The following is a 115,343-nucleotide window of genomic DNA, read 5'->3' on the forward strand; positions in this document are numbered from 1 at the left end:
GCCAGGCGCGAGGCGATCTCGCGCGCGCCGACGGGATAGGCGTCGCCGCCCTCGGCGATGGCCTTGGCCTTGGCGGCGGCCTCCAGCAGCAGCTTCTCCAGCGCCTCGATCTCTTCCAGGGCCAGGGCGTGAGCTTCGAGCTGCAGGCGTTTGACCCGATCAGCGGTGGTCTCGGGCGCCTTCATCAGATCGTAGATCTCGGCCTCGGCCGCGACGAGCCGCAGGTCGGGCTTGGCGTCGGAACCGTTGGACTGGGCCATGGAATCACATCTCCCCGAAAAGGTCAGGGGCCAAGGGTGATGCGAAGTCGCCTCCGCGTCGAGCTTGACCGTAACGGTTGTGGCGGCGCTGTGGCCGCCACGCATCGGTTTGGCCGTCTTTAAAGCTCCGGCGCGCGGGCCGGGACCATGGCGGGGGCCGCGACCGGGGCCAGGACGCCGCCGGCGACCGCGCGCAGCGGCGAACGGGGCGTGTGCAGAACGGCCGGCGAGACGCTGACGCCGTCCTGAACCGGGGTGACCAGGAAGCCCTTCTTGGCCAGGGCGTCGCCGGAGCGGACGCGCGAGGTCCACACGGAGATGGGGGCGGCCAGCAGCAGCGGCAGGACGATCGGGGCGAACCAGGTGGCCAGGTCGGGGCGCACGCACAGGGGAACCATGAAGCCCACGCCGGCGATCATCTGCCAGCGCATGGCGCGGAAGGCGTCGGACCAAGCCAGGCCGTCGGCCTCGCGCTGCTGGGTCGACCAGCCGGTGTCGTGGCCCGAGACGATCTGGAGAAAGGCCTTGGTGTTGGCGACCATCAGGATGGGGGCCAGGATGGCGGACAGGGCGATCTCGGCCGCCATGCCGCGGGCGATGGCGCGGCGCCCGCCGAAGGCGCGCAACTCGGCCGGGCGGCTGAGCACCAGGGCCGCGCCCATGAACTTGGGCCCGATCAGCAGGATGCCCGACAGGAAGGAGGCCAGCATGAAGGGCGTGAACTGCGGGTTCAGGATGTAGAAGAAGCTGGACCAGTCGACCGGATAGAACATCTGAATGAACAGGCCGGTCATCAGCGAGGCCAGCCACAGCGGCGAGGACAGATAGGCCATGCAGCCCATCAGCAGCTGAAGCCGGCTCATGGGCGACAGGCCCTTGGCCGTGATCAGGCCCAGGTGCTGCAGATTGCCCTGGAACCAGCGGTGGTCGCGGCGGATGAAGTCGGTGATCGAGGGCGGGGTCTCTTCCCACGAGCCGTCCAGCGAGGCGGTGACGTGCACGGCCCAGCCGGCGCGGCGCATCAGGGCGGCCTCGACCACGTCGTGGCTCATGATGTGGCCGCCGAAGGGTTTGCGGCCCTTCAGGTGAGGCAGGCCGCAGCAGGCGGCGAAGGCGCGCGTGCGGATGATGGCGTTGTGGCCCCAGTAGCTGGATTCCGAGCCGGTCCAATAGGCCAGACCGGCGGCGGCGACGCGGCCGTACAGGCGCACCGAATACTGGGACACGCGCGCGAAGATGGTGCGGGCCTTGATGATGACCGGGGCGGTCTGGATCAGGCCCACGCCCGGATTGCGCTCCATGGCGTCAACCATGCGCAGCAGGGTTTCGCCGGCCATGGTGCTGTCGGCGTCCAGCACGATCATGTTCTCATAGGCGCCGCCGAAACGACGGACCCATTCGGCCAGATTGCCGGCCTTGCGCTCGGCGTTGTCGGTGCGGCGGCGGTAGTAGGCCTTGGAGTTGGCGGTCAGGCGGAAGGCCTGGAAGACCGAACGCTCGGCGGCGGCGGCGTCCTCCTTGGTCGAATCGCTGAGCACGAAGATGTCGAAGGCCGAGGCGGCGCCCATGCGGGCCAGTGACTGGTCGATCATGGCCAGACGGGCGAAGGAGGCGCGCGCGTCCTCATTGTACAGCGGCATCAACAGGGCCGTGCGGGTGCGCGGCATCGGCGGGTGGGGCGAGAAGGCCAGGTCCTGCTGATCCTTGCCGCGCAGCATGACGAACAGACCCATCAGGCCGCTGACGAACCAGCAGGAGATGGCGGTGATCAGCACCATGAACAGGCTGAAGGCCAGGATCTCGGTCCCGTCCCAGCCGTTGCGGGCGTAAAGATAGAAGGGGGTGATGGCCGACAGGCCCGTCAGGACGATGGTGCCGGCCAGAAGCGCCAGGCGGCGCAGCGCCACCGTGCGCGGGGAGGTCGCGGGCGTCAGGTCGGCCACGGCGTCGGGCGCGGCCAGGGACTGGACCGGCATGGCCAGGCGCGCCTCGTCGGGCAGCCAGGACCAGGACGGCGCCTGAGCCCGCTCGACAGTCTCGATTTCAGCCTGTTCGACAGGCCGGATCGCCAGCTTGTTCATGCCGCTTCTGGACGCCCCCGTGTTGACCGATCGTCTTTCCGAAGGCAGGAAGGACGCGGAGTGCTGCACTGCAACACGTTCCGCCATACTCGATCACATTCGCGCGATTTTCAATCACGCAATGTTGATTGCAGCGAATTTTTCCGGGGATTTTTCAGATCGGGACGTCAAGCGCGGCGGAAGCCGGGCGACGGGGCGGCGAGACTGTGGCGTGATCCAGCAGTTTGCGGTCCAGAACCCAGGCCGCGACACCGACCCAGCTTACCAGGACGATGGCGTAGGCTCGTTCCCACCAGCCGACGTTGGCGTCATTGACCGTGCCTGGCAGGATCAGGTGTTTGGTCAGGACGGTCAGGATCGCCATGACCACGAATGTCGCGGCCAGGAAGACCTTCAGCCGGGGCATGTCGCGGCGGCGGTGCAGCCCCCACAGCAGCAGCAGCGGCGCCAGCTGGATGCCCAGGGCCAGGTTGATGATCATGTGGCGCGGATCGGGCCAGGGATACAGGGTCGATCCCGCCATCCCCGCTCCCGCCAGGACGAAGACGACCGCGATCACCCAGCCCGCAACGCGCGCGCCGGTCAGGGCGTAGATCCCCAGGCCGAAGCCGATCCCGGCCAAGCCCGCCATGACCCCGGCGACGAAGACCCCGCCGTTGAAGATGATCGGCGCCCTGGCCGAGGCGCCGCCCAGTTCGCTGAGATACTGGGTGGCGTTGTTGAAGCCGGGATAGGCGGCGATGGCGGCGGCGACCACGGTCAGGGCCAGGATCGGGGCGGCGACCCCCACCCCCAGCAGCCGCCGGCGACGGTGATAGGGCTGGGTCGGGCGGATCAGCGCCTTCAGGTCCAGCGGCCAGGGACGGTCGTCCAGCGGCTTCAGCCCCCACAGCGGGCGGATGGAGGGGATGCGACGCACGACCTCATAGACCGCCAGACTGCCCAGGAAGGTCGCGGCGACCAGGAACAGCGCCTCCAGCCCCGCCGGCAGGGCGGCGGGCCGGATGATCCAGACGGCGGCGACCAGGATGGTCTGGTGCGCCAGATAAAGAGGGAAGGTGGCTTGGGTCAGATAGTTCAGCACCGGCCCGCCCCGCGCCCGCAGATGGCGCGAGCCGAAGCCCAGAATGGCGACGATGGTCGCCCATTGATCCACGCCATAGACGAAGGCCCTGGGCACGCCCCAGAAGGCCCGCGCGCCCGGATGCCAGACCTGAACCATCATGATCGGCAGGGCGACGGCGGCCAGTCCCAGGGCCAGCCAGCGATAACGCTCCATGTCGCGCCAGACGCTTTCGCGGCCCACGATGCAGAAGCCGAACACGAAGGCCGCAAGCGACAGGGCGTGGTTGTACCAGTCCCAGTGCAGCATGTTCGTGATGCCGAAGTGGGGGAACAGAAACAGACGAATGGCCGACAGATAGAGGATCGGCAGGACCAGCAGCCAAGGCCCCCTCAGGACCCGCTGCAAGACATCGCCCAGCCGCTCGATCAGGCCCGGCCGGCGCCACAGCAGGATGGTCACGATGCTGTAGGCGGCGATATAGACGATGAACCACAGGTGATTGACCGGCACGCCGTCGGCCAGGCCCGCCGGGCTGAACTCGCGCGCCATCCAGGCGACATAGCCGGCGACGCCGCCCGGCCAGCCGCCCTTGTCCATCGCCTCGATCCAGGCCTGGATGGGCACCAGCACGACCGCGCCGAACAGCAGGGGCGGGACTAGCCGCTCGAACCGCGCGCGGGCCACCTGGCGCGGGGTGCGGCGCAGGGTCATGAAGCGCAGGGCGGCGCCGGACACCAGAAACAGCAGCGTCAGCCGCCAGGGATTGGTGACCAGGATCGCTTCGCGCATCCACTCGAAGGTGTGGGCGCTGTGCACGTGCCAGTCATAGACGCCGTAGACCAGGCCGACGTGATACAAGATCAGCAGGCCGAAGGCGCCGACCCGGATCCAGTCAAGATCGTAACGGCGCTGGGTCGGGGAAGCGGACGGGTTCACGGCCGCGTCTATGGGACCAGCCGCGCGGTCAGGCAAGACGACGGATGGTCTCGGGGATTGCGCCATTCCGCTCCTCCCGGCGAAAGCCGGGACCCAGTGCTTTCACGCGCCAGGCGCATGGGATCAGCGCCGATCTCTTAATCTCACGTCGAAACGCCCAAAGAACTGGGTCCCGGCTTTCGCCGGGATGAGCGGTGATTCATGCCGCTGTCGCCAGTCCCAGCGCCTTCAACGCAGCGGCGATGGAGGCGTCCTGTTCGGCGCGGTACAGGGCCATCTCGTCCTGGACCGGGCGGCCCAGGGCGGTTTCGAAATCGGCGCGGGCGGGATCGACGGCGTAGGCGGTCTGGCGGGCCTCGGCGCCCAGGTTGGACTGGAAGATGCCGGCCGCGCTGACCGGCAGGAAGTCCTCGTAGGTGATGGGTTCGGCGACGACGAAGCCCGCGGCGATCAGGGCGTCCAGGTCTGCGGTCTCGGCGTGCGACGCCAGCCCTTGCGGCGTGGCGCGATAGCGGAACCAAGCCAGGTCGCCCCGACGCAGCGCGTCCCAGTCGTCGGGCAGGGCGGAGAAGTCCCCGGTCGCCAGGGCCTGATCGTACAGGGCGCGCCCGGCGGGGGTCAGGGCGCAGCCGCGTTGCTCGATCTCGCCGAAGCGGGCGGTGTGGGTTCCGGCGACCATTTCTCGAGAGTCTGGGCCGTCCGCGCCGGGGAAGGCGATGGCCTCTTCCAGCGCCTTGAAACTGGTCTGGCGCAGCAGGACGGGGCAGGCGCGGGCGGGCGGCCCCTCTATGGTCTCCTTGGGCGTAATGCCGCGTTCGGGCATGGCCGCCTGGGCCGCGTCGATGTCCAGAGTGCGCGGCGTCAGATGGTTGATGTGCGGCCCCTTGAAACTGACCACATCGGCGATCAGCCGGTGGGCGGCGACCAGACGGTCGTACGTCTGGGCGCTGACGGTCGCCTCGGCGTGCCAGCGGAAGGTCTCCAGCAGTTCGGCGACGAAACGGTCGGCCTGATCGGCGTCCAAGCCGCCCCCGCGCTCGGCCGTCTCGATCAGTTCGCGCGCGCCAGGGGTGAAGATGTCGCGGCGGGCCAGGGTCTGGGCCGCCTCGGCCCGCAGGGCTTCGTCCTCGATCAGCTCCAGCCGCAGCAGGGAGCAGAAGACCCGGAACGGATTGCGCGCCAGGGCCGCCGGATCGACAGGCCGGAAGGCGGTGGAATGCACCGGCACCCCCGCCGGGGCCAGGTTGTAATAGCTGACCGGCTCCATCCCCATGACGGCGAAGGCGCGGGCGATGACAGCCAGTTCGGCCGCCGTGCCGACACGGATGGCGCCGTGACGCTCTTCGGACAAGCGCGCCAGTTCGCCCGACGCCGCCAGCCGGTCGGCGCCGGCCGCATCCGCCTTCAACGCCTGGGCGTTGATGTCCGAAACCAGGGTCAGCAGGTCGCCGTATTGCGGCACCTCGGCCCGGTACAGGGCGGACAGGGCGGCCGAGAACCGGCTGCGGATATCGTCGGGATGGACGAAGGCGGACATGAGCGCTCCCTGCTTTTTCGTCGGTCCTAGAGCATGATCGTTTCGGACGGAACTGCTCCGCGGTTCCGTCCGAGGCGTGGATCAGGCTCTCGGATTGAAACTGAAGCCTGATTCACGGCATCGAAAAAATCGCGAAGCGGTTTCCTCTCAACCGATCAGGCGCCGGGGCCGACTGGCCGCCGGGCGAAACCCGGCGGCCGTAGGAAGCGTCAGGCGTCCACGCCGACCCCGATGGGGCAGACCACGCCGGTCCCGCCGATGCCGCAGTATCCCGCCGGGTTCTTGGCCAGATAGCCCTGATGATAACCCTCGGCGTAGAAATAGTCGCCGGCCGGTTCGATCTCGGTGGTGATGGCTCCACGCCCCGCCTTGGTCAGGGCGGCCTGATAGGCGTCGCGCGAGCCTTGCGCCTCGGCCTGCTGCTCGGCGTTCAGCGTATAGATGGCCGAGCGATAGGTGGTGCCCACGTCGTTGCCCTGACGCATTCCTTGCGTCGGGTCGTGGTTCTCCCAGAAGGTCTTCAGCAGTTCGGCGTAGGAGATGACGGCCGGATCGAACACCACCTTGACCACCTCGGTGTGGCCGGTGCGGCCCGTGCAGGTCTCCTCATAGGTCGGGTTCGGCGTGATCCCGCCGGAATAGCCGGCCGACGTGACCCACACGCCCGGCAACTGCCAGAAGATGCGCTCCACGCCCCAGAAACAGCCCATGCCGAAGATGGCCGTCTGGAAACCGTCGGGATAGGGCCCCTTCAGCGGATGGCCGCTGACATAGTGGTTCAGATCAGTGGGCAAGGGCTCGGCGCGGCCGGGCAGGGCGGTCTCGGGCGTGGGCAGTTCGGCGCTTTTCTTGAACAGCATGGGCGGGTCCCTCATCGGAAAATGGCTTTGATCCCCATATGGGGATGCGAGAGGCGCTTGCCGAGGGGGCGATGGTGTTCTATCAGGCCCGCCTCCCGCCGGATCGACCTCCGGCGGCGCGCACGAGCAGGCGTGAAACGGACAGGTGGCGGAGTGGTCGATCGCGCACGCTTGGAAAGCGTGTGTAGGTGAAAGCCTACCGAGGGTTCGAATCCCTCTCTGTCCGCCACGCTCTCCAGCAACTCCTCTTGCTCTGCGTACCGACCTCTAAGCTCGCGAAAGCTGGCGTATTTTCCTACCCATCGTGAACCGCCACGGGCGGTTTTCCGGGCGTTCCACGCGTTTCGCGACGGCTTGGCGATGCGTGTCTCTGCGCGCTTTTGGCCGCACCCGGTTTCGTCGCGGAAGCCTGTTTCACCTGTTATGTAGATTTGTCGCGCGTTCGAGCCGCAGCCGACTTGCGCGCTAGGACAGTCATGTCACGGACAACAAGCGGTTTTTTCGCTCTTCATTGGGCCCAGCGCCGCTAAAAGAACAGGTCCAGAACAGGCCCTGTTACTTGATATGGATTAGGGCCTGTTTGCCCGCCGAACAGGCCCTGTTTGGCGCTTCATCAGGACGGTCGTTAGGCCGTCAATCCAAATGGAAGCCCAGCTGCTCCCGCTGGTCGGCCCAGGACATAGGGATTTCCCGATCCCGCAGGGACTGCAGCGTCAGTCCGACCGGCTGGCGGCCGTCCATGATCGCCGCCTGAATGTCGGGAGCCAGGAAGGCGAGGGGGACCAGCCGTCGCAAATAGCTGTCGTTGATGCCGACGACGTCACGCCAGGATGTTGCGTTGGGCGCCGCCGCGTTGACCCCGGCCTTTGCGAGTTCCGCGTGGGCGCGGCGGAGAGCCGCGATCAGAGTGGCCTGGCGGCTTCAGACCCATGCGAATGGCGGCATCGAACCGGGCCTCAGACGACGCCTTCGGGGCCAGGGCCGCGTGGGCGAGGGGCTGGAGCGCGGCGGCCGGATCGTCCGCGAGTGGCGCGGCCAGCGTCATGAGGTGGAGGTGGTCGATGGCGGCTATCTCTGGAACGGCCGCCGGTTCAAGAGCCTTTCGCCGATCGCCTTCGAGATCACGGGCGCGCGCTGGAACGGTCCCAAGTTCTTCGGCCTGAGGCCGGGCTGATGAAGCCTTCTCGCTGCGCCATTTACACACGCAAGAGCACCGAGGAGGGTCTGGAGCAGGACTTCAACTCCCTGGACGCCCAGCGCGAGGCCTGCTCGGCCTACGTGGCCTCGCAGAAGGGCGAGGGCTGGCTAGAGCTGCCGAACCGCTATGACGACGGCGGCTTCTCCGGCGGCAACATGGACCGTCGGCCCTTCAGCCGGGGCGCGGTCTTTCACCTGCTGCGCAATCGGCTCTACGTCGGCGAGATCGTTCACGGCGATCGAGTTTGGCCCGGCCTGCATCCGCCGATCCTGGATCGCCCCCTGTTTGAGGCCGTGCAGGCGGCGCTGGCGAAGCAGGTCGTTCCGAGACAGGCCCGTGCAAGACGATCGCCGGCCGTGCTGACCGGGTTGATCAGCGATGCGCATGGCGCTCCGATGAGCCCCGTCACCGCCAGCCGGGGCGACGGCCGCTGGCGCTACTATGTCACCGCCTCCACCCAGCAGGGTGCTAGACGCTCAGACCTGCCGCCGGGTGGGCTGCACCGGATCGCCGCCGCGCCGGTTGAAAAACTGGTCGCCGAAACCCTGCGCGATCTTATCGGTCAGCCGACCGCACCCTGGACGGAGTTGCGTCCGCTGGTCACCCGAGTGCAGGTCCATGCCGAGCGGGTCGCCATCTGCCTGACGATCGAAGCCGCCGCGCGCGCCGTCTCTCCACTGCCTCCCGTCGCGGCGGATGGTTCGATCACGCTCAACGTGCCTGTCGTGCTCAAGCAACGATCTGGCCGGGCTTGGTTGGAATCGGCCAGACCGAGCGCGCCACGTCGCCGACCGGATCGGATAAGCGGCATTTTCAGAAGCTGCACTGCGGGTAGTTGGTCGCCTCGCTCCAGCACGCCGGGGTAGGCTCGTAGGGCAGTGACGGGAGCAGAAAAATGTATATTGGTCTTCTAACGAAACTCATGCAGTGACTTTAGTTGTGGCTGATCGGAAGGCGATTATGACGATGCGGTTCGATGGACAGGTGGCGATCGTGACGGGGGCCGGCGGCGGTCTGGGGCGCGAGCACGCCCTGGCGCTGGCGGCGCGCGGGGCCAAGGTGGTGGTCAACGACCTGGGCGGGGCGCGCGACGGCTCGGGCGGATCGGCGACGGCGGCCGAGACCGTGGTGGCCGAGATCGAGGCGGCGGGCGGCGAGGCCATGACCAATGCGGCCTCCGTCACCGACGCCGCGGCGGTCCAAGCCATGGTCAATCAGATCATGGCCAAATGGGGTCGGATCGACATCCTGGTGAACAACGCCGGCGTCCTGCGCGACAAGTCCTTCGCCAAGATGGAGCTGGAGGATTTCCGCTTCGTCGTCGACGTTCACCTGATGGGGGCGGTCAACTGCACCAAGGCGGTGTGGGAGATCATGCGGGGTCAGAACTATGGCCGGATCGTGATGACCACCTCGTCCTCGGGCCTGTACGGCAACTTCGGGCAATCGAACTATGGCGCTGCCAAGATGGCGCTGGTCGGGCTGATGCAGACATTATCCATCGAGGGGGCCAAGAACGACATCCGCGTCAACTGCCTGGCGCCGACCGCCCACACCCGCATGACCGAGGACCTGGGCGCGGCCCTGCCGCTGGAGGCCCTCGCTCCGGCCCTGGTGACGCCTGGCCTTTTGTATCTGGTCAGCCGCGACGCCCCCAGCCGCGCCATCCTGGCCGCCGGCGCCGGCGGGTTCGAGCGCGCCTATGTCACGCTGACCCAAGGCGACTTCATCGCCGGCGACGACGCGCCCGAACAGATCGCCGCCCGCTTTGACGCCATCTCGGACCGCGCCGGCGAGATCGTGCCGGACATGGGCGCCGCCCAGGGCATGATCGAACTGACCAAGGCCCAGAAGGCGCACGGCGGCTGAAGGGGCAGGAACAAATGACAGTCCAGACCGTCGCCATGGACACTCGTCTGCCCGAGCGATCCCCCTGCCGTCCCGTCCGGTTCGGAGACGTCGGATTGAACCTGGAGCGGCGCGAGGACGGCGTGCTGCTGTTGTCAGCCGCCCGGTCGCTGACCGATTACGAACCCAATCTGATGGCGACGTTCTGGCGGTGGGGTGACCGTCAGCCGGACGCGCCGTGGGTGGCGCGTCGCGAGGCTTGGGCGGGACAGTGGGAAGTGATGACCTATGGCGAGGGGCGCAAGGCGGCCTCGTCCATTGCTCAGTGGCTGCGCCGTCATGCGCCGCAGGGGCGGCCCGTGCTGGTGCTGTCGGAAAACTCTCCAGTGCATGCCGCATGGATGTTCGGCGCGATGGCGGCCGGCGTCCCGATCTGTTCGGTCAGCACCAATTACGCGCGGTTGGGCCCCGATTTCGATCGGCTGAAGCATGTGGTGGACCTGCTGAACCCAGGCGTCATCTTCGCGGAAAGCGGCACCGATTATTCGGCAGCGGTCGAGGCGATCGCGACGCCCGACATGCGGTTGGTCGGGCCGGATGATCGGTCGCTGCATCCCGGTGCGACTCCCTCAAGCGAGGTCATGGGCGCGCCGGATGTCGAAGGTGTTCGACGCCTGATCGAGGCGTTGGATCCCACGGCGCCGGCGCGATATCTGCTCACGTCAGGCTCGACGGGAACGCCGAAGGCGGCGATCCATACCCAGGCGATGATGTCGGCGCACGCCGCGTCGGGCTTTCAGGCGATGGGCGACGCCTTTGCGTGGGACGGCCGGGTGCTGGACTGGCTGCCGTGGAGCCATATCGCGGGATCGTCTCTGCTGACCAATGTGTCGAGCCTGGGCGGGTCGTTGTTCATCGACGACGGGCGGCCGACACCAGCGGGTTTTTCGGAGACGTTGAAGAACCTGCTGGATTGTCCGCCCACATTCTACGGCACCATGCCGACGGGCTACGCCATGTTGGCGGACGCCCTGGAAAAGGACGAGGGCTTGCGCGCGGCCTTCTTCAGTGAGTTGCGCGCCCTGTTGTTTGGCGGCGCGGGTTTGCCCCAGGTGCTGCACGACCGCATCCAGGCGCTCGCGGTGGCCACGATCGGCCAGAGGATCGCCTTCGTCTCCGGCTATGGCTCGACCGAGACGGCGTCGGCCGTCAGCTACACCTGGTGGGACAGCGATCGGGTCGGAATGGGCCTGCCGACGCCCGGCGTGAAGCTGAAGCTGGTTCCGTGCGACGGCGCCTATGAGGTGCGGGTGAAGGGGCCCAGCGTGACCCCTGGCTATCTGAACGATCCCGCGCGTAGCGCGGCGGCCTTCGACGACGAAGGCTACTTCAAGATGGAGGATCTGGCGGACTTCCATGATCGTGAACGACCGGAACTGGGGCTGTTCTTCGCCGGCCGGCGTGCGGAACAGTTCAAGATGGGCAACGGCACCTTCGTTCAGGCCGGACAGATTCGCGATTCCCTTTTGGCGGCCTGTCCCGGCCTGCTGCGCGATCTGGTGGTGTGCGGCGATGGGCGGGACCGGCTGGGCGTGCTGGTCTGGTTGGCGCCGGAGGGTGTTCGCGCGCTGACAGGCGGCGATCTGTCCGCTGACGCCGCCGCACGTCATCCCGCCGTGATCGCGGCGCTGACTGACGGGTTGAGCGCATATAACCAGCGCGATCCGCAACAGAGCCGCCGTGTCGCAGCGCTGATCATCCTGAGCGAGCCGCCCAGCAGCGCCGATTTCGAGATTTCGGACAAGGGTTCGATCAACCGCGCCGCCGTGCTGAAACGACGGGCCGACGCGGTCGAGCGCCTCTATGCAGACAGGATCGACCCCGAGGTGATCGTCGCCGGCTAGGCGGTCGGCGGGGGCCAAAGTCCGTCGTTTGCGATCTGCGCCGCAGTTTCGAGCGGCACAACATCCGCATCCCCGCCGGTGAGCCGAGGGTCGGCGTCGCGGTGGCGCTTCAGCTCGAAGCGGGCGATCTGGTTGCGGTGAACCTCGTCCGGGCCGTCAGCCAGACGGAGCAGACGGGCATTGGCGAAGGCGGCCGCCAGGAAGTGGTCGTTGCCGGTGCCGCCTCCGCCGAACACCTGCATGGCCCAGTCCACGATCTGTTGCGCCATGGCGGGTGCAGCGACCTTGATCATGGCGATCTCGGCACGGGCGGTCTTGGCGCCGTGCCGGTCGATCATCCAGGCGGCCTTGAGGGTGAGAAGGCGGGCCTGTTCGATCATCACCCGGGACTGGGCGATGCGCTCCAGGGTGACGGTCTGTTCGGACAGCGGTCGACCGAACGGACTGCGCGTCTCGGCGCGGCGGCACAGTCGTTCCAGCACGCGTTCGGCAAGACCGATCAGCCGCATGCAGTGATGGATGCGGCCAGGCCCCAGCCGACCCTGGGCGATCTCGAACCCTCGACCTTCTCCCAACAGGATATTAGAGGCAGGAACTCGAACCTGGTCGAAGATTACTTCGGCGGCGCGGTCGGGCACGCCGTAGAAGCCGAGCACCGGCAGGGCGCGAACGACGCGGACGCCGGGCGTATCCTTTGGGACCAGGATCATGGATTGGCGGCGATAGGGATCGGGGTCGTCCGGTCGGCTCTTGCCCATGACGATCAGAATTCGGCAGCGGGGGTCGGTCGCGCCGGTCGTGTACCATTTGCGTCCGTTGACGACGTAGCCGTCTCCGTCGGCCAGAATGGTGCTGGAGATGTTGGATGCGTCGGACGAGGCCGTTTCCGCCTCGGTCATTGCAAAGGCGGATCGGATGTCCCCGGCCTGCAGCGGCTCCAGCCATTGCGCCTTCTGCGCCTCGGTTCCGTAGCGCAGCAGGGTTTCCATATTGCCGGTGTCCGGCGCCGACGAGTTGAAGACCTCGGGCGCGAAGAGGGACCGGCCCATGATTTCGCACAGCGGCGCATAGTCCAGGTTGGTCAGCCCGTCTTCGACTTCCGACGCCGGTCGCCAGAGGTTCCACAGGCCAGCCTGACGCGCCAGGGGCTTCAACGCCTCGACAACCGGATAGACCGCCCACGGCCCCAGCCGCTCGGCCTCGAGATAATAGCGCCGCTCGTTGGGATAGATATGCTCGGCCATGAAGGCCGTCAGACGCGCGGCGAGGTCGAGACCGCGTGGAGTTGGGCCGAGATCCATGGTTCGATCCTGTCGTGTCAGCGTGAGTTCGCGGCGCGCGCCTGGGCCCAGCCCAGCGCGGCGAGGGCTGGAAACTGCTCCGCGCGCGTCTTGGCCTGGGGCGAGACTGCATTGCCGCGCGCGACCCGCCCTCGGATGCCGTGAATGATGGCGGCGAAACGGAACAGGTTGAAGGCGATGAAATAGTCGAGGTCAGGGATGCCGTCGCGGCCGGTCGCGCGACAGTAGGCCTCGACCTGGGCCTGTTCGCTGGGAATATTCTCGGACGCCAGATCGATGTCGGCCAGGCCGCCAAGGGCGGAGGGCATCCGATAGACCATCAGGTGATAGGCGAAATCAGCCAGGGGGTGGCCGAGGGTGGACAGCTCCCAGTCGATCACGGCGGTCAGCTGCGGCGTGTCGGGTGCGAAGATCAGATTGTCGATCCTGAAGTCGCCATGGGCGATGGCGCTCTCATCGGCCGGCGCGGGTCGCGCCTTCAGCCAGTCCAATAGATGATCCATGTCGTCGTTTCGGCCGGCGTCGCCGTCCGCGAGATACTGTTGAGACCAGCGGGCGATCTGGCGGGGCACGAACCCTTCAGGTCGACCATAGCCGCCCAGTCCGATCGCTTCGGCGTCGAGGCCGTGCAGTTGAGCCAGTCCCTCGATCATGGCCTTGAACAGCATCGGGCGCTGCTGGGGCGTGGCGGCGCTGGCGCGCGCATCCCAGAAGATGCGGCCCTCGACCAGAGCCATCACATAGAAGGGCGAGCCGATGACATCGGCGTCCTCGCAGACCCCGAACACCTGTGGAACCGGAAAGCCCTGGCGGCGCAACGCGGTCAGCACCGTCGCCTCGCGCAGCACGTCGTGCGCCCCCTTCAGAAGAAGGCCCGGCGGCTTGCGGCGAAGCACGAACCGTCGTTCGCCAGCGCTTAGCCGGTAGGTAGGATTGGATTGGCCGCCGGTGAACTGCGTCAGTTTGATCGGCCCGTGAAAACCCACGATGAAGGCGGCGCACCAGTCGCTAAGGCGGCCGGTGTCGATCTCGAATCCTGCGCGAACGGGGCCCAGGCTGTCGGTCATGCGACCGGCCCCGTCAGGAAGTCGTCGTCGAAGACGACGTCCGTTCGTCCAATCCGCCGTTTCAGATTTCGCACATCCGACAGCCGCTGATCGAGCAGGACCGATTGGGCGTCCAGAAAACGAAGAATGCGGTGGTTCGCTTCAGCCGGGTCGTCGAGAACCGCGCGTATCTCCGAGATGGGCATGTCCAGGTCGCGCAGCCGAACAATGATCTGGGCGCGTCGTCGCTGCTCCGGCGAAAAGCTTCGCGTGCCGCCCCTGGATCGGTACGGCGACAGCAAGCCTTCGTCTTCGTAGTGGCGCAGGGCGCGAGCCGTCGCCCCGGTCAGGGCCGACAACTCGGCGATGGTGGCGCCGGACGCGAAGCGAACATCAGGCGCGCTGCGCCGACGACGCGGCAGGAAGGCGGGTTCGAAAGCTTGGGTCATGCTCTGTCTCAGATGGCCGTGGCGCCGCCATCCACGGCGAGGATCTGGCCCGTGATGTGCGCGCCGGCGTCGGAGGTCAGCAGCAGCGCCGCGCCCATCAGGTCGCCGGGGCCGCCTAGTCGGCCCACGGGCGTCTCGTCGATCATTTCTGCCTCGTGCCGCGACACCGTGCCGGCCGACATTCGGGAAGGAAAGAAGCCCGGCGCGATGGCGTTGACGCGGATGCCGCGTGGACCCCACTCGGCCGCCAGGGCGCGGGTCATGTTGATCACGCCGCCCTTGGCTGTGTTGTAGGCGATCGTGCCCATGCGGCTGTGGTGATGACCGCGCAGACCTTCGATGGAGGCGACATTGAGAACGACGCCACGGCCCTGCGGCAGGAAACAGGCGGATGCGGCGGCTTGCGTCAGCAGGAACAGGCCGGTCAGGCCAAGATCGATGACCTTGTTCCAGCCTTCGACCGGATAGGTTTCGGCCGGCGCGCCCCAGGCGGCGCCCGCGTTATTGACCAGGATGTCCAACCGGCCAAGGGCGCCCACCACCCGGTTGGGCAGGTCGGCGGCGGCCTTGGCGGAACTGAGGTCTGTCGGAAGGGCGACAGCGTCGACGCCGCGCTCGGCCAGCAGGGAGACGGCGCTGTCCAGTTCCTCGACATTGCGAGCGGCCAGGGCGATGCGTGCGCCATATTCTCCGAGAGCGGCGGCGATCTGCAGGCCCAGACCACGCGATCCCCCGGTGACCAGCGCCACGCGGCCGCCGAGGTCGAACATCGGCGCGGCGTACGGGATCATGACGGCCGAGATCCGACCAGGTTTTGACGGTCGCGCTCGAGGAAGGCGACGATGTCCGCCGGCGTCGTTCGCGTAACCCGCGTCGCGGGGTAGGCGTGGGCCGTGCGGGGTTTCCGGTCGAACCAGATCTCGTCCACCACCTCGGTCGGGCGGGTGGCGGCGAGCCAATCGATGGTGTCCGCGCCCTGGTCCGAGTTGCGCAGGATGGGCGCCAGTATGCTGCGGAACTTGGGCAGGGAATGTTTGACGCCGGCCGTGTCGGCCCAGCCGGGATGCACGGCATAGGTCTTGATGCCGAGGTCCCCAAAGGCCGCGCGCCAATGCTCGGTCAGAGCCAACTGGGCGCGCTTGTGGGAGGCGTAGGCCGCAAAGCCGTTGAACCGTTCCTCGGGGATGTTGAGCATCCCCTTGTTCAGGCCGACATTGTAGAGGCCGCCCGATACGACGTTGATGATGGCTCCGCCGGCCTTCAGCCGCCCAGCCGAACGAAGCTGTTCGGTGAGGACGTAATGGCCCAGAAGATTGGTCGCGTAGGAGACCTCAAGACCTTCGCTGGTCCGGGCGAAATCGCGCATCAGAAGTCCGACGTTGTTGACCACGACATCGAACGCGACCAGGCGCAGAGCGGCGCGGGTCGGCAGTCTGGATACGGCGTCGATGTAGGACAGGTCGCATTCGACCGGAATGATCCGGCCCGGCATGCCGGCGGCCGCCGCCTCCAGCGCCGCGAGGCCGGTGCGACTGCGGCCGACGGCATAGACGGTCGCACCCTTGGCGACGGCGCGTAACGCCGCAGCGCGGCCCAATCCTCCCGTGGCGCCGGTGATCAGCCAGGTCTGGCCGCCGTAGTTTGCGCGGACCGGCTGGAACGGCAGTCCCCGCGACCAGTAGCCGATGCGGGTAAAGGAAGGCGCGAAGCGACCATAGAAGCCGACGGACTTCGTCAGCGCCTTCCAGGCGGTGGGTTCGGCCATGGTGATGCTCGTTCCATCGCGCCGTTTCGACGCTTTCGTAAAGATACTAATCTGGTCGATTTCCTCTTGGCAAGTCGCTTGCGTTTCAGAACTTATCTTCATACGGTTCGGTAACGAAAGTGGAGAAGTCGATGTCCGGGCCGCCCATTCGCGTGATCCAGTGGGCGACCGGGTCGATGGGCAAGACCTGCCTGCGGGCGGTGCTGGATTCGCCGGACTTGGTGTTGGTCGGCCTGTTCGTTTACGGCGAGGACAAGGAGGGGCTGGACGCTGGGGACATCGCACGCCGTCCTTCGACCGGCGTCAGGGCCACACGCTCCATCGACGACGTTCTGGCGTTGGACGCCGACATTGTTCTGCACTGCCCGCGATTGCCGGCTCCCTACGACGCCGACGACGAGGACGTGGGGCGGTTGCTGGCGTCGGGCAAGAACGTCATCTCCATCAACAACTACTTCGAGCCCGAAGCGATGGAGACGGCCAGCGCGGTGCTGCTGAACGTCAGCGCGTTGAAGGGCGGGGCGACACTGGCGGGTTCGGGCGTCAACCCTGGTTGGGCGGCGGAGCGGATGGCGGCCAACGCGGCGAGCCTGTGCCTGTCCCACCGCCATATCCTGACACGCGAGATCATCGACTGCGCCGGCATCCCAAGCCCTGAATACGTCTTCGGGACGCTGGGCTTCGGCGCCGATCCTGCAAAGGTCGATCTGCGAGATGGGCCGCTGGCGCAGACGTTCGGGGCCATGTTCAGACAGAGCGTCGCGGGTCTCGCCTTCCGCATCGGTCTGGAACTGGACGGCTTCGAGACGGATCACGAGCTGCACCTCGCGCGCGCCCGGTTGCCGATCGCCGCCGGCACTGTCGATCAGGGCCAGGTCGCCGCCACCACATGGCGAGTGCACGGATTACGCGATGGCGTCCGCCGCATAACCCACGAAGTCAACTGGATCATGGACCGTACCGATCCGCTGTTCCACGGCAAGCCGCATTGGGAAATCATCATCGACGGGACGCCGGGTCTCAAGCTCGCGATGGATCTGGTCGATACCGCCGAGCCGGGTGTCCGCACGCGGCCCGAGCAGTTCGCTGTGGCGGCCATGGTGCTGCAGGCCATTCCGAAGGTTGTTGCAGCGCCGCCGGGACTGTTCCGATTGTGACTGCGCATCCGTCTTGCCAGCCAACATCGACCATGTAACTTTCATTTAAAGACTATAAAAACTAGGAGGACGCATTGGCCCATTCCCGAGATCCCGAAATCCAGGCGCTTCTCGACAAGAAGGCGATCGAGGAAACGCTGGTCCTGTTCCTGCGCGGCTGCGATCGGGCGGACGAGACCCTGGTGGAGCGCGCCTACTGGCCAGATGGCTGGGAGGATCACGGGGGTACCTTCAATGGGCCCGCGTCGGAGTGGGTGGCCATCGTCAAGGGCCGGCTGCCGAAAGCTGGTCTGATGAACCATCTGATGATGAACCTGATGATCGAGCTGAAGAGCCCGACCTCGGCCCTGGCCGAAGCCTACATCCTGACCGCGTCGCGCTTGAAGGTGAAAGGCGAGTGGTTCGACACCCGGACCCTGGCGCGGTGCGTGGACCAGTTGGAGAAGCGCGGCGACGAGTGGCGCATCCTGCGCCGCACCATGTGCTGGGAGTGGAACGAGGAGCACGAGATCAGCGAGACCTGGGCCCGGGGCGCGATCACGGAGGACGCCAGTCAGCTGCGGCGCGGCGCCAAGAAGCCCGACGATATCCTTTATCTGGAGGTCTGAGGCGTCGTCATGGATATCAAGGGCTGTGTGGCCATCGTCAGCGGGGCCAATCGGGGTATTGGCGAAGCCTTCGTCAGGGTTCTGATGCAGGAAGGCGCAGCGAGGGTTTACGCTGGCGCGCGCGATGCCGCCTCGGCGGCGCATCTGGAGCAAGAGTTTCCTGATCGGGTGCAGGCGATCCGTCTGGATGTGTCCGACCCGTCGACTATCGCGGCGGCGGCCGTCGCCTGCCCGGACGTGTCGGTCGTCGTCAACAACGCGGGCGCCTTCACCAACCGGCTTTTGATCGGTGCGGAGGACCTCAGCGGTGCGCGCGAGGAGATGGAGGTCAACTATTTCGGACCGGTCAACATGGCCCGCGCCTTCGCGCCGATCCTGAAAACCAATGGCGGTGGGGCGATCCTGAACGTCCTGTCGGTCGGCGGCATTCTGGCGGCCCCGAACATGGGCGGATACAGTCCGTCGAAGTTCGCCATGCGCGCGGCGGGCGCCTGTATCCGCGCCGAGCTGGCAGGGCAGGGCACGACCGTCACGTCGCTGATCGTCGGTTCGGTGGACACGCGCATGGCGGCCCATGTCGACGGCGCCAAGGCCACGCCGGAAGAGATTGCGCGCGCCGCAATGCGGGGCATCACACGTGGCACGGACGAGATCGACACCGACCGTTTCGCCATCGAAAGCCGCGCGGCGATGGCGCGCGATCCCAAGGGTCTAGAGCGTCAGATGGCCAAGATGGTCCACGCGACAAACGTCTCCACCGGCCGCTGAAAACAGAGGACAAAGCCGATGCCGCCCGTTTCGGAAATCGCGACCATATTGGCGATCAACTTCGCCTTCTGCGTTGTGTCGTTCGTCATCCTCTGGCGGATCGGTTGCGCCATCAAGGATGTCACCTTCGTCGACGCCTGGTGGGCGTTGGGACTGGCGTCGATGGCCGTGCTGACCTTCATTCAGGCGGATGCCGGCGCGGCGGATCGCAAGTTTCTGCTGCTGGCGTTGGCCGTCGCATGGGGGCTGCGGCTTGGGCTGCATATCCTGTGGCGTTGGCGGTCTCACGGCCCGGATCGTCGCTACGTCAAAATGCTGTCTCGCGCGGAAGAGAAGGGCTGGAGCTATCCCAAGGCTGCCTGGCGGCTGGTGTTCCGGCTTCAAGCGCCGATCCTTTGGGTCGTCAGCCTGCCGGTTCAACTGGGTCAGCTTTCTTCCAACCCGGCGAGTATCGGCGTCCTGGGGATGACCGGCGCCGGGCTGGCGGCGTTCGGCATTCTGTTCGAAAGCCTGGCCGATGTGCAGTTGACTCGGTTCAAGGCGAACCCGGCCAATACGGGCAAGGTCTTCGATCAAGGGCTATGGCGCTATACGCGGCATCCCAACTATTTCGGCGATCTGTGCGTCTGGTTCGGGTTGTGGCTCATCGCCGCTGAAACGGCGCTGGGCATCGCTGCGATCCTTGGGCCGCTGCTGCTGCTCGTCATGTTCGTCAAATACAGCGGCGGTCCATCGTACGAGAAGCGGCTGACCTACCAGCGGCCAGGCTATGCGGACTATATCGCGCGCACCAGTTCGCTGGTGCCGTGGCCGCCTCGGCGCGCCTGAGGCGACGACCATGCGGCGTCCCGCCCGTCCTCGCAGCCTGCTGACGCCCGGCGCGCCAATGTCGGCCCCGCGATCCATGGGCGCCCTGCTCGATCTTCAGGCCGAACGCGCGCCTGACCGCGCCGCCCTGACGTTCGAAGGCAAGACCCTGACGCGCGCCGAACTGGCGGCTCGGGTCAATCGCCGGGCAAGAGCCCTGGCCAAGCTCGGCGTGGTTGCTGGCGACTTCGTCAGTATCGCCTTGCCCAACGGTCCGGCGTTTCTTGAGCTGGCGTTCGCCGCCTGGGCGCTGGGCGCGACGCCCGCGCCGCTGGCGCATACTCTTCCCATGGTCGAGCGACAGGCCATCCTCGATCTTCTGTCGCCACGCCTCGTTGTCTCCGAGACTGCCGCGCCCTGCGGCGTCCATCGCGTCGTCGCTGCGGTCGAGACCTATGACGAGAGGGAAGACGCCACGCCGCTGCCTGAACATACGGCGCCGCATCTGAAAGCGATCGCCAGCGGCGGCAGTACGGGGCGTCCCAAGGTGATCGTGGACATGGCGCCGGCGCTGGCCGATCCCGACGTCCTGCTTCTGGGCATGATGGCGGACGACGTCATGCTGAACCCTGGGCCGCTGTATCATGCCGCTCCGTTCGGCATGACCTGCTACGCCTTGGCGTGGGGACTGCACGTGGTCCTGATGCGCCGCTTCGACGCCGAGGAGACGCTCAGGCTGATCGACACGGAGAAGGTCAGCTGGCTGTTTCAGGTGCCGACCATGATGCACCGGATATGGACCCTGCCCGATGCGGTGAAGGCGAAGTATGACGTGTCCTCCCTGGACGCCGTGGTGCACATCGCCGCCGCCTGCCCGCCCTGGCTGAAGCGATGCTGGATCGACTGGATGGGCGCCGAAGCCGTCTGGGAGATCTATACGGGAACGGAGGCCTTGGGCGGCACGATGATCGGGGGGCTCGACTGGCTGAAGAAACCGGGGTCGGTCGGTCGCGTCCTGCCGGGCTTCACCTTGAACATCCTCGATGATGCGGGCGATCCTTGTCCGACTGGAACGGTCGGGGAAATCTACTTCCTTCCGAACAGAGGTCAGGGATCGACCTATCGGTATCTGGGGGCCGACGTCCGCGCGCGCGGCGATTTCGAAACGCTGGGCGACCTGGGCCATGTCGATGAAGACGGCTATCTGTTCCTGGCCGACCGTCGGGTGGACATGATCGTGACCGGCGGGGCCAACGTCTATCCCGCCGAGGTCGAGGCGGCGATCGACGCCTTTCCCGGCGTCGAATGCAGCGTAGTGGTCGGCTTGCCCGACGCCGACCTGGGCCAGCGCGTCCATGCCATCATAGAGGCGAACACCTCGCTCGACTTGTCCGACCTGACAGCGTTTCTGGCCGAGCGGATCGCGCGCTACAAACAGCCGCGCACGTTCGAGATCACGCGCGAACGTTTGCGTGACGATGCGGGCAAGGTGAGGCGAGGCGCTCTACGCGACGCCCGGATCGGCTTGGTCGGCTGAACGATCAGACGCCCGATCAGTGGGCGGCCGGATCCTGCATCTGGAAATAATCCCGCCAGGCGACGATCTTCCCGTCACGAAACTCGATGAACCCCATATAGGGGTGAGAGATCGCAACCCCGGCCGCATTGACATAGTCCTCTCGACCCTCGGTCAGGATGACGTCCCCATTTTCCGCCCAGTTCATCAGGACCCACTCTGTTTCGCTGTGATCCCGCCAGTATTTGGTGATGAAGCGGTCGACCCATTCGACGCCGATGAGAGGGCGCGAGCCGACGTGGTAGTGGTACTCGATCGCCGGGTCGAAGAAGGCGAGGAAGGCGGCCTTGTCGCGCGCCTTCGACACCGCCATCAACGCCCTCAACTGCTCGATCGGGCGTGTCACGCCGATGCCTTGGCCGCATCCGGCTTGGCCGGGGCGTGGACCTGAGCCGTATCATAGTAGTCGCGCATGCGCGTGATCAGCCCGTCGCGGAGTTCGAAGACCTGGACGAAAGGATTGTCCATCCGCGCCCCTGTCGAACGATCCACCAGCACCTCCTTGCCTTCGACGAACAGAACGTCGCCCGCTTCGGCGGAATGCAGAATGGTCCATTCCTGCTGGTCGAAGCCCGCCTCGTAGTTCGACAGGAATTTGCGCATCTTGTCCTTGCCGACGGCCGGACGCTTTGTGGGATGCCAGTGGTATTCGATGTCGTCGGACAGGGTGGCGATGAAGCCCTCCACGTCCCGGCGCTTCCAAGCGGCCATCAGGGTTTCCACGACTTGCAAATTGCGACCCACGACATCTCTCCCTTTGTGATTTTGGAGAACGCTATGTGGTTAGGTCTTCTAATGCAAGGCGGTTAGCCGGCGCGTCGTCCCGATTTCAGCAGAACATTGTCCATCGTCAGTCGGCCTCGGCAGGCGCTGCATTCCACCGACACATCGAGGTCGGCGCCGCACTTGTGCCGGATCAGGATCGGCGGGCCTGACCGCAGCTTAAGATAGGTTTCGGCCCAGGTCAGAACCGCCAAGGCGTGCGGATAGAGATCGGCGCCCTTCTTCGTCAGGTGATATTCGTATCGGGGCGGCGTGATTTCATAAAGGCGCCGCTCCAAAATGCCGGCCATCTCCAGTGTCCTCAGCCGATCGGCCAGAATGTTGGAGGCGATGCCCAGCATTGACTGGATTTCGTCAAAGCGGTGCACGCCGAAATACTGGACGCTGACGACCAGACCCGTCCAGCGATCGCCCAGCAGATCGACCAGCTCCACGCCTTGGGAATCGTCGCCCGTACGTCGGCGATGCATGCGCTGGGTCGGCAGCTTCTCCACTCCCGCGCCCGGACCGGGTTCGAAGGTGCAGCTATGAAGCGTCAGAGGATCGCCGCAGGCGCCGCAGCGGATCTCGGGCAACATGGCCTTGCCGCAGTCGATGTGCGTGAACAGCGTGGGGGCGCGTCGTCCCGCAACGCCCCACCGCACGCCCCAACCCCACATCACCAACATGCTGTCGAACAGCCCGCGTCCTCGTGCCGTCAGGTGATAGGCCATGCGCGAGCCATTCTCGCGCTGCAGCTTCTTCTGCAGAATCTGGTGGGTTTCGAGCGCCTGAAGGCGGCTGGAGAGTGTGCTGCGCGCCCCGCCCAGGCGTTCGTGAAACTCCTCGAATCGCGTGGCGCCCAGAAACGCTTCCTGGATCACCAGCAGGCTCCATCGATCGCCCAAGGCGTTCAGGGCGCGGTTGAGGGAGCTCTTGGGGACCGAACGAGTCTTCGGGGCGACGGAGGTCATGCCTTTCCGTAGCGGCTGGCCAAGGCCTTTTTCAAGCCGACGTAAGCTTTTGTCTGCGGACCACTATGCCTGCTGCCTCTCTATCAAAGGTGGCGGACGTCACACCGTCGGCGCGCAGGCCCGTCTTCTGCACCTTGTTGGACGGCGTCTTGGGCAGGGCGGGTTCGACGCGAACATAGCGCGGCACCATGAAGTGGGTCATGCGGGGGATCAGGAATTCGATCAGCGCCTGCGGGTCGATCTCAGCGCCATCCACCGGCGCGACGGCCACCATGACCTCCTGCTCTCCGCCGGGAAGATCGACGCCATAGGCGGCGGCCTCTCGCACCAGCGGGTGCGCAGCGACCTCCAGTTCGATCTCCAGCGAGGACATGTTCTCGCCTCGTCTGCGGATCGCGTCCTTCTTCCGGTCGATGAAGAAGAAGCAGCCGTCTGCGTCGCGACGCATCAGGTCGCCGGTGTGGAACCAGCCGTTTCGCCACGCATCCGCCGTCGCCTGCGGATCGCCGAGATAGCCGCGCGTCAGAACCCAAGGATTATCGGACCGGATCACCAGTTCTCCGGCTTCTCCGTGCGGCAGTTCGTTGTCGAAGGCGTCGACGATGCGGCATTCGATCCCCTCGCGCGCGCGACCGCAGCTGCGCATGACCTGATCGTTCACCGCACAGATGAGCGGCCCGGAGGCCTCGGTCATGTTGAAGCCCGATAGATAGTCGAACCCAAAACGCCTGGCCAAGGCCACCGTGTCCTCATTGATGGGCGACAGGGTCACCATGCGCAGGGGATTGTGGGCGTCGTCCTCGCGCGGCGGCTCCTTCATCAGGAAGGTCGTCAGGGCGCCGATCAGGCCGCTGCACACCGTGGATTCGGTTTTTCGGATCAGGTCCCAGAAGCGGCGCGTGTCGAAGGATTCGAACAGGGCGATCGACCCGCCACACTGAAGCGCGGCGGTGATGGCGGCGATGCCCCCGACATGAAACATCGGCAGGTTCACCAGCATCCGGTCGGACTGGACCATATAGCCATAGGTCACCACAGCCGTGGTCCATTCCTGGACATAGGAGGTGATCACCGCCTTGGAGGGCCCGGTGGTCCCCGAGGTGAAGATGATGACGGGCGTATCCCACGGCTGGGAGTCAACCTGTTCGTACTGATCGGGATCACCGATCAGAGCCGTCTCGTCCTCCACGACGACTCCCGGGGGGGCATAATCCGAGGTCGCCGGCCCGGTCAGGATGATGCGATTTACGGCGCCCAGCGACAGGCCTTTCAGCCGGTCGATCAGTTCGGGGTGCAGGATCAGAATGTTCGCGCCGGTCTTGGCGATGGCGTGTTCGAGCAACAGACCCCTAAAGCTGCTGTTGATCGGCGCCAGAGCCGCGCCGGCGTGGTTGGAGCCGAACCAGGCGCCCAGCAGGGCCGGCCCGTTCGGCGCCCAGGCGGCGACGATGTCGCCCTTACCGACGCCACGCGCCTGCAAGGCGCTGGCTGTCTCGCGCGCCCGCCGACGCGTCTGTTCCCAGGTCCATGTCTCGCCGCTCTCGAAGAGGGCGAACAGCTTGTCGGGTGTCTCTGCCGCGAAACGCTCGATCAGCCGTGACGTCACGCATTGGTCGGCGGTCGGGGGCGCGGGGTCGAACGACGGGATCGTCTGATGGTCGGGCCTGCTGCTCATTTGGAACCGCTCCAGCTTTCGGCCTCGTCCAGGCTGCGGCGGAAGGCCGGCATGGTGAGGATCAACGTCGCGCAGGCGAGGACCAAAGCGATCCCGCTGACGATCGACAGGGACAGGCCGATCTTCTGCGGCCCGCCCAGCACGGCGTCGCTGAAGGCGGCGACGATGGTGGGGCCAAGTCCCAGCGAAACCAGATTGCCGATCAGGAAATAAATGGCGGTGACCTGGGCTCTGAACTGGTTGGGCGACACGGCTTGGAGGGACGTCGCCGGCAGGCTGTTCATCACGCCGGCGAAGAAGCTGAACACGGCCAGGCTCGCCAACGCCAAAGACGCGGTGGGCATCAGGGGCGTGGCGATGGCGAAGGGTATGCAGCAGGCCATGGCCAGGATCGCGGCGCGCAAGGGCGCGTCACGCCTGCCACGCGCCGACAGCCAGTCCGACAGCCATCCGCCGACCAGGACGCCGGGCGTCGCGCCGAACAGCAGGATGGCGCCATAGGCCACCCCGACCTGAGACGGTTCCCAACCATGCACGCGGATGAAGACGGCCGGGATCCAGGCCAGGTATGAAATCCCGGCGATGCCGAACACCGAGAAGCCCAGGATCATGGCGTAGAAGGTCGAGCGACGCGCCCACAGGAACGGCAGCACCGCGGTCTGAACGCCCGTCTTCACTACGCCGTGTCGCGGCGGTTCGCGCACGACCAGAAACAGCGCCGCGATCAGCAGGCCGGGCGCGCCGACCAGCACGAAGGTCTGCTGCCACGGCGCCATCTGGCCGATGAAGGGAAGGCTCAGGTCGCCGGTCCGGGAGATCAGGTCGATCACGCCGCCGCCGATCATCAGCGCCAACCCTGCGCCGATGTATGGGCCCATGGAATAGACGGCCAAGGCGCGCGCGCGTTTCGCCGGCGGGAAATAGTCGGAAATCATCGAATAGGCCGCAGGCGACAGGGCCGCCTCGCCGATGCCTACACCCACACGGGCCGCAAACAGCGCCCAGAAACTGGTGGCGAAACCGCAGGCGACGGTCATGACGCTCCAGATCGTGATGCCGATCAGGATGATCAGACGGCGACTGCCGCGATCCGCCAGCTTGGCCAGCGGGACCCCCATCACCGTATAGAACAGGGAGAAGGCCAGGCCGGCCAGAAGACTGAACTGCGTATCGCTGATGACCAGATCGCGACGGATCGGTTCAACCAGAAGACTTAGGATCTGCCGATCGATGAAACTGCTGGTATAGGCGATCATCAAGGCGGCGACGGTAAACCAGGCCCAGGCTGGCGAAGGCCAGCTGGCATGGGCCTCGGAGGGGGATCGCGCAGGGCGCAAGGCGTCAGCAGTCATGATCGCAAACCGTCCCAATGATCTTGTGTTGAAAGGAACAAATGTCACGCGATTGGCGACGGCCAGAACGCTTATCGTCGCAGTGATGCGTCTGTCGCTCTGGAGACGGCCTTGGCCTCTTGGACGACAAGCAGACGCGCGAAGGCGCGTAATAACAAGGCATTGAGCCATTCCTCCGCTAAATTGCGCATCGTCTCGTTCAGCGGACGGGGCGTCAAAACCAGCGTTAGAAGGTAAACACAGATTTTGGTCCGATTACAAAAGCTATTTGACAGTCTCGTTCTGCAAGTGAGAAGCTGGCCTTCGATACACCTCGGATAAACGAGGGATCTAGGGAGGTAGAGCGTGACCAGGCAAGGTATGACAAGTGTGTATGCGCTTCTGATCGGGGGCGTCCTCGGCGCCTCGCCGGCCATTGCGCAGGAAGCGCCCGCTCCGGCGACCGTCGACGACATCATCGTTACGGCGACGAAGCGCGAAGAGCGATTGATCGATGTTCCTGTCGCTGTGACCGCGATCGGATCCCAGCAGCTTGAGAACTCCGGCGTCAGCGACATTCGCGAGCTGACGGGATTGGCCCCTAGCGTGCAATTCCAAACCCCGGGCGGAGGTTCGGACTCGTCCGTTCGGATCCGTGGCGTCGGCACGACCTCGACCAACCCCGGACTGGAATCCTCGGTGGGCGTCGTGATCGACGGCGTCATCCGGGCGCGAACGGGCGTCGCGCTGTCCGAGCTGGGCGACCTGGAACGGATCGAGGTGCTTCGCGGACCACAGGGCACGCTGTTCGGGCGCAATACCTCGTCCGGCATCATCAACGTCGTGACCAAGTCCCCGAACCTTTCGGGAATCGAGGGACGCGTCGAAGGTACATATGGCAACTTCGATGATCGGCGGATTTCCGCTGCGATCAATCTGCCGCTCGTGGATGACGTCGCGGCGCTGCGCGTGGAAGGCAGCTGGGAGCTGCGCGACGGCTTCTATCCCAACACCAACAACGGCACGCGGTTCGACGATCTGGATCGCCAGTTCGTCCGGGCCAAACTGCTGTATCGTCCGTCGGAGACCATGCGTTGGCTGTTCAGCGCGGACTATACGACCCGCGACGAGAACTGCTGTGTCGCCGTGCTGGCCATCGCCGGTCCGACATACAACACAGTCAATAATCTGGCCGCCGCCAGGGGACAGATCGGCTATGCGACCTCCGATCCGAGGGCGCGTTCGGCGTCGGTCACCAATGGCCGCGTCAATGCGGAAGCCATTCAGGATTACGGCTTCTCGGCCCAGGGCGACTTCGACTTCGGTTGGGGGCAACTGACCTCGATCACGGCCTATCGCAGCTGGGAGGCATGGCGGTCGCAGGACTTCGATCACTCGGGCGCCGATCTGGGCTTCTTCGCGCCCAAGGGTCTGCACCAGGGCTTCGACGTCTTCACGCAGGAACTGCGCCTGCAGGGCACGCGCGGTCGCCTGGACTGGATGGTGGGCGCCTTCTATTCGGACGAGAAGGTGATGAACGATTCCGCCTTCCGCATGGGGGCGGACTATCCGCTGATCTACGGCGGCGCGGCGACCTTCCAGGCCAGCACCCTGGCGGCCTTCAAGCCCGGCGACGGCGCGCGTGGGATTGGGCATCAGGACGGGTCCGACAAATCGGTTTTCACCCACAACATCTTCCACCTGACCGACCAACTGAGCGTGACGGCGGGCCTGCGCTATACGCAGAACGAGAAGTCGATCGATTTCCGGGGCGAAAACTTCAACCCGGCCTGCGACAGTGCGCGTGCGACCGGGGATGCGCCGGGCGTGATCCGCTTCTGCGCGCCTTTCTGGGATACGCGGCTCAATCCGGCGGGCGACACGGACTCCAGAACAGAGGACGCGCTGACCGGGACCTTCAACATCGCCTATCAGTTCTCGCCGCAGCTCAATACCTATGCGTCCTATTCCAGGGGTTACAAGTCCGGCGGCTACAACTTCGACCGCGCCGGCTTCACCACGCCCGCGACGCCGAACGCCGCCGATCTGGCCTTCAAGGAAGAGACCGTCGACGCCTATGAGATCGGGGTGAAGGGGGAGTTCTTCGACCGGAGGGTGCGTGCGAACTTCGCCGCCTATCACCAGTCGTTCAAGGGCTTCCAACTGATCGAATATACCGGCGTCAACTTCGTCGTCCGCAGTCTGGAGGAAGCCACCACCAGCGGCGCCGAGCTGGAGGTGACCTGGCGGCCGACGGATAGTGTGACCCTTACGAACGGGCTCAGCTACACGGACGCCTCCTACACCGACGCCGCAGGCAATCTGACCTATGCCGGACGGCGGATGGAGCAGGCGCCGGAGTGGGTGAACGTGTCCTCCGTCACATGGGAGTTCCCGCTCGGCGAGCAGCTGAAGGGCACGGCCTATGCGGACGCGCGCTACAGCTCCGAGTTCTTCACCGGCGGGTTCGATCCCAATCGGGTGCAGGGCGCCTTCACCACGGCCAACGTGCGGCTGTCGGTTCAGGACACGTCTGAAACCTGGCGCGTCGATCTGTGGGCGCGCAATGTGTTCGACGAGTTCTACTATCGCCGCGTGCTGCCGGCGACGTTCCAGGCAGGGTCCTATTCGGCCTTCCTGGGCGATCCGCGCACCTACGGCATCACCCTGAAGCGCACCTTCTGAAGCGAAGACGTCTTCTGTACCCAACTGGCCCCGCCGATGATCGGCGGGGCCTTTTTCTTGTCTAGAAGCCGAGTTGTTTGGCAGCAAGATCGCGCAGGATTTCCTCCGAGCCGCCGCCGATCACGAAGATGCGGGCCTCGCGATAGATGCGTTCGACCCTGTTTTCGCCTGTGTAGGCGCGGCCGCCCAGAACCTGCAGGCTTTCGCGCGCGCAGTGCTCCAGCGTGTTGGTCGCCTGAACCTTCATCAGGGCCAGTTCCGCGATCGGCGCCTCGCCGTTTTCGAACCGCCAGACCAGCATGTCGAGATAGGCGTAGGCCACCTTCAGACGCTGAACCATGTCCACAATCTTGTGGCGCATGACCTGGTGGTCGATCAGCCGCTTTCCAAAGGTCTGGCGTTCGCGGGCGAAGGCGATGGCTTCGGCCACGCAGGTGCGCGTCATGGCCAGGGTGGCGGCGATGCCGCTGAAGCGTTCGATGTTGAACTGGCGCGCAAGGCCGGCGAAGCCCTTGTTCTCGACGCCGATCAGATTGGCGACCGGGACCTCGACATTGTCGAACTTCAGCCAGCCGTTGTTTCGGTTGTACCACTCCAGACCCGGCGTGGACCCACGCGTTACGCCCGCACGGTCCGCCTCGATCAACAGCATCGACAGACCTCCGATGCCAGGCCCGCCGGTGCGGACGGCTGTCAGGAGAAAGTCGGCCTTCATCGCGCCGGAAATCAGGGCCTTCGCGCCGTTGACGACGAAGACCTCGCCGCGTCGTTCGGCGGTGGTGGTGAAGCCGGACACGTCGGAGCCGCCGCCTGGTTCGGTGACGGCGAAGGCGATCTTGCGCTCACCCGCCAGCACGGGCCTGGCGACGCGGTCCAGCATCTCGGGCGCGCCGCCCGTGATGATAGGGGGCAGGGCGATCCAGGGGGTGGCCAGATCCGCGAAGACGACGCCCGACCCCAGCCGGAAGAACTCCTCGGCGAAGAGGATGCGGTCATACAGGCTGACGTCCTCGCCCGTTCCGCCCAGGTCTTCGCGGAACCCCATGCCGGAAATGCCTTCCTGCGCAGCGATTCGGTAAAGGGCGTCGGGAAAATCAGAGGCCGCATCCCATTCAGCCAAGTGCGGCGCCACGTGCCGGTCGATGAACCCTCTCAGCTTGCGCCGCCAAGCATCGTGTTCGGCGTTGAGAAACGGGGAGGGCGGTCGCAGACCGTCGAAGTCCAGCGCGTGCGGCGCATCTGTGGGGCGGCTATCGGTCATCGTTCCTCTCCATCGGGCCGTTCGGCGGCCTCGCTTTCGAATTGATACTAAAACCACTCGCCTTCATCGGCAATAATGGTATTCTAACGCAACCGACTATCTTTGTTGGTCGTCCAAAGGAGGCCGCCGTGGCGTTTTCTCAGACTGCAGTCGCTGATCAGTCCAGTTCCGATGACCTGTTGGAGCGACCTTTGAAGGTCACGCTTCAGCCCGGCGATCATCCCTATATGACGGGGGCCTGGACACCGCAGCATGAGGAATACACGGCCGAGAACATGGTCGTGATCGGCGCTATTCCCCTCGATATCGACGGGGTCTATGTCCGCAACACGGAAAACCCGATTCAGCAGCCGATCGGCCGATATCATCCCTTCGACGGCGACGGCATGATCCACGCCATCAGCCTGAAGGACGGCAAGGCCGCCTACCGCAACCGGTTTGTCCGCACGAAGGGCTTCCAGGCCGAACAGGAGGCCGGTCGCGCCCTGTGGGCCGGACTGGCCGAGCATCCGTCACAGTCCGAACGCCCCGGCTGGGGCGCGCACGGCGGGCTGAAGGATTCGTCCTCGACGGACGTCATCATTCACGCGGGAGCGATCCTGTCGACCTTCTATCAGTGTGGGGAGGCCTATCGTCTGGATCCCTACACGCTGGAGCCGTTGGGAACGGATGACTGGTGCCCGCCCGAGGGCATTTCGGCCCACCCCAAGGTGGATGAAAAGACCGGAGAGCTGCTGTTCTTCAACTATTCCAAGACCGCGCCGCACATGCACTACGGCGTGGTGGGGGCGGACAATCGGCTGAAGCATCTGACGCCGGTGCCTCTGCCCGGCGCGCGCCTGCCGCACGACATGGCCTTCACCACCAACTACGCCATCCTGAACGACTTCCCGCTGTTCTGGGAAGAGCATCTGCTGCCCAAGGGCTATCACGTCGCGCGTTTCCACCCCGACATGAAGTCTCGCTTCGGTGTGATCCCGCGGATGGGATCGGCCGAGGACGTGCGGTGGTTCGAGGCGAAGGCCACCTATGTTCTGCACTTCCTGAACGCCTGGGAAGACGGCGACACCATCGTCATGGACGGCTATTTCCAGGACAATCCGGTGCCCGAGACCAGCCCGGACGCCCTGCCGGGCTATGAGCGGATCATGACGTTCCTGGACCAGAACATGCTGCAGCCCAAGCTGCATCGCTGGCGGTTCAATCTCAGCACCGGAGAGACGACGGAAGAACGGTTGGACGACCGAGTGCTGGAGTTCGGCGTCATCAACAACCAGTTCGCCGGAGTGAAATACCGCTACGCCTATAGCGCGGTGTCCAAGCCGGGCTGGTTCCTGTTCACAGGACTGGTCAAGCACGACATGGAGACCGGTGAAAGCTGGGCGATCGACTTCGGCCCCGAACGCTACGGATCGGAGCCGGGCTTCGCGCCCCGCGTCGGCGCGACCGAGGAAGACGACGGCTATCTGATCACCTATGTCACCGACATGATCGAGGATCGGTCGGAGTGCGTCATCTATGACGCGCGCAAGCTGGACGACGGGCCGGTGGCGCGCATCATCCTGCCGGGTCGCATCTCCAGCGGCACGCACGCGACCTGGTCCCAGGGTGAGACGATCCGGGCCGCCCGGAGGGCTGCGTGATGGCCGATCGCAGCGCGGTCTATATCCTCGGCGGATGGCAGTCGGATTTCGCGCGGAACTGGGCGCGTGAGGGTCTGGAGATCGCCGACGGGTTCGGAGAAGCCTTGCGCGAGGGCCTGGACGCCGTCGATCTGGAGCCGGGCGACATCGAGGTCGGGCACGTCGGCAACTTCGTGGGCGATCTGTTCGCCGGCCAAGGTTTGCTGGGCGGCTTCTTCGCCATGACGGACGATCGTTTCGACGGCCTGCCGACCAGCCGGCATGAGGCGGCCTGCGCGTCTGGCAGCCTGGCGCTGCTGGCCGCCTGTGCGGACATCGAGGCGGGTCGCTATGGCACGGCCGCCGTTCTCGGGCTTGAGCTGATGCGCAACGTGCCGGGCAAGACCGCCGCCGAGCATTTGGGCGCGGCCGCCTGGCATGGGCACGAATATGGGGACGCCACCTATGTCTGGCCACGCGCCTTTTCGGACCTGACGGACGAATACGACCGCCGCTACGGTATCGACGAACGCCACCTGCGCCGGATTTCCGAGATCAACTTCGCCAACGGTCGGCGTAATCCGAACGCACAGACGCGCAACTGGGCCTTCGACAATCTCAGCTTCAGTGACGACGACACGGCCAATCCGCCCATCGAAGGACGCACGCGCAAGTCGGACTGCGGCCAGGTGACCGACGGGGCCGCGATGGTGGTTCTGGCGTCCGAGCAGCGCGCGGCCGACTATGCCCGCAAGCGCGGCGTCGACCTGGACACCCTGCCGCGTGTGAAGGGGTGGGGGCATCGGTCGTCGCCGATCAGCTATGCGCGCAAGATCGCCAACAGCGCCGACGCGCCCTACGTCTTCCCGCAGGTGAAGCGCGCGATCGACGATGCGCGTGAGCGGGCCGGTATTGGGCTGGACCAGGTGGACGTGGTCGAAACCCACGACTGTTTCTCGATGACCGAATATATGGCCATCGATCACCTGGGGCTGACGGCGCCCGGCGATAGCTGGAAGGCGGTCGAGGCCGGCGACATTGAGATCGGCGGACGGCTGCCCATCAATCCGTCAGGAGGGTTGATCGGTTGCGGCCATCCGGTCGGCGCGACCGGCGTCCGCATGGCGCTGGACGCCTTCAAGCAGACGACCGGCACGGCCGGCGATTACCAGGTCGAAGGCGCCCGCAACGTTCAGACGTTGAACATCGGCGGATCGACGACGACCACGGTCAGCCTGGTGATTGGGGTCTGACTTCAAACCGGGTGTGGACGGATCGCGAGGCCGACGACGCCACGCGCGACGTCTAGGCCATCGTCGGTCGTGACCACGACATCGACCACGGCCTTGCGCGCGTCCTGATAGGTGACGACGCCCTTGGCCTCCAGCGCGGTGCAATCCTGTGACGCGCCGTTCAGATAACGCACGGCCAAGTCGGTGGTCAGCACGATCTGGCCCGGCGTCAGTCGGCTCATCATGGCGCCGCCCGCCATATCGATCAGGGCTGCGGTCAGGCCGCCGTGCACCAAGCCGATGAAGTTGGCGTGGCCCTCGTCGATCTCGCACCGTACGACGACTTCGCCGTCTGCATAGGCCTCGACGCGGGCGCCGATGAGGGAAAAGAAGCCGCCAAGGGACGAGCCGCGATCCTGCCATTGGCGCAGCAGGTCCAGGCCTGTGTCGCCTTCGTGGACGTGAAGCGCGGAGGCGGTGGAGGTCATGCCGGCGATAAGGCCAGCGCGTTGAACCGCTGGCTGGCGGCCCGATACTCCTGAGTCAGTTGTTCTACGACCTGCGACACCGGCTCGATTCGGCGAACGGCGTCGATACCCTGGCCGGCCGCCCAGAGATCCTTCCAGCGCTTCTGGTTTCCGCCGCTGGTATAGTTGCGGTCGACAGGACCGCCCAGATTGTCGGGGTCCAGTCCGGCGGCGATCAGGCTGGGGCGCAGCCATGAGGCAGCCGTCCCTGTGATGGCCGGCGAGACGACCAGGTCGTCAGGCCCGGATTGGACGACCATTTGCTTGTAATCGTCCTGCGCCAGGCTCTCCTGCGTCGCCAGGAACCGCGTGCCCATATAGACGAAGTCCGCACCCGCAGCGACCGCGCCCGCGACGCCCGCCCCGTCTCCAACGCCGCCCCCCACCGCGACATAGCCGTCAAAGAAATCCCGCACCGCCGAGATGAAGGCGAAGGGGGACAGGTGCCCCGTGTGCCCCCCGGCGCCCGCGCTGACGCACGCCAGGCCATCGACGCCGGCCTCGGCCGCCTTGCGCGCCAGCTTCATGCTGACGACATCGGCGAACACCAGGCCGCCGTAGCTCTTGACGGTCTCCATCACCGGGCGAGGGGATCCGAGGGCCGTTATGACCACCGGCGGCTTGTATTGGGCGATCAGCCGCAGGTCTTCGGAAAGCCGCGTATTGGTGGAATGGGTGATCATATTGGCGATCCAAGGCGCATCGCCGGGCAGGCGAGCGCTGACGATCCGATCCATCCACTGATCCAGATCTTCGATCGTGCGGCAGTTGGGCGTCGGGAACGCCCCGGCGACCCCGGCGCGACAGGCCGCGATGACCAGTTCCGGTCCGCTGATCAGGAACATGGGGGCCGCGAATACGGGCAGGCGCAGGGTGTCGAACGGAGGCTTCATGCGGACTCTTCGGTTTTCAGCAGGTGGCGCAGGTCGCGTTTCAGCACCTTGCCGACAGGGTTTCGGGGGAGGTGATCGAGAACATGCAGTCGCTCGATCTGTTTGAAGACGGCGACCTTCCGCTCGACCGTCAGGAAGACATTGATGTCCGACAGCGTCGCGGTTCGGTTTGGCTTGAAGGCGACAAAGGCCGCCAGACGTTCGCCCAGCCTCGGATCGGGCGCGCCCACCACTGCGGCTTCGGCGATGGCGGGATGGGCGATCAGATGATTTTCGATCTCTTCGGACGAGATGTTGGCCCCGCCTCGAATGACGATGTCCTTGAGGCGACCGACGAACTTCAGATGTTGGGCGTCTTCGCCCGCGTATTCGAACAGGTCGCCGGTGTGGAACCAGCCGTCGTCGTCGAATGCGCGGGCATTGATCTCGGGCGCCCGCCAATAGCCGGAGAAGACCGTCGCGCCCTTGATGCGCAGCTCTCCGGCCATCCCCTTGTCGGAGATTTCCACGCCCGTTTCCGGATCGACCAGACGCGTGAAGACGCGATCATGCAGTTTGGCCTTCCAAACGAAGCCGGGCGCGAGGCGAGGGAACAGGGTGGCGCGGTCGGCCGCCGCCGGCATGTCCTTCATTGCGCTGGCGAACGAGGCGCCTTCGTTGGAGCCGAAGTAGTTGACGATCTGGACGCCGTATTTCTCGTGGAAGGTGCGGACCATCCATTCAGAAAGCGGCGCCGACCCCGAGCCTATGGATTTCAGCCTACCGAAGTCGATGCCGTCCAGAAGTCCTTCGGTCTGGAGCAGGGTGTTCAGAACGGCGGGCGGGGCGACCGTATAGTCGATGGCCTCGTCGCGGATCTGGGCGAGCATGACGTTAAGATCGAACGGATGATGCTGGACCACCACGCCGCCCGTCAGCAGCCAGCCGACCAAAGCGGTGGAGATGCCGGCCATATTGACCATGGGAAAGGGGTTCAGCACGCGCGTTTCCGACGACAGGTCGGCGGCGTCCACCACGCCGTCGCCCATGACGATCCACTCGTTATGGCTGCGCGGGACGCCTTTGGGTTCGGCCTCCGTGCCGGATGTCCAGCAGATCGTGACGACGTCGTCGGCGGTGACCTGCGCGGCCTTGGCGGCGGCGTGGGCTGCGGCGATTTCAGCATGAGCCACCTGATGCAATGCGCCGTCCAGATCGATGGCGCCGTCCGGCGCGCCGCCCAGCACAAACACATCATTCAGGCTGGGGCATCGGGTCTTGAGCGCGGTCAGCATCTCGCCATGCGCATGTTTGCCGATGCGGGCGGCGGTGATGGCGGCGACGGCATCGGTTCGTGCGACGATATGGGCCAGTTCGCTTTCGCGATACTGAGCCGGTGCGGGCGTCACGATGACGCCCAATCGTGCGCAGGCCAGATAGACGCTGGTCAACTCGCCGATGTTGGGCAGTTGGACGACGACCACATCGTCACGCCGGACGCCTGCGGCGTGAAGAACGGCGGTCATGCGATCGACTTCATCCGCGATCTGGCCCCAGGTCAGCCTGCGCGGCGCACGACCGACCACCCCCATCGCATTGACGGGATCGACCAAGGCTAGGGTGTCTGAACGGCGGGTGACTTGGGCGGTGAACAGGTCGTCGAAGGTGGCCTCCCCCCACCAACCCCGCGCCTTCATGGCCTGGATGCGCGCCTCCGGTATCAAAATCATCGCGCGAGGCGCTCCACAACCATGGCGGCCCCGATGCCCTGCGCGCCGACTGCGACCACGAGCCCATAGCGCCCCTGACAGTCATCCATCGCGTCCAAGAGGGACGACAACAGAATGGCCCCTGTGGCGCCCATGGGATGGCCCTTGGCCAGATGCCCCCCGCCGACGTTGACCTTGTCCACATCGACATCCCGTTCGCGCAGGAATTTGACGATGGTGACCGCGAACGCCTCCATGAACTCGACCCTGTCCATGGCCTTCAGGTCGAGACCTGCCTTGGCCAGGGCCCGGTCCATGGCGGTGAAGCCGGCCGTAAGCGAGGCGTGCGGGTCGCCACCTGTCTCGACATAGGCCACGATGCGCGCCCGCGCGCCTTTTCCATTCGACGACATCAGGGCCAGGCCCGCGCCGTCGCACATGGGCGGCGCGTGCGCGACGGTATGGCGGTGGTCGATCGTGCGCCCGCCAAGCGCATCGGCGTATTGGGCTCCGAGAGCCTCGAAGGCGGCGGGCATGACCGCCAGGGTTTCGGCCGTGGTCGATGCGCGCGCCGGCTCCTCCACATCCAGGCCGTTTACGGCGATGCGGGAGGCTGTCAGCATCGTGCCTTCTGCGGCGGCGGTCCTTTGCTGCGACCTCAGGGCGGCGGAATCCATCTCCTGGCGCGTGACGCCGATGTCTTCGGCCAAACGATCGGCCGCCACGACCACAGGGATGTAGCGCGTTCTCAGAGGAAAGCTGGCGTCCTCGTAATAATCGGCCTTGTCGCCCATGAAGGGGACGCGCGACATCATCTCGACCCCGCCCGCCAAGATCTGATCGGCGCCGCCGGACGTGATCATGTTTGCTGCCTGTCCAATGGCGGTCAGGCCCGAAACACAATAGTTGTTCAGGCTGAAGGCGAAGGCTTCGTCGGGCAGTTCGGCGTGCAGCTTGGACACCAGGGCGACGTTTGCGCCCTGGGCGCCGACCTGTCCGACGGCGCCGATGATCAACCCCTCGGCGCGCCGCGCCCGGCCTTGGGTCCGCACCGCCAGAGTGTCGATCAGGGCGGCGATCAGGGCCTGGGGCGTCAGACTGGCCAAACCGCCATCGGGCCTCGCCTTGCCGCGCGGCGTTCTCACCGCATCGACGATATAGGCGCTCCGGCCTTTTCTCTCGGCGATGGCGACGTCGTCTTCCAAGGCAGCCTCCGATCCGTCCAAGTTTGCAATGTAGGACTCAAAGGTTTCCTAATGCAAGTGACTGGAGTTTGGATCGTCGCACGATCAACGGTGCGATAGGCGGGAGCGCCGACTGGTGCGTATCAGGACTTCGCCGTGACGGCGTCTTCCATCTCCCAACGCATTCGTCGAGGATCGAGGGCGACGCCCGTTTCCGCGTCGCAAACGACCGGGGTCACGCGCTGGCCCGTGCGTTTGTCGATCAGGTGCAGCGGAGAACCGTCGGGGCATAGCCACCGCTCGCTCCACCCGTGCATGGCGATGATCATGGGAAACAGATCGCGCCCCGCCTCCGTCAGCCGATATTCGAAGCGCGGCGGCGTCTTTTGATAGAGGTCTTTCCTCAGGATGCCGTGCAGGACCAGCCGGTTCAGCCGATCCGCCAGGATATTGGTCGCGACCCCCAGCGCCTCGTGGATCGCGTCGAACCGCCTGAGCCGGAAAAATGCGGCCGCCAGCACGCCCCAGCTCCAGTAGTCGCCCATCACATCCGTGGATCGGTCGATCATCGGCCGGTCGGTTTCGATCGGTTGAGTTCTTCGCCGCCGCGAGGTCGGCGCGGGGATCGCCTCAAGCCCATCGCGCGCCTCCCACCCGATATGACGCGGATCGACGACATGGCCCCGCTTGTGGTCGAAAACAGCAGGCTCAACCCTCGCATCACTGAGCCGGTCGTAGAAGGTCAGGGCGTAACGATCCTGCAACGGCGAACTCGCCCACCGCCGTTCCCACTGACCCTGGATGACGGCGACGCCGAACAGATCCAGGCCCATCTCGCTCAGATGATATTCCGTTCGCGTGCTTCCTCCGCCAACCCCGCGCTCGTCCAGCACCCCGACCTCCACCAGCCGCTTCAGCCGATCCGTCAGCACGCTGCGCGGAATATTCAGACGCTCGCGCCAGACCGAAAACCGACGCGCGCCATAGAAGGCCTCACGAAGAATCAGCTGCGTCCACGCATCGCCGATAATGGCGAACGCCTTGGCCACCGGATTGCCCATGATCAGCAAACGCATGGGCATGTCATGTGCCGACGGATCGTCGAGATGTGTCATCGTGGAGCTTTAGCACCACCACGTGTCGTCGCGAATGATTGTGGTCGAGTGCTGTCAGGTTAACCGCTCGAAGTGGCGAGTTTCTAAAACATTTTCCAGCGCTGTCAGGTTAATCGCCGGCAGCCACAACTTGTCCAACCCACCAAAATCTCAAGCCACGGCCGCCGCCCAAGCGGACGCGGCCGTGGCGCGGAAGCGTCGCAGCGTGGGCCGACTGACGAGGTGACGCTGGGTGTAGAAGGTGTTGTAGATCGCTGCGTGGGTGGTGAGGAATCGCTGGGCTGAAGCCTGGGACTTGAACAGCTGTTGTTGCCGCTCTCGCCGTCGGATAGGGAGGTGGGAGTTCTCCGCCCGATTGTTCTCCCGAAGCCGGCCTGGTGAATGCAGATGGCGCAGGCCCAATGCCTCAAGAGCAGCTGGATATGATCGAAGGCCGTCGGTGACGATGCGTTCTGGCTAGACAGGCTGGTTCCGCAGCAATCGCTTCAACAGCACCAGAGCCGCCTCCGTGTCTCGCCTGCGCTGGACAACGAGGTCCAGGACCTCGCCCTCATCGTCAACCGCGCGCCACAGGAACATCCGCTTTCCGCCGATCGAACAGACCACCTCATCCAGATGCCAGCGAGGGGAAGGGGAGGGGCGGAGCCGCTTCAGCCGCCTTGCGATCTGCGGTCCAAACTTGATCGTCCAACAGCGGATGGTCTCGTAGCTGACTTCGATGCCTCGGGCCGCGAGAAGCTCTTCGACATCCCGAAGGCTCAGGCTGAAGCGGAAATAGAGCCACACGGCGTGGCGGATAACCTCCGCCGGGAAGCGGTGGCGCTTGAACGATAACGGCTTCATGGAATTCGTCCCCAGTCAGCCGCTTGCTTTGGCCTTCAGTGGAGACAAATTAGCGTTAGACTGACAGCACCCCTCGCCTTCATCATCTACGGCGCGCCATAGGAACATCCGCTTCCCACCGATTGAGCAAACGACCTCGTCGAGAGGCCAGCGTGGCGAAGGGGAGGGGCGAAGCTTCTTCGGCCGCCGTGCGATCTGGGGTCCGGACTTGATCGTCCAGCAACGGATTGTCTCATAGCTGACATCGATCCCGCGCGCGGCCATTAGCTCTTCAACGTCACGAAGGCTGAGGCTGAAGCGAAAGTAGAGCTACACAGCTTGGCGGACTACCGCCGCAGGAAAACGATGGCGCTTAAACGAGCAGTTTCACGAAATGCGATCTCCCATCGACCGTTACGCGGCCCTGAAGTGGAGACAAGTCAGCGTTAGACTGACAGCGCCCTGACAGCACCCCGACCAGGAATCAGGGCGCCGCCGGTTGTGGAAGCGATTTAATAGGTGCTGAACCTAGAGTGACAGCGCTCTTCGGATGAGTTGAAAGACATAGGTCGGTTCGATCACGCCGCGCACCAGATAGGCTTGAGGGCCGTCGGCATAAACCGGGACATCCTCGCCAGCGTGTCCCGCGCTGGACAAGGGCACGGCGACCGAGCGCAGAGCGTCGGCGTCTGACGATCCTTCTGCGCGGGCGATAGCTTGCGGTCGCGTCGGCGACGGGCCCGTGCCGTATATCAGGGTCGGATAGGGCGCGTCGTCCAAGGCCTTGTTCGGTGCGCCGTCTGCGCCGGCCAGGCCAAGCAGCGGCGCCTTGCGGTCCGCCCCGGCGGTGAGGACCAGGCTGTGGCTATGGTCCGCCGTGACGATGATCAACGTATCGGCGGGATCGGTCAGTCGACGCGCGGCGTCCACGGCTTGGGAGAACTCGGCCACAGCGGCCAGAGCGCGACGTGGATCATTGGCGTGGTGATAGGTGTCGATCTGGGCGCCCTCGACCACCAGCAGATAGCCCTCAACGTTCTGCGACAGGGCACGGATCGCCGCTGCCGTCATGTCCGGCAGTCGGGGCATGGTGCTGTCGGGCGCTCGATCGGCGTCCGCCGGCAGGGCGGCCTTGGAGAAGAGACCCATCAGGCGCGGCGTGGTGCTGGCCGTCAGCCCTGCAAGGTCGCTGACCACGGTCGAAGCGCCGCTACGGCGGCGCCAAGCCTCGACCAGATCTCGACCGTCCTTGCGGCGTCCTCCGTCCGCCTCGGGTTTCAGATAGGCCAGTCCGGCGCCCAGAACGACCTCGGGCGTGGCTTCGCCTTCGACCAGTTGTCGCGCGATGTCGATACAGCCCTGGGACACCGCCTGGGCCGGCATGTCGATGTCGCTCTGCCACCCGCGGAAGGGGGTGTGGGCATAGGTGGCCGCAGGCGTCGCGTCCGTGATCGGCGCGGTCGTTACGACCCCGATCGCCAGTCCCTTGGCCCGCGCCAGTTCCGACAGTGTCGGCACGCGAGCCGCCGTGACGGAGGTGCAATCACGCGCCCGCACCTGGTCGTTGACGCCGATGGCGCCGTTGATGGTCTTATATCCGGTCATCAAAGCCGAAGCGCCGTTCGCGGAATCCGTGACGAAACGATCAGCCGAATAGGTTCGCGACAGGGCCGTATAGGGAAAACGATCAAAGGACAGCCGATGGCTGGCGCCGTCTTCGCCCAGGGCCTGGCCCTCGTAGATGCGACCGGCCGTGACGCTGTTGATGCCCATACCGTCGCCGATCATCAGGATGACGTTCTTCGGCCGCCCCGTGTCGGGCCTCAACGCCGTCGCTGCATCGAGTGCTGTGATGTCGGCCTGGACCTGGGCCTGAGCATGGATCGGCGGGAAAGAAAGAGCGGCGCCGAGCAGAGCGGGCAAGAAGAGTTTCATGACGATCTCCTAAAGACAGAAAACCCCGCGCGTCGCCGGCGACGCGCGGGGTGGCAGGTGGATATTAGAAACGGGCGCTCATTCCGACGGAGATGGTGCGGCCGTAGTCGGTGTAGCCGACGAAGCGGTTGTCAGCGACGAACTGCTCTTGCGGCTGGTCGGTCAGATTGATGGCCTCCACGGAGACCGTCAGTCGATCGGTGAGCTTGTAGCTCAGGCTGCCGTCCAGCGATCCGAAGGCCCGATCATTCGCCGACTCGAGACCGTTGGTTCCGACTTCCTGCAGCACGTCACCCCGCCAGGAATAGCTGAGACGCGCCGCCAGCGGCCCCTTCTCGTAGAAGCCGGTCAGGTTGACGCTCTGCTTGGCGACGTTTTCGAGGTCGTCCTTGAACTCGCGCGTACCGTCGTAATAGGTCGCGTCGGTCGTGGTCAGGGTCAGGTTGGCTGTCATCCCCAGACCGTCGAACGGCGCCGGCAGGAACGGGAACAACTGCTGGTAGGCCAGCTCAATCCCCGCGATCGAAGCCGTGCCGCCGTTGACCGGCGCAGTCAGTTCATAGGTCACGTCGTCGATGTCGATATTGGACCGGCGACGGGTCGAGAAGGTGGTGATGTCCTTGTAGAAGGCCCCGCCGATCAGGGCGCTGGACGGCGAGAAGTACCATTCCGCCACCGCATCGTATTGCCAGGCCTCGAACGGCCTAAGCTCGGGGTTCCCACCAACGGCGGTGAAGAGGGCACCCGATGAGTTGAGCGTCAGCCTGGGGGCTAGGTCCGACAGGGACGGGCGAGTGATCACCTTGGCCGCCGCAATGCGAAACTGGAAGTCGTCGCGCGCTTCCCACACCAGGTTCAGAGATGGCAGGACGTCATTGTAGGTCTTGTCGAACGACACCGGCAGGGCGGCCCGCCCGTTGTCGGCGTGCCCCGAAGACGTCTGCTCTGTCTGGGCGACCCGCAATCCGAAATTGCCGCGCAAGGGCGCCCCGAACAGCATGGTCTCGACGTCGGCCATGCCGTAACCGGCCAGGATGGTCTCGTCGATCTGGTAGGAGTTGCGTAAATCGCCCCGCGACAACGGCGCGTCCAGATCGGCTTGGGTGATCTGGCGCAGGAACCGCGTCGGGTTCGGCACGACCCAGTTGCGCGGCAGTTCAGCCCCGACCTTGGACAGGAAGTCCTTCTGCGAGAAGGGCTGGAAAAAGTCCGGAGCCAGGGTCACGCCGGAAATGCCGCGCGTGATGTTGAAATCGCGACGATTGTAGTCGCGCGCACGATCGCGATATTTGGCGCCGAAGGCGACCTTGGCGATGGGCCCGAAGGAGACGGAACGGACGAAGTCCAGTTGGATTGCGGTCTCTTCGTCCAGGGTGTCGTTGACCCGATATTCCAGACGCCGTCCCGGCAGCGTCGAGATACTGTTCATGTCCGCGTCGAGAAAGCGGATCGAAGGGACGCCGCCGCCCGACCTGGGCATGTCGATCTGGATCCGCCCGACCGGGCCCTGAACCCGCGATCTTGTGATCGGGTCGGGCGTGTCGCTTGCGGCGCGGGCATAGGCGGCGTCTCCCGACACGGTCCAGGCGCCGATCTGCTGACGCAGGTTCAGACCCACCGACAGGTTGTCGTGATGCAGGCGCGAGACTTCGTGACCAATCTGGCTGGTGCCGCCGCTGAAGGTTCCGCCCACCAGGGCGCCGTTCTCGACCCGCGCAGTGCCGCGCACCGCATTCGCGACATTGGCGTCGGCCGAATAGGTCAGTTCGTCGTAATCGACCATCAGATCGGTGTAGGTGATGTCCAGATTTACGTCGGTCGTCGCGGTAGGCCGCCATTGCAGGGCGGCGTTCAGGCCGTAGCGCTCACGATCTTCCGTCTCCAGCGTAGGGCGCAGCGCCTGCGGATAGATGATGGAGCCGCTGTCGGACACGCCGTCGCCATTCGTGTCCACGCCTGCCGCATATGTGCCCCAGGTGACGCCGGTGATGCGGTCCTGGCGCAGGGAACGCTGGTCATATACGGCGGCGAGCAGGGCGCCGAAGGTGCGATCTTCGTTGACCCAGGATCCCAGTGCGGACAGGCGCGGGTTCAGATCCCCAGCGTTCTCCGCGTAGTTGACTTCGCCGGACAGGGCCAGGCGCGACGTCTTCAGGTCCAGCGGACGGAAGGTGCGCACATTGACCACGCCCCCGATCGCCCCTTCGTCCAGCGAAGCGAGCGGGCTCTTGATCACGTCCACCCCCGCGACCAGTTCGGACGGCAGGGTGTCGAACCGGAACTGACGCCCGCTCTGACCGCTGTCGCGGACATTCTCGTTCACGGCGGCGCTGCGGCCGTTCAGGGTCGTGATCTGGAAGTTGGCGCCCAGGCCCCGCACGCGCACGAACAAACCTTCGCCCCGGTCGCGGACGATCGAGACGCCTGGCACACGCTGAAGGGCTTCGGCGATATTCTGGCTGGGAAAGTCGCCGATGTCCTCGGCGGTGATGACGTCGACGACATTGTCGGCGCGGCGCTTGATGTCCAGGGCCTGGGTCAGGCTGGAGGAGAAGCTGCCGGTGACCACGACCTCTTCAAGCTCGGCGAAGGTTTCCGCCTGATCCTCGGTCGAAACCACGCGCGACGCCGCCGGCCCGGCCGGCCGAGCCTGTGCGCCCCGGGTGATGACGACAGCGTCTCCGTTCAGACGCCAGACCAGTCCCGTGCCGCTCAAAAGACGATCCAGCGCCTGTACGGCCGTGAGGGTCCCCGACACTCCCTGAGTGCGCCGACCGCGCAAAAGGGCGGGATCGGCGATGACCTGAAGTCCCGAAGCCCGCGAATATTGCGCCAATGCGGCCGACAGATCGCCGGCGGACGCGGATACCGCGACCGGCGCGCGCCCTCGGGCGGACGTCTGAGCCGAGACGGAACCGGCCGCCGCGAGCATGACGAAGGCCATGACGGATGTCGTCGCCTTGAGGCGAGTAAGAGTTTTTGAGGTGCTCATTGAGCCTTGATCCCTTGAACCCGCCAGCCCCCTGCGGACGGTCAGAAGGCTAAGACGCGGGCGGGCCAGATACCGGACAGGGATTTTTGCAAATCTTTCGCAACCGCAGCATGGCGGATTCGCTAAGGTTCATCCTCGACCGGATCAGGATTTCGTGGGTGAAACGATGATCGAGTCTGGGCCGGCCGCCACATGGAAACCGTGCACGACAGCGAGGTTTCGCAACTGCCCCTCGGCGTCGTCCAGACGAAAACGCCCAGCCGCTTCAAGGCTTTCCAGCTTCTCGTCCTGGATGATTATGGGCCGCTTCGAACGTCGCGAAAGGCGCTGGACCAATTCTTTCAAGGTGATTGCGTCGGTCTCGATCCATCCGTCGCTCCATACAGTTTCGTCCGGCGCGAATGCCGCCCCAGCCTTGACATGGCCGTCCCTTGCCGAGGCTCGCTCCCCCGCGCCCACTTCTCTGCGCGCCCCGGCGTCGGTCGAGACCGCGACGCGACCGCGATAGACGTCCACGTCCAGTCGTCCATTGGTCAGGCTCATTGTGAACCGCGTACCGAGAACGCGAACCTGGCCTTCGTCCGTACGGACTTCGAAGACACGGGAGGCATCATGCGCCACGTCGAACATGGCCTCGCCACCGGTCAGCGATACTTCTCGTTTTCGCCCAGCCATCCTCACTTTCAGGTGGGTGTCGCCTGTCATTAGCACATGGCTGCCGTCTTCAAGCACAAGCCGGCGGGTCTCGCCGCGCGACGTGTCGTAGACCGTCTCCAGCGCGGTGGCCTCGACGGCGAGATCGGCGAGATGGGGACCGGCCAGCACTCCGCCCACCACCATGGCCAAGGCCGTCGGCGCCCACACCACAGGCCGCATCACCCTTGTGGTCCAACCTGCCCGCTTCGTTCGGACGGTCTTGCGAGCCGCGTAGGGCGAGCTCGCCCGCAGAGCCTCCGACAGTGCTGGGTCGTCGAACGTATGCCGCATGGCCTCGACCAGCGAGGGGTCTGCGGCAGACGCACCTGCGCTTGGGACGCCGTCGAGCAGAACGTGGCGCGCCGCCCGCCGATGCGCTACGCGGCGCGTCGTCCAGTAAGATAAGAAGCGGCTCATCGCGCTCCTCCTTCCACGGGCGAGGTCGAGTTGGAGACAGGGCGCGGTCGTTCGGCTCTTCCGACTTCACGGTGAAGCTGTTCCAGTGCGCGGGTCAGATGTTTCTCCACGGCTGCCTCGCTGAGGTTCAGCGCGGCGGAAATTTCCCTCGGCGTCTCGCCGTGCAGACGTAAGCGGGTAAAGACCTCTCGACGCAGCGGCGGCATGGTTTTGAGCACCCGTCCGAAGGCGCGTACGCGTTCGCGGTGCATGACGATCTCCTCTGCGTTTGCGGCGGGCGTAGGCACGTCTTCGGACAGGTCGTTGGTGGGGTGACGTATCCGGTCGCGGAAATGGTCGGCGATCAGGTTCAGCGCGATCCGCCGTGCAAGCGCGCCGGCGTCTTTGACCTCGTGCATGTGGCTGTAGGCCAGCAGGCGCGTAAGAGCCTCCTGCACCATGTCTTCACGCAACGTACGGTCGCTCAGCCGCCGACCGACGAACCTCGACAATGAGGCGGCGATGTCGTCGATCGAGGATGTTAAAGGCATGATCTCGCACACATGGGGCGGACCGCTACCTTGGAAGCGCGACACCGCGATGACGACGCTTGCAAGACAGTGGGCGTGAAGGCTGTGCTGACGGTGCGAGGCTGGCCAGGCTGCCTAGTCGCGCCCGGACCTCCTCACAACGTCAGCACCAGCTTCAGCCCGCCGACGACGATGCCGTCGCGGTCGGATTGGCCGCCGGGGTTGTGGATGTACTGGACGCCGGGGCGCACGGTGATGGCCGGGGTCAGGCGGTAGCCGTAGTTCAGCTCGACCGCATATTCGGTGTCTTGCGGATCACCGACGCGTAATCCCGCATCGTTCTGGGCGCGCTGGGCGTCGGTGACCCGCCCGTTCACGATGGCGGCGCCGACGCCGAAGGTGACGTCGTCCTTGGCTCGGCCGGGGATCAGGCCGGTATAGGTCACGATGACCGCCGCCTTGCTGCGCAGCTTGTTGGTGGCGCGATCCGCGATGGCCAGGTTGCCGACCACCGACAGGCCGTGGGCGCCGTCCGCCTGGGGCGCGATCAGCTGCTGCTGGACGTTGGCGTGAACGCCTGAGTGATGTCCCTCGCGCGCAAAGGCCAGGCCGGTCAGCGCCTGATAGTCGCCGTTGACGTCATAGACGATATTGTTGGACTCGCTGGAGTCGTACCAGGCGCCGATCTTGTAGGTTCCGGGAAGGTCGCCGTTCGCGCCGAACTTGGGCGTCCACTGCAGCTCGCCGGCGTAGATCGTGCCGGTCGCGCCCTGGGTCCCCAGATAGAAGCCGCGATCCTCGCGCAGGTTTTCGGGGTTGGATTCGATAACGCCCAGATTGACGTGCAACTCCGGCGTGATGCGTTGGCGCAGCCGTGCGCCCCAGGAGCTGACCGGCATGTTATAGAGATAGCCGCCGACGATCTGGCTGGACGCCGGGCCGCACAGGATGAGGTTCATGACGTTGCCGCAGGGCGTGGCGCCGAAGTCCTCGCCATGGGTGACACGGCCGAGCTTGAGGGCGGTCGCTCCGTCGTTGAAGCTCTGCTCGTACCAGAGCTGGCCCAGGCGCCAGATCGTGCCGCGACCGTAGATGGTCTGAACCGGCTGAAGAAGATCGAGTCCCGCGTCATTGGCCAGGCTGTTGCCTTGCCGATTGAAAACGGTGGCCTGGACCTTGCCGCCGGGCAGGCCCCAGGCCTTTTCGGTATCGATCGTTGCGCCCAAAAACAGCTGGCCGGCCGCGCGGCTTTCCTCGCGCACGCCGCCGTTGAAGTTGTGAACCGCGTCCACGACCTCGTTCAGGGTGAAGGTCACGCCATTGTCTTCCAAGCGGCGGCGCGCGCCGCCCCAGTCGCCCGTGAGCGCTGGGCGGTCCCACAGGCCGGGCTGGGTCGCGGCGGCTTGTTGCGTCACGGCCTCAGACGGGGCGTTGGATGGCGTGGAAAAGGCCGTCTGGGCCTGGACGGAGCCGGCGGCCAACAGGGCGGCGGCGATAGCGCCGCCGCACAGGGCGACGGAACGGGTGTTGGTCATGCGATTGTTCCTCCCAATGCATGAAAGCGGCCGGCGCCTTTGCGGCGCTTTTGGATTTGAGCCGGCGCGGAAGGCCTGGAACCCGCGCCGGCGGGTCGGGTCAGGCCGCTTCCGTTGCGGCCTGCGCCTGAAGCAGTTTCTTGACCTCGGCCTTGGCGACCTTGCCGTAGCCGGACTTGGGAAGCGCATCCCAGAACAGGACGTCGGTCGGGAGCTTGTAACGGCTCAGCTTGCCGTCGAGGTGCGACAGGACCGCCTGGGCGTCGGCCGTATGGCCCTTGCGCGCGACCAGAACGGCGACCCCGCATTCCCCCCATTTGTCGTGCGGCATGCCCACGACGCAGGCTTCGGAGATGGCCGGGTGGGTCAGGATCGCTTCCTCGATCTCGCGCGGATAGACGTTGGATCCGCCCGAGATGAACATGTCCGACGCCCGGCCGGTGATGTAGAGGAAACCGCGGTCATCCAGATGGCCGAGGTCGCCGGTGTGGAACCACCCGTCCTTGAACGACTTTGCGTTCGCCTCGTCGTTTTCGAAGTAGCCGAGGAAGACGGCCGGGCCACGTACGCAGATTTCGCCTGTCTCATTGGCCGACAGGCGCTTGCCGTCGTCCGACAGGATTGCGATGTCCATGCCGGTGCGCGGCAGGCCGCAAGAGCCGATCGGATACGACGCATCGTCCTCGATCGTGTGCAGGCGCGGCGGCAGGACTGTGATGTTGCCCGTGACCTCGCCGAGACCGAAATACTGGACCAGAACCTTGCCGATCTTGCGAAGGGCGTGTTGCTGATCGGCCCGGTACATGGGGGCGCCGGCGTAGATGACGTAGCGCAGCGACGCATGATCGTAGCGGTCCACCGCCTCATGCTGGGTCAGCATGGTCAGGATGGTGGGCACGGTGAACATGTTCGTCACCTTGTGCGTCTCGACCAGACGCCAGGCCTCTTCGCAATCCAGCCGTTCGGTGGACAGCAGCACGCTGGCGGCGCCCTTGGCGACCTGAGTGACAGCGTGGATGCCCGAGCCGTGCGACAGGGGCGCGACGACCAGGGAGACGTCGTGCTCCGTCGTGTCCGGCATCAGGTCGCACAGGTGGTTGACGGTGACGAAAGCCATCTGGCCGTGGGTCAGCATCCCCGCCTTGGGGCGTCCCGTGGTGCCCGAGGTGTAGAAGAACCAGCATACGTCGTCGCGGCCCACGTCGGCCAGGTCGACGTGCGGGGCCGAGACGTCGGCGACCAGGGCCTCCCAGTCCTCGCCCGGTGCATCGGCGCCGATCCAGAAGACCCTATCGCAAGCCGTGTTGGCGTCTTTCGCCGCCGCCGCGTGGTCAGGAAAGCCGGTGTCGAAGATGTGGGTCGTGGCGCGCGAGGAGGAGGCCAGATAGGCCACTTCCGGCGGCGTCAGACGGAAGTTGGTCGGCACCCAGACCGCGCCCAGGCGCCAGCAGGCCCACTGGGTTTCGAACATGGCGTTGCAGTTGCGCGAATGGACCAGGACGCGGTCGCCCTGTTGGACGCCGCGCGCGGCCAGGGCCGAGGCGGCGCGGGTGACGCGGTCGTTGATTTCGGTCCAGGTCCAGACGCGGTCGCCCTGGATCAGGCCGGGGCGGTCGCCGAAATGCTGGGCGGCGTGAACCAGCATGGAGGCCAGATTGCTGGTGGGCAGGGTCATGCTCTGATCGGCTCCAGGATGGAGACGTAGTTGGCGACGGCGGCGCCGCCCATGTTGAACACGCCCGCGACATCGGCCTTGGGCAGTTGCATGTCGCCTGCTTCTCCGGCCAGCTGCATGGCCGAGATGACATGCATGGAGACGCCGGTGGCGCCGACCGGGTGGCCCTTGGCCTTCAGCCCGCCCGAGCGGTTGACGGGCAGGCGGCCGTCGGCCTGGGTCCAGCCCTCAAGCGCGGCGCGTGCGCCCTGGCCCTGCGGCGTCAGGCCCATGGCCTCGTATTCGATCAGTTCGGCGATGGTGAAACAGTCGTGGGTCTCGACGAAGGACAGGTCGTCCAGCTTGATGTCCGCGATTTGCAGCGCCCTGGCCCAGGCCTGGGCGCCCGCCTCGAAATGGGTCGGATCGCGGCGCGACAGCGGCAGGTAGTCGTTCAGATGGACGGCGGCGCGCCAGCGGATCGCCTTCTTCATCGACTTGGCGGTCTCCTCGTCCGTCAGGATCAGGGCGGCGGCGCCGTCCGAGATCAGCGAGCAGTCGGTGCGCTTCAGCGGGCCGGCGACGAAGGGGTTCTTCTCGGACTCGTTGCGGCAGAAGTCGAAGCCCAGGTCCTTGCGCATCTGAGCGTAGGGGTTGTCGACGCCGTTCTTGTGGTTCTTGGCCGCGATGGCGGCCAGAGCGTCCGACTGGTCGCCATACTTCTGGAAATACATCTGGGCGATACGGCCGAAGGCGCCTGCGAAGCCGGCGGGAATGTCGCCCTCTTCCTTGCGATAGCTGGCCCCCAGCAGGACGTCGCCGGCCACGGCGCTGGTGGTGTGGGTCATCTTCTCGGCGCCGACGACCAGGGCGAAGCGGCCCCGGCCGGCGGCGATGAAGTCGCGCGCCTGGAAGACGGCGGCGGCCCCGGAGGCGCAGGCGTTCTCCACCCGCGTCGCGGGCTTGAACCGCAGGCCCGGCACGCTGTGCATGGCCAGGGAGGAAGGAAAGTCCTGCTTCGAGAAGCCGGCGTTGAACACGCCGACGAAGACGCCGTCGACCTCGTCCTGCTGAATGCCGGCGTCGGCGATCGCCTGGGCGGCGACCATCTCGATCAGGCTTTCGACGTCGGGTGCATCATGGAGTTTTCCGAACGGGCTGTGGGCCCATCCGACGATGGCGGCTTCAGTCATGGGGTTTTCCTCAAGCGTACAGGGGAGCGCGCCGGTTCGGGCGCGGGGGAGGTGATTTCCGGGCGGGCGAGGCGCAGCGACAGTTTCTGTGCTTCTTGCTGGACAATCGGAGCCAGTTCGGCGCGGCGGGCTTCGCCCAGTCGGCTCTCGATGGCCGAGATCGACAGGGCGCCCACGCAGTCGCCGTCGGGCCCGATCACGGCCACGCCGATGGCCCAACTGCCGGTCAGCAGACGGCCGGGGTTGAAGGCGAATCCAGAGGCGCGGGTCTCCGCCACCGCTTCGCGCAGGAAGGCGGGGGAATAGGTCGGATAGGAGAAGGCCAGTTCGGGGGCGATGGACTCGAGAATTCGCTCGACCTCGTCGTCACTCATGGCCGCCAGCATGGCCAGGCTGCCGGCGCCTACGCCCAGCGGATGCCGGTCGCCCGCCTGGAGGACATGGGTGCGGATAGGAAAGGCCCCGTCCAGCCGCTCCAGGCACACGGCATGGCCGTCGCGCGGCACGGAAAGGAAGACTGTATCTTGGCTGGCGGCCGACAGGCGCTGCAGGGCGCCGGACGCCAGACGATGGATGCCGAACCGTTCGGTGGCGAGAACGCCCAGGACGAAAGCCTCCGGCCCCAGATGATAGAGACGGTCCTCGGCGCTCTGTTCGATGAAGCCGTTACGCTCCAACGCCTTGAGCATCCTGTGAGCGGTAGGTTTGGCCAGGCCGGACTGGCTGACGATGTCGGCCAGGCGCAGGCCCTCTTTCGAGCGGGAACCCACAAGACGTAAAATTCCCAGCGCCCGGTCCAGCGCCTGCGCGCCGTCAGCCTTTGTTTCCAGGTCCGTCATCTCAAACTCCCAAATGGTCCATATATTGGACTCTTATATAGGCATTTCTGGATCGGAAACTGAACCGACTTATTTTCCCTGTCAAATGGGCATTTAAAGAAATGTGATAGGTCCAAATGGTGGACCGAAAGAATAAATTTGCGCGCCGACAGTTGTGGATGCGGATCGGTTACGGTATTCCGTATTCCATCATGACCCATGCAATGGACTCGATCAGCACCGCCCCCATGCTTGTGGAGCAGGTGTATCAACGCCTTCGGGCGGCGATCACGGACGGCTCCCTGGCGCCCGGCCAGCGCGTGCGTCAGGGCGAACTGGCGGAAAATCTGGGCGTCTCGCGCGCCCCGATCAGCCATGCCCTGCATCTGCTGAAGCATCAGGGACTGGTCATCGAATCCGGGCGTCGCGGCGTCGAGATCGCGCCTCTGGATCCCGATCAGCTGCGAGATGTCTATCAGATCCGAGCGGCGCTCGATTCTCTCGCGTCGCGATTGCTTGCTCAGAGATTTGCGGACGGCCGAGTATCGGAGTCTGAGGTGCAGCGCCTGGATGCGGCCCTTAATGCGGGTGACGCCATTCGTCCGAAGACGCCTCTGGCCGAGCGGGCTGCGCTCGACGTCGCCTTCCACCAAGTCATCTACGGCCTGTGCGGCAATCCGACGATCGAGGAGACGTTGGCGCCGCTGTGGCCGCACATACAGCGCGCCATGAATGCCGTGATGGCGGTCGACGAAATACGCATCCGCGCCTGGCGCGAGCACGCCGAGATCGTGCGCCTGGTCCGGGCGGGGGATGCGGAAGGCGCGGCCTCGGCCGCCTGGAGCCATGCCGCCAACGCCGGCTCCGAAACCGAGCAGAGACTCCGGGCATCCAATCCGGCGTGAAGACCGGCGCTCATTCCCTCAGAACAACAGGAGAAACGTCCGTGAAACTGACCCAGGAACAGCTCGAGCACTTCCGCACGGAAGGCTATATCTTCATCCCCGAGGCCTTTACGCCCGAAGAGGTCGAGGTGCTGCGCGAAGCCGCCGTCGATGTCTTCGCGCCGGAACGGCCCGAGATCTGGCGAGAGAAGTCGGGCGTGCCGCGCACGGCCTTCGCCTGCCACACCTACAACAAGGCCTGCGAACTGCTGGGCAAACACCCGCGTCTGGTCGAGCCGGTGGCCCAGGCCTTCGACGAGCCGGTGTACATGCACCAGTTCAAGATCAACGCGAAGGCGGCCTTCACCGGCGACGTCTGGCAGTGGCACCAGGACTTCGTGACCTGGCACAACGACGACGGCATGCCCGAGCCGCGCGCCATGAACATCGCCGTCTTCCTGGACGACGTCCTGCCGATCAACGGCCCGCTGATGCTGGTGCCGCGCAGTCATGAGGGCGGAGCCATCGAGGCCGGTCATGACACCGAGACCACCGCCTATCCGTTGTGGACCTTAGACAACGATACGGTCGCCAATCTGGTGGAGCAGGGCGGCATCGTCGCCCCGACCGGCAAGGCCGGCGGTCTGCTGATGTTCCACGGCAATCTGGTGCATGGATCGGCCGGGAACATCACCCCGTATCCGCGCAAGATCGTCTATCTGACCCTGTCGGCCCTTTCGAACGCCATCACCAAGCCGACCCGTGCGGAATATATCGCCCACACGGATTTCACGCCGATCGAGCCGGTGTCTGACGACGCTCTGGTCGAATATGCGCGCAGTCAGAAGGCCGCCGCCTGAACCTGAATATGGCGAGTACGGACGCGGGCGCGGTCACGAGGCCGCCCCGCGTTTCTTTCCGCCGGACGTAAAGACGTGAGGAGACGCCGATGGGCGAGCGAATGAAGGACAAGGTGGTCCTGGTGACGGGCGCAGGCTCGTCCGGGCCGGGATGGGGCAACGGCAAGGCGGCGGCGGTGCTGTATGCGCGCGAGGGCGCCAAGGTCTTCGCCATCGACCTGCGGATCGAGGCGGCCGACGAGACCAAGGCTCTGATCGAGGAGGAGGGCGGCGTGTGCCAGACCTTCGCCTGCGACGTGTCCAAATCGGATCAGGTCCAGGCCATGGTCAAGGCCTGCATCGACGCCTTCGGCCGCATCGACGTGCTGCACAACAATGTCGGCATCTCGGAGACTGGCGGCGCCATCGATGCTTCGGAAGAGAGCTGGCACAGGTTGATCGCCATCAACCAGACCAGCGTCTTCCTGACCTGCAAATATGTGCTGCCGCATATGGTGGAGCAGCAGAAGGGCGCCATCGTCAACGTCGGCTCGGTCGCCGGCACGCGCTGGATCGGCTTTCCCTATGCGGCCTATACGGCGACAAAGGCGGCGGTCATGGGTCTGACCCAGAATATCGCGCTTCAGCACGCAAGTGTCGGCATCCGCGCCAACTGCGTGCTGCCGGGCCTGATGAACACGCCCCTGATCAAAGGGGCGCTGACCAAGGGCTATGACGGCGATTTCGACGACATGGTGGCCCGGCGCGACGCCCAGTCGCCGACCGGCAAGATGGGCGACGCCTGGGACGTGGCCTACGCCGCCCTGTTCCTGGCGTCGGACGAGGCGAAATATGTCAACGCCACCCAGATCGTGGTCGATGGCGGCCTGACCGCGCGATGCGCCTGATCGAACGACCATGATCGCCCCGACGTCATGACCGCCCTGCTGAACGTCGTCCTGCCGGTCTTTGCGCTGATCGCGCTGGGCTATCTGTGTCGGCGGGTGAATGTGCTGGGGCCGGCGGCGGTCACGGAGATCAATCGGTTCGTGGTCTGGCTGGCCCAGCCGGCGCTGCTGTTCGGCATCACCGCCAACGCCCACTGGTCCAGCTATCGGCTGGACTTCACCCTGGCCATGGCCGGGGCCCTGGTCGGGACCTTCGTTCTGGTTCTGGCCCTGACCTGGCGCAGGATGGGCGCGGGCGATGCGGTGGTCGACGCCCAGAGCGCCGCCTACGCCAACAACGGCTTTTTGGGCATTCCGCTGGGGCTGCTGGTGTTCGGGGACTGGTCTCTGCCGTTCTCGGGCGTGTCGGTGATCCTGACGGCCTGCGTCCTCTACGCTCTGGGCCTGATCGGCCTGGAGATGGCGCGCGCGCACGGTCATGGGCTGGGCAAGGCGCTGCTGAAGGCCGGCGGGGCGGTGGTGCGAAATCCGATGATGATCGCCCCGGCGGTCGGAGCGGTTTTCTCCACCCTGGGGCTCAAGCCGCCCGAGGGCGTGACCACCCTGCTGGGGCTGCTGGCCGGCGCCGCCATTCCCTGCGCCCTGGTCGCTCTGGGTCTGTTCCTGGCCGAGAACGCCAAGGCGGGATTCGGCGATTGGAGCTGGGCGTCCCTGACGGCGGCCAAGCTGATCGTCCAGCCGGTGATCGCCTGGTTGATCGCCGGGCCGATCCTGCACGCGCCGCTGCAGGTGGTGCAGATGGCCGTGCTGATGGCCATGATGCCGACCGGCGCCGGCCCCTTCATGCTGGCCCAGGTCTATGACCGGCGCGGCGCTGTCGCTTCCCAGACCATTCTGATGACGACCGTCCTGTCGATCATCTCCATCTCCGTTTACCTGACCATGATCCGATGACCGCCCCCCGTTCGACTGCCGTCCCTGCGCGCACGCCCGTTTCGTCCGACCAGTTTCGCGACCGACTAAGGGCCGTCGTCGGCGCCGCCCATGTCCTGACCGAACCCAAGGCCACGCGCCGCTACAGCCGGGGCTACCGGTTCGGCGAGGGCAAGGTGGAGGCGGTGGTGCGGCCCGGCTCTTTGGTCGAGCAGTGGCGGGCCTTCAAGGCCTGCGTCGAGGCAGGCCGCATCGTCATCATGCAGGCGGCCAACACCGGACTGACCGGCGGATCGACCCCTGACGGACACGACTACGACCGGCCGGTGGTGGTGATCTCCACCCTGCGCATGACGGCCGTGCATCTGATCGAGGATGGGCGTCAGGTCATCTGCCTGCCCGGCGCGTCGCTGGATCGGTTGGAGCGGATGCTGAAGCCCCTTGGGCGGGAGCCGCATTCGGTGATCGGTTCGTCCTGCATCGGCGCCTCGGTCGTGGGCGGGGTGTGCAACAACTCGGGCGGTTCGCTGATCCAGCGCGGCCCGGCCTATACCCAGATGGCGCTGTACGCCCGCGTCGACGCGGACGGCCGGGTGGAGTTGGTCAATCATCTGGGCGTGGCCTTGGGCCACGATCCCGAGGCCGTGCTGGCCCGCGTCGAGGCGGGCGACTTCCAGCCGGGGGAAATCCTGGCGGATGACCGCCGACAGGCGTCGGACGGCGACTACGCCCGCCGGGTCCGTGACGTGGACGCCGACAGCCCGGCCCGTTTCAACGCCGATCCCGACCGGCTGTTCGAGGCGTCGGGCAGCGCGGGCAAGGCGGTGGTCTTCGCGGTGCGGCTGGACACCTTTCCGGCGGCGGGCGAGACAGGCGTCTTCTACATCGGGGCCAACGATCCGGCGGTCCTGACCCGCATCCGGCGCGACATCCTGAGCGGTTTCACGCATCTGCCGGTCGCCGGCGAATACATGCACCGCGACTGCTACGACATCGCGCGGAAATACGGCAAGGACACCTTCCTGGCGATCCGAACGCTGGGCACGGGACGGATCGGACAGTTGTTCGGCATGAAGTCGCGGTTCGACGCCTTTGTCGAGGATTTGGGCTTCCTGCCGAAATACCTCGGCGACCGCCTGCTGCAGTTCGCCAGCAGCCTGTTCCCCGAACACCTGCCGGCGCGGATGAACCAGTATCGCGACCGGTTCGAACACCATCTCATGCTGAAGATGTCAGGCGAGGGCGTGGAGGAGGCGAGGGCCTATTTGGCGCGCACCCTGACGGGCGACGACGCGGCCTTCTTCGAATGCACGCCGGACGAGGGCGCCCGCGCCTTCCTGCACCGGTTCGCGGCGGCGGGGGCTGCGGTGCGTTACCGTGCCGTCCATCATCGCCAAGTGTCGGATATCGTCGCCCTGGACATCGCCCTGCGTCGCAATGACCGGGACTGGATGGAGGTCTTGCCCGAAGACGTGCAGCGGCCGATCCTGAAGAGCCTGTATTACGGCCACTTCTTCTGTCACGTCTTCCATCAGGACTACATCGTCGCCAAAGGGAACGACCCCATCGCCCTGGAGCATCGGATGTGGGGCCTGCTGGACCAGCGTCGCGCCGCCTATCCGGCCGAACACAACGTCGGTCATCTCTACAAGGCCAGTCCGGCCCAGGCCGCCCACTTCAAGCGGCTGGACCCGTGCAACTGTCTGAACCCGGGCATCGGCATGACCTCGCGGCGCGCCGAGTGGGTCTGAGGCCTTATTCGGCGGCGATCGGCGCCGCCAAGCCTTGCGCCACGAAGCCGCCGTCGACCGTCAGCACATGGCCGGTGACATAGGTGGCCTCGTCCGACAGCAGGAAGACGGCGGCGCCCGCCATCTCTTCGGGCGAGCCATAGCGTTTCATCGGCACACGGCGGCCCCATTCGGCGCGCGTCTCGGGCGAGTGGACCTGGGCCACCAGCGGCGTCTCCACCGGGCCGGGCGCGATCACATTCACCCGTATGCCGAACTGGGCAAGGTCCACCGCCATCACCTTGGACAGGGTGACGACGCCGCCCTTGGAGGCGCCGTAGGCGCTGCGGCCCGCATTGCCGAGAAGGCCCGACACGCTGGCGATGTTGACGATCGAGCCGCCGCCGCTCGCCTGCATCGCCCTGGCCGCCGCCTGACCGATAAGGAAGCTGCCGCGCAGGTTGACGGCGATGATCGCATCGAACGCCTCGACGGGGGTTTCTAGGAAGGGTTGTTCGCGGGCGATCCCGGCGCTGTTGACCAGCCCGTCCAGTCGCCCGTGCTTGGCGACGATGGCGTCGATGGCGGCCTGGACCGAGCTGGAGTCCGAGACGTCCAGTCTCAGCGGCGTCACGGCGGCGTCGCTCAGGTCGATGGCCTGCGCCGACAGATCGCCCGCGATCACAATGGCGCCTTCCGCCGCCAGCTTCTGACATACCGCCGCGCCGATTCCGGATAGGCCCCCGGTCACAAGCACGACGCGATTATCGAGACGTCCAGCCATGTTTCTCAACCTCAACTGACAATAGGTCCACAATACGGACTATTGGTGTGATGATATTTCCTAATGTAGTCGGGTTGCGTGTCTAAATATGGCTGCTAATAATGGCAATATAGAAACAAGTGGTCCAATATATGGACCCGTCAGGGAGTATTTAGTTTGGCTGATCGACTTAGGCTTATTTTGAACGACGGCGCGCGATGAGCGCTCCGCTTGTCGAAACCCGCCGCGTTGTCCATCCCGGCGCTTCGCGCTTCAGCCGTGTCCTGACGGCCGCCGGCGATCAGTCCCGCCAATCGCTGGGCTCGATCCGCGAGGGCGAGACAATCCAGGCCGGAATCGAACGCCTGTTCGCCGCCTTGGGCGAATCCTGCGGCGGCTTTCGCCTCATCGGCGGCCGTCTGGCTGAGGCCTATTACCACGTCGCCATGCCGCGCGCCGACAGCGAGCGCGCCGTCGAATACGGCGCGGCGCTCCAGATCGAGGGCGGGGCCGCCGTGGTCGCCGCATCGGGATCGTTCGGGCCCTCAGTGTCCGGCGCTCCCCTGTTGCACCTTCACGGCGCCCTGGCCGACGACCACGGACGCGGTCACGGCGGCCACCTGAACGTGGATCGCTGCGTGGCGGGGCCCGGCGGCGTGCGCGTCCATCTGATGACCGGCTCGGGATTCCGCCAGGCGGCCGATCCTGAAACCCGGTTCTCGACCTTCTTCCCAGTATCCGAGTACACGCATGAACCCGTCGGACATCACTGACATTCGCACCGGCCGACTGGCGACGGTTCGGCTGGGGCCGAACCAGGATCTGGTCGAGGGGCTGCAGCAGGCCGCCGCCGAACTGGGTTTCGAACGCGCCCTGGTCCGCAGCGGACTGGGCAGTCTGAACGACGCGGTCATCGAAACCGCCTCGGGCGAACCCAAGGTGCTGCGCGGTCCGGCGGTCGAGATACTGACCCTGTCGGGCGAGATCGTCCTTGCCGAGGGCGCGACTTCCGCCGGCATATCAGGTGTCGTGGGCGAAACCACGGGCGACGTTTGGGCCGGGCGGTTCACGCCCGGTCGCAATCTGGTCTGCGTCACGGCGGAAATCGTGATCGAGGAAGTCATCGACCAAGCGGAGACGACCACCGCTTGAATCATCCCGGCCGGACGATCCGGCCGTCGTCAATGGGTTGAACCGGCCGCCAAGAGCCGGATCACCCGAGGAAGAGGACAGGAAGAGGCCATGAACACCTTAAGTCGCCGCACGCTGCTGGCAGGAGGGCTGGTCGCACCCGTTGCGCTCAGCGCCTGCGGCAAGGGGCCGGACGCCGACATCGTTTGGCGATTGGGCACGAACCTGCCGATCACCCATCCGCTCAGCGCGCGCATGAAGGAGGCGGCCGGCAGGATCTACGAACGGTCCGGCCATCGGCTGTTCATCGAGGTCTATCCCAGTTCGCAACTGGGCACAGACGCCGATATGCTGGCCCAGGTTCGCGCCGGCGCCATCCAGATGCTGTCGATCTCGGGCCTCATCATGTCGATCCTGGTGCCCCAGACGGCGCTCAGCGGCATCGGCTTCGCCTTCCAGGACCGCCAGCAGCTGTTCAACGCCATGGACGGCTCCCTGGGCGCCGAGATCAAACAGGCCCTGGCCGCTCGCCACCTGATCGCCACGCCCAAGGTCTTCGAAAGCGGCTTCAGGCAGATCACCACCAGCAGCCGACCCATCAACTCTCCGGCCGACCTGGCGGGGATGAAGATCCGCGTGCCGTTGGGCTCGCTGTGGACCTCGATGTTCCGCTCCTTCGGCGCGGCCCCGACCTCCATCAACTTCAGCGAGGTCTATTCGGCCCTGCAGACGCGGGTCGTCGAAGGCCAGGAAAATCCGCTGGCGGTGGTCGATACGGGCAAGCTGTACGAGGTCCAGCATTACTGCGCCCTGACCAACCATATGTGGGACGGCTTCTGGTTGCTGCAGAACGAAGAGGCGCTGAACAAGCTGCCCGGCGATCTTCGCGATCTGGTCCAGGCCGAGTTCTCCGCCGCCGCCGACCTGCAGCGCGAAGACCTGGCGGTCCTGGCCGAGACCCTGCCCAAGAAGATGCAGGACGAGGGCCTGATCCTCAATCGTCCCGACACCCAGGTCTTCCGCCAGCACCTGCGTGACAAGGGCTTCTACGCCCATTGGCGTGAACAGTTGGGCGAGACGTCCTGGCGTGTTCTGGAGAACTATGTGGGAGGTCTGGCATGAGCACGGCCGCAGTCGAAAACGCCGTCATCGCCGAGGGCGTGACCCCGCCCGTTCATCCTCGCGGCCGGTTCGCCCATTATTTCGAACAGGCCGTCGCCATCCCGGCCGCCATCATCGTGCTGGTCGAGATCGTGCTGTTGCTGACCAGCGTGATCTTCCGCTTCTTCCTGCATAGTCCGATCGTCTGGGCCGACGAACTGGCGTCCACCCTCTTCATCTGGATGGGGATGCTGGGGTCTGTGCTGGCCCTTCAACGTGGCCAGCATATGCGGTTGACGACCATCGTGACCCGATCCTCTCCCAGGGTGCGACCGATCCTGGAGGCCTTGGCCGTCATGGGACCTGCGCTGGTCCTGGCGCTGATGCTGCCGCACGCGATCTTCTACGCCTATGAAGAATCGATGATCACGACGCCGGCGCTGAACTGGTCGCTGGGCGTGCGCGCCGCCGCCCTGCCGGTCGGTATCGGCCTGATGCTGATCGTGGCCCTGACGCAGTTGCCGCGGCATTCGCTGAAAGCCATCGGCGTCACGGGCGGAATATTGGCGGTGGCCGCTCTGGGTCTTTGGGCGCTGTCTCCCTTGCTGATCGGCCTGGGTCACATCAGCCTGATCCTGTTCTTCGTCGTCGTCCTGCTGGGCGGCGTGGTCCTGGGCGTGCCGATCGCCTTCGCCTTCGCGCTGGCGACGGCCGCCTATCTGCTGACGATGACGGACGTCCCGATGCTGGTCATGACCAGCCGGATGGACGAGGGAATGAGTTCGCTGATCCTGCTGGCCGTGCCGCTGTTCGTCTTCCTGGGCGCGCTGATCGAGATGACGGGCATGGCCGCCGCGATGGTCGGCTTCCTGGCCTCGCTGCTGGGCCATGTGCGGGGGGGTCTGAACTACGTGCTGCTGGGCGCGATGTATCTGGTGTCCGGCATCTCCGGTTCAAAGGCCGCCGACATGGCCGCCGTCGCGCCGATCCTGTTCCCCGAAATGAAGAAGCGCGGCGGCGACGAGGGCGAGATGATCTCCCTGCTGTCCGCCTCAGGCGCCATGTCAGAGACCATTCCGCCGTCGATCGTCCTGATCGCGATCGGGTCGGTCGCCGGAGTGTCGATCGCCTCGCTGTTCGTCGGCGGCCTGTTGCCGGCCTTCGTCCTGGCCATCGCCCTGGGCGTCATCTCCTGGATGCGGGCGCGCAAGGAGGACATGAGCAAGGTCGTGCGGCCGAACCGCAAGATGATCTGGCGCGCCTTCCTGATCTCCGTGCCGGCCCTGCTGCTGCCGGTGGCCATCCGCTTCTTCGTGGCGGAAGGCGTGGCGACGGCGACCGAGGTCTCGACCCTGGCCATCGCCTATGCGGTGATCGCGGGCCTCTTCATCTACCGCAAGTTCGACTATCGCCGGATCATCCCGATGCTGGCCAGCACCGCCGCCCTGTCCGGCGCCATTCTGCTGATCATCGGCGCGGCCAGCTCCATGGCCTGGTCGCTGACCACCTCGGGCTTCTCGGCCGACCTGACGCACATGATGTCGAACCTTCCCGGCGGCGCCTTCGGCTTCCTGGCCATGTCGATCGTCATGTTCATCGTGCTGGGCAGCATTCTGGAGGGCATTCCCGCCATCGTCCTGTTCGGACCGCTGCTGTTCCCCGTGGCGCGAGCGATGGAAATCCACGACGTCCACTACGCCATGGTCGTCATCCTCGCCATGGGCATCGGCCTCTTCGCCCCGCCCTTCGGCGTCGGCTACTACTCCGCCTGCGCCATCGCCAAGGTCGATCCCGACGCCGGCCTGAAGAAAATCTGGCCCTACCTCGGCGCCCTGGTCATCGGCCTGATCGTCGTGGCCGCGGTCCCCTGGATTTCGACGGGCTTCCTGCCGACCAAATAGCAATAACCGATGTGAGCTACGGTGTCCCAGGACTGTTCCGTAGCTCACGTCGGAATGCTGTCGGATGAGTGTTCTAAGCTTGATCGGGGTGGGCTGCAGCTTGTCCAACTTGGTGAAAGCTCAGGCGACAGCGCCGTTGGCCAGTAACAGGGGCAGGGCGTTGGCGCCCAAGCGGCGTTCCTGGAAATCAGATTTAAGACCCATCAAGCCCACCGAAATGGTCGATTTCGGCGGGTGGTGGTCCGCAATAATCGTCAAATTGTGAGGCAAGCCTAGGCAAAGCCAGCGACTGAAATCCCCCCTAGCGTCAGGGTCAATAAAAACGGGTCGAAACACGGCCTCTGATCCTTAGGGAGGATAATGGCATGGGCGTTAAACGGCACAGGTGCGTCTTGTTGGCCGCCTTGATGAGTTCGGTCGCGGGCGCGGCGCTGGCGCAGTCCGCGCCGTCTGCTCCGCCCCAGAGCGCGTCTTCGGTCGACGATATCGTCGTGACGGCGCAAAGACGCAGCCAGGCGCTGCTCGATGTTCCGCTGGCGGTTTCGGCCCTGAACACCGAAACCCTGGCGAACAAGGGCATCACCAACTCGGCCAATCTGGCGACGGCGGTTCCGAACCTTCAGGTGTCCAGCCCCTATGGCTCGACCCAGCCGAACTTCTCGCTGCGGGGGATTTCGGTCGCGAACGAATACAACGCCAACCAGGCCTCGCCGGTCGGGGTCTATATCGACGACGTCTATATCGCCTCGCGCACCAGCCAGGGCATGGGCCTGTTCGATCTGGATCGGGTCGAGGTGCTGCGAGGGCCGCAGGGCACGCTGTTCGGGCGCAACACCACCGGCGGCGCCATCAACTTCATCACCATGCGGCCGGACCTGTCCGGAACCGAAGGCCGGGTCGAGGCGGGATACGCCAACTTCAACACCGTCAGCGGCCAGGGCGCCATCGAGTTCACGCCGGTCGAAAATCAGTTCGGCGTGCGCGCGGCGGTCAACTATGTGAAGGGCGACGGCTGGCTGAAGAACCTGGCCCCGAATGGCCGGGCGGCGAACTCGACCGACACGCTTCAGGGGCGACTGTCGCTTCGGTGGAAGCCGAACGACGGGCCGGTCGATGTCAATCTGCGCGCCTACGCCGGCCGCGATCGGGGCGCCCAGGCCGGCATCCATGGCCTGTTCGGTCCGAACAGCGGGACAGGCTTCTTCGAGATCAACGAGAACCGGGTCGGCGACAACAAGACCGACGCCTGGGGCGTCGCGCTGAATGTCGCGGCCGAACTCAGCCCGACCGTCACGATCACGTCGATCACGTCCAAGGATGGCGGCAAGCAGAACCTGCAACAGGCCGCGGACGGTTCGCCGCTCGACATTCTGGACATCAACTGGCGATCCGACTTCGATCAGTTCAGCCAGGAACTGCGGCTGAACTACGACACGGACAAGATCCACGCGGTCTTCGGCGGCTTCTACGGCGCCGACAAGATCACCACCGACAACCTTTTCAACATCGGCAGCGCCCTGGCGCCAGGGGTCAATGGCGGCTTCTTCCAGCATTATGCTCAGGAGCGCAAATCCTGGGCGGTGTTCGCCCAATCCGATTTCGTCCTGACGCCCAAGCTGACGCTGACCGCCGGGGTGCGCTACACGCAGGATGACGCCGAATATCGCGACGGCTTCGCCCATCTTTTCGCAGGCAATGTCGGCGGGACCTCGACGCCCATCGCCTCGACGGTCCCGTGCCCGACCCCGGCCGGCACCTGCGCCTACAATCCGGCGGCGCGTTACAACATCGACGGCGATTCCGACGCGGTGACGGGCCGACTGGCCCTGGCCTATACGTTCGACAGCGGCGTTCTCGCCTATGCCAGCTATAGCCGGGGCTATCGCTCGGGAGCCTTCAACGGCGGCGGCTACACCTCCTCGATCGGCATCACCTATATCCAGCCGGAACAGGTGAACGCCTATGAGGCCGGCCTCAAGGGTCGCTTCATCGACGACCGGCTGACCCTGTCGTCGGCCATCTTCTACTACGATTATTCGAACCAGCAGGTGCAGGACACGCGCGCCGGCCCTGTGTCCTTCCTGGTCAATGCGCCGAAATCCGAGGTCTATGGCGGCGAAGTCGAGTTCGGTTTCCGGGCGACCCCCGATTTCCGGCTGAACGGGTCGTTCGGCTATCTGGATGCGACCTACAAGGACCTGACGCTGCAGGGGGTCGATCTGTCCGGCAATGACCTGCCCTTCGCGCCGAAGGTGACGGCTCAGCTCGGTTTCGACTGGACCATCGCCCGTCCGGCGGGCGGCGACCTCGTGCTGTCGCCCACGGTCAGCTATTTCAGCCGACAGTATTTCTCGCCGTTCAATGAGAAGAATGCGACGGGAACCGGGCAGGTCAACTCCGAGCTGCGGCAGGACGCCTACGCCAAGGTGAACGCCTCGCTGGCTTGGACCCGCGATGACCTGACCGTCCGCGCCTTCGTCAACAACGCCTTCGAGGAAAAGACCTATTCCTACGGTCTGGACCTACGGGGGGCGGGTTTCCCGTTCAACTTCCTCGTTCCAGCGGCGCCGCGCACCTATGGGTTCGCGATTTCGAAGGCCTTCTGATGACCGTCCTCGCCAGCCAAACCCTCATCGACGGCCCGGACCTGAAGAACCCGGACCTCTATGTCGATCGGATGCCCTATGGCGTCTTCGCGACGCTGCGCCGCGAAGCCCCTGTCTACTGGAACCCCGAGACCGACGGCGCCGGCTTCTGGGCGGTGACGCGCCATGCGGACATCGTGGAGGTGTCGAAACAGCCGCTGCTGTTCTCGTCGGCCTACGCCAACGGCGGGCACCGCATCTTCAACGAGAACGAGGTCGGGTTGACCGGCGCGGGCGACTCCGCCGTGGGCATCCCCTTCATCTCGATCGATCCGCCCGTCCATACCCAGTATCGCAAGGTGATCATGCCGGCGCTGTCGCCTGTGCGGCTGGGCGACATCGAGACCCGGATCGAGGAACGGGTGTCTGGCCTGCTGGATCAGATCCCGATGGGCGAGGTCGTGGATCTGGTGCCCTTGCTGTCGGCCCCCCTTCCGCTGCTGACCCTGGCCGAACTGCTCGGCGTGCCGTCGGAAAGCTGGAAGGATCTCTATCGCTGGACAAACGCCTTCGTCGGCGAGGACGACCCGGAGTTCCGTCAGTCGCCCGAGGCCATGGGCGCGATCATGGGCGAGTTCTTCGCCTTCAGTCAGGATCTGTTCGAGCGTCGCCGCGCCGAGCCGGGGCCGGATATCGCCAGCCTGCTGGCCAATGCCGAGATCGATGGACAGCCGACCCAGTTTCGCGATTTCGTCGGCAATCTGATCCTGGTGCTGGTCGGCGGCAATGAAACGACTCGAAACTCTCTGAGCCACACCATCGTGGCCCTGTCGAATGACCCGTCCCAGTGGGATCGGCTGCGCGCCGACCCCGATCTTTTGAAGACCGCGACGGCGGAGATGGTGCGTCACGCCAGTCCGGTGATCCACATGCGCCGCACCGCGACCCAGGACGCCGTCATCGGCGGCCAGACGATCCGAAAGGGCGACAAGGTCGTGCTGTTCTATGCGTCGGGCAACCGGGACGAGGCCGTGTTCCAGAACCCGGACCTGTTCGACGTCACCCGCAAGGGCGTCGTTCACGTCGGTTTCGGCGCGGGACAGCACGTCTGCGTGGGGTCGCGCCTGGCCGAGATGCAGTTGCGCGTGGCGTTCCGGCTGCTGGCGAAAAGGGTCGCCCGCTTGGAAGTCGTTGCGCCCCCGCGCCGTTTCAGATCGAACTTCATCAACGGACTGAAGAACCTGGACACCAGGCTCGTCCCGGCTTGAGGAAGCGACCATGGCGGACGACTGGACCAACGAAGCGATCATCAGCGACACCCTTTGCGAGGCGCCGGATGTGGCGCTGGGCGGCAAGGAAGACGGTTGGCGCCTTTCGCGCTGGCGGCATTTCGTGGGCAGCTACGCCTTGCCGCCCCTGCCGGCGCCGACCTTCGTCGTTCACATTGGCGGCAAGTCCCAGGTGAAGACCTGGTGGCGGGACGGGTGGACGGAAGCCGGCTCCATGCCGGGGGATTCCACCATCCTTCCGCCTGGCATGGCCTCGCGTTGGCTGGTCGATGGCGAGCTTGACGTGGTGACGCTGAGCTTCGCGCCCCACCTGATCGACGCGACGCCCAACTCCTCGCGGTTCAGCCAGCTCAGGTTCGCCTTCTCCGATCCCTTGGGCACGGCGCTGACGCGCCAGGTGCTGTCCGAGCTGTACACCCCGGCCAGCACGGAACGGGACGCCTATGTCGGAACCCTGGTCAACGCCCTGACCGCGCATGTGCTGCGTGGAACCAGCCTGTCCAGCGGCCCCGAGATCCCTAGCACCCAGTCTTCGTCGTTCCGGCTGCACACCGTCATGGCCCAGATCAAGGAGCACCCCGAGGCTGACCACGGGCTGGAATCGCTCGCAGCGGCCGCGGGCCTGACCCCCTCCCACTTCTGCCGCGTCTTCCGCAAGGCGACGGGCTCCACGCCGCACCAGTTCGTGATGCGGACCAAACTGGACCGCGCGCGGCATCTGCTCGCCCAGTCCGAACTGCCGGTGGCGCAGATTTCGGACAGTCTGGGCTTCAAGAGTCAGAGCCATTTCACGCGGACCTATCGCCAATATTTCCACGAGACGCCGAGCGATTTTCGCCGGCGCGGCAAGGAGGCCGCATGATGGCCAGCATCCAAGGTTTCGACGATCTGATACTGCCGGAGCTGACGCTTCGGGCCGGCGGCGATCCGCTTTCCGTGGTCAACGCCTTCGGCGACGAAGACCCGTCGCGCGCCGAGGTGTTCGCTGAAATCCCCGATGCGTCGGCGGCCGATGTCGATGCTGTGGTCGATGGCGCTCTGACCGCTCTTAAGTCGCCGGCCTGGCGCGACCTGATTCCGCTGCAGCGCGAGGCCCTGCTGCACAGGTTCGCCGACGCCATCGAAGCCGACCTGCCGCGCTTGGCCGCGCTTGAAGCGCTGGACGCCGGCAAGCCCATTTCGATGGCCGAAACGATTGATATTCCGGCGACGGTCGGCTGGCTTCGCGCCTATGCGGGGTGGCCCAGCAAGATCCAGGGGCGGGCAGGGGGGCTGGCGGCCACGCCGGGCGGCCATCACGTCTATACGCGCCGCGAGCCGGTGGGGGTGGTGGCGGCGATCACGCCATGGAACTTCCCGCTTGTCCTGTCGATGTGGAAGATCGCGCCCGCCCTGGCGGCGGGTTGCACGGTCGTGCTGAAGCCCGCGCCCGAGACCAGCCTGTCGGCGCTTCGGTTGGCTGAACTGGCGATTCAGGCGGGGCTTCCGGCCGGCGTGCTGTCCGTGGTGACGGGCGGCGCAGAGGTCGGCGCCCGGCTGGCGTCTCATCCGAAGATCGCCAAGGTGGCGTTCACGGGATCGACGCGAACGGGTCAGTCCGTGCTGGCGGCGTCCGTTCCCGATCTGAAGCGCGTCACCCTGGAACTGGGCGGCAAATCCCCGTCGATCCTGTGTCAGGACGCCGACCTGGCCAAGGCCATCCCCGAGGCCGCCTTCGGCTGCTTCTTCAACTCCGGCCAGGTCTGCTACGCCGGGACACGGCTTTACGCCCATCGCTCGATCTACGAAGCCGTTCTGGATGGTCTCGCCGCGACGGCCGCCGCCCTGCCGATCGGGGCGAGTTCGGATCGCCAGGCCCAGCTTGGCCCGTTGATCAGCGCGCGTCAGCATGAGCGCGTCTCGGGATATGTCGACCGGGCGCTCGCCGCCGGAATCGCGCGGCACGGACCGACGCCGGTGGTGCCGGATCGGGGCCACTTCTATCCGCCGACCGTGTTGCGCGACGTGCCGACCGATGCCGAGATCGCCCGCGAGGAGGTGTTCGGCCCCGTCCTGGCGGTGACGCCGTTCGACGAGTTCGATCAGGCCATCGCCATGGCCAACGACAGCGATTACGGCCTGGCGGCTCACGTCTGGACGCGCGACCTGGGCGCAGCGCATCGCGCGGCCGCCGAGCTGGAGGCCGGCACCGTCTTCGTGAACTGCATCCTGGCCGCCGACCCGGCCTTCCCCTTCGGCGGCATGAAACGCTCGGGCATCGGACGCGAGAACGGGCCGGATGTGCTCGACGCCTATCTCGAGTCCAAGTCCGTCGTCATGGCCCTGCCCTAGTCGTTCACGCCTCAGTTCTCTGCGTTATCAGGATCGCCACCATGCAGATCACCGCCGCCGTCGCCCGTAAGCCTCATGCCGATTTTTCGGTCGAGACCGTCGATATCGAAGCCCCGCGCGCCGATGAGGTGCTGGTCCGCATCACCGGCGTCGGCCTGTGTCACACCGACCTCATCACGCGCGACGGCTTCATCCCCGTCGCCCTGCCCGCCGTCCTGGGTCATGAAGGCGCGGGAATCGTCGAGGCTGTCGGCGCCGAAGTGACCAAGGTCGCGCCCGGCGATCGGGTGGTTCTCAGCTTCGCCAGCTGCGGCCATTGTTCGCGCTGCAACGACGATCTGCCGTCCTACTGCCGTAAATTCCCGGCGTTGAACTATGCCGGCGCGCGCAAGGATGGATCGACGGGGATCAGCATCGACGGCGCGCCCATTTCAGCAAACTTCTTCGGTCAGTCGTCCTTCGCCAGCCACGCCCTGGCGTTCGAGCGTAATGTGATCAAGATCGAAGACCCCGACGCGCCGCTGGAGATATTGGGCCCGCTCGGATGCGGGTTCCAGACGGGGGCGGGCGGGATAATGCGGTCTCTGGCCTGTCCGGCGGAGTCCACCCTGGCCGTCTTCGGCGGCGGTCCGGTCGGGCTGTCGGCCGTCATGGGTGCGGTCGTCCAGGGCTGCGGCGTCATTATCCTGGTCGAGCCCATCGCGGCGCGTCGCGAGATGGCGCTGGAACTGGGCGCGACGCACGTCATCGATCCGGCGGTCGGCGACGTGGCGGCCGCCATTCGCGCCATTCTGCCGGACGGCGTGGATTTCGCCTTCGAGACCAGCGGGCGAGAGCCGGTGGTCGAGGCCGCGCTGGCCAGTCTTTCGAGCCACGGGGTCCTGGGCCTGGTCGGCGTGCCGCCCAAGCCGGAGAGCAGCCTGTCGGTCAACCTGGCCGGGCTGATCACCTACGGCCATCGCATCCAGGGCATCATCGAGGGCGACAGCGACCTGGACGGCTTCATTCCCCAACTGGTCGATCTGCATCGCCAGGGACGGTTTCCCATCGAGAAGCTGACGAAGACCTGGCCGCTGTCCGAAATCAACGCCGCCGTCGAGGCGCAGCACCGAGGTGAATGCGTCAAGGCCGTCCTCATTCCCTGATCCACGGCGTCGCCGCCGCCGGACCTCCGCTCCTCCCCGGAGAAACTTCCGCCGATCGCCGCCTTTGGGCCGGGCGATCGGCGGGCTCTTGTTTTCGAAAGCCTGACCATGTCCTTCACCTTCACCCAACCCCGGCCTGCTTGCGGCGCCTCTCGGCGGGAGCGTCGCTGATGCCGACCGTGACCGTCATTCTTCGTGGGGGCGACGCCGTGCCGATCGCCGCCGCCGTCGGCGCCTCCGTGATGGAGACGATCCGCAACGCCGGTATCGACGAAGTCGTGGCCCTGTGCGGCGGCTCATGTTCGTGCGCGACCTGTCACGTCTTTGTCGAGGCCGGCGGCGAAACCCTTGCGCCCATGGAGGGCGACGAGGCCGATATGCTGGAATGCAGCCTGCATCGTCAGCCGAACTCGCGCCTGTCCTGCCAACTGGCCGTCACCGACGACAGCGACGGCCTGGTTGTCCGTATCGCGCCCGAGGAGTGAGCCGATGGCCGTGGTCCCGTCTCATCAGGACGTTCTGATCGTCGGCGGCGGCCAGGGCGGCGCCCAGACCGCCATCTCACTGCGTCAACTGGGGTTCGAAGGATCGATCACCATCGTCGGCGATGAGGTCGAGCTTCCCTATGAACGACCGCCGCTGTCCAAGGAGTATTTCGCATCGGAGAAGACGTTCGACCGGCTGCATCTGCGCCCCGCGGCCTATTGGCAGGACAAGGCGGTGACGCTCGTCAGCGGCGAAACCGTGGTTGGGTTGGACCCCCTGGCCAAGACCGCGCGGACGGCCTCGGGCGACAGCCTGTCCTACGGGGTGCTGGTCTGGGCGGCCGGCGGTTCGCCTCGCAGGCTGACCTGTGACGGAGCGAATTTGGCGGGCGTCCACGCCGTCCGCAGCCGCGCGGATATCGACGCGATCCTGGGCGAACTGCCGAGGGTCGACCGGGTCGTCATCGTCGGCGGCGGCTATATCGGGTTGGAAGCCGCCGCCGTGCTGAGGAAACTGGGCAAGGCCGTCACGCTCGTCGAAGCCCAGACGCGACTGCTGTCGCGCGTCGCTGGACCGGCCCTGTCGGCCTTCTTCGAAGCGGAGCATCGGACGCACGGCGTGGATATCCGCCTGGGTCAGGGCGTCGATCGTCTGGAGGGCGACGCGCGGATTTCTCATGTCGTTCTGACGGGCGGCGAGAAATTGGCGGCGGACCTGGTGATCGTGGGCGTTGGCATAACGCCCAATGTCGCGGCCCTGGAAAGGGCGGGGGCGACGGCGACCAATGGCGTCGATGTCGACCTGCGTTGCCGGACCAGTCTGTCGGACGTATTCGCCATTGGCGACTGCGCCAACCAGATCAACGCCTACGCCGGGGGCGAGCGGACGCGGATCGAATCCGTTCCCAGCGTGTCGGAGCAGGCGGCGACGGTGGCGCGCGAACTGACAGGCCAGGGGCGTGATCATGACGCCTTGCCCTGGTTCTGGTCGAACCAGTACGATCTCAAGCTTCAGACGGTCGGCCTGTCTGGCGGGTTCGATCAGGAAATCGTTCGCGGAGACCCGGCTTCACGCAGCTTCTCCGTGACCTATCTTCGCGGCGGGCGGATCATCGCCGTGGACGCCGTCAACGCCGCCAAGGCCTTCATGCGCGGTCGGGCCCTCGTCGCCGGCGGGGCAGGCGTCGAGGCCCTGTCCGACTGAACCGATGGCGCGCGACAGCGCCAGCGTTCGCCATGCCTGAAACCCGTTGATCGGCGCGGCGCGGCCCAAAAGCAAAAAACGACAAAAGCCGCACCCAGATTCGGCAATGCCTATGTTGCGTATCGTGCGCATAATGAGGGTTCATAAGAGCGGTTCAGCCGCCGATGGAGAGGGAAGCAGGATGCGGGCGCAAGGCCAGTCGAATCGCGAGTTCCGTCAAACCCGACCGTCCGCGCAGGCGGTCCGGGCGCCGTCGCCGTTCTCTAGCGTCCTCGATGCGCCCGGCACGCCGCGCGCCATCGTCTGCGACGGGGGCGTCTGATGCAGGGCGCGCTGCTGCAGGAGCGGTCTGGGAGCGCGGAAGCGATCATCAAGGACACCCTGCGCCGCGGGCCCGAGATCAGCGTCGCCTCAAGCGATGGCCGGTGGCGGTTCAGCCGTTGGCGCCAGTTCCTGGGCAGCTATGCGCTTCCGGCCCTTCCCGATCCCCTTTTCGTGGTTCAGCTGGCCGGTAAGGCCGACGTGCGCACGTGGGTGAGGGACGGCTGGAGCGAGGCGACGTCCTTCCCGGGCGCCGCGACCATCGTGCCGGCCACCATGCCCACGCGGTGGCTGGTGGACGGCGAACTGGACTGCATCACCTTGTCGGTCGATTCTCACGGGCTGGAAGCGGCGTCGGTCCTGGACCAGTTCGCCAACTTCCGCTTCGCCTTCGCCGATCCCTTGGGCAGCGCCCTGGCGCGGCAGATTTCGACCGAACTGTATCAGCCGGCGTCCGGCGCCCGCGACGCCTATGTCTCGGCCCTGATCGACGCGCTGAAGGCGCACATGCTGCGCGGCGCGGCGACGGCGCCGGCCAGCGCCCTGCCGACCTCGGCCTTCTCCTCCTATCGCATCCATCACATCATGAATGCGGTCAGCGAGCATCCGGAGGCGGAATACAGCGTCGAGGAGATGGCCGCCCGGTCCGGCCTGACGCCATCGCATTTCTGCCGCGTCTTCAAGAAGGCCACGGGAACCAGCCCGCACCAGTATGTTCTGAAGGCGCGACTTGATCGGGCGCAGCGCATGCTGGCCGAATCCGACACCTCCATGAAGGTCATCGCGGATCTGCTGGGTTTCACCAGCCAGAGCCACTTCAACCGGGCCTTCAAGACGCACCTGGGCGAGACCCCGACGAGTTTCCGCGCCCGGCGCCAGGGGGCGAAGATGGCGTAGCGCGCGCCACGTCAGGATCAGCCGCCGCCGGCGGCCCGTCGTCAGAACCGTGAACGAGATCGCCCCGAGGCCCACCCGCCCCGGAATGCGAACCCGTGCGCGTGCCAAATCAAACAAAACAATCAAGGGAGGACATAGAATGAAGCTCAAGAAACATATTCTCACGGCGGCCAGCGCGCTGGCCCTGACTTGCGCGACAGGCGCGGCATGGGCGCAGACCAGCCCACAGCCGACCGCCCAGCCCCAGCAGGGCGAGGAAGCGACGGTCGTCGACGAAATCGTCGTCACCGGTTCGCGACTGCGCGACGAGTCGGTGCAGGAGACGCCGATCGCGGTTTCCGTGGTCAACGCCCAGATGATCCAGGATCTGCACGCGCCGGACGTTCGCGCCCTGTCCAGCACGGTTCCCAATCTGCAGATTTCGCAGAACCCGACCGCCAGCGGCACCCCGCTGATCTTCCTGCGGGGCTTTGGCGTGGTCGGCACCGAGGTCGCGACCGAGCCGGGTGTGGCCCTCTATGTCGATGGCGTCTACCAACCCACGGTGTCCGGCGCCCTGGCCGAACTGTTCGACACCGACCGGGTCGAGGTGTTGCGTGGTCCGCAATCCACCCTGCTGGGCAAGAACGCCAGCGCCGGCGCGCTTCTGCTGCAACGCATCCGTCCCAAGCCGGGCGCCGATCCCAGCACCAAGATTCAGGCGGAATACGGCAGTTACAACCTGGTTCAGACCCAGGCGCTGACGACCTTCCCCATCCTTCATGACGTGCTGGCCGGCAAGCTGTACGGCTATTATCGCAAACGCGACGGCTATATCGAGAACCGCTTCCCGGGCGGGGAGGACGGGGGCGCCGAGGATACCTGGACCGTGCGGGGCGCCGTGGTGTTCGAGCCGACGCCGGACTTCAACCTGTATGTGACCGCCGATTATTCGGCGCGCCATCCCACCCAGTCCGTCGGGCGCGTCGCCACGCCGGCCACCGCCTTCCCATGCGCGAACTGGGGGTATTGCACCACGGACCTGGACAAGCGCCGGGTGATGAACATCGACTACAATGATCGGCCTCGGGCGCGGGACCACAACATCACCGCTGACGCCGAATGGAGCCTGAACGGCGCCAAGCTCAGCGCGATCAGCGGCTATCGCCGGTATTCGCTGCTGAATGACGCGGATCTGGACATCACGCCGGTTCCGGTCTTCCACGTCAACGATCAGATCTTCCGGGTGAAGTCCTTCTCCCAGGAACTCCGGCTGTCGTCGGAAGAGAACGGAGGTCTGGACCTGGGCGGGCGTCTCGCCTGGCTGGTCGCCGCCTATTACAATCACAGCACCTCCGACCAGACCCAGCCGCAGTACACGCGCTTCAGCCCGGCGGCGGGGGTTTCCGTGTCCAACCAGGCCAGCCAAACGGTGCGGACCAGCTATGCGCTGTTCACCCACCTCGACTATGACGTCACCGACCGGCTGACGGCCTCGTTCGGGGCGCGCAAGTCCTGGGACGAGACCGAGCACAACTTCTCCCTGCGGGCGCCGGGGGCGGCGACGCCGGCCATGGACAACACCCAGAGCCGCAAGGACGACAACTTCTCGATCGAGGCCGGTCTGAACTATCAGATCGACGACACCAAGATGGTTTATGGCCGTTATTCCGAAGGCTATCGCGGCGGCGGCTTCATCGGTCTGGTCGGATCGCTGGCCCAGTCGGTGGGCGGATACGGGCCCGAGACCTCGACCTCCTGGGAAGTCGGCGCCAAGACCGAATTCTACGACCGACGCTGGCTGGTGAACCTGGCGATCTACGACACCAAGTTCGAGGATCTGCAGCGCAGCCAGACCGAGTCCACCGGCACCGGCTTCATCATGGTCACGCGCAACATCGCCGGCGCCCGCACCCGCGGCGTCGAGCTGGAGACCGTCGTCAAGCCGATGGACGGCCTGCAGCTTCGGGGATCGGTCGGCTATCTGGACGCCAAATACACCAACTATGTCGTCAATGGCGTCGACCTGAGCGGCACGCCCTTCTCGTTCGCGCCGGAATGGACGGCCAGCTTCATGCCGTCCTACACCTTCCCGATCGGTTCGCCCGGCGATCTGTTCGACAATGTTCGACTGCAGGCCAATGTGGCCTACGGATCGGAGCGTCTGGTCTCCAGCGTCAACGATCCGCTGTTCATGCAGAAGGCCTATACGACGGTGGACGCCCAGATCAATCTGAGCGGTGGTCAGGCGGCCGGTTACACCCTGTCCCTCTACGCCACCAATCTGTTCGACCAGGACTATCTGACCTATGCGTCGCGGATCGCCAGCATCTCGACCTTCCTGTTCGACAACCCCGGCCGTCTCTTCGGCGTGTCGCTGGAGGTGAAGTTCTAGTTCTCGCCGAGCGATTCGTCTTCCCGGGCGAAGTCTCAACGCCTTCAGGCCGCCGGAGCGATCCGGCGGCCCTTTGTTGTCGTTGGAGCGAGTCTTGAAAGGAGCGGCTTGGCGCGCTTCAGGCCTGAGCCGCGGCCGCGCGTCGGCGCAACAGCACCGCGCCTCTGAACAGGACGACGACCGCCAGCAGGATGGCCGGGATCAGCGCCGCGAGTCCGAAACGAAGCGACTCGGCGCCGAAACGCGGAGCCAGGGCGTCGCTGACCCACCCGACCAGGAACGGACCGCCGCTCAGGCCGATCAGATTGATCATCAGCAGCAGGATGGCGCCCGAAGTGCTGCGTTCGCTGGGATGGACAGCGTTCTGGATCACCGAAAGCGCAGGGGCCAGATACATGCTGAAGGTCAGGCCGGGGACGACGAAGAGCAGCAGGGCCAAGGTCCAGCTATGCGCTGTCAGGAAGCCGATGAAGAAGGGCAAGGTGATCAGCAGACCGATGGCGGGCATCAGCGCATAGGCGCCGGGATTGGTGCGCGCCCACCGGTCGGCGACCCAGCCGCTGAGGAAGATGCCCGTCGCCATGGCGACGCCGTTGACCAGACTGTACCACAGGGCGACCTCGGGCAGGGTCATGCCCAGGGTGCGGATCAGATAGGCTGGCGCCCAGGCCGTGGCCCCATAGCCGCAGAAGGCCGAAAGGCCGGCTGACAAGGCCGTGGACCGCAGCACCGGATTGGAGAAGAAGGCGCGAAGCGCGGTCGGCAGCGACGATGTGATCGACGCCTGTTTCAGCCGGTCCAGACCGCCCCGCAGCGGCTCGCGCACCGTGGTCACAAGAAGCACGGCCAGAACGATCCCGGGCGCCCCGGCCGCGAAGAAGGCGACGCGCCAGCCATAGGTATTGGCCACGAGGGCGCCGAACGCGGTCCCCAGCGTGATGCCCAGGGGGATGCCCAGCGAATAGAGGGACATGGCGTAGCCGCGATCCTGCGGGGGGAAATAGTCGGCGATGATGCTGTAGCTCGGCGGCGATCCGCCGGCCTCGCCTATGCCGACCCCGATCCGGGCGGCGGCCAGTTGCAGGAAGTTGCCCGCCAGACCGCAACACACGGTGAAGCCGCTCCAGATCGCGCAGGAGACGGCGATGATCCGCACCCGATTGTAGCGATCGGCCAGACGCGCGATGGGCAGGCCCAGCGTGGCGTAGAACAGGGCGAAGGCGACGCCGCTCAGCATGCCCAGTTGGGTGTCCGAGAGATGCAGGTCCTTGCCGATCGGCGCCACCAGAATGGCCATGATCTGGCGGTCGAGAAAGTTCACCGCATAGATCAGCACCAGGACCGCCACGACATAGTAGTGGTATGCGGTGCGTCGCGGGGCAGGATCGGCTGGCCGTTCGCCGATGGTGTCGTCCGTCATGGTGTTTCCCCGTGATGTGCGCCCTTTGGGCTGCTTTTTAAGCGTCGGCTGCGGCGATGAAGTTCGCCGGTCTGCGCTCGACGAAGGCGGCGATCCCCTCGCGACTCTCTGCGCCGCGTCCGGCATTTGCGATGGCGCGGGCCTCGGCCTCGAGGTGGCTCTCGAGCGATGCGCCATAGGCGTTCAGCAGAAGCTCCCGCGTGCGACCCCAGGCCTGGACGCCGCCGCGCGACAGGGTGTCGGTCAGAATGGCGGCCTGGGCCGAGAGCGTCGTCGGGCCGGCCGGCGCCTGGCCCGACTCGTCGGGATCGCACAACCGCGTCACCAGCCCCAGGTCCGCCGCCTGCGTGGCGGTCAGGGTGGGATCGGTGAGCATCAGCTCCTGCGCCCGGCGCAGGCCGATCAGACGGGGCAGCAGCCAGGTCGATCCGCCATCGGGCGACAGTCCCAACTTGCCGTAGGCCAGGGTGAAGCTGGCCTCGCGCGAGGCCAGGGCGACATCCCCCAGCAGCGCCAGACTGAACCCGGCCCCGGCCGCCGGTCCGTTGACGACGGTGACCAGCGGCTTCTGCATCCGCGCCAGGCGCGAGATGGCCGAGTGCAGGTAGCTGGTCAGTTCCTTCAGCAGATGCGGAATGCGCTCGCCGGCCGAGGAGAACAGCTTGACGTCCCCGCCGACGCAAAACATCCGCCCGGCGCCAGTCAGGACCACGCAGCGGACGGCGGGATCCTCGTCGCAGGCGATCGCGGCCTCCATCAGCGCCTTGGCCATCGGGACATCGATGGCGTTGCCCGCCTTGGGACGATTGAAAACGAGCCGAACGATGGGCCCGTCCCGTTCGACCAGCAGAGGCGGCGCCTCGGTCGGGGCGGCGGTCATGGGCGGGCCCCTTGGGCTTGCTGGACGGCGATGGCGGAGAAGACGGGCAGGGTGGCGATCATGTCCTGCGCATGGGCCGAAGACGCGGTGCCGCGAGCGATCCGCGCCTTGATGCCATGGAAGATCGCCGCCAGCCGGAACAGGTTGAAGGCGACGTAGAAGTCCAGATCCGGCGCCGATTCCAGACCGCGCGCGCGCCGATAGCGATCCACATAGTCCGCCTCGGTCGGCAGATTCAGCGCCTCCAGGTCCGCACCCACCAGACCCGTCAGCATGGTCGGCGGTATGCGGTACATCATCATATTGTAGGCGAAGTCGGCGATGGGCTGGCCGATGGTGGACAACTCCCAATCCAGCACCGCGACGATGCGCGGTTCGGTGGGATGGAAGATCATGTTGTCGATGCGGAAATCGCCATGGACGATGGATGGCGCGCCGTCCGCCGGCATATGCGCGGGCAACCAGTCGATCAGGGCTTCAAGGTTCTTTTCCTCGCCCGCTTCGGGCAGATCGGCCTGATACTGCCGCGTCCAGCGCCTGACCTGACGCGCCACATAACCGTCCGGGCGGCCGTAGTCTTCCAGACCGATGGCGCGATAGTCGATGTCGTGAAGGCGGGCCAGAGTCTCGGCCATGGCGTCGAAATAGGCGGGCCGCTCGGCGGCCGGGACGTCGGGAAGGGTGGCGTCCCAGAAGATGCGCCCCTCGACCAGATCCATCACATAGAAGGCCGTGCCGATGATGGCCGGATCCTCGGCCAGCCCATGCACATGGGGGACCGGAAAGTCGACCGTGGCCAGCGCCGTCAGGATGCGGGCCTCGCGGTCGATGGCGTGGGCGCCGTCCGCCAACTGGCCTGGCGGCTTGCGGCGCAGGACATAGTTGCGACGCGGCGTCGACAATCGATAGGTCGGATTGGACTGGCCGCCCTTGAACTGGTGCACAGTCAAGGGGCCTTCGAAGTCGGGAATGGTCTGCGCCATCCAGCCGGCGAGGGCGCTCTCGTCGAAACGGTGGCGGTCTCCGACTTCGGTGAAGCCCGCGTTGGGGTTTTCGGCCTCGGTCATGCGGCGGCTCCTTCAGCCTCGGCCTGAGCGCGGGCTTGCCTCTTGATGGCCTTGGCCAGGCTCCATTTGTGGACCTCGGTCGGCCCGTCGTAGATGCGGAAGGCGCGCAACTCCTTATAGACCTGGGCCACGATCGTATCATCGGTCACGCCGGTTCCGCCCATGACCTGAACGCAACGATCCGCGACGGCGTAGAGGCCCTCCGACACCGCCACCTTGGCCATGGAGCTTTCGACGGTGCCAAGCACGCCGGTGTCCAGCACGCCGGCGCACCAGTCGATCATCAGTTCGGCCTGCTTCAGGGCGATCTGGTTTTCGGCCAGCATGAAGCCGACGCCCTCGTGGTCGATCAGGGGCTTGCCGAAGGCATGCCGCCTGACGGCGTAGGCTGTCGCGATCTCATGGGCGCGCGTGCAGGCTCCCAGCCAGCGCATGCAATGCGACAGACGCGCCGGCGCCAGCCGGACCTGGGCATATTTGAACCCCTCGCCGCTGTGGCCCAGCATCTGATCGGCAGGGACCCGCAGGTTGTCGATCATCACTACGGCGTGGCCGCCCGGCATGGAGGTGTCGAGGGTATCAAGAATGCGCTCGATCCTTATCGCCGGGTCCGGCAGATCGACCAGGAACATGCAGGCGCCGTCCTCGGACTTGGCCATGACGATGCCGACATCGGCGCCGCCGGCCCCGGTGATGAAGGCCTTCCGGCCGTTGATGACCCAGTGATTGCCATCCAGCCGACAGGTTGTCTTCATCATCGAGGGGTCGGAGCCGGCCCCGCCGTCCTCGGCGGGTTCGGTCATGAAGAAGGCCGAGCGGGCCTGGCCCGCGATCAGCGGCCTCAGAAAGCGCGCCTTGATCTCTGGAGAGCCGACCTTGCCGATCAGGAACATATTGCCCTCGTCGGGCGCGGCGACGTTGACGGCGACCGGGCCAAGCGGCGACAGGCCAGACGCCCGCAGCACGACAGCGGTTTCTCGCTGAGTCAGGTGCGAGCCGTCGGAGCGGATGTGAGGGGTGAGCACGCCCGCCTGCCTGGCCAGGGCGCGCAGTTCGTCGACCAGTGCATCGGAAGGGCCGTGGGCCGAGCATCGGGGGTCGGCCTCGAAGGGCGCGACGACGTCGCGAACGAAGGTTTCGACGCGGGCGGCGATGCCGCGCGCTTCATCCGAAATCAGGGTCAAGACGCGACATCCTTTGCGTAATAGTCTTCACGGATCAGGCGTTTGAGCAGCTTGCCCGTGGGTTCGCGCGGCAGGGACCGGCGAAAATCGATCTGGCGCGGGGTCTTGACCCCGCCAAGCTGTTCCCGGGCGATCCGGGTCAGAGCTTCGGCCAGGGCTGGTCCGGCATCGGCCCAATCCGTGGGCTGAACCACGGCGACGACCCGTTCGCCCATTTCGTCGTCCGGCGCGCCGATGACGGCGACGTCGGCGACGGCCGGATGAACGATCAGCAGGTTCTCGATCTCCTGCGGGTAGATGTTCACCCCGCCCGAAATGATCATGAAGCCCTTGCGGTCGGTCAAAAACAGATAGCCGTCCTCGTCCAGCCGGCCGATGTCGCCCAGCGTCGCCCAGCCCTGGGGGCTATGGGCCTTCGCCGTCTTGTCTGGATCGTTGTGATAGGCGAACGCCGGACCGTCCGAGAAATAGACCTCGCCCACCGCGCCGACAGATTGCTCGCGATAGGCGTCGTCGAGGATCCGCACCCTGCCCAGGACGGCGCGTCCGACCGACCCCGGCTTGGCCAGCCATTCCTGGGCGGACAGGGCGGTGATGCCGCAGGTCTCGGTGCCGGAATAGTATTCGTGGACGATGGGGCCCCACCAGTCGATCATCGCCTGTTTGACCGGCACGGGGCAGGGCGCCGCCGCATGAACGGCCGCCGTCATGCTGGAGGTGTCGTAACGCGCGCGGACAGCATCGGGCAGTTTCAGCAGCCGGACGAAATGGGTGGGAACCCAGGTGCTGGCCGTGATGCGGTGCTTTTCGATCAGGGCCAGGGCCTGTTCGGCGTCGAACCGGCTCATGATGACAACCGTCCCGCCGAACCGATGCACCGTCATGGCCCACCGCAACGGCGCCGCATGATAGAGCGGCGAGGTCGAGAGATAGAGGGTGTCGGCGTTCATGCCGTAGAGGTCGCGGCCCATGGTCATCAAGGGCGTAGGCGCGTCCAAGGGACCGTCGGGCAGCGTCGGACGCACCCCCTTGGGGCGGCCGGTGGTGCCGGACGAATAGAGCATGTCCGTTCCGGGCTGAGGGTCTTCCAGAGGATCGGCGGAAAATGCGGATCGGGCGTCGCTCCAGGCCCTCAGTCCGCCTTGACCGGTGATGGAATAGGCGGCGACATCCAGCCCCTCCGTCGCCTGCTTAAGTTCCCCCGCAAGAGCGTCAGAGGCGATGACAAGACGCGCATCCGAATCGCGCAGAATGTAGGCCAGATCGCCGACGCTGCTCTTGGTCGACAGGCTGGTCAGGAAGACGCCGATCCGCTGCGCGGCCCAGGCGATCCGAAACGTCTCGAACCCGTTTTCCAGGATGACCGCGACCACGTCGCCGCGCTTCAGGCCCAGGTCTCGCATCAGCCGGGCGCCCTGGTTGGCCGAGGCCTCCATCTCGGCATAGGTCATGACCTCGTCTGTCTCGGCGAGTATGCAGGCGGCCTTGTCGGGGACGCGCCGGGCATGACCCAGCGGGTGTGTGGCCTCCGCCATGAATTGAATCCTCCTACGAACGAGTCTCGCGCCGAACGCATCCGGGCTGCTCGATAATCTTGTTGGGGTGATGCGAGCCGCAGTCGGAGCCGCGAAGCAAGGGCGCCGCAAGAATCGTCAAATCTTGCAGCAAGCCGGGGCAAAGCCTTCGACCGGGATCGGACGTAGCCTGACACTCAACGACAACGCTGAAATGCGGCGATCCCCCTGGAGGAATGAGAATGCGGCCCCAATCCCGTCCCTGCGCGACCCGATCGAACCCCGGCCACAGACGCCCGAAAACGACCGCCGGGCGCGCCTTCTAGCCGTTCGTACGCTGCGCGCTGCGCCGCCCATTCTTTCCAAGTCGAACCCTTTATCCGGACGCCCCGCGCCCGCCGTCACCTGCCGAGAAGGACCACCCCCATGAACATCGCCGGACACGCCGCCATCGTCACAGGGGGCGCCTCGGGTCTGGGCGGCGCAACCGCCGCCCGTCTCGCCAAGGCCGGAGCCAAGGTCACGATCCTGGACCGCAATCCCGATCTGTCGGCGGAGACGGCTGATCGGATCGGAGGACGTTTCGCGGTCGTGGACGTCGCCGACGAAACCGCGGTCGCCGACGCCCTGGCCGAGGCCGAAGGCGTGTATGGCAAGGCCCGCATCCTGGTGAACTGCGCCGGGATCGGCCCGCCCGCCAAGGTCATCGGCCGCGACGGCAAGGCCATTCCGCTGGCGGATTTCGTCAAGATCATCACCGTCAACCTGATCGGCAGCTTCAACGTCCTGTCCAAGTTCGCCGAGCGTCTGCATGACGCGGAGCCGGTCGGCGAGGAGCGTGGCGTAATCGTCAACACCGCCAGCGTCGCGGCGTTCGACGGCCAGATCGGCCAGGCCGCCTATGCGGCGTCCAAGGCGGCGATCGCCGGCATGACGCTGCCCGTCGCGCGCGAGTTCGCCCGCTACGGCATTCGGGTGACGACCATTGCGCCCGGCCTGTTCCTGACGCCGCTGCTCGCCACCCTGCCGCAGGAAGCCCAGGACTCGCTCGGCCAGCAGGTGCCGTTCCCCGCCCGTCTGGGCGACCCCGACGAATACGCTCAACTGGTCGAGGCCATCGTCACCAACCCCATGCTCAACGGCGAGACCATTCGTCTCGACGGCGCCATCCGCATGGCGCCGCGCTGAACCGCTGGAAAGGACAAGGTCCATGGCTGAAGCCTATATCGTCGAAAGCTTGCGCACGGCCGGCGGCCGTCGCAACGGTCGCGTCTCCGGTTGGCATCCCGCCGACCTTGGTGCGGAAATCCTCAATGCGCTCGTCGACCGTTCGGGCGTCGATCCGGCGGCGATCGAGGACGTCATCATGGGCTGCGTGACCCAGGCGGGCGAGCAGTCGTTCGCCTTCGGCCGCAATGCGGTGCTGGCCTCGCGCCTGCCCGAATCGGTTCCCGCCGTGACCATCGACCGTCAGTGCGGTTCGTCCCAGCAGGCCGTTCAGTTCGCCGCGCAGGCCATCCTCAGCGGCTCGCAGGATGTGGTCGTCGCGGCGGGGGTGGAGAGCATGAGCCGCGTGCCGATGTTCACCAACCTGTCGTTCCACGAGGAGAAGGGCGTCGGCGAAGGGCCGTTGAGCGCCAGGCTGAAGGCCAAATACGGTCGCGACGTCTTCAGCCAGTTCGAAGGGGCCGAGATGATCGCCCGCAAATACGCCTTCGACCGCGAAGCGCTGGACGCTTACGCCCTGCAAAGCCATCGCCGGGCCGCCGCCGCCACAGAGGCCGGCGCCTTCGACGCCGAGATCGTGCCGCTGGAAATCCAGACGCCCGACGGCCCCGCGATGCACACCAAGGACGAGGGCGTTCGCTACGATGCGACCATGGACAGCATTGGCTCGGTGAAGACCTTGGTCGAAGGCGGGGTGGTCACGGCCGCCAACGCCAGCCAGATCTGCGACGGCGCCTCGGGCATGCTGATCGTCTCGGAAGCGGCGCTGAAGCGTTACGGCCTGACGCCGATCGGTCGCATCCACAGCTTCGCCGTCACCGCCGGCGATCCGGTCATCATGCTCGAAGAACCCATTCCCGCCACCCAGCGCGCCTTGAAGCGAGCCGGGATGCGCATCCAGGATATCGACCTCTATGAGGTCAACGAGGCGTTCGCGCCCGTACCTCTGGCGTGGCTTCAAGCGCTGGACGCCGACCCAGACCGACTGAACGTCAATGGCGGGGCCATCGCCCTGGGCCATCCGCTTGGCGCGTCAGGCACGAAGCTGATGGCGACCCTGGTCCACGCCCTGCGCGCGCGGGGCAAGCGATACGGCCTTCAGACCATGTGCGAGGGCGGCGGCGTCGCCAATGTGACGATCGTGGAAGCGTTGTGATGATCGGCGGTCGTGTGCAGGGAGGCGACGTGTAATGGCCATTCGGACCCGTCTGACCGAATTGCTCGGCATCCAGCATCCGGTGGTGCAGGGCGGAATGATGTGGGTGGGCCGCGCCGAACTGGCCGCCGCCGTCTCCAACGCCGGCGGTCTGGGCCTCATTACCGGCCTGACGCCGGGCTCGCCCGATGCGCTTCGCCGCGAGATCGATCGCTGCCGCACGATGACGAACAAGCCGTTCGGCGTGAACCTGACCATCCTGCCCTCGGTCAGTCCGCCGCCCTATGCCGAGTACCGCAAGGCGATCATCGAAAGCGGCATCACCATCGTCGAAACCGCCGGCCACAAGCCGCAGGCGCATGTCGAGGACTTCAAATCGCACGGCGTCACCGTGCTGCACAAATGCACAGCCGTGCGCCATGCCGTCTCGGCAGAGCGCATGGGTGTCGACGTCATCTCCATCGACGGTTTCGAGTGCGCCGGCCACCCCGGCGAGGACGACATCCCGGGCCTGGTCCTGATCCCTGCGGCCGTGGACAAGGTCTCTATCCCGGTCATCGCCTCGGGCGGCATCGCCGATGGACGCGGACTGGCGGCCGCCCTGGCGCTGGGCGCCGAGGGGGTCAATATGGGCACCCGCTTCTGCGCCACGGTCGAGGCGCCGATCCACGACAAGATCAAACAGTTCATCGTGGCCAATGACGAGCGCGCGACCAATCTCATCTTTCGTCAGTTTCACAACACAGGCCGCGTCGCCAGGAACAGCGTTTCGGACGAGGTCGTCGCCCGATCTCGCAGCCCCGGCGCTGTCTTCGAGGATGTCCGTCCGCTTGTCTCCGGCGCGCTAGGGCGGGAGGCGCTGGAGACCGGCGATCTGGACCGGGGTCTGATCTGGGCCGGCCAGGTCCAGGGTCTGATCCACGACATCCCGACCTGTGAGGCCCTGCTGGCGACCATGATCGCCGACGCCGAGTCCATCATCGCCCGCCGTCTGGCTGGATTGCTCATTCAGGACCACGCCGCATGACCTACCAAGGCATCGTCAAGTTGAGATCGCCAAGTTGAAAAGCCCGCTAACAGCCCCCCATCAGACGAAAGCCGTGGCCATGCGGCGGCCGCATCGTCACGGAAGGCTTGGAGAGTGCGTCTGCTGATAAGATGGCGTTGAATGTTGCAGGTGTTGTAAACGGCGGCGTGCGTAGTGAGACTCGTTGGTAGTGATAGATTCAGGCTCGACAGGCTGACTGTGTAAAAGCCGCTTCAGGAGCCTCACTGCTGCGTCCATGTCGCGTTTTTGCTGGACGGCGACGTCCACGGCCTCGCCCTCGTCGTCCAAGGCCCGCCACAGATACATCTGTTTGCCACCGGTTCAGCAGAAGACCTCGTCCAGACAGCGCCGTCGAAGCCCATCTCCGCTTCTTCAATCACCGCGCGATCAGCGGTCCGAACGTGATCGTCCAGCACCGGATCGTCTCATAGCTGACGTCGATCCTGCGCCGGCCATCATCTCCTCGACGTCGCGAAAACTGAGGCTGGACCGAAAGTGCGCCCACACCGCATGACGGATCACATCCGCCGGAAACCGACCAGAAGTTCCACAACCTTGGCCTTCACTTCTATGGGCGTGGATTGAAAGATCTCGGACGTTACCAAGTGACAGGCCGGTCGCAGGACGTCGGCGCGTTCCGCACGCCCAGCCTGCTCGGCGTGCGAAAGACCGCGCCCTACATGCACACCGGCCTGTTCGGCGACCTGGACAACGTGCTTCGCTTCTACAACGCGGGCGGCGCCAATCCCCGGCCGAGGGCTGATCTAACGAGCGCCGCATCGCGCGCTTCGATTTTCGGGTCGTCAGAGCGCTTCTAGGCCGATGTCGCCTATTCCGGCACGTAGATCAGATTGCCGTTGGGAAGCCGATAGGCGGACCCGGCCTTCTCGCCCTGGCCCTCACCGATCCGACCTTGGGATTCATAGCGGGTCAGTTGTTCTCCGTCCTTCACCGTGATCCGCATATGGGCTTGGCCGGGGTTTTCGATCACGACGACATTGCGGGCGTTGAACGGGTTGAGCGGGTTCTGGACCAGCACCACCAGCAGGATGGCGATGATGACCACGAACAGGTCCACCAGATTGACGACCGAGGTGATCGGGTCGTCGTCGTCTTCGTCCAGGAACCGCATCAGCGGGCCTCTTGCGCGCGTTCGATGGCGCGCAGGTCCTGCAGCAGCCACCGTCGGCGCACCGTCAGGACATAGTGGGCGATGCTGGCGGCGATCAGCGCCAGGGTGACGCCGGAAAAGGCGACCACCATGTTCTGGCCCACGCCGGACGCATCGCCTCGGCCCAGCGACAGCAGCGCCGGCCCCATCGGGATCATGGTGGCCACCAGTCCAAGCATGGGGGCGCTGCGCGACACGATGCGAAGGCCTTCGAGGTCCTTCAGGATCATCAGCTCCAGATCGTCGCTGGCCGCATCCGTCTGAGCCTGCCGGCGCGAGAGGGAGGAGCGCCAGTCTGCGCGGCGACGCTGGACGCCTTCCACAAGAAAGGCGCCAAGGGCGAAGACGGCGTAAACCAGGGCGGCCAGGATCAGGACAAGGGCCGGGATCAAAAACAGGCTGGAGACCTGATAGAGGCCGGCTTCAAACTGGGGCATGGGCGAGCTTTCGACGGATGACAAGACGGCTGGCGCCGCCGCAGAGGAAGACGAGAAGGAGAACCAGGGCGCCCCAAGGAGACGGCGACGGCTGGGCCTGTTGGGGGGCGATTCTTTCCAAGACCTGGCCGCTGACTGTGTCTGGCGTCGGTTTAGCGGGCGCTTTCGCCTTAGCCTGATCGGACGCGGGCCGGGACGCAGGTCGGAGCCCCATCGAGGCCGACTGCGGTGTCGCGGCGTCCCGGCCGAAGCCGACAACGGCGCGTGAAGCCGAGGCGTCAATCTGGGCCAGTCGCGCATCGAGTTCCCGGCGCGTCTGATCGTCGGGGGACCAGAACCCCTTGCGGATGGCGTCCTTCAGCAGGTTCAACACCTGGCGTTCGGACGAGGGATTGTTCGTCGCGAACCACTCGCGAACGCCCAGGCCCCGCTCGTCGCGGACATAGACGTCATGCAGGGCCTGCCATTGGTCCGCCCGAACCATGTCCGGCGCCGTCGCCTGCCAGCCGAACAGATTGTCGGCGAGATCCACCACGGCCAGGGTCCCGGCATAGCCCTCGGCCTGCATGGCCTGAATCCAGCTGCGGTTCAGGTAGCGGCTGCGCATCTCGGCGGCCAGGAAGTCGCGCGCGGCGACCGTACGCGGCGCGCCCGCCCGTGCATCGGTGACGTAGAGCGAGGGCGCGGCCCCGCCCGCCCGTCGGATGGCCAGCGACAGACCGCCCAGATATTCGAAGGGATGATCGGTCGACAGGACCCCGTGCAGATTGCTGGAGCGCGACAAGGCGGCGGCCTGGACCCCGGCCAGCTGGGCGGCGAAGACGTCGGCGCCCTCGATCTTGGCGCCCCAGCGACCTGCGCCATAGACATAGCCCAGCCGATCCAGGAAGGGGTCGGCCAGGGTGGCCGGATCGTCCCAGCCCGTCGTATCGCGCACCGCCTCGGGCAGGCCGCTGCCGTAATCGCCCGGCGCGTTGCTGAAGATGCGGGCCCGGCCGAGCGCGGCGGCCTCTGAGGCGGCGACCCCTTGGGTCATCAGACGCCGGGCGGCGATAAGGCTGTTTTTCGCAACCGGATCGTCCGGCTCGTCCAGGGCGACGATGCGATCGACGGCATCGGCCAGAAGCCTGAGAAAGCCGTCGAACTGATCGCGATAGACGCCGGTCGCATGAACGACGACATCGATGCGGGGGCGACCCAGCTCCGACGCCGGAATGATGTCCAGTGCGACGACCCGCCCGCCCTCGTCCCACCGGGGACGCAGTCCCAGCGCGTGAAGGATCTCACCCTCGGGCAAGCCCAGGGTGCGGATGGTCTCGGACGACCACAGGGTGATCGCCAGCTTGGTCAGGGGGCGACCGTCATGCTCGACAGCGTAGGCGTCCGTCAAACTCTTCAGGGCGCCGGCCGCAGCGGCATAGGCGGCCGAGGCCGGCATCTTGTCCGGCTCGAAGGCGTAGAGATTGCGCCCCCCTACGGCGTCCGGATTGCGGATGGGATCGCCGCCTTCGCCGGGACGGACGAAACGCCCCCCAAGCGCCTGGAGCAGCCCCTCCATCTCGCCGGTGTCGGCCAGGCGCCGATCCAGCAGGCGCGCGCGCGTCAGTTGCTCGCGAAGGGCCGGATCGGCGGTCTCGATCAGGGCGCCGTCGCGCAGATAGGCCTTCAGGACGGTGAAGGCGCGGCTGGCGTGAAGGCCCGCTTCGTCTTGGGCCAGGGTTTCGCTCTCGGTTTCGCCCAAGGCGTCGAAGAAGGGTCGACCCAACTGCTGCAGCACGGTGATCAGCCGGTGGTCGGGCGACGCCGCGCGCCCGAAAGTGTGCAGGCCCATCGGCGTCGGCGCCCCGCCGACCTGGTGCAGATAGTCATGCAACTCGCCCAGGAAGACCGGCATGTCCGCTCGCGCCCTGGCCGGCGTCCAGCCCATGTCCGCATCGATATGACGCGCGCTGGCCAGGCGCAGGATCTGGTCGGCGACCGCGTCCCGCACCCCGCCCTCGTCGAGTTGGAGATACTGGTGGATCAGGTCGTGCAGGGTCTTGAGTTCGTCGTTCAATCCCGCAGGGGCGAAGGGCGGCGTCTGGTGGCTGACGGTGACGGCGCGACCACGGCGCTTGGCCTGGGTGGCTTCGCCGATATTGTCCTGAATGTAGGGATAGATGACCGGCAGGTCGCCAAGCGCCAGGAAGGCGTGGTCCGTGACCGCCAGACCGCGATCCTTGCCCGGCAGAAACTCCTGCGTGCCATGGGTTCCCAGGTGGATCACGGCGTTCGCCTGACTAACCTCCCGCACCCACAGATAGGCCGCGAGGTAGAGATGGTCGGGCGGCGCGGCGACATCGTGATAGGCCTCGCCCACGCGCGCCGCACGCGGCGGCTGCGGCAGGACGGTCAAGGCGCCGTCGCTGAATGCGGGGATCAGGAAGACGGGCTCGCCATCCACGGTTCGAACGGACCAATGCCGCGCCGGATCGCCCCAGCGGGCCAGGATCGGATCGCGACTGGTCGCTGGCAAACCATCCAGCCAAGCCCGGTAGCGGGCGACCGGCAGGGTGACGGCCAGCCCCTGCGACGGCAGATCGTCCAAAGTCTCATGCCGGTAGAAGGCGCCCAGCATGGCGCGCGCCGCCGCGATCCAGCGGGCTTCTGACAGGGCTGGAATGGCGTATCCGGCGGCGTTCAGGTCCGTGCTCAGCGCCTCGAGGCTGCGCGGCGCATTGAGGTTGGAGGCCGAGATATTGGCTTCCCCGCCCGGATGGTTCCAGAACATCAGCGCCAGACGCTTCTGCCCGTTCGGGGTCCGGCGCAGGGTGATCTGGCGCGCGGCGCGGGCGGCGACGGCCTCGATCTGCTCGGGGATAGGAATCAGGGCGCCGTGATCGACGGCCGAAACGATCATGGGATCGCTCATCCCCCAGGTTTCGGCAGGCGCCAGAAGGGCCGCGGCCGAACGACTGTTCAAACCGGCGGAGGCCCGTCGCCAAGCGTCTGCGTCGCCCTCTCGGTAGGAAAAGGTCATGGCGGCGGGTAGGTCCAGTTCGACCAGTTGATCGCGGACGACGCCCCCGGCGACGATGTGCTGTGTATTGATCAGCAGGTCGGGGCTCAACGGCTGAACGGCCTCGATCAGGCCCCGCGGCGCGCGTTGGTCGAACCACAACGCCACGCCATCAATCCCCTTGGCGTCCAGGGCGGCGATCAGGGCGTCGACGACGGTCGTGTCGTCATCCGCCACCGTTGATGCGCCGATCAGTATGGCGGCGCGGGGACGTTCGGCACGCGCCGACAGCCAGGCCGGCAAGGCTGCCGCGGCAAAGCTTGACGCCGCCGGATGATAATAGCCGACCGCGCCCAGCGGGGCCGGTGGCGGAACCGACAGGTCGTCGCCCATCTTCCATTGCTTCAGATAGGCGAACAGGGCGGTGAAGTTCTGTCGCCCTCCGGCGGCGTAATAGGCCGCGATCCTGCGGCCCGTCTCGGGCGGCAGGCCGCCGAACGCCGGCGGACCGCCGCCGACCCGCACCCAGGGTCCGCCCCGTGCACGCAGCGCCTCTCCGATGCGCGCCTCCACCGCCTCGACGTCGGCCGGTCGCGGCGTATCCAGAAGGATAAGGTCGGCGTCGTTCCACGCCGTCGCCTCAGGCAGGGCCGACAGCGACCACCCCTGGACCGCCACACCCTCGGGCGCGGCGAACCCGGCCAGCCGTCCGTATTTGGCCGGCAGGACGAAGTCGCTGCCGATGACGTTCACCCGCAGAACGGGGGCCGTTTGCGCTCCCGCGCCGCCCACGACGACGAAAGCCCAGAAGCCCGCCAGCAGCAGCGTCTGCAGGATACGCCGCAAGGGCTCAGAACCCCGCCGTGAAGCCGAGATAGTAGAACCGCCCAGGCTCGGCGAATGAGAAATAGGCCGATTCATTCGCCAGCCGCACATCGCCCAGGTTCTGCACCCCGGCGCGGACCCACAGGTTCTCCTCCAGCCGAAGCCCCCCTTCCAGCGACACCAGCGCATAGTCCGGCACGGCGTACTGAACTGCGTTCGACAACATCAGCTGCTCGCCCACATATTCGCCGCGCAACTGCACGAAGCGGTGATCGTCGGGCTCCCAGCGCAGGGTCGCATGGCCGCTGTGGCGCGGTCGTTCCGACAGCGGTTGGTTGGTCGTCCGGTTCTCGCTGTCCAGATAGGTATAGTCGCCGCGCAGGCTGAATCCGGCGGGAAGCCGGGTCTCCGCGCCCGCTTCGAGTCCGGTGATCCGGGCCTCGTTGATGTTCTGATACAACCGCACCTCGCGCCCGCGAACGCCGCAGAAGGCCGTGCAGCGCGTTTCGATCAGATTCTCGATGTCATTGGAGAAACCGCCCAGACGCACGGCCCAGCCGTCGCGGCGATACTCCGCCGACGCCTCATAGGATGTGCCGATTTCCGGCTTCAGATCGGGATTGCCATAGACGGTGAAGCGACCGCCCGCAGCCACCGTCACGAACTCGGGCGACAGTTGCTTCAGGCTGGGCGACTTGAAACCCCGGCCGCCGCCGCCCTTGAGGGTAAGACCTTCGAGTGGCGTCCAGACGGCGTAGAGCCGTGGGCTTGTCTGCCATCCATACTGGTCATGATGGTCGAAACGCGCGCCACCGGTCAGGGACAGGCTGGGCGTCAGCGCCCACTCATCCTGGGCGAATACGGCGTAGCGTTCGCTGGTCAGAACGCCGGAGACGGCTGCGGCGGCGTCCTGCAACGCCTCGCGGCGCCACTCGCCGCCGACGCTTAGGCGGTGGCCCGCGATGGGATCCGCCGTGACGCGCCCATCGACGATGTCTTCCTGCATCCCGACCGGGCGGGACGCCGTCTGGCCGTTGGTGGCGGTGTTGGTCCGATCCAGGGTGGAGCGATAGGCGCGCAGCACACTGTCACCCCAGCCCCAACGCCCCGTATGCGACAGGGCGTACTGCCGACGATCAACCGCATCGGCGTAGCGGTAATAGACCGGTTGCGCGGCTGTGGTCGCGGTGTTGCGCGATCGATCGTCGCGACCGGCCAGAATGGTGAAGTCGATCCGCTGGGCTGCGTCCGGCGTCCAACTGAGCGTGGCCGAACCCGACAGCGCCTCGCGGGCCTCGAGGTCTGATAGACGCGCGTTTGGGGCTTGGGGCGTGTCGCCTCGCGCCTTCGATTCCGCATAAAGGCTGAGGCCCAGACGGTCCTGAAGTAGCGGTCCACCGGCATAGGCGCCGAGCTGATAGGTCTCGCCGCCGCGTCCATCCTCGCGCAGCCCGCCCATGGCCCGCAGACTGCCGCGCCACGAATCGGTCGCGCTCCGGGTGATGACATTGACCACCCCGCCCAAGGCTTCCGACCCATAGAGCGACGACATCGGCCCGCGCACGATCTCCACCCGATCCATCGCCTCGACTGGAACCCAGTTCAGCTCGAAATCCGCGTGGGCTATGGCGCTGGCCGAGCCGTTCACACGACGACCATCGACCAGGAAAAGCGTGTGTTCGCTGGGCATGCCCCGGATGGAAATCCCGCGCCGCGTCAAGCCCGCGCCATTGACCGTCACGCCCGGCACGTCGCGCAGCACGTCGGTCAAGTCCTGAACGGGTCGACGCGACAGCGCCTGTCGGTCCACTACCGTCACGCTGGCGGGCGCGGTCTGCAGCGCGCGCGGCGTCGCCGTCGCCGTCACCACCACCTCAGGCAAGGCTTGGGGCGGTTGCGTTGTATCCTCGGCCGATACGCCTGAAGCGAATGCCGACACCGCGCCAGCGGCCATGGCATGTGTGACGAAACGAAAACTCAACGCAAGCCCCCCCAAAACGAGCGGGAGGTGATGTTATAACATATCAAAATTGTCAACTTTGGATTGGCTGTCGCCGGACGGGCGAAGCTTCCTCAGCGGTTCGATGGCCCGCGCTCAGGCCGCCGACCCGGACCTGCGCGTCTCGGGCGTCAGCTTCCCCGACAAAAAGGGACGCGGCGTCTTGGTCGTGGGGCAGGCCAGGGCGATCCTGGTGCGCGATCGCGGCAAGGCCGTCTGGGTCGATCCTCGCGACGGGATGGTCCTGCTCGCGTTGCGGTGGGGGGAGGGAGAACCAGAACCCTCACCAGACTCTGGCCGATCAGGCCGGAAGAGGCTGCCGGATCGGCGCGATCTTCCAGCATGTCATGCGCGTCGATCCGGGTGGTGAACCTCGTGATTGTATTGCGCGGCGCCCGAGGCGGGGACCTGTTCGTCGGTGCGGTCGGTGATCCGGGGCCAGTTGGCCTGAATCTGGTCGGCGGCGTCGGGGGCGGCGCCGATGTGGACGCCCCGGGTCAGGGTGATATTGGCCTGTTCGAAGGCGCCGGCGCCGGCCAGAAGGATCATGCGGGTAGGGGCGTCGGCGGCGGCGAGGGCGACCACGCCGGGGCTGACCAGGTCGGAGGACAGACCCTTCAGATCTTCGGCCGAATAGAGGCTTTCGGTCATCTGGGTCGCGGCGCTGGGCGCCAGGCAGTTGACGCGGATGCCATGGCGTTCGCCCTCCAGCGCCAGGGTCTGCATCAGGCCGACCAGGGCCATCTTGGCCGCGCCGTAGTTGGCCTGGCCGAAGTTGCCATAGAGGCCTGAAGAGGAGGTGGTGAAGATCACCCGACCATAGTTCCGCTCGCGCATATGGGACCAGGCCGCCTTTGTCACATTGACGGACCCCATCAGGTGGACGTCGACGACGGCGGCGAAGTCGTCCAGGTCCATCTTGGCGAAGGTCTTGTCGCGCAGGATGCCGGCGTTGTTCACAAGGATATCGACCGCGCCCCAGTGATCGACGGTCGAGGCGACCATGGACTGGACGGCGGCGCGATCGGTCACGCTGCAAACCTGGGGCAGGGCCTCGCCGCCAGACCGAATGATTTCCTCGACCACAGCGTGAACGCCATCGGGCGACAGATCGTTGACCACCACCTTCGCGCCATAGCGGGCGAGGGCCAGGGCGTGGGTGCGACCCAGGCCGCCGCCGGCGCCGGTGACGATGGCCGTGCGGCCGTTCAGGTCGATGGTCATGGTCTTCCTCCAGAAACAATCATCGGACGGAAGCCGATGTTGACCGCATCCTGACCCGGCGTTGGTCGACAGGTCAATATTCACCCGTCGACTAGTGAAGTTGACAAGGCGCGCGATCGGTGTGAACGTCCGGTCATGGCGCCGAAGAGCGCCGAGGAAACATCGGGAAGGATCGATCATGGGCCGCAGGCTCTGGATTACGGCGTCCGCCGTTGCGCTTCTGTGGGGTGGAGCAGCGCAGGCCCAGCAGGCCGACCCTGCTGAAACCCAGGCGGACAAGGACAAGGCCGCCGTTCTGGGCGACGTGGTGGTCACCGCCGAACGCCGCACCAGCAATCTTCAGACGACCGCCGTCGCCGCCACGGTCCTGAGTGGCGAAGACCTGGCCGCCAAGGGCGTGCTGTCCCTGGACCAACTGCAGTTCGCGGCGCCGTCCACCACGGTTCAGAACTTCGGTCAGGGCAATTTCTTCAATGTGCGCGGCATCGGCAAGTCCGAGGCGACGACGGCCGTGGGCGTGGGGGTCATCACCTATCGCGACGGCGTGGCGGCCTTCCCGGCCTATTTCCAGACCGAGCCCTATTACGACATCGGCAGTCTGGAGTTGTTGCGGGGACCGCAGGGCACCTTCGCCGGGGCTAATGCGACCGGGGGTGCGGTCTTCATCACGGCGCGCAATCCCGACTTCTCGGGCATCAACGGCTATGTTTTCGGCCAAGCCGGAAACTACAACGACATCAAGCTTCAGGGCGCGATCAACCTGCCGCTCAGCGAAACCCTGGCGGCGCGTCTGGCCTTCAATCATGAGACGCGCGACAGCTTCTACACCATCACCGGACCCTATCGCGGTCGTCCGGGCGCGGTGGATTCCAACAGCGTGCGCGCCAGCCTGTTGTGGCAGCCGACCGACGCGCTGAAGGTGTTGTGGAAGACCGATTACAACAACATCGATCTGGGCGGCTATCCGGCCGATCCGGCGCTGGCGACCAACGACCCGTTCCACATCACCTCGAACGGCCCGAACGAGGCGCATGACGAGTTCGTGCGCTCGTCGCTGAACGTCAGCTATGTGTTCGACAGCGGCATGACGCTGAAGTCGATCACCGGCTATCAGGCCGGCCGCTCGCGCTTCGCCACCGATCTGGACGGCACATCGGCGCTGAACAACACCTTTGTCGATCAACTGGACGAAGAGGTCTGGTCACAGGAGTTCAACCTGATCTCGCCGGATCAGCAGCGACTGAAATGGCTGCTGGGCCTCTATTATCAATACGACATGGCCCGTTTCCCGGCCAAGACCTTCCCCACGGCCGAATACCGGATCGGTTTCCCCGAGAACGTCCTGGATATCTACCTGTGGGGTGACACGCCCAAGGAAACCGCCGCCGTCTTCGGCCAGGTCAGCTACGACATCAGCGACCGGCTGCAGCTGCAGGTCGGGGCGCGCTACGCCCATTCGGTGTCGACCAACGACGACGTCTATACGACCTATCCGCAGCTCGGGATCGTTCTGTTCCAGGACGACAAGGTCAAGGACGACAAGGTGACCGGCAAGGTCACGGTGAACTGGAAGATGGACGACGCCAACTTCGTCTATGGCTTCGTGGCGACGGGGCACAAGATGGGCGGTCTGAACGCGCCCAACCTGTATCGTCCGGCCCAGACCTTCGGCGCCGAAGACCTGATCGACTACGAGCTGGGGTGGAAGTCGACCTTGCTGGACGGCCGACTGCGCACCCAGATCGGCGCCTATTACACCGTCTATCAGGATTACCAGGTCAACATAGGCGACCCGCAGTATCCCCAGATCAGCCGCATCCAGAACGTCCAGGGCGACACCAAGATCATGGGTCTGGAAGCCTCGGCCCAAGGCCGGTTCGGGCCGCTGTCGTTCGACATCGCCGGGTCGGTGTCCAACTCTGAAATGGGCGACTTCTTCGGCGCCGATCCGCGTCTGGGACGGACGGGCCTCTGCGATCCGTCCACGGGACCGGCCAGCGCCAACTGCGTCAACATCGCGGGCAACACCAAGAGCTATGCGCCGGAGTTCACCTTCAACGCCGGGATCGAATACGCCTTCCCGATAGGGGCGAACATGACGCTGACGCCGCGAGTGGACTACGCCCATATCGGCGAAAGCTGGACCACCATCTTCAACAATGCGGCGCTGGGCGACCGGCTGGGTGCGCGTGATATCGTGAACGCCTCGGTCCGGCTGAACACGGGCCAGTGGACCTGGACGGCCTATGCGCTGAACGCCACGGACGAGACCTATATCGCCGCCATCAACTCCGGGCTTCGCTACGCCGGGCCGCCCCGACAGTACGGCGTCAATCTGACCCGCACCTTCTGATCCCTGCGCCAAGGCGGGCGGCGCACGTCGTCGTCCCGCCGCCCTGGCTGATCTCACGGAACCCCTTCGCGTATGCCGCCTGCCGCCTTCGATCCCATGCAAGACTACGCCCTGACCGTGGATCGTTTTCTGGATCACGGCGCGAAATGGCATGGGCGCAAGACGGTCGTGACGGCGGGCGGGGCGGGGGACGCCGTGCTCGGCTATGCCGACCTGCGTCGGCGCGCCAACCGTCTGTCGGGCGCGCTGCTGGACCTGGGGCTGAGGCCAGGCGACCGGATCGCGACCCTGGCCTGGAACACACAGCATCATCTGGAGGTCTGGTACGGGGCCATGGGCGTCGGCCTGACGTGCCACACCCTCAATCCGCGCCTGACGGTCGCGCATCTGACGACCATGATCACCGAGGTCGGCGACCGGGTGCTGGCGGTCGGCGCCGGCCTGTCCGACCTGGCTCGGGATCTGGCGGCGGCGTGCCCCTCGCTGGAACGGCTGATCCTGCTGGATGGCGATACGGACGATGGTGAAGGCGGCCTGCCCGTCGATGCGCTGGAGACCCTGTTGGCGGAGCGCGGCCGGGCGGTCGCGTGGGGGGCGTTCGACGAGCGCACGCTGGCGGGTCTGTGTTTCACCTCGGGAACGACGGGGGCGCCCAAGGGCGTCGGCTATACCCACCGCTCCAACTATCTGCACACCCTGCGCGCGCTTCAGGCGGACGCCATGGCGCTGACGGCGCGCGACCGGGTGCTGGTGGCCGTGCCGATGTTTCACGCCAACGCCTGGGGCCTGCCGTTCGCCGCACCGGCGGTGGGCGCGGGGCTGATCCTGCCTGGGCGGGCGACGGATGGGGCGTCCTTGGCGCGGCTGATCCAGCAGCACGAAGCGACCGTTGCGGTCGGGGTGCCGACGGTGTGGCTGGGTCTGCTCGATCATCTGGATGCGGTCGGGGGCGAGACCCCAAGTCTGCAAAGGATCATCATCGGCGGGTCCAGTTGTCCCGACGCTCTGCTGCGGCGGATGGAGAGCCGGCTGGGCGTGGTGGTTCAGACCAGTTGGGGCATGACCGAGCTTTCGCCGCTGGGCGCCATCTCGCCGCCGACAGCCGATATCGGCGGGCCGCATGGATCGGGGCGGCCGGCGATGGGGCTGGACCTGCTGTTGACCGACGAGGATGGCGCGCCGCTGGCGGACCAGCGCAACACGGTCGGACGGCTGAAGGTGCGGGGCGACAGCGTCACGCGCCGCTACTTCGGGGCGGCCGTCGATGCGGTGGACGCCCAGGGCTGGTTCGACACCGGCGATCTGGCCAGTCTGGACGACGCGGGCAATCTGACCCTGGCGGGGCGGTCCAAGGACCTGATCAAGTCGGGCGGGGAATGGATCAATCCGGTCGAGATCGAGGACATCGTCGGCGCTCTGCCGGCGGTGGGTCTGGTGGCGGTGATCGGCCGGGTGGATGGCAAATGGGGCGAACGGCCCCTGATGGTGATCGAACCGGCGCAGGGCGAGGCGCTGGACGACCACGCGCTGACGGCCAGTCTGAAGGGCCGGGTCGCCGATTGGTGGATTCCCGACCGGATCGTGCGGGTCGACACCATGCCCCTGGCCGCGACCGGAAAGATCGACAAGACGCAGCTTCGCGCCATCTATGGAGGCGCATAGGATGGGCGCCGTTTCCGTCATGGAGCCGGTGCGTCGTCCAAGGACCGCGCCGGCCCGTCTTGAGGTTGTGGTCATGTCCAAGTCGCCCCGCAAGCCGCGCAGCAAGGCCGAGCAGCGCGCCGAAACCCTGGAGCAACTGCTGGACGCGGCCGAGGCCCTGTTCTCGCAAAACGGCTTTTCCGCTGTCACGATCAAGGACATCGCCGATAAGGTCGGGGTCCATAAGTCGCTGGTCCACTATTATTTCACCGACAAGCAGGACGTGTTCGACAAGGTTCTGGCGCGCCGGGCGCCGGTGACCAGCGGCCGCCGGATGGATGCGCTGGACGCCTATGAACGGTCGGTGGACGGCAAGCCGACCGTGGAGGGCGCGCTGAGGGCGTTCCTGGACACCGACCTGGACACCTATTCGACCGGCGGGGAGGGGTGGCGCAACTTCGGCTCGCTTAGCGCCCAGATCAACAACACGCCGGCCTGGGGCGCGGAGATCATGGATCGGCTTTACGACCCGGTGGTGCTCCGCCTGATCAGCCTGCTCAAGAACGCCATGCCCGACGCATCGGACGAGGACATCTTCTGGGGTTATCATTTCGTCTCGGGCGCCCTGACCCTGACCCTGGCGCGCACCGGGCGGATCGACCGGCTCTCGGACGGCCTGTGCCGGTCCGACGACTTCGAGGCGGCCAAAGCGCGGATGGCCGAGTTCATGGCGCACGGCTTCATCGGCATCTGCCGCAGCCGGGCGGACGCGCGGGAAGGACCGGGGCATGGCTGACGCAGTCGGCCTGGCCTTCGCCTCCAGCCCGGAGGCGGTCGGCTTCGATTCCGAACGGCTGGGGCGTCTCGACGCCTATATGGCCGGCATGGTCGAGGCGGGTCATGTGGCGGGCGCCGCCACACTGTTGATGCGGCACGGCCGGGTCGTGGCCTTCGACACCCACGGCAAGGCCGATCTGACGTCCGAGGCGCCTTTGGGGCGCGACGCCATCTTCCGCATCTATTCCATGACCAAGCCGGTCGCGGGCGTGGCCCTGATGATCCTGTTCGAGGCGGGACGCTGGAGCCTGGACGACCCGGTGACGCGGTTCCTGCCGGAACTGGCCGATCTGAACGTCTTCGCCGGGCGTGACGCCAGCGGCGCGATCCAGACGACGCCCGCCCACCGCCCGCCCACCATGCGCGAACTGCTCAGTCATACGGCGGGCTTCGGCTACGGACTGTTCGATATCCACCCTGTGGAGCGCGCCTATCGCGAGGCCGGCGTGCTGCGCGCCGAAAGTCTGGAACAGATGGTCCAGCGCGTCGCCGAACTGCCCCTGATGTTCCAGCCGGGCACGGAGTGGTTCTATTCCATCGCCGCCGACCTGCAGGGGCTGATCGTCCAGCGGCTGTCGGGCCAGAGCTTCAGCGATTTTCTGCAAAGCCGCATCTTCGCTCCGCTTGGCATGGCGGATACCGGCTTCCAGACGCGGCCGAACAATGCCCACCGGCTGGCGGCCATGTATTGCGACGACGGGACGGGGAGGCTGAAGCCGGCGACCGAGGCCTTCGACATGCCAATCAACGACTTCACCAAAGCTCCGCCGTTCGAGGGCGGGGGCGGAGGGCTGGTGTCCACCGCCTCGGACTACGCCCGCTTCTGCCAGATGATCCTGAACGGCGGCGAACTGGACGGGGTGCGCGTGCTGTCGCCCGCGTCCGTCGCCCTGATGTCGACCAATGTGGTGCCGGATGCGGTTCTGGCCGTCTCAAATCCCTTGCGGCTGCTGCCCTTCAATCCCGCCTTCGGCTTCGGGCTAGACTTCGCCGTGGCCATGGATCCGCGCCGGATCGGCATGGTCGAGGGGCGCGGCACGCTGAGCTGGGGGGGCGGCGGCGGGACCTGGTTCTGGATCGACCCGGAGAACGACATCGTCTTCGTCGGCATGATTCAGCGTCTGGCGGACCCCGTCAGCAGCGAGTTCCGAAACCGGGCGCGCACCTTCGTCTATCAGGCGCTGACCCACCCCGAAAAATAGACGGGCCGTCAGGTCCGCATCACGAGGAAACGACCATGAGCCAGCCCGAAGCGATTGTTCCCGATGGGCCGATGACGGCTGCGCCGCCGGGCCAGGGGGTCGGGGCGCGCGCCTGGGTGGCGCTCGGCGCGCTGTGGTTCATCTATGTGCTGAACTTCCTGGACCGACAGCTGCTGTCCATCCTGGCCAAGCCGATCCAGGACAGTCTGCAGATCACCGACAGTCAGTTGGGCCTGCTGGGCGGGCTCTATTTCGCGATGTTCTACTGCTTTATCGCCATCCCGGTCGGATGGCTGGCCGACCGGACCAATCGGGTGCGCGTCCTGGCCATCGCCTGCGGCATCTGGAGCGCGGCGACCGTGGCGTGCGGCCTGTCGCGAACCTATACGCAGCTGGCCGTGGCGCGCATGACGGTGGGGTTCGGCGAGGCGGGCGGGGTGCCCCCGTCCTACGCCATCATCGCCGATTATTTCCCGCCGCATCGGCGCGGGATGGCCTTGGGGCTCTATAATCTGGGGCCGCCCATCGGCGCGGCCTTGGGCATCGCCTTCGGCGCCTCGATCGCCGCCGCCTTCAGCTGGCGTGACGCCTTCCTGGTGGTGGGCGCGGTTGGGATCGTGGCGGCGATCGCGGTTGTCTTCGCGGTGCGCGAACCCCGGCGTGGCGGGCTGGATGGGCTGGCCGTGGGCGCCGTGCAGCACAAGGCGGGTTTTCTGGAGACGCTGAAGATGTTCTTCACCAATCCGGCCCTGCTCCTGGCCTCCTTCGGCAGCGGCGCGACCCAGTTCATCACCTATGGGCTGGGCAACTTCGCCACCCTGTTTCTGATGCGGGAAAAAGGCATGGCGCTGGCCGACGTCGCCGTTTGGTACGCCCTGGTCGTGGGCGTGGGGATGAGCGCGGGCATCTTCTGTTCGGGCTGGGCCATCGACCGCTTCACCCGCCGGTCAAAGCGCGCCTATGGCCTCGTGCCGGCCCTGTCGCTGGTTCTGGCCATTCCCTTCTATTGCGCCTTCGTCTGGGCGCCGACCTGGCCCCTGGCTCTGGCCTTCCTGACCGGCCCGACCTTCCTGAACTATTTCTACCTGTCGTCGTCTGTCGCCCTGGTCCAGGCCGAGGTCCGGCCCAATCAGCGGGTCATGTCGGGCGCCCTGTTGCTGCTGGTGATGAACTTCATTGGCCTGGGCCTGGGGCCGACCTATGTCGGGGCGGCCAGCGACTTCTTCCGCGCCAGCCACCCGGATCATTCGCTGCAGATGGCCCTCTATACGCTTGTGCCCTTCTATCTTCTGGCTATCGGCCTGTTCCTGTGGCTCGCGCGTGTGCTGGGCCGCCGCACCCCTACGGAGGTTTCCCAATGAGCCGCAGGATCGCAACATTGGCGCGCCGCACCGCCCTCGGCCTGGCGGCCGCCCTCGGTCTCTGCGCCTCCGGCGCGGTCGCGTCGTCGCTCGTCGCCAGCCCGCCGGAGCGGGCGGTGGTCCACGCCCCGGCCGGAGACCTGTCTGGCGTGACGGCTGACGGAATTCGCGCCTTCAAGGGCGTGCCCTACGCCGTGCCCCCGGTAGGGCAGGGCCGCTGGCGTCCGCCCGTCGCCGCGCCGCGCTGGACTGGCGTGCGCGACGCCCGCGACTTCGGCCCGGCCTGCGTCCAGCCGACGCCGCGCGTGCAGACGATCTATTCCTCGGACCTGGGCCGAACCAGCGAGGACTGTCTGACGCTGAACGTCTGGTCGCCAGCCGATGCGCAAAAGGCCCCGGTCATCGTCTGGATCCACGGGGGCGCCCTGGTCACCGGGTCGAGCCGCGAGACCCTGTATGACGGCGCGCGCCTGGCGTCAGAAGGCGTGGTGGTGGTGTCGATCAACTATCGACTGGGCGTCCTGGGCTATCTGGCCCATCCGGCGCTCAGCGCGGAATCACCTCAAGGCCTGTCCGGCAACTATGGGCTGATGGACCAGATCGAGGCCCTTCGGTGGGTCCAGCGCAACATCGCGGCCTTTGGCGGCGATCCGCAGAACGTCACAATCGCCGGTGAATCGGCCGGCGGGCTCAGCGTCGTCTATCTGATGGCGTCACCGCCCGCGCGCGGCCTGTTCGCCAAGGCCATCGCGCAGAGCGCCTATATGATCTCCACGCCCGAGCTTAAGACGGCCCGATATGGCGCGCCTTCGGCTGAGGATGCGGGCGCGCGGCTGGCCCGAACCCTTCAGGCGCCCAGCGCCCGCGTGCTGCGGTCCATGGACGCCCAAGCCCTGACCGACGCCGCCGCTGTGGCGGGCTTCTCGCCCTTCGCCGTGGTGGATGGTCAGATCCTGCCCCGTCAGCTGGTCGATGCGTTCGATCGCGGCGAACAGGCGCCGGTCCCGATCCTGGCCGGGTTCAACAGCGGCGAAATCCGCTCGCTGAAGATGCTGGCCCCGCCGACGCCGTCGTCGCCCGCCGAGTACGAGCGGATCATCCGCGAGCGCTATGGCGATCTGTCCGAGGCCTTCCTGACCCTCTATCCGGCGTCCGACATGGGAGAGAGCATTCTGGCGACGACCCGCGACGCCCTCTACGGCTGGACCTCTGAACGGCTCGTCCGATCGCAGACCGCGCTGGGCCGCCCGTCGTTCCTCTACGCTTTCGACCACGGCTATCCAGCGGCCGATGCGGCGGGCCTGCACGCCTTCCACGCCAGCGAACTGCCCTATATGTTCGGACGGCTGAACCGCACGCCGCCCCTGTGGCCAAAGATTCCCGACACGGCCCAGGAGACGGCCCTCTCAGACACCATGATCGCCTATTGGACCCGCTTCGCCCGTTCCGGCGCGCCGGGGCGGGCCGCCGACGCCACATGGCCCGCCTATGGCGACGACGCCGACTATCTTCTCATCCAGACAGCGCCCAAGGCCGCGACCCATCTGTCGCCTGGCATGTTCGCCTTGCACGAACAGGCCATGTGCCGTCGCCGCGCCAACGGCGGCCAGCCCTGGAACTGGAATACGGGCCTGGCGTCCCCCGTGCTGACGCCAGCCGCCGCCTGTCGCCAGGAGATGGGCGACGCTTCCTGAATCGTCCCGGTGCTGACGGTGTCGGCGGCCTTTTCAGCCAGCCGTCTTGGCGATCAAGTCGCCGCGTTCGCGGCTCACGCCGGTTCGAGACTTGTAGGCGTCAGGCTGGAGGGCGGACGACCCGCATTCTACCACCGCTTGCTCAGCGTCAGGCGCGCGGCGCGGGGCGCCTGCGGATAGATTTGAGAGAAGCCGCCGGTGATGAAGATGGTCTCGTCGGTGACGTTGTCGAGGTTCAGCCGAACCTCATAGCCGTCGCCGAACCCATAGGCGGCGTTGAGGTCCAACCGCGTATAGGCCGGCAGATCGAGGGTGTTGCTGGTGGTCGCCGCCTGGCTGGAGGCGTGGAAGACGCCGCCGCCCAGGGTCAGACCTTCAAGCGCGCCATCGAAAGCCCAGGAGGTCCACAGGGCCGCCTGATGGTCCGGGACGCCGGCGAGCCGGTTGCCGATGATGAAGCTGTTGGTGTCCTCGACGATCTCGCTGTCGCTGTAGGCGTAGGAGGCGACGATGGTCCACGGATCGAGCGGTCGCGCCGACACTCCCGCCTCGACGCCGCGCACGCGGATCTCGCCAGCCTGGATGACCAGGTTGAAGTCGATGGGGTCGGCCACGACGGCGTCGGTCTTGGTGATCTCGAAAGCCGAAAGGGTGAGTTCGGCCCGGCCATCGAAGGCCAGGGCCTTTGTGCCGATCTCGAACTGCTCGCCTCGGGTGGGCTTGGGCGTCAGGCCGCTATCGAGCAGGCCGGCGTCCCCTTCGTTGCGCGAGGATCGAGCCCAACTGCCGTAGATCGACCAGTCCGGCGTGACCAGATACGTCAGGCCGGCGCGCGGCGAGAAAGGCCGATCGGTGCGGCTCACGCCCGGGTCGAGCAAGTCGGCGGTGAAGGCGTAGGTCCGAACCTCCTCCAGCCGTCCGCCCAGCAACAGGCGCCAGTTGTTCCAGGCGATCTCATCCTGAACATAAAGGCCGGTCGAGGTGTATTCGTAATGGCTGTCGCCGACCGGCAGATAGCTGGTCGGGCGGCCCGTGCGGATGGGATTGAGCAGGTCGATCGGCTGGCCATAGGCGATCTGACCGTTGAGGTAGGATAGGGCGTCCCGGCTGTGATCGAGGCCGATCAGCAGGCGGTGGGCCAGCGGGCCGGTGACGATCCGGCCGTAAAGCTCGGCCTGGAGCGTCAGATCATCCTGGGTTTCGTCATAGCTGACGAAGCTGCGGTTCACGGTCGTGCCGGACAGGGGCGGGAAGCCGTAGTTGAAGAACTGCTCCTCGGGCACGTCCACCGCAGAAACGAAGCCGCCCAGCCGCAGGCGCCAGTCGGCGTTCAGGCGGCGGTTGAACTCCAGGCCGGCGACCCACTGCTCCTTCTTTATCCGCATGAAGTCCTCGCCGTAGTTGCGGCTGACCGGCTGATCGAGGAATGCGGCGTTGGCGCCGAAGCCGCGGTCGAAGGCGGCGTCGCGCTTCAGATACTCCAACCGGGCCAGAAGGTTGGTGTCGGCGTCGGGACGCCATTCCACCACCGGCGAGATGTAGAACTGCGCGTTGTCCACCAGATCGCGATAGCTGTCCGCGTTCTCATAACCGACGTTCAGGCGGGCCAGCAGCCTGCCGTCGGCGGTGATCGGCGCGTTCACATCCAGACCGCCGCGCCAGTAGTCGTTCGACCCGCCGACGACGAAGGCCTCGCCGCCCGACCCGCCATAGGGGCGTTTGGAGACGAAGTTGACGACGCCGCCAGGCTCGAAGCGTCCATAGAGGGCGGATGCGGGGCCTTTCAACACCTCAATGCTCTCGACGCCCTGCAGGTCGATCTCGGGCTGGCTCACCGCCTGGCGGAAGCCGTCGCGCAGGGTCGAGATGTTCTGAAAACCGCGAATGCGGAAACGCTGATTGCCCGAGAATCCAATGGTCCGCTGGACCCCGCTGACCGTCTCGGCCGCCTCGCCGATATTGGAGACGTTTCGCAGATCCAGCAGTTCGCGCGACACGATATTGATCGTGAACGGCGTCTCCAGAACCGGCGCGCCCGTCTTGGTCGCGGTCTCGCCGGGAACGCGACCCAGCGGGCGGCCGAAGACCGTGATGGCGTCCAGCTCGACGGCGTCGTCTTCAGCCGTGACGATCGGCGCTTCCTGGGCCAAGGCCGGCGTGGCGAAAAGGGCGGCGAGGCTGGCGGTGGCGAGCAGCGATTTCATGGGTCCCCCGGACGAAATGGCCGGGCTTGTTATGCTATAACATTGCGTTTAGTCACCCCTGGGGACTGATTTTTCCTGTCCCACACCGGACAGGGGCGGCAGACATGCTGAGACGATCATTCCTGCTGGCCGCCGGCGCATCGGCGCTGTCGGCCTGTTCGGACGGCCAAGGCGCGGGGTCTGAGACGGGGCGCGCCGGTGGAACGCCGATACCGCTCAAACATGCGCGCTATCTCAAGCTGCAGCGGCACGACGGCTACACGGTGGCGCGGCTACGGGCGCCCGTGGCGGATCAGAGCGGCGGCCAGGCGCAGGAGCAGGAGGCCGTGTTGGTTCTGGCGCCGCGCGAGGGCGTCGAGCCGCGCTTGCCCCCCGCGTTGCGGGACGCCACCCTGATCCGGACGCCTGTGATGCGGATCGCCGCCAACGCCAGTTCAGACGAGGCCTTCCTGGGCCAACTCGGCGTCAAGGACCGGCTTGTGGCGGTGGGCGGTCGGGTGTCTTTCGACGACGATGTCCGGCGCGGCGTCATGGAGGGCCGCATTGGCCAGATCGGCTATAACTGGCACGCCCCGCCCAATCTGGACGTGCTGCTGGCCGCCCGGCCGGACGTCTTCCTGATGCGCCTGTCCGACCTGGCCCATACGCCCGTGCTTGATCGGGCCCGACGTCTGGGTGTGATCGTGGCGCCGACCTTCGCAGAGGACGAGCCCACCTATCTGGGAAGGGCGGAATGGATTCGGCTGCATGGATTGCTGACCGGGCGGGAGGCCGAGGCCGAGCGTCTGTTCGGCCAGATCGAGGCGAAGGTCGAGGCGCTGAAGACGGCGGCGGCCCTGCGTCCCGCCGTGCCGATGCTGTGGGCCTATCCCGCCGGCGGCGATCGCTGGGTCGCCACCGTTCGTGGAGCCGAGCAGGCGTATCTGGCCGACGCCGGGGGCCGCAACCTGCTGCTCCGCCCGGAAGACCCGCGCAAATGGTCTTCGGAAACCCTGGCGACCGAACAAATCCTGCCGGTGGCGGATCAGGCCCAGGTCTGGATCGTCGGCGACCTGCACGCGGCCCCGCCGCGCAGCACCGTGGTGGAGAGCGTCTCGCCGGCGTTCCGCGCCGACCGGCTGTTCGCCAACACAGGGCGCAGCAATCTGTCAGCCAACGCCTATGACTGGTACCAGACCGCCTTTGTCCGCCCCGACTGGGTCCTGACCGACTTCGTCAAGGCGCTGCATCCGGACCTGGTCAGCGAACCCTTCCGCTTCCTCAAACCCATCGCTCGCGGCGTCTACAAATGACCCTGGTTTTCGCGCGGCCCGCGCTCATCGCAGGGGCTCTGGCCCTGGTTCTCCTGCTCGCGATCCTGGCCAGCCTTATGATCGGTCAGGTGATGCTGAGCCCCGGCGAGGTCCTGTCCGGTCTCGGCGCCATCGGATCGGGATCGATGGAGACGCGCATCGTCGTCGATCTTCGCCTGCCCCGGGTCCTGGCGGCCGTGATCGGCGGCGCGGCCCTGGGCCTGGCCGGGCTTTTGATGCAGACGCTTTTCCGCAATCCGCTGGCGGACGCCTGGTCGTTGGGCCTGATGGCGGGGGGGCAGTTCGGCGCCGCCCTGGTCATCGTGGCTGGCGCGGTCGTCGGGCCCGGCTTTCTGATGGTTCTCACCGGGTTCGCGGGCCTGGGCGTCGTGGCCGGGTCGGTCCTGGGCACGCTCGGCGTGGCGATGGCCATGAGCGCCATGGCGCGCCGCGTCGGGGCCGTCACCCTGCTGGTCCTGGGCCTCATGCTGGGCTTTCTGGCCCAGGGCCTGATCAGCGTCTTGCTGCACTTCACCAACCGCAGCCAGGGACGGATTTTCGAGGCCTGGAACGACGCCACCTTCGCCAATGTGGTTTGGGGCGACTTCGTCACCTTGGCGCCGCTGTCGGTGCTCGGTCTGGTCGGCGCCGTGGTGCTGGCCAAGCCTCTGACCGCGCTTCTGCTGGGCGATGTCTATGCCGAGAGCCTGGGGGTGAACGTGCCGCGCCTTCGCCGGCTGGTGCTGGGGACGACCATACTGCTGGCGGCGCCCGTGACCGCCTTCTGCGGCCCCGTGGCCTTCGTGGGCCTGATCGTGCCGCATCTGGCGCGCGGCCTGATCGGTTCGGCGCGGATCGGCGCCCTGATTCCGGCGACCGCCCTGATCGGAGCGCTGCTGGCCCTGGCGGCGGATCTGGTGGTTCATCTGCCGTGGGAGCAGCACTTCCTGCATCTCAACGCCATTCTGGCGCTGATCGGCGCGCCGCTGGTGATCCTGCTGTTGCTGAAGTCGCGCAGTCTTCGCGGCGGAGAGGGCTGATGTACGCGATAGATGCTCTGCGGATCGGCTATGGGCGAAACGTCCTGTCGACGCTTGAACGGGTCGTCGTCGAACCCGGCGAATTCATCTGCCTGCTGGGACGAAACGGTCAGGGCAAGTCGACCCTGTTGCGGACGCTGGCGGGCTTCATCCCCGCTGTCGACGGCGAGGTCCGCCTCGACGGGCGGCCGGTGCGCCAATGGCCCGCCGCCGAGCGAGCGCGCAAGGTCGCCGTGGTTCTGACCGACCGGCCCCAGGTCGGCGCGCTGCGGGTCCACGAACTGGTGGAGATGGGCCGTCAGCCCTACACAGGTTGGACCGGCGCGCTTTCGCACGAGGATCGAGAGATTTGCGAGAGCGCCTTGAAGCAGGTCGAGGGCGAACATCTTCGCGACCGGTTCGTCGACAGTCTCTCGGACGGGGAGCGCCAGCGGGTCATGATCGCGAGAGCCCTGGCGCAGCGCCCACAGGTCATGCTGCTGGACGAGATCACCGCCTTTCTGGACCTGCCCAGTCGGGTGACCATCACGGCGACCCTGCGTCGGATCGCCCGTGAGACCGGCGTCTCGATCATCTTGTCCAGCCACGATCTGGAGCTGTCGCTCAATGCCGCCGACCGGATCTGGCTGTTGCCCGGTGAAGGCCGCTTCATCGACGGCGCGCCCGAGGATGTCGCCCTCTCGGGCGCGATCGGCGAGGCTTTCGATCAGGCCAATCTGGCGTTCTCGCTGACGAGCGGCCGTTTCGAAACGCGGGGCAGCGCCCGCGGGACGGCCTTCATCGACGCAGAAGGCGCCGCGTCAATATGGCTTCAGAGGGCTGTCGAACGCATCGGCTTCGCCCGCGTCGCGAGTGAACGGGGCGCGGCTGTCGTCATCCGCCGCGCGGCGGACGGTTTTGTGTTTGATGGGGCGCGCCATCCCTTCATCAGGGACCTCGTCCGAGCCATCGACCATCGCAATCCGGCGGATCTCAGCAAGGTCGGTGCGGACGCCGCAATGTGAGGTGAAGGCTCTGCAGACGAAGGCGAGGTTCGCTGGGCCGCTTTGAAGGTCCGTAAGGGGTGAAATCCGTCGCGGACCTCGCCTTCAGGGCCGCGCTTGGCCAGCAACCCGTCAACGTCCTGCAAGTTCGGCGGCGGCGCATCATCGAACGGCGATCAGATCATTGGCGAGGTCGGCCGCCACACGGCGCGCCTTGCGATGGGTGACGGTGCGAGCGCCGCTTTCACGCCGGAGGAAAGCTACCAGTTGAATTCCAGCCCGAGGGAAAACTGTCGGCCCGCCGAACCGAGTTGAAGCAGACGCGCCGCAGAGCCTTCGTAGGCGAGGTCGCGCGTGTCCGTCAGGTTGGTCGCCGCGATGGACAGTCGTGTCCGCTGATCGATCCGGTAGGTCGCCTGAGCGTCCATATAGCCGGCCGGCCCGATGACGAAGGCCGAGACGCCGCCCCCCTGAAGGTCCGCCTCGGATCGGAAGGCCGATCGCCATGACCATGACAGGTTTACCGCCAGGGGGCCGCGCTCCAGATAGGGATTGATGGACCACGCCAGGTCGGACACGCCCGTCAGCCGCTCGCCGCCCGCAAGCCGGCTGTGGGTCCAGGTCGCGTTGGCCCAGACGCCGAGGCCCCCCGCCAGACGCTGGTGCACTCCCATCTCCACTCCGTCGATCCGGGCGCGGCCGACGTTTCGCGGCCGTGACATCAGGACGTCGGCGTGGACTGCGACGCCGGTCCTGGTTTCGAAGACCAAGGTCTCGGTCGCCGCTTCGGCCTGGATGAAGTCGTCGATGGTCTTGTGGAAGACGGCCACGCTGAAACTGGTCCGGCGACCGGTGATCTCATAGGACAGGTCGAGGCTGGTCGCGAGATAGGGCGTCAGCGCGGGGTTGCCGCCGACGCCGCTGAAGATCACCCCCGGTTCTGGACGATCGACAGCCGCCTGACCGCGGACCGAGATGGCCGAGATCAGAACGCTGGCCGGCACGGTGGAGGCGCGCAGATCGGCCAGGGACGGGCGCGTGAGGCTGCGCGACGCCGCCAGCCGCAGCGTACGGCCGTCGCCCATATCCGCCGCCAGGTTCAGGCTCGGCAAAAGCCGGGTGTCGCAGCTGTCGTGGGCGACCGGCCGCACTTCGGCCCGCCCCTGAGCTTCGATCATGCGCGCGCCCTCGACGTGGGTGCGGGCGCGCACCAGCCGGAGCCCCGCATTGCCGGACCAGACCAGCCCCGCACCCGATCCCTCGAAGTCGAGCCGGGCGTAGGCGGCGTCGACCCGCTCCTGGACGCCATAGCTGTTCTGCAGGTCCGTGCCGGTCGCGACCAGATCGCCGGGGCGGAACACCACGTCCGCCCGCGCGTCCGGCGTGGCGAACGCCGCCCGCACCCGCGCGAAGTCGCTGACGATCCAGGGGCCGGGACGCGCGCCGACCAGATCCGAAAAGACATCGGCGGCAACGGTCGCATCAAACAGTCCGACGATCCCGTCCGCCTCGTTTCGCAAGACGGCGCGGCGATCGCGACGTTGATAGTCGCGGCTGCGTCGGCCCCACTGTGTTCCCAGACGCAGGCCGGTGAATCGCAGCGGACCCGATCCCCGGTCCAACAGACGCCGCACGTCCAGAGCGGCGGTCATGTCGTCGTCGCGGGACTCCACCGCCCGGATCGCCAACTGCGCCAGCGTCAGCCGTGACGGGTCCAGAAGGTCGAAGTCGGTCGTCAACCACGCAGCTTGCCGCCGATCCGCCGCGCCGGCCAGGTCGAAGGCGTATCCGACGCCTTCGGGAGACTGGACCGACAGCCGTTCCAGAGGCGTCTCCAGAACCGACTGGGCGCTGGACAGGCTGACGCGCGGGACCAGGCGCCAGTCGCCATGCTCGATTTCGGCGCCTATGGAGGCGGCCAGGTTCAGGTGCGACTGGTCTGAGAACTCGGTGTTGTTGTCGATGCGACCATCGACGACCCGCCCGGCCACGACCACGCCCTCATGCATCTGAACGGCGCCGCCCGGCCGCATCAGTCGCTCGCCCAGGCCGAAGACCAGCCGATCCTCCCGTATGGTGTTGTCGAAGGTGGACGCCAGGGCGTCGAAGTCGAGACGAACGCCCGGTGTGGCCTGCCAGTCGGCCCCCAGGAAGGCGCTGCGTCGGCGGCGATCCTCCTGCTCGACCGTGGTTCGCAAATCGTTCGGAACGGCGATCATGCGCCCGTCCAGCATCTGCTCGCCATAGCGCATGATCTGGAAGCGATCATAGCGCACCGCCCGTCCCTCCTGAGACAGGCCCGCGACCAGGCCGAAGGCGCCGCCGGGCGACACCCAGCGGCCGGCCAAGGATGCATCTGGCCCGAGATCGGTCCGGCGCTCGACGGTCTCGGCGCCCAGCCGCGCCGTCAGGAAGGGCGCGCCGTCCAGCCCGCCCTGCGTCTGGATGTCGATGTTGGAGCCGATGCCGCCGTCGGGCAGGTCGGCGGCGGCGGATTTGGTCAGTCTGGCCCCCGCCAGCAGGTCCACCGACAGGGCGCGGAAGCGGAATTGGCGACCGCTCTGGGTCGAGTTGCGGATGTTCTCGTTGAACGCCACCGGCGCGCCGTTCAGGGTCACGGACTGGAACAGCGGGCCGAGGCCCCGCACGCTGACGAACTGGCCCTCGCCGACCTCGCGTTCGATGGCTACGCCCGGCACGCGCTGCAACGCCTCGGCCAGATTGGCGGACGGCAGGTCGCCGATCCGTTCGGCCGATACGCCGTCGGAGATCACGTCGGCGTCGCGTTTGCGGCGCAGGGCGCGGTCGATCTGGTCCGACAGTCGCCCCACGACCTCGACCGCCTCCACCTCGGTCGCGGCGACGGGCGCGACGGCGCGGTGCGTGGCGGCGGGGCGTCTGACGTCTGGGCGCCGGGGCTCGACCCACAGCCGCACGCCCCGCGCGCCGACGAACCGATAACGCAGATCGGTGCCCTGCAGCATGGCGTCCAGCGCCGCGCGCCAGCTCATGCGGCCGTGGACGGCGCGGGTGCGGATCTCTCGACCCGGCGGTTGGACGAAGGCCAGTTCGCAGCCCGCCTGAAGACAAAGGTGCAGCAGGGCGGACGGCGCGGCCTGGCTGTCGATGTCGAAGGTCTGGACGGAAGGTCCTGTCTGGGCCTGGGCGGGCTGGGTCGCCGCCAGTGAAAGCAGGAGGCCGGTCGCGGCCAGTATCCGACCGTCGCTGCGTCGCGCGCCGACGGGCAGCGATGCAGCGAGCGATCTCAACGGCGGGCCTCGGGCAAGACAGGAACCGCGAAGGCCTTAGCCCAGCCGCGTGACAAGTCCGCGAAGCGGTGGGATCGAGCCGGGGCCTATTCGCGCCTGACGATCCGGCGCCCGTCGTCGGCGGTCTCGATGCGAATGGGCAGAAGCGCGGTCAGGCGCTGCTCCAGCGGCTGCAGACCCTCCAGCGGCACGACCAGTGTGACGCGCGTGCGGCCCAGGGCCGGGTCGGCCAGGATAAGCGGATGATCCCCATAACGGGCCGCCGACGCGATCACCTGCGAAAGCGGCGCGTCCTGGAACACCAACCGCCGCTGGCGCCAAGCCGTGGCCATGTCCACGTCGGCGTCCGCCTTGCGCACGCCGGGCCGTCCCCAGCGGAAGTCCGCCCGTTCGCCGGGCGACAGAATCAGCGCGCCGTTCAGCGCGTCCTTGGCGCCGACATCGCGCGTGGAGACGGCCACCCGGCCTTGCAGCAGCGACACCTGAGCCGCGTCGCCGGCCAGGGCCGTCACGAACCGGGTGCCGGTCACGATCACGCGGCGGTCCGCGACCGCCACCTGGAAGGGGCGCCGTGTATCGTGGGCGACGTCGAAATAGGCGGCGCCGCGCTCCAGCGTGGCGCGTCTGGCGTCGCGTCCCAGGGCGACGCGCACGGCCGACCCGGCGTCCAGCGTCATGCGCGATCCGTCGTCCAGGGCGATGTCGGTGATCCTGCCCGGCGCGCTTTCGTACAGCCGCGCCTCAGGCGTGGACGTCATCATCGGGATCACGAACACGGCGCCGACCGCTGCTGCGATCACGCCCCCGGCCAGAGCGCCGCTCAGGACGGAACGCCGCGCCGCCGGTCTTCTATGGCCAGATCGCAGGGCCGCAAGGTCGTCGGCGAAGGCGTCTTTCAACGGTTCCAGCGCAGCCTGATCCGCCTTGGTCTGCCGATATTGGCGCAAGTGATCGGGGTCGGCCTCCAGCCAGGCCAGCAGGGCCGCCTGATCGCGCGCGCCGACGCCCGGCCGCGCCATGCGGGCCAGCCACGCCTCGGCCGTCCGCGGACGGCGCGCGAGCAGAATGTTCAGGCGCTGCAGCATCGGCGTTGCGGTCTCCTCTTCGCAGGGCGTCGAGGTCCGCCGTCGCGACCCCTCTCGAAACCTACAACGATCCGAATGCGCGACACCTCAGTCATCCCGCGATTTCTTCAGTTGACGGAGCGCTTCGGCGATATGTTTCTCGACCATGCTGACCGAGACGCCCAGCCTACCGGCGATCTGGCGATAGGTCAGGTCCTCGAACCGATGCAGCAGAAAGGCGTCGCGCGTCCTGGGCGGCAGGGCGCGGATCACGGCGGCGGCGGCGGCCAGGTTCTGGCGCCGTATCAGCCCGTCCTCGGCGTCGGGCGTTTCGCTGGCGATGGCCTGCGGGCCTTCGACCAGGTCGTTGATGTCATGCGGACTGCGCCGCGCGGTCTCTCGTCCGGCGGCCTTCCATCGGTCCAGCTGAAGGTTGCGCGCGATCACGAAGAGCAGGGGCCGGGCATCGGCGGCGCACAGGTCGTGGCCGGCCCGATGAAAGCGGACGAACGCCTCCTGCACCAGGTCCTCGGCGTCGGCTTCGCCGCGCGTCCTGCGATGCAGATAGGCGATCAGGTCGGTGCGCAGCCGTTCGATCTCGCTTGCAGCCGAAGCCTGCGGCGCACGCGCAAAGACGCCCCCTCCGGCGGAGGGAGCGTCTCGGCGAGGCGAGCGCGCGGGGATCACGCGCCCGCCCGGCGGTCGGGGTTCGACGTCGGGGGCACAGGTGCGTCAGAACTCCAGCCGAAGCCCCAGATTGATGCGGCGGCCCGACCGTTCGTACATCGTGGGGAAGGACGGGTTCATCGTATAGCCCTTGGTCGCCTCGTCGGTGACGTTGATGCCTTCCAGATTGATCTGCAGCCTGTCGGTCAGATTGTAGCTGGCCGACATGTCCAGCTGGCCATAACCTTCGCGCCAGATCGGATACATCTCGTAGCCGATGCCCTCGACGTACTTGTCCTTGTAGTTATAGGACGCCCGCGCCTGGAACTTCGCGTTCTCGTAGAACAGGGTGACGTTGTAGGCGTTGTCGGCCAGGCCGACCGGCGGGGTGGGAATGCCCAGTTTGGACGATCCGGTAAGGGAACTGTCCAGCACCGTATAGTTGGCGTTGATCCCGAACCCTTCCAGCGGCGCATAGAACTGTCCGAACGGCACGATGGCGACCAGTTCGACCCCGCTGACCTCGTAGGAGCCTGGCTCGTTGATCGGTTGATAGACGTCGAAGGTGTAGACGCCGTCGATGGTGCCGTTGGCGTTGTATTTGGTCACGTTCGGGACCGTGCCCGTCAGGGCCTGGCGCACCACCCCCTCGATCTCCTTCCAGAAGTAGGAAACCGCCAACAGGCCGCCGTCGCCCAGATATTGCTCCAGCCCGACTTCCCACTGTTTGGCGTAGGTCGGCTTCAGGTTCGGGTTGCCGTCGGTGAACCGGAACGAGTTGAAGCTGGCCGTGCGTTTGTAGGCCAGATCGGTCAGGGCCGGGCGGATCAGGGTTTCGGACGCGGCGGCACGGAAGATCAGGCTGTCGGTCAGTTCCGCCGTCACGTTCACGCTGGGCAGCACCTTGTCGTAACCGCCGTCGCTGGAGACCGGATCGGACGTATAGCCAGTCGAGCCGTTCGGGTTCTGGATCTGGTGATAGCCCGCAGAGGTGATGGAGGTGTCCACGTAGCGGGCCCCGCCGTTGACCGAGACCGGCACCGGGCCGATGTCGAAGTTCAGGTCGGCCATGGCGTAAAGGGCCAGCACCTTCTCGGACACTTCGTAATAGTCGCCGACGTTGAACGGCGTGAAGAAGCCGTCGTAGCGGAAGGTGCGCCGGGCGTAGTCGTTCGGCACCTGGCTCCAGTTCAGGTCCCGCACACGGAAGCGGCCGCCGGGCACCAGATCGTCGATGGGCGTCAGTTCGCTCTGCGACATCGGCCTGTTCAGATAGTCGACGCGGCCTGCACCCGTTCCTTGGACCTTCAGTTCGCCGTACTGGCGTTGCTTGGACTTGTCCGTATAGCGCGCGCCGATCTGGATGCTGGTCAGGGCCGGGAAGACGTTGAGACCCAGATATTTGGTGAAGTCCACCTGGGCGGCGTATTTGTCGTCCTGGATATGCTCCAGCGTCGTCTCATAGGCCTCGAACAGATAGCGTTCGGGGCTGTTGTACATGTCGATCGAGGCCGGGTTGGCGCTCTTGATCGTCTCGCCGCCGTCGGCCGTCCAGCGGGTGCGCGACGGCGCATAGGCGACGTGTTTCAGGTTGGCGTAGTCCAGCGTCTTTTCGGCGCCGGAATAGCCGGCCAGGGCATGCAGCTTCCAGCTGTCGCCGCTCCAGTTCAGCTCGGTCCCGAACTGGCGATAGTCGGTCTCGTTGATCTGCTCCTTGGAGAGCATCTCGTGCTGGGTGGCGGTGTAGGAGACGTCGCGCAGAACCACCATGCCGTATTCGGCCAGGGTGGTCTTGTCGAACTCGTGGATGGTTTCCAGCGTCGAACGGCTGGAGGCCGAATAGGCCGCCGCGTCATACTGGTCCTCGGTGGTCTCGTAGCGGCCGATCAGGGCGTCGAACGCCAGGCTGAAGTTGGACGACGGCCGGTATTGGAGGGACACGGCGCCGCCCCACTGGTCCTGGGTGTTCAGATAGGCGCGGTCGCCGACCTTGTCCTGGAAGATGATCCGGTCGGTCTCGGCGGTGTTGGCGCGGTTCTGGACCACCACGCCGGCGTCGCGCGCCAGCACGGCCTGGGCCTGGGCGCCCCGAGCGCCGGTCGATGTGGCCAGAAAGCGCGTCAACGGCCGGAAGTTGATGCCCGATTCCGAGTCCGTCCGGTTGGTGCGGCGCGCGCTCGAGAACGACACCAGACCGCCCCAATCGCCCCAGGTGTCGCTGGCCAGGAACGACAGTTTGGGATCGGTCTTCTCGGAGATGGAGTTGTAGGCGCCCTCGGCGGACGCCACGACGCGGCGACCTTCGTAGTCGAAGGGGCGGGCGGTCGAGATATTGACCGATCCGGCGATGCCGCCTTCTTCGTCCGCGGCGCGGGGCGATTTCTGCACCGTGACCTGCTGGATGATCTCGGAGGCGAAGATGTCGAACTCGACATCCCGGCCGCCGCTGCCCGAGGCGGTCGCCAGGCCGTTGATGGTGACGAAGGTGAACTCGCTGGGCAGGCCGCGCACGGACACGCGCTGGCCCAGGCCGCGATTGCGTTCGATGGTCACGCCGGGAATGCGCTGCAGCGCTTCGGCCAGGTTCTGCTCCGGGAAGTTGGCGACGTCGGTCGCCACGATGGAGTCAGAGAAGCCGACGCCCTTGCGCTTGATGTCGACGGCCTGCTCCAGGCTGCGGCGATAGCTGCCGGTGACGACGATTTCGTCCACCTGGGCGACGTCGGACGACGTCGGGGCCGCGCTCTGCGCGAAGGCGGCGAACGGCGTGGCGGCCGCGACGACCAGGGCCGTCGTGCCGAGGATTTGGTTCTTCATTTGGACTACCCCCAGAGAGCCTGGCGCGCCTCGTGGCGAGACGCGCCGACCGGCCCCGTGGCGTCTCACGCCGGCCGATCTAACGCCCTCAACGACAAGCCTGGACGGCCCCTCAGCATGTGACAGTCGATTTCATTCAAGGTTCACGGCGCTGTCGCGTTCGAGGCCCGAACCGGCGCGATCCCGGCCTTTGAGAGCGCCGCCTGAACCTCGGCGCGGGCCGCCTCCATGTCGCGCCGGAACACATCCGAACGCTGCTCGGCGCCATAGATCACCGCCCCGGACAGGATGCCCGCCTCCACGGCGCTGTAGGTGTGCGAGCCGCAGATGAAGCGGCTCTCGGCGAACTCACGACCCCGCGCATAGAGGGCGTCGGCCCGCTGGGGCGCCAGTTCGGCCAGGATCATGGCGATATGCATCCCATGCGCCGAATGGCCGGACGGATAGTCGGGATTGCCCGCCAGATGATCGCTCTTGGCCTCGCAGATCGGCAGGTCCGTGCCGAGGTAGGGCCGCTTGGTCCCCCAATGATCCTTGGCCGCGCCGACGACCGACCGGTCATTTCCCGAACGGTCCAGCAGGGCGGTCAGCACCGGCGCCGTCTCCGGCGTCAGCCGCACCCCCAGCGCCTGGGCGAAGTGATCGTATTTGTCGCCAGACACGTCCGCAGTCGCCAGGTCCCAGCGCGGCGTGCCCTGCAGCGCGCGGGTCTCGCGGAACACCTCGGCGTTGGCGCGGTCGCGTGGCGATCCCGGCGCGGGCGGCGGGGCCAGAACCCTCGTCAGGTCCGGCCGATCCGCCGGCGCCAGATAGCCGCGCACGGGAGCGCGCGCCACCATCTCGACCGCCAGGCCGTCGCAGCGCGCCGCCGTCCGCACCGGATTGCAGGCCGCCGCCTCTGCGCCGGGCAGGCGCACCTCATAGGTCGGGAAGCGCGGATCGGCCCAATAGTAGTCGGTCGACACATATTGCGCCCCGCTGGCGAAGGCGGCGGTGCGGCGCGACACATCGGCCGTCCTGGCCTCCACCGTGTCGGCGTCGGCGCGGGTCCGCACGATGAAGCCCTGGCGCACGGCTTCGCGGATGCGCGCCTGCTGGCCCACCGGATCGTTCAGCGTCAGATAGGCGGCGGCGGGGCTGGTCTCGTCGGTGTTGACGAACAGGACCCGGCCCTGCAGCGACGGCCGGCCCGCCGCATAGGCGGCGACCTTCTCCGGGGCTTCGTCCAGGGCGAAGAAGACCTTGCCGCGCGCGGCGCCCAG

90 protein-coding genes, 1 tRNA gene and 3 pseudogenes (2 of these 94 only partly in view) are annotated in these 115,343 nt (G+C 66.3%); 44 read left to right on the forward strand and 50 right to left on the reverse strand.

Features of this window, described 5'->3' with window-relative positions; genetic code table 11:
* The 5 genes from ACYX4P_RS07040 to msrA form a co-directional block, all read right to left on the reverse strand.
* Positions 1-260: the 5' portion of a hypothetical protein gene (locus ACYX4P_RS07040; protein WP_248117566.1), read on the reverse strand. The gene continues 58 nt to the left of window position 1, outside the view; only the first 260 of its 318 coding nucleotides appear in the window; the start codon lies at positions 258-260; the stop codon falls past the left edge of the window.
* 119 nt (positions 261-379) lie between these two features.
* A complete protein-coding gene (gene mdoH / locus ACYX4P_RS07045; RefSeq protein WP_248117565.1) occupies positions 380-2,341 on the reverse strand; it encodes a glucans biosynthesis glucosyltransferase MdoH in 1,962 nt (653 codons plus the stop codon).
* A 154-nt stretch (positions 2,342-2,495) separates the two neighbouring features.
* Positions 2,496-4,343, reverse strand: a complete 1,848-nt coding sequence (locus ACYX4P_RS07050; protein ID WP_248117564.1) for an acyltransferase family protein — start codon at positions 4,341-4,343, stop codon at positions 2,496-2,498.
* Positions 4,344-4,542: 199 nt separating this feature from the next.
* The gene (gene hglS, locus ACYX4P_RS07055) at positions 4,543-5,880 is read right to left on the reverse strand and encodes a 2-oxoadipate dioxygenase/decarboxylase HglS (RefSeq protein WP_248117563.1); all 1,338 of its coding nucleotides are present in this window, start codon (positions 5,878-5,880) and stop codon (positions 4,543-4,545) included.
* 209 nt (positions 5,881-6,089) lie between these two features.
* Positions 6,090-6,740: a peptide-methionine (S)-S-oxide reductase MsrA gene (gene msrA / locus ACYX4P_RS07060; protein WP_248117562.1), complete on the reverse strand. Its 651-nt coding sequence runs from the start codon at positions 6,738-6,740 to the stop codon at positions 6,090-6,092.
* Positions 6,741-6,879: 139 nt separating this feature from the next.
* Here msrA and ACYX4P_RS07065 point away from each other — a divergent pair.
* A tRNA-Ser gene (locus ACYX4P_RS07065) sits at positions 6,880-6,969 on the forward strand.
* A gap of 404 nt (positions 6,970-7,373) precedes the next feature.
* Here ACYX4P_RS07065 and ACYX4P_RS07070 read toward each other — a convergent pair.
* The gene (locus ACYX4P_RS07070; protein ID WP_248117505.1) at positions 7,374-7,535 is read right to left on the reverse strand and encodes a hypothetical protein; all 162 of its coding nucleotides are present in this window, start codon (positions 7,533-7,535) and stop codon (positions 7,374-7,376) included.
* A gap of 112 nt (positions 7,536-7,647) precedes the next feature.
* On the opposite strand from ACYX4P_RS07070, the gene ACYX4P_RS07075 reads away from it, so the two are divergent.
* The 4 genes from ACYX4P_RS07075 (at position 7,648) to ACYX4P_RS07090 (ending at position 11,690) form a co-directional block, all read left to right on the forward strand.
* Positions 7,648-7,914, forward strand: a complete 267-nt coding sequence (locus ACYX4P_RS07075) for a DUF2924 domain-containing protein (RefSeq protein ID WP_248117504.1) — start codon at positions 7,648-7,650, stop codon at positions 7,912-7,914.
* Positions 7,914-8,804 (forward strand): recombinase family protein, encoded by an 891-nt coding sequence (locus ACYX4P_RS07080; RefSeq protein WP_248117503.1) that lies wholly within the window; start codon positions 7,914-7,916, stop codon positions 8,802-8,804. Before ACYX4P_RS07075 ends, ACYX4P_RS07080 begins: the two co-directional genes overlap by 1 nt.
* A gap of 94 nt (positions 8,805-8,898) precedes the next feature.
* On the forward strand, positions 8,899-9,807 hold the full coding sequence (locus tag ACYX4P_RS07085) for an SDR family NAD(P)-dependent oxidoreductase (RefSeq protein ID WP_248117501.1): 909 nt from the start codon (positions 8,899-8,901) through the stop codon (positions 9,805-9,807).
* Between the two features lie 14 nt (positions 9,808-9,821).
* Entirely contained in the window at positions 9,822-11,690 is a 1,869-nt protein-coding gene (locus ACYX4P_RS07090) for an AMP-binding protein (RefSeq protein ID WP_248117499.1), read from the forward strand.
* Here the strand turns inward: ACYX4P_RS07090 and ACYX4P_RS07095 are convergent.
* Genes ACYX4P_RS07095 through ACYX4P_RS07115 form a run of 5 tightly spaced genes read right to left on the reverse strand, consistent with a single transcriptional unit; the run spans position 11,687 to position 16,251 of the window.
* Positions 11,687-12,991 (reverse strand): acyl-CoA dehydrogenase family protein, encoded by a 1,305-nt coding sequence (locus ACYX4P_RS07095; protein WP_248117497.1) that lies wholly within the window; start codon positions 12,989-12,991, stop codon positions 11,687-11,689. The two genes, ACYX4P_RS07090 and ACYX4P_RS07095, sit on opposite strands and share 4 nt — an antisense overlap.
* Positions 12,992-13,008: 17 nt before the next feature.
* A complete protein-coding gene (locus tag ACYX4P_RS07100; RefSeq protein ID WP_248117495.1) occupies positions 13,009-14,058 on the reverse strand; it encodes a phosphotransferase family protein in 1,050 nt (349 codons plus the stop codon).
* Positions 14,055-14,486, reverse strand: coding sequence for a helix-turn-helix domain-containing protein (locus ACYX4P_RS07105; protein ID WP_248117493.1), 432 nt, complete (start codon positions 14,484-14,486; stop codon positions 14,055-14,057). Before ACYX4P_RS07105 ends, ACYX4P_RS07100 begins: the two co-directional genes overlap by 4 nt.
* An 8-nt stretch (positions 14,487-14,494) precedes the next feature.
* Positions 14,495-15,277, reverse strand: a complete 783-nt coding sequence (locus ACYX4P_RS07110; RefSeq protein WP_248117491.1) for an SDR family oxidoreductase — start codon at positions 15,275-15,277, stop codon at positions 14,495-14,497.
* The gene (locus ACYX4P_RS07115; RefSeq protein WP_248117489.1) at positions 15,274-16,251 is read right to left on the reverse strand and encodes an SDR family NAD(P)-dependent oxidoreductase; all 978 of its coding nucleotides are present in this window, start codon (positions 16,249-16,251) and stop codon (positions 15,274-15,276) included. Before ACYX4P_RS07115 ends, ACYX4P_RS07110 begins: the two co-directional genes overlap by 4 nt.
* Before the next feature lie 131 nt (positions 16,252-16,382).
* Here ACYX4P_RS07115 and ACYX4P_RS07120 point away from each other — a divergent pair, with 131 nt between their 5' ends.
* From ACYX4P_RS07120 to ACYX4P_RS07140, 5 genes are all read left to right on the forward strand, one after another.
* Positions 16,383-17,408, forward strand: coding sequence for an NAD(P)H-dependent amine dehydrogenase family protein (locus ACYX4P_RS07120; protein ID WP_248117487.1), 1,026 nt, complete (start codon positions 16,383-16,385; stop codon positions 17,406-17,408).
* Between the two features lie 74 nt (positions 17,409-17,482).
* Positions 17,483-18,016 (forward strand): nuclear transport factor 2 family protein, encoded by a 534-nt coding sequence (locus ACYX4P_RS07125; protein WP_248117485.1) that lies wholly within the window; start codon positions 17,483-17,485, stop codon positions 18,014-18,016.
* Between the two features lie 9 nt (positions 18,017-18,025).
* Positions 18,026-18,784, forward strand: coding sequence for an SDR family oxidoreductase (locus ACYX4P_RS07130; RefSeq protein ID WP_248117483.1), 759 nt, complete (start codon positions 18,026-18,028; stop codon positions 18,782-18,784).
* Between the two features lie 18 nt (positions 18,785-18,802).
* On the forward strand, positions 18,803-19,612 hold the full coding sequence (locus ACYX4P_RS07135) for a DUF1295 domain-containing protein (RefSeq protein WP_248117481.1): 810 nt from the start codon (positions 18,803-18,805) through the stop codon (positions 19,610-19,612).
* Between the two features lie 10 nt (positions 19,613-19,622).
* Positions 19,623-21,128 (forward strand): AMP-binding protein, encoded by a 1,506-nt coding sequence (locus ACYX4P_RS07140; protein WP_248117479.1) that lies wholly within the window; start codon positions 19,623-19,625, stop codon positions 21,126-21,128.
* A gap of 16 nt (positions 21,129-21,144) precedes the next feature.
* Here ACYX4P_RS07140 and ACYX4P_RS07145 read toward each other — a convergent pair whose 3' ends face one another.
* The 5 genes from ACYX4P_RS07145 to ACYX4P_RS07165 all read right to left on the reverse strand — a co-directional run bounded on the left by ACYX4P_RS07145 (position 21,145) and on the right by ACYX4P_RS07165 (position 25,930).
* Positions 21,145-21,513, reverse strand: a complete 369-nt coding sequence (locus ACYX4P_RS07145; RefSeq protein ID WP_248117477.1) for a nuclear transport factor 2 family protein — start codon at positions 21,511-21,513, stop codon at positions 21,145-21,147.
* Positions 21,510-21,878 (reverse strand): nuclear transport factor 2 family protein, encoded by a 369-nt coding sequence (locus ACYX4P_RS07150; protein ID WP_248117475.1) that lies wholly within the window; start codon positions 21,876-21,878, stop codon positions 21,510-21,512. Before ACYX4P_RS07150 ends, ACYX4P_RS07145 begins: the two co-directional genes overlap by 4 nt.
* A gap of 95 nt (positions 21,879-21,973) precedes the next feature.
* A complete protein-coding gene (locus tag ACYX4P_RS07155) occupies positions 21,974-22,903 on the reverse strand; it encodes a winged helix-turn-helix transcriptional regulator (RefSeq protein WP_292046046.1) in 930 nt (309 codons plus the stop codon).
* 31 nt (positions 22,904-22,934) lie between these two features.
* Positions 22,935-24,578 (reverse strand): AMP-binding protein, encoded by a 1,644-nt coding sequence (locus ACYX4P_RS07160; RefSeq protein ID WP_292046047.1) that lies wholly within the window; start codon positions 24,576-24,578, stop codon positions 22,935-22,937.
* Complete coding sequence (locus ACYX4P_RS07165) at positions 24,575-25,930, reverse strand: spinster family MFS transporter (RefSeq protein ID WP_248117469.1); 1,356 nt, start codon at positions 25,928-25,930, stop codon at positions 24,575-24,577. The genes ACYX4P_RS07160 and ACYX4P_RS07165 overlap by 4 nt, the downstream gene beginning before the upstream one ends.
* A gap of 345 nt (positions 25,931-26,275) precedes the next feature.
* Here ACYX4P_RS07165 and ACYX4P_RS07170 point away from each other — a divergent pair, with 345 nt between their 5' ends.
* On the forward strand, positions 26,276-28,594 hold the full coding sequence (locus ACYX4P_RS07170) for a TonB-dependent receptor (protein WP_292075093.1): 2,319 nt from the start codon (positions 26,276-26,278) through the stop codon (positions 28,592-28,594).
* Between the two features lie 61 nt (positions 28,595-28,655).
* Here ACYX4P_RS07170 and ACYX4P_RS07175 read toward each other — a convergent pair whose 3' ends face one another.
* The gene (locus ACYX4P_RS07175; RefSeq protein WP_248117465.1) at positions 28,656-29,855 is read right to left on the reverse strand and encodes an acyl-CoA dehydrogenase family protein; all 1,200 of its coding nucleotides are present in this window, start codon (positions 29,853-29,855) and stop codon (positions 28,656-28,658) included.
* A 191-nt stretch (positions 29,856-30,046) separates the two neighbouring features.
* Here ACYX4P_RS07175 and ACYX4P_RS07180 point away from each other — a divergent pair, with 191 nt between their 5' ends.
* Both ACYX4P_RS07180 and ACYX4P_RS07185 read left to right on the forward strand, forming a co-directional pair.
* Positions 30,047-31,498, forward strand: coding sequence for a carotenoid oxygenase family protein (locus ACYX4P_RS07180; RefSeq protein WP_476070234.1), 1,452 nt, complete (start codon positions 30,047-30,049; stop codon positions 31,496-31,498).
* Positions 31,498-32,730 carry an acetyl-CoA acetyltransferase gene (locus tag ACYX4P_RS07185; protein WP_248117463.1) on the forward strand — a complete coding sequence of 411 codons (1,233 nt, stop codon included), beginning with the start codon at positions 31,498-31,500 and terminating at the stop codon, positions 32,728-32,730. Before ACYX4P_RS07180 ends, ACYX4P_RS07185 begins: the two co-directional genes overlap by 1 nt.
* A gap of 2 nt (positions 32,731-32,732) precedes the next feature.
* Here ACYX4P_RS07185 and ACYX4P_RS07190 read toward each other — a convergent pair whose 3' ends face one another.
* The 15 genes and pseudogenes from ACYX4P_RS07190 to ACYX4P_RS07260 all read right to left on the reverse strand — a co-directional run bounded on the left by ACYX4P_RS07190 (position 32,733) and on the right by ACYX4P_RS07260 (position 50,708).
* A complete protein-coding gene (locus tag ACYX4P_RS07190; RefSeq protein ID WP_248117461.1) occupies positions 32,733-33,197 on the reverse strand; it encodes a PaaI family thioesterase in 465 nt (154 codons plus the stop codon).
* Positions 33,194-34,129: an NAD(P)H-dependent flavin oxidoreductase gene (locus ACYX4P_RS07195; protein ID WP_248117459.1), complete on the reverse strand. Its 936-nt coding sequence runs from the start codon at positions 34,127-34,129 to the stop codon at positions 33,194-33,196. Before ACYX4P_RS07195 ends, ACYX4P_RS07190 begins: the two co-directional genes overlap by 4 nt.
* Entirely contained in the window at positions 34,126-35,838 is a 1,713-nt protein-coding gene (locus ACYX4P_RS07200) for a class I adenylate-forming enzyme family protein (RefSeq protein ID WP_248117457.1), read from the reverse strand. Before ACYX4P_RS07200 ends, ACYX4P_RS07195 begins: the two co-directional genes overlap by 4 nt.
* Complete coding sequence (locus ACYX4P_RS07205; RefSeq protein ID WP_248117455.1) at positions 35,835-37,022, reverse strand: thiolase family protein; 1,188 nt, start codon at positions 37,020-37,022, stop codon at positions 35,835-35,837. The genes ACYX4P_RS07200 and ACYX4P_RS07205 overlap by 4 nt, the downstream gene beginning before the upstream one ends.
* 122 nt (positions 37,023-37,144) lie before the next feature.
* Positions 37,145-38,077 (reverse strand): winged helix-turn-helix transcriptional regulator, encoded by a 933-nt coding sequence (locus ACYX4P_RS07210; protein WP_248117453.1) that lies wholly within the window; start codon positions 38,075-38,077, stop codon positions 37,145-37,147.
* A 189-nt stretch (positions 38,078-38,266) separates the two neighbouring features.
* Positions 38,267-38,959: pseudogene (locus tag ACYX4P_RS07215) on the reverse strand (IS6 family transposase).
* A gap of 72 nt (positions 38,960-39,031) precedes the next feature.
* A pseudogene (locus tag ACYX4P_RS07220) lies at positions 39,032-39,274 on the reverse strand (IS6 family transposase); the annotation flags it as partial.
* Positions 39,275-39,466: 192 nt separating this feature from the next.
* Complete coding sequence (locus tag ACYX4P_RS07225; protein WP_248117451.1) at positions 39,467-40,873, reverse strand: alkaline phosphatase; 1,407 nt, start codon at positions 40,871-40,873, stop codon at positions 39,467-39,469.
* Between the two features lie 64 nt (positions 40,874-40,937).
* A complete protein-coding gene (locus ACYX4P_RS07230) occupies positions 40,938-43,865 on the reverse strand; it encodes a TonB-dependent receptor (RefSeq protein ID WP_248117449.1) in 2,928 nt (975 codons plus the stop codon).
* 144 nt (positions 43,866-44,009) lie between these two features.
* Positions 44,010-44,978 (reverse strand): FecR family protein, encoded by a 969-nt coding sequence (locus tag ACYX4P_RS07235; protein ID WP_248117447.1) that lies wholly within the window; start codon positions 44,976-44,978, stop codon positions 44,010-44,012.
* Positions 44,975-45,520, reverse strand: coding sequence for an RNA polymerase sigma factor (locus ACYX4P_RS07240; protein ID WP_292075089.1), 546 nt, complete (start codon positions 45,518-45,520; stop codon positions 44,975-44,977). The genes ACYX4P_RS07235 and ACYX4P_RS07240 overlap by 4 nt, the downstream gene beginning before the upstream one ends.
* Positions 45,521-45,642: 122 nt before the next feature.
* Positions 45,643-47,022: a carbohydrate porin gene (locus ACYX4P_RS07245; RefSeq protein ID WP_248117444.1), complete on the reverse strand. Its 1,380-nt coding sequence runs from the start codon at positions 47,020-47,022 to the stop codon at positions 45,643-45,645.
* Positions 47,023-47,122: 100 nt separating this feature from the next.
* Positions 47,123-48,697, reverse strand: a complete 1,575-nt coding sequence (locus ACYX4P_RS07250) for an acyl-CoA synthetase (protein ID WP_248117441.1) — start codon at positions 48,695-48,697, stop codon at positions 47,123-47,125.
* Positions 48,694-49,869, reverse strand: coding sequence for an acetyl-CoA acetyltransferase (locus ACYX4P_RS07255; protein WP_248117439.1), 1,176 nt, complete (start codon positions 49,867-49,869; stop codon positions 48,694-48,696). The genes ACYX4P_RS07250 and ACYX4P_RS07255 overlap by 4 nt, the downstream gene beginning before the upstream one ends.
* A complete protein-coding gene (locus ACYX4P_RS07260) occupies positions 49,866-50,708 on the reverse strand; it encodes an IclR family transcriptional regulator (protein WP_248117437.1) in 843 nt (280 codons plus the stop codon). The genes ACYX4P_RS07255 and ACYX4P_RS07260 overlap by 4 nt, the downstream gene beginning before the upstream one ends.
* A 203-nt stretch (positions 50,709-50,911) precedes the next feature.
* Here ACYX4P_RS07260 and ACYX4P_RS07265 point away from each other — a divergent pair, with 203 nt between their 5' ends.
* The 5 genes from ACYX4P_RS07265 (at position 50,912) to dld (ending at position 56,002) form a co-directional block, all read left to right on the forward strand.
* Positions 50,912-51,592, forward strand: coding sequence for a GntR family transcriptional regulator (locus tag ACYX4P_RS07265; RefSeq protein WP_248117435.1), 681 nt, complete (start codon positions 50,912-50,914; stop codon positions 51,590-51,592).
* Positions 51,593-51,633: 41 nt separating this feature from the next.
* Positions 51,634-52,431, forward strand: coding sequence for a phytanoyl-CoA dioxygenase family protein (locus ACYX4P_RS07270; RefSeq protein WP_248117433.1), 798 nt, complete (start codon positions 51,634-51,636; stop codon positions 52,429-52,431).
* Positions 52,432-52,520: 89 nt separating this feature from the next.
* Positions 52,521-53,318, forward strand: coding sequence for an SDR family NAD(P)-dependent oxidoreductase (locus tag ACYX4P_RS07275; RefSeq protein WP_248117431.1), 798 nt, complete (start codon positions 52,521-52,523; stop codon positions 53,316-53,318).
* Between the two features lie 27 nt (positions 53,319-53,345).
* On the forward strand, positions 53,346-54,272 hold the full coding sequence (locus ACYX4P_RS07280; protein ID WP_248117429.1) for an AEC family transporter: 927 nt from the start codon (positions 53,346-53,348) through the stop codon (positions 54,270-54,272).
* On the forward strand, positions 54,269-56,002 hold the full coding sequence (gene dld, locus ACYX4P_RS07285) for a D-lactate dehydrogenase (protein ID WP_248117427.1): 1,734 nt from the start codon (positions 54,269-54,271) through the stop codon (positions 56,000-56,002). Before ACYX4P_RS07280 ends, dld begins: the two co-directional genes overlap by 4 nt.
* A 4-nt stretch (positions 56,003-56,006) precedes the next feature.
* Here the strand turns inward: dld and ACYX4P_RS07290 are convergent, their stop codons facing one another.
* Positions 56,007-56,765: an SDR family NAD(P)-dependent oxidoreductase gene (locus ACYX4P_RS07290; protein ID WP_248117425.1), complete on the reverse strand. Its 759-nt coding sequence runs from the start codon at positions 56,763-56,765 to the stop codon at positions 56,007-56,009.
* 197 nt (positions 56,766-56,962) lie between these two features.
* On the opposite strand from ACYX4P_RS07290, the gene ACYX4P_RS07295 reads away from it, so the two are divergent.
* The 13 genes from ACYX4P_RS07295 to ACYX4P_RS07355 all read left to right on the forward strand — a co-directional run bounded on the left by ACYX4P_RS07295 (position 56,963) and on the right by ACYX4P_RS07355 (position 73,508).
* A complete protein-coding gene (locus ACYX4P_RS07295; RefSeq protein WP_248117423.1) occupies positions 56,963-57,517 on the forward strand; it encodes a PCC domain-containing protein in 555 nt (184 codons plus the stop codon).
* Positions 57,495-57,896 (forward strand): PCC domain-containing protein, encoded by a 402-nt coding sequence (locus ACYX4P_RS07300; protein ID WP_248117421.1) that lies wholly within the window; start codon positions 57,495-57,497, stop codon positions 57,894-57,896. The genes ACYX4P_RS07295 and ACYX4P_RS07300 overlap by 23 nt, the downstream gene beginning before the upstream one ends.
* 90 nt (positions 57,897-57,986) lie before the next feature.
* Positions 57,987-58,997: a TRAP transporter substrate-binding protein gene (locus tag ACYX4P_RS07305; protein WP_292046051.1), complete on the forward strand. Its 1,011-nt coding sequence runs from the start codon at positions 57,987-57,989 to the stop codon at positions 58,995-58,997.
* Positions 58,994-60,877 carry a TRAP transporter large permease gene (locus ACYX4P_RS07310; protein WP_248117417.1) on the forward strand — a complete coding sequence of 628 codons (1,884 nt, stop codon included), beginning with the start codon at positions 58,994-58,996 and terminating at the stop codon, positions 60,875-60,877. Before ACYX4P_RS07305 ends, ACYX4P_RS07310 begins: the two co-directional genes overlap by 4 nt.
* Positions 60,878-61,272: 395 nt before the next feature.
* Positions 61,273-63,483, forward strand: coding sequence for a TonB-dependent receptor (locus tag ACYX4P_RS07315; RefSeq protein WP_476070235.1), 2,211 nt, complete (start codon positions 61,273-61,275; stop codon positions 63,481-63,483).
* Complete coding sequence (locus ACYX4P_RS07320) at positions 63,483-64,730, forward strand: cytochrome P450 (RefSeq protein WP_248117412.1); 1,248 nt, start codon at positions 63,483-63,485, stop codon at positions 64,728-64,730. Before ACYX4P_RS07315 ends, ACYX4P_RS07320 begins: the two co-directional genes overlap by 1 nt.
* A gap of 10 nt (positions 64,731-64,740) precedes the next feature.
* Positions 64,741-65,613, forward strand: a complete 873-nt coding sequence (locus ACYX4P_RS07325) for a helix-turn-helix domain-containing protein (RefSeq protein WP_248117410.1) — start codon at positions 64,741-64,743, stop codon at positions 65,611-65,613.
* Entirely contained in the window at positions 65,613-67,082 is a 1,470-nt protein-coding gene (locus ACYX4P_RS07330) for an aldehyde dehydrogenase family protein (RefSeq protein ID WP_476070236.1), read from the forward strand. Before ACYX4P_RS07325 ends, ACYX4P_RS07330 begins: the two co-directional genes overlap by 1 nt.
* Before the next feature lie 41 nt (positions 67,083-67,123).
* The gene (locus tag ACYX4P_RS07335; RefSeq protein ID WP_476070237.1) at positions 67,124-68,227 is read left to right on the forward strand and encodes an NAD(P)-dependent alcohol dehydrogenase; all 1,104 of its coding nucleotides are present in this window, start codon (positions 67,124-67,126) and stop codon (positions 68,225-68,227) included.
* A 170-nt stretch (positions 68,228-68,397) separates the two neighbouring features.
* Entirely contained in the window at positions 68,398-68,712 is a 315-nt protein-coding gene (locus tag ACYX4P_RS07340; protein ID WP_248117404.1) for a 2Fe-2S iron-sulfur cluster-binding protein, read from the forward strand.
* Positions 68,713-68,716: 4 nt separating this feature from the next.
* Positions 68,717-69,916: an NAD(P)/FAD-dependent oxidoreductase gene (locus ACYX4P_RS07345; RefSeq protein WP_248117402.1), complete on the forward strand. Its 1,200-nt coding sequence runs from the start codon at positions 68,717-68,719 to the stop codon at positions 69,914-69,916.
* A 321-nt stretch (positions 69,917-70,237) separates the two neighbouring features.
* Positions 70,238-71,134, forward strand: a complete 897-nt coding sequence (locus tag ACYX4P_RS07350) for a helix-turn-helix domain-containing protein (protein ID WP_248117400.1) — start codon at positions 70,238-70,240, stop codon at positions 71,132-71,134.
* Positions 71,135-71,273: 139 nt separating this feature from the next.
* Positions 71,274-73,508 (forward strand): TonB-dependent receptor, encoded by a 2,235-nt coding sequence (locus tag ACYX4P_RS07355; RefSeq protein WP_248117398.1) that lies wholly within the window; start codon positions 71,274-71,276, stop codon positions 73,506-73,508.
* Between the two features lie 118 nt (positions 73,509-73,626).
* Here ACYX4P_RS07355 and ACYX4P_RS07360 read toward each other — a convergent pair whose 3' ends face one another.
* Genes ACYX4P_RS07360 through ACYX4P_RS07380 form a run of 5 tightly spaced genes read right to left on the reverse strand, consistent with a single transcriptional unit; the run spans position 73,627 to position 79,594 of the window.
* A complete protein-coding gene (locus ACYX4P_RS07360; protein WP_248117396.1) occupies positions 73,627-74,928 on the reverse strand; it encodes a spinster family MFS transporter in 1,302 nt (433 codons plus the stop codon).
* 37 nt (positions 74,929-74,965) lie between these two features.
* Positions 74,966-75,808, reverse strand: coding sequence for an enoyl-CoA hydratase/isomerase family protein (locus tag ACYX4P_RS07365; RefSeq protein ID WP_248117394.1), 843 nt, complete (start codon positions 75,806-75,808; stop codon positions 74,966-74,968).
* Complete coding sequence (locus ACYX4P_RS07370) at positions 75,805-76,875, reverse strand: phosphotransferase family protein (RefSeq protein WP_476070238.1); 1,071 nt, start codon at positions 76,873-76,875, stop codon at positions 75,805-75,807. The genes ACYX4P_RS07365 and ACYX4P_RS07370 overlap by 4 nt, the downstream gene beginning before the upstream one ends.
* Positions 76,872-78,059: an acyl-CoA dehydrogenase family protein gene (locus ACYX4P_RS07375; protein ID WP_248117390.1), complete on the reverse strand. Its 1,188-nt coding sequence runs from the start codon at positions 78,057-78,059 to the stop codon at positions 76,872-76,874. The genes ACYX4P_RS07370 and ACYX4P_RS07375 overlap by 4 nt, the downstream gene beginning before the upstream one ends.
* Entirely contained in the window at positions 78,056-79,594 is a 1,539-nt protein-coding gene (locus tag ACYX4P_RS07380) for an acyl-CoA synthetase (RefSeq protein ID WP_248117388.1), read from the reverse strand. Before ACYX4P_RS07380 ends, ACYX4P_RS07375 begins: the two co-directional genes overlap by 4 nt.
* A gap of 405 nt (positions 79,595-79,999) precedes the next feature.
* Between ACYX4P_RS07380 and ACYX4P_RS07385 the strand changes: the two genes are divergently transcribed.
* From ACYX4P_RS07385 to ACYX4P_RS07395, 3 genes are read left to right on the forward strand one after another with little or no spacing between them, the layout of a single operon-like run.
* Positions 80,000-80,761 (forward strand): SDR family NAD(P)-dependent oxidoreductase, encoded by a 762-nt coding sequence (locus ACYX4P_RS07385; protein ID WP_248117386.1) that lies wholly within the window; start codon positions 80,000-80,002, stop codon positions 80,759-80,761.
* Between the two features lie 22 nt (positions 80,762-80,783).
* Positions 80,784-81,956, forward strand: coding sequence for an acetyl-CoA C-acetyltransferase (locus tag ACYX4P_RS07390; RefSeq protein ID WP_248117384.1), 1,173 nt, complete (start codon positions 80,784-80,786; stop codon positions 81,954-81,956).
* Positions 81,957-81,990: 34 nt separating this feature from the next.
* On the forward strand, positions 81,991-82,983 hold the full coding sequence (locus ACYX4P_RS07395) for an NAD(P)H-dependent flavin oxidoreductase (RefSeq protein ID WP_248117382.1): 993 nt from the start codon (positions 81,991-81,993) through the stop codon (positions 82,981-82,983).
* A 56-nt stretch (positions 82,984-83,039) separates the two neighbouring features.
* Here ACYX4P_RS07395 and ACYX4P_RS07400 read toward each other — a convergent pair.
* Positions 83,040-83,586: pseudogene (locus ACYX4P_RS07400) on the reverse strand (IS6 family transposase); the annotation flags it as partial.
* Between the two features lie 23 nt (positions 83,587-83,609).
* Between ACYX4P_RS07400 and ACYX4P_RS07405 the strand changes: the two are divergent.
* The gene (locus ACYX4P_RS07405; RefSeq protein ID WP_248118077.1) at positions 83,610-83,822 is read left to right on the forward strand and encodes a hypothetical protein; all 213 of its coding nucleotides are present in this window, start codon (positions 83,610-83,612) and stop codon (positions 83,820-83,822) included.
* 11 nt (positions 83,823-83,833) lie between these two features.
* Here the strand turns inward: ACYX4P_RS07405 and ACYX4P_RS07410 are convergent, their stop codons facing one another.
* The 5 genes from ACYX4P_RS07410 to ACYX4P_RS07430 form a co-directional block, all read right to left on the reverse strand.
* Positions 83,834-84,136 carry a DUF2149 domain-containing protein gene (locus ACYX4P_RS07410; protein ID WP_248117380.1) on the reverse strand — a complete coding sequence of 101 codons (303 nt, stop codon included), beginning with the start codon at positions 84,134-84,136 and terminating at the stop codon, positions 83,834-83,836.
* Positions 84,136-84,612, reverse strand: a complete 477-nt coding sequence (locus ACYX4P_RS07415; protein WP_248117378.1) for a MotA/TolQ/ExbB proton channel family protein — start codon at positions 84,610-84,612, stop codon at positions 84,136-84,138. The genes ACYX4P_RS07410 and ACYX4P_RS07415 overlap by 1 nt, the downstream gene beginning before the upstream one ends.
* A complete protein-coding gene (gene cobN, locus ACYX4P_RS07420) occupies positions 84,599-88,456 on the reverse strand; it encodes a cobaltochelatase subunit CobN (protein WP_248117376.1) in 3,858 nt (1,285 codons plus the stop codon). The genes ACYX4P_RS07415 and cobN overlap by 14 nt, the downstream gene beginning before the upstream one ends.
* Positions 88,457-88,460: 4 nt before the next feature.
* On the reverse strand, positions 88,461-90,389 hold the full coding sequence (locus tag ACYX4P_RS07425) for a TonB-dependent receptor domain-containing protein (RefSeq protein WP_248117374.1): 1,929 nt from the start codon (positions 90,387-90,389) through the stop codon (positions 88,461-88,463).
* Between the two features lie 390 nt (positions 90,390-90,779).
* A complete protein-coding gene (locus ACYX4P_RS07430) occupies positions 90,780-91,658 on the reverse strand; it encodes an SDR family NAD(P)-dependent oxidoreductase (protein WP_248117372.1) in 879 nt (292 codons plus the stop codon).
* Positions 91,659-91,836: 178 nt separating this feature from the next.
* Between ACYX4P_RS07430 and ACYX4P_RS07435 the strand changes: the two genes are divergently transcribed.
* The 6 genes from ACYX4P_RS07435 to ACYX4P_RS07460 all read left to right on the forward strand — a co-directional run bounded on the left by ACYX4P_RS07435 (position 91,837) and on the right by ACYX4P_RS07460 (position 100,746).
* The gene (locus tag ACYX4P_RS07435) at positions 91,837-94,011 is read left to right on the forward strand and encodes a TonB-dependent receptor (RefSeq protein ID WP_248117370.1); all 2,175 of its coding nucleotides are present in this window, start codon (positions 91,837-91,839) and stop codon (positions 94,009-94,011) included.
* 72 nt (positions 94,012-94,083) lie between these two features.
* Positions 94,084-95,673 carry an AMP-binding protein gene (locus tag ACYX4P_RS07440; protein WP_248117368.1) on the forward strand — a complete coding sequence of 530 codons (1,590 nt, stop codon included), beginning with the start codon at positions 94,084-94,086 and terminating at the stop codon, positions 95,671-95,673.
* Between the two features lie 73 nt (positions 95,674-95,746).
* Positions 95,747-96,448: a TetR/AcrR family transcriptional regulator gene (locus ACYX4P_RS07445; protein ID WP_248118044.1), complete on the forward strand. Its 702-nt coding sequence runs from the start codon at positions 95,747-95,749 to the stop codon at positions 96,446-96,448.
* Entirely contained in the window at positions 96,441-97,691 is a 1,251-nt protein-coding gene (locus ACYX4P_RS07450) for a serine hydrolase domain-containing protein (RefSeq protein WP_248117366.1), read from the forward strand. Before ACYX4P_RS07445 ends, ACYX4P_RS07450 begins: the two co-directional genes overlap by 8 nt.
* A 71-nt stretch (positions 97,692-97,762) precedes the next feature.
* Positions 97,763-99,052: a spinster family MFS transporter gene (locus tag ACYX4P_RS07455; RefSeq protein ID WP_248118042.1), complete on the forward strand. Its 1,290-nt coding sequence runs from the start codon at positions 97,763-97,765 to the stop codon at positions 99,050-99,052.
* Positions 99,049-100,746, forward strand: a complete 1,698-nt coding sequence (locus tag ACYX4P_RS07460) for a carboxylesterase/lipase family protein (protein ID WP_248117364.1) — start codon at positions 99,049-99,051, stop codon at positions 100,744-100,746. Before ACYX4P_RS07455 ends, ACYX4P_RS07460 begins: the two co-directional genes overlap by 4 nt.
* Before the next feature lie 128 nt (positions 100,747-100,874).
* Here the strand turns inward: ACYX4P_RS07460 and ACYX4P_RS07465 are convergent, their stop codons facing one another.
* On the reverse strand, positions 100,875-102,950 hold the full coding sequence (locus tag ACYX4P_RS07465) for a TonB-dependent siderophore receptor (protein ID WP_248117362.1): 2,076 nt from the start codon (positions 102,948-102,950) through the stop codon (positions 100,875-100,877).
* 104 nt (positions 102,951-103,054) lie between these two features.
* On the opposite strand from ACYX4P_RS07465, the gene ACYX4P_RS07470 reads away from it, so the two are divergent.
* The 3 genes from ACYX4P_RS07470 to ACYX4P_RS07480 are packed head-to-tail and all read left to right on the forward strand — an operon-like array spanning position 103,055 to position 106,286.
* Complete coding sequence (locus tag ACYX4P_RS07470) at positions 103,055-104,242, forward strand: ABC transporter substrate-binding protein (protein ID WP_248117361.1); 1,188 nt, start codon at positions 103,055-103,057, stop codon at positions 104,240-104,242.
* The gene (locus ACYX4P_RS07475; RefSeq protein WP_248117359.1) at positions 104,239-105,282 is read left to right on the forward strand and encodes a FecCD family ABC transporter permease; all 1,044 of its coding nucleotides are present in this window, start codon (positions 104,239-104,241) and stop codon (positions 105,280-105,282) included. Before ACYX4P_RS07470 ends, ACYX4P_RS07475 begins: the two co-directional genes overlap by 4 nt.
* Complete coding sequence (locus ACYX4P_RS07480; protein ID WP_248117356.1) at positions 105,282-106,286, forward strand: ABC transporter ATP-binding protein; 1,005 nt, start codon at positions 105,282-105,284, stop codon at positions 106,284-106,286. The genes ACYX4P_RS07475 and ACYX4P_RS07480 overlap by 1 nt, the downstream gene beginning before the upstream one ends.
* Before the next feature lie 239 nt (positions 106,287-106,525).
* On the opposite strand, the gene ACYX4P_RS07485 is transcribed toward ACYX4P_RS07480, so the two are convergent.
* The 5 genes from ACYX4P_RS07485 to ACYX4P_RS07505 form a co-directional block, all read right to left on the reverse strand.
* Positions 106,526-109,534 carry a TonB-dependent receptor gene (locus ACYX4P_RS07485; protein WP_248117354.1) on the reverse strand — a complete coding sequence of 1,003 codons (3,009 nt, stop codon included), beginning with the start codon at positions 109,532-109,534 and terminating at the stop codon, positions 106,526-106,528.
* 86 nt (positions 109,535-109,620) lie between these two features.
* Positions 109,621-110,619, reverse strand: a complete 999-nt coding sequence (locus tag ACYX4P_RS07490) for a FecR family protein (RefSeq protein ID WP_248117352.1) — start codon at positions 110,617-110,619, stop codon at positions 109,621-109,623.
* 87 nt (positions 110,620-110,706) lie between these two features.
* Positions 110,707-111,285, reverse strand: a complete 579-nt coding sequence (locus ACYX4P_RS07495; protein WP_292075072.1) for an RNA polymerase sigma factor — start codon at positions 111,283-111,285, stop codon at positions 110,707-110,709.
* A 45-nt stretch (positions 111,286-111,330) separates the two neighbouring features.
* Positions 111,331-114,081, reverse strand: a complete 2,751-nt coding sequence (locus ACYX4P_RS07500) for a TonB-dependent receptor (RefSeq protein WP_248117348.1) — start codon at positions 114,079-114,081, stop codon at positions 111,331-111,333.
* A gap of 143 nt (positions 114,082-114,224) precedes the next feature.
* Positions 114,225-115,343 carry the 3' portion of a Ca2+-dependent phosphoinositide-specific phospholipase C gene (locus tag ACYX4P_RS07505; RefSeq protein WP_248117346.1) on the reverse strand. 717 nt of this gene lie beyond the right edge of the window, so only the last 1,119 of its 1,836 coding nucleotides appear in the window; the start codon falls outside the window, past its right edge — the gene reads right to left on this strand; its stop codon occupies positions 114,225-114,227.

The organism is Brevundimonas sp. ABV4_179, assembly GCF_056311945.1.

Bases quoted from the DNA above. Each gene is read 5' to 3' on its own strand.
- ACYX4P_RS07305 (WP_292046051.1), top strand. From the start codon at position 57,987: ATGAACACCTTAAGTCGCCGCACGCTGCTGGCAGGAGGGCTGGTCGCA.
- ACYX4P_RS07105 (WP_248117493.1), bottom strand. From the start codon at position 14,486: ATGACCCAAGCTTTCGAACCCGCCTTCCTGCCGCGTCGTCGGCGCAGC.
- mdoH (WP_248117565.1), bottom strand. From the start codon at position 2,341: ATGAACAAGCTGGCGATCCGGCCTGTCGAACAGGCTGAAATCGAGACT.
- msrA (WP_248117562.1), bottom strand. From the start codon at position 6,740: ATGCTGTTCAAGAAAAGCGCCGAACTGCCCACGCCCGAGACCGCCCTG.
- ACYX4P_RS07370 (WP_476070238.1), bottom strand. From the start codon at position 76,875: ATGACCGAGGCCGAAAACCCCAACGCGGGCTTCACCGAAGTCGGAGAC.
- ACYX4P_RS07135 (WP_248117481.1), top strand. From the start codon at position 18,803: ATGCCGCCCGTTTCGGAAATCGCGACCATATTGGCGATCAACTTCGCC.
- ACYX4P_RS07325 (WP_248117410.1), top strand. From the start codon at position 64,741: ATGGCGGACGACTGGACCAACGAAGCGATCATCAGCGACACCCTTTGC.
- ACYX4P_RS07165 (WP_248117469.1), bottom strand. From the start codon at position 25,930: ATGACTGCTGACGCCTTGCGCCCTGCGCGATCCCCCTCCGAGGCCCAT.
- ACYX4P_RS07150 (WP_248117475.1), bottom strand. From the start codon at position 21,878: ATGGCCGCTTGGAAGCGCCGGGACGTGGAGGGCTTCATCGCCACCCTG.
- ACYX4P_RS07330 (WP_476070236.1), top strand. From the start codon at position 65,613: ATGGCCAGCATCCAAGGTTTCGACGATCTGATACTGCCGGAGCTGACG.
- hglS (WP_248117563.1), bottom strand. From the start codon at position 5,880: ATGTCCGCCTTCGTCCATCCCGACGATATCCGCAGCCGGTTCTCGGCC.
- ACYX4P_RS07250 (WP_248117441.1), bottom strand. From the start codon at position 48,697: ATGACCCTGCCCACCAGCAATCTGGCCTCCATGCTGGTTCACGCCGCC.
- ACYX4P_RS07140 (WP_248117479.1), top strand. From the start codon at position 19,623: ATGCGGCGTCCCGCCCGTCCTCGCAGCCTGCTGACGCCCGGCGCGCCA.
- ACYX4P_RS07195 (WP_248117459.1), bottom strand. From the start codon at position 34,129: ATGAAGCCTCCGTTCGACACCCTGCGCCTGCCCGTATTCGCGGCCCCC.
- ACYX4P_RS07230 (WP_248117449.1), bottom strand. From the start codon at position 43,865: ATGAGCACCTCAAAAACTCTTACTCGCCTCAAGGCGACGACATCCGTC.
- ACYX4P_RS07245 (WP_248117444.1), bottom strand. From the start codon at position 47,022: ATGACCAACACCCGTTCCGTCGCCCTGTGCGGCGGCGCTATCGCCGCC.
- ACYX4P_RS07500 (WP_248117348.1), bottom strand. From the start codon at position 114,081: ATGAAGAACCAAATCCTCGGCACGACGGCCCTGGTCGTCGCGGCCGCC.
- ACYX4P_RS07415 (WP_248117378.1), bottom strand. From the start codon at position 84,612: ATGCCCCAGTTTGAAGCCGGCCTCTATCAGGTCTCCAGCCTGTTTTTG.
- ACYX4P_RS07395 (WP_248117382.1), top strand. From the start codon at position 81,991: ATGGCCATTCGGACCCGTCTGACCGAATTGCTCGGCATCCAGCATCCG.
- ACYX4P_RS07115 (WP_248117489.1), bottom strand. From the start codon at position 16,251: ATGGCCGAACCCACCGCCTGGAAGGCGCTGACGAAGTCCGTCGGCTTC.
- ACYX4P_RS07490 (WP_248117352.1), bottom strand. From the start codon at position 110,619: ATGCTGCAGCGCCTGAACATTCTGCTCGCGCGCCGTCCGCGGACGGCC.
- ACYX4P_RS07465 (WP_248117362.1), bottom strand. From the start codon at position 102,950: ATGAAATCGCTGCTCGCCACCGCCAGCCTCGCCGCCCTTTTCGCCACG.
- ACYX4P_RS07435 (WP_248117370.1), top strand. From the start codon at position 91,837: ATGGGCCGCAGGCTCTGGATTACGGCGTCCGCCGTTGCGCTTCTGTGG.
- ACYX4P_RS07300 (WP_248117421.1), top strand. From the start codon at position 57,495: ATGAACCCGTCGGACATCACTGACATTCGCACCGGCCGACTGGCGACG.
- ACYX4P_RS07080 (WP_248117503.1), top strand. From the start codon at position 7,914: ATGAAGCCTTCTCGCTGCGCCATTTACACACGCAAGAGCACCGAGGAG.
- ACYX4P_RS07085 (WP_248117501.1), top strand. From the start codon at position 8,899: ATGACGATGCGGTTCGATGGACAGGTGGCGATCGTGACGGGGGCCGGC.
- ACYX4P_RS07110 (WP_248117491.1), bottom strand. From the start codon at position 15,277: ATGATCCCGTACGCCGCGCCGATGTTCGACCTCGGCGGCCGCGTGGCG.
- ACYX4P_RS07440 (WP_248117368.1), top strand. From the start codon at position 94,084: ATGCCGCCTGCCGCCTTCGATCCCATGCAAGACTACGCCCTGACCGTG.
- ACYX4P_RS07425 (WP_248117374.1), bottom strand. From the start codon at position 90,389: ATGGCCGCTGGCGCGGTGTCGGCATTCGCTTCAGGCGTATCGGCCGAG.
- ACYX4P_RS07450 (WP_248117366.1), top strand. From the start codon at position 96,441: ATGGCTGACGCAGTCGGCCTGGCCTTCGCCTCCAGCCCGGAGGCGGTC.
- ACYX4P_RS07155 (WP_292046046.1), bottom strand. From the start codon at position 22,903: ATGACCTCCGTCGCCCCGAAGACTCGTTCGGTCCCCAAGAGCTCCCTC.
- ACYX4P_RS07190 (WP_248117461.1), bottom strand. From the start codon at position 33,197: ATGACCTCCACCGCCTCCGCGCTTCACGTCCACGAAGGCGACACAGGC.
- ACYX4P_RS07335 (WP_476070237.1), top strand. From the start codon at position 67,124: ATGCAGATCACCGCCGCCGTCGCCCGTAAGCCTCATGCCGATTTTTCG.
- ACYX4P_RS07095 (WP_248117497.1), bottom strand. From the start codon at position 12,991: ATGGATCTCGGCCCAACTCCACGCGGTCTCGACCTCGCCGCGCGTCTG.
- ACYX4P_RS07290 (WP_248117425.1), bottom strand. From the start codon at position 56,765: ATGGCTGGACGTCTCGATAATCGCGTCGTGCTTGTGACCGGGGGCCTA.
- ACYX4P_RS07295 (WP_248117423.1), top strand. From the start codon at position 56,963: ATGAGCGCTCCGCTTGTCGAAACCCGCCGCGTTGTCCATCCCGGCGCT.
- ACYX4P_RS07340 (WP_248117404.1), top strand. From the start codon at position 68,398: ATGCCGACCGTGACCGTCATTCTTCGTGGGGGCGACGCCGTGCCGATC.
- ACYX4P_RS07185 (WP_248117463.1), top strand. From the start codon at position 31,498: ATGGCCGATCGCAGCGCGGTCTATATCCTCGGCGGATGGCAGTCGGAT.
- ACYX4P_RS07265 (WP_248117435.1), top strand. From the start codon at position 50,912: ATGGACTCGATCAGCACCGCCCCCATGCTTGTGGAGCAGGTGTATCAA.
- ACYX4P_RS07345 (WP_248117402.1), top strand. From the start codon at position 68,717: ATGGCCGTGGTCCCGTCTCATCAGGACGTTCTGATCGTCGGCGGCGGC.
- ACYX4P_RS07175 (WP_248117465.1), bottom strand. From the start codon at position 29,855: ATGACCGATAGCCGCCCCACAGATGCGCCGCACGCGCTGGACTTCGAC.
- ACYX4P_RS07210 (WP_248117453.1), bottom strand. From the start codon at position 38,077: ATGCGTTTGCTGATCATGGGCAATCCGGTGGCCAAGGCGTTCGCCATT.
- ACYX4P_RS07130 (WP_248117483.1), top strand. From the start codon at position 18,026: ATGGATATCAAGGGCTGTGTGGCCATCGTCAGCGGGGCCAATCGGGGT.
- ACYX4P_RS07275 (WP_248117431.1), top strand. From the start codon at position 52,521: ATGGGCGAGCGAATGAAGGACAAGGTGGTCCTGGTGACGGGCGCAGGC.
- ACYX4P_RS07310 (WP_248117417.1), top strand. From the start codon at position 58,994: ATGAGCACGGCCGCAGTCGAAAACGCCGTCATCGCCGAGGGCGTGACC.
- ACYX4P_RS07445 (WP_248118044.1), top strand. From the start codon at position 95,747: ATGTCCAAGTCGCCCCGCAAGCCGCGCAGCAAGGCCGAGCAGCGCGCC.
- ACYX4P_RS07255 (WP_248117439.1), bottom strand. From the start codon at position 49,869: ATGACTGAAGCCGCCATCGTCGGATGGGCCCACAGCCCGTTCGGAAAA.
- ACYX4P_RS07460 (WP_248117364.1), top strand. From the start codon at position 99,049: ATGAGCCGCAGGATCGCAACATTGGCGCGCCGCACCGCCCTCGGCCTG.
- ACYX4P_RS07225 (WP_248117451.1), bottom strand. From the start codon at position 40,873: ATGAAACTCTTCTTGCCCGCTCTGCTCGGCGCCGCTCTTTCTTTCCCG.
- ACYX4P_RS07350 (WP_248117400.1), top strand. From the start codon at position 70,238: ATGCAGGGCGCGCTGCTGCAGGAGCGGTCTGGGAGCGCGGAAGCGATC.
- ACYX4P_RS07365 (WP_248117394.1), bottom strand. From the start codon at position 75,808: ATGACCGCCGCCCCGACCGAGGCGCCGCCTCTGCTGGTCGAACGGGAC.
- ACYX4P_RS07100 (WP_248117495.1), bottom strand. From the start codon at position 14,058: ATGACCGACAGCCTGGGCCCCGTTCGCGCAGGATTCGAGATCGACACC.
- ACYX4P_RS07410 (WP_248117380.1), bottom strand. From the start codon at position 84,136: ATGCGGTTCCTGGACGAAGACGACGACGACCCGATCACCTCGGTCGTC.
- ACYX4P_RS07120 (WP_248117487.1), top strand. From the start codon at position 16,383: ATGTCCGGGCCGCCCATTCGCGTGATCCAGTGGGCGACCGGGTCGATG.
- ACYX4P_RS07475 (WP_248117359.1), top strand. From the start codon at position 104,239: ATGACCCTGGTTTTCGCGCGGCCCGCGCTCATCGCAGGGGCTCTGGCC.
- ACYX4P_RS07385 (WP_248117386.1), top strand. From the start codon at position 80,000: ATGAACATCGCCGGACACGCCGCCATCGTCACAGGGGGCGCCTCGGGT.
- ACYX4P_RS07380 (WP_248117388.1), bottom strand. From the start codon at position 79,594: ATGGCGGAGGCCACACACCCGCTGGGTCATGCCCGGCGCGTCCCCGAC.
- ACYX4P_RS07260 (WP_248117437.1), bottom strand. From the start codon at position 50,708: ATGACGGACCTGGAAACAAAGGCTGACGGCGCGCAGGCGCTGGACCGG.
- ACYX4P_RS07430 (WP_248117372.1), bottom strand. From the start codon at position 91,658: ATGACCATCGACCTGAACGGCCGCACGGCCATCGTCACCGGCGCCGGC.
- ACYX4P_RS07160 (WP_292046047.1), bottom strand. From the start codon at position 24,578: ATGAGCAGCAGGCCCGACCATCAGACGATCCCGTCGTTCGACCCCGCG.
- ACYX4P_RS07480 (WP_248117356.1), top strand. From the start codon at position 105,282: ATGTACGCGATAGATGCTCTGCGGATCGGCTATGGGCGAAACGTCCTG.
- ACYX4P_RS07355 (WP_248117398.1), top strand. From the start codon at position 71,274: ATGAAGCTCAAGAAACATATTCTCACGGCGGCCAGCGCGCTGGCCCTG.
- ACYX4P_RS07390 (WP_248117384.1), top strand. From the start codon at position 80,784: ATGGCTGAAGCCTATATCGTCGAAAGCTTGCGCACGGCCGGCGGCCGT.
- ACYX4P_RS07090 (WP_248117499.1), top strand. From the start codon at position 9,822: ATGACAGTCCAGACCGTCGCCATGGACACTCGTCTGCCCGAGCGATCC.
- ACYX4P_RS07360 (WP_248117396.1), bottom strand. From the start codon at position 74,928: ATGACGGACGACACCATCGGCGAACGGCCAGCCGATCCTGCCCCGCGA.
- dld (WP_248117427.1), top strand. From the start codon at position 54,269: ATGACCGCCCCCCGTTCGACTGCCGTCCCTGCGCGCACGCCCGTTTCG.
- ACYX4P_RS07235 (WP_248117447.1), bottom strand. From the start codon at position 44,978: ATGAGCCGCTTCTTATCTTACTGGACGACGCGCCGCGTAGCGCATCGG.
- ACYX4P_RS07320 (WP_248117412.1), top strand. From the start codon at position 63,483: ATGACCGTCCTCGCCAGCCAAACCCTCATCGACGGCCCGGACCTGAAG.
- ACYX4P_RS07470 (WP_248117361.1), top strand. From the start codon at position 103,055: ATGCTGAGACGATCATTCCTGCTGGCCGCCGGCGCATCGGCGCTGTCG.
- ACYX4P_RS07200 (WP_248117457.1), bottom strand. From the start codon at position 35,838: ATGATTTTGATACCGGAGGCGCGCATCCAGGCCATGAAGGCGCGGGGT.
- ACYX4P_RS07280 (WP_248117429.1), top strand. From the start codon at position 53,346: ATGACCGCCCTGCTGAACGTCGTCCTGCCGGTCTTTGCGCTGATCGCG.
- ACYX4P_RS07455 (WP_248118042.1), top strand. From the start codon at position 97,763: ATGACGGCTGCGCCGCCGGGCCAGGGGGTCGGGGCGCGCGCCTGGGTG.